Below are 115,343 nucleotides of genomic sequence, written 5' to 3' on the forward strand. Positions count from 1 at the left end.
CAATATTGGCAGGCATCAAACAGGAAAGGGCCAACCCGAAAGAGATTGAAGGCAAGCAGGCGCTGTTTGTGGTCAATCTGCCCGAGCGCACAATGGCGGGCGAAGTTTCTCAAGGCATGCTGTTTGATATTGGCTACGAAGATCGGCTGACACCGTGCCTCGCCTGCCCGGAATCGGAATTACCCAACGGCGCTAGAGCGGGCTGAGGTCCGTAATTTATTCGGTTATTCTTTCCCAGGTGAACGCCACATCAATGTAGAGTTGTAGTAACTAATCATTCTTTCGATGGGAGCCCTCAGTGATTAGTTTTTTTGACTTGTGAGCGCGTGGTCTCCTTTTGAAGGCCTTGATTCATTAACTTATTGAAATTATTAAGTCAGAGTGGGTAAATCTAACAAATAAATAACATCAGTCAAAATGAAATCGTTGGTGATCTCTTGAAGAATATGCCCCCTCTGATCGAATTCTTTACTAAAATGGCCAGCGCCATATTTACGCTTCTGTTAGGTAAGCTTCTTTACGATCAAACTAATAGTCTTTGGGCGTTTGCGTCAGCATACGGAGGGGAATTCTTAATTGTTACTCTCATCCAATGCTACGCAGGTACGATCTCCGACCGTTATTCACCCTGTCAAATTCTGGTAATTATTAACGTCATCAGTTTCGTTGCCTTTATATCTCTGTCAATGACTTATAGTGCTGACTCAACCTTTTATCTTTTGATAGCAGCAGGCATTGTCTACGTCGCGAGGCCTTTCTATCGAACATCATTGTTTGTACTTGTGAAGGACGTATTTAAAGCCAACGAGTTGAAAATAGTAAACGGGAAGATTGCCGCGTCTTCGCAACTGGGACAAATCGTCGGATTATCGATGACGGGAGTCATGCTGTCTTGGTATTCCGAATCTGCGGTGTTGTACTTTATGGCAGCGATTTATGGCGTATGCTTATTGGCCAGTTTGCTGATTAAGTCCAAATATGCACACCAAAATCATGCGGAAGTGACGCAGAAAACTGCGCTAAGTTGGCGTGATTTCATCAATTTTACGTATGGTAATCGTGCATTTCTCATTAGGTTGTTAAGTAGTTTTTCTATTGCGGTATCACTGGGTGGCTTTTATGTTTTGTTGGCTCCGTTGGTAGCAAACAAGTTCGCAAATGATACACAGTGGTTGTCTTGGTTGAGTGTGAGTTATGCCGCAGGTGCAATTGCCTCTGGAACGCTAATGAAGAATTTTAAATCCATGTTGAATAAGCAGTCCTCCGATACCGCGCTGTTAATTAATCAATGTGTATCTGCACTGGCTTTTCTTGCATTTGCTTTGTTTGATCAGCTTTCCTGGCTACCTATTTTGATGTTTTGTTTTGGAGTAACGACAACACTGGCTGCCGTGAGTTTGGCTGCGTATCTACAAGAAATGACACTAGATGGCATCGCAGGCAGAACCGCAGCGATTCAAAATATCATCATTGCCTTTGGTAATGCATTTGCCGCGTTTTACTGCTCATGCCTTTTCGAATGGTCCTTCGAATCAGCGGCCATTGGGTTAGCTTTTCTGTTGCTATTGGTCAGTATGGTATTTCTGGTTGTGTTCGCCAAACATCCGATTATTTCCAATCTGCAGACGACAGAAATCTTAGAGAGTGGCCGAAATTAAGATATCTGCTTGATTCAATTTCTATTGGAAAGACGAGTTAAAAGAAGCCGCAGTATGCGGCTTCTTTGTTTCCACTGGCCTGTAAATTTACAGCGTCACTTTTTTCACCATGCCCGCTTCGGCGTGACCGGGAATGTTGCAGGCGAACTCGACGTGGTTATCACCTTGGAAATGCCAGGTCAATTGCTTGGCCTTGCCCGGTTGCACGGTCACCGTACTGCCGGAATCATGCATGTGTTGGCCACTCATGGTGCGCATCATGTCGCGATGGGCCAGTTGTTCTTTGGCAGAGCCGATGGAGAATTCATGGTCGATTTTGCCGGTATTCATCACCACAAATTGCACCACGTCATTGGGCTCGATCGTGACCTCTTTTTTGAAGGTGATTTTCATGTCATCAGAGAGCATCACATACACCACTTTGCTCGGTTTAGAGCCGGCGGCTGGCATGCCAACGTCCGACATCTCGCCCATGTTCATCATGCCAGCTGGGTTCGACATGCCGTCATGCGACATTGAGTCGGTTGCCATCATGCTGTGATCCATGCCGGATTGCTGGCTGTCGCCGTGCGTCATGTCGGCTAGCGCCAATGGGGAAGTGAGGCTTAGTGCCAAAGCCAATACAGTGATTTTCATGAGTTATTCCTTTTCAGTGGTTGGTGTGGGTTGTGTTTCACGCTGTTTCCACAGCTTAAAAATGGCGGGCAGTACCAGCAGCGTCAGCAGCAATGCCGATGCCATGCCGCCAATCATGGGCGCGGCGATGCGCTGCATCACTTCAGAACCGGTGCCCTCGCCGTACATAATCGGAATGAGGCCGATGATGACAGTTATCACGGTCATCATGACCGGGCGCACGCGCAGCCCAGCGCCTTCGCGAATGGCGTCGTTGAGGTCTTGCCGTGTCAGGTTTGTTTGGCGTTCTTGAGCCTTGAGTTTGGTGTAATGCCAAGCTTGATTGAGGTACACCAGCATGATGACGCCAATCTCGACCGCGACACCAGCCAGCGCAATAAAGCCCACGCCGACGGCGATCGACAGGTGATAGTCGAGCGAATACATCAGCCATAAGCCGCCGACCATCGCCAGCGGCAAGGTAGCCATGATGATCAGCACTTCTCCCACACGGCGGAAGCTGAAGTAGAGCAGCAGCATGATGATGGTGAGCGTGATGGGCACCACTACACTGAGGCGATCTTTGGCGCGCTCCATGTATTCATATTGCCCTGACCACGTCAGTGAGTACCCCGCTGGCAATTTGAGTTGATCGGCCACCACGCGCTGTGCTTCGGCCACGTAGGAGCCAAGATCGCGCCCGTCGATGTCGACAAACACCCAGCCATTGGGGCGAGCATTTTCGGTTTTGATCATTGGCGGGCCATCTTCGTAACGCACGTCGGCCACATCGGCGAGCGCAATGCGAGCGCCGTTGGGCGTCACCAAGGGCAGGTTTTGCAGTTTGACCACGGAATCGCGGTAATCCTGCGGGTAGCGCACGTTGATCGGGTAACGTTCCAGACCTTCAATCGTCTCGCCGACATTCATGCCACCGACCGCAGTAGCAATCACTTGCTGTACGTCTTTGATGTTCAGCCCGTAACGCGCGGCGGCGCGGCGTTTGATATCGACCGTGACATAACGGCCGCCAGCCACACGTTCGGCATACACCGACGAAGTGCCCTGAATGTGGTTCAAAATCGGCTCCAGCTCAGCGCCGATGCGTTCGATGGTCGCCAGCTCAGGCCCGACGATTTTGATGCCAATCGGGGTTTTGATCCCGGTCGCCAGCATGTCGATGCGGGTTTTGATCGGCATCACCCACGCATTGGTGAGGCCGGGGAACTGCACCAGACTGTCGAACTCTTTACGCAGCGATGCTAGGGTGACGCCCTCACGCCATTCGCTGCGTGGTTTCAGTTGGATCACGGTCTCGATCATGGTCAGCGGTGCGGGATCTGTTGCAGTTTCGGCGCGGCCGATTTTGCCCCACACGGTGTTCACCTCCGGCACGGTTTTGATCAGCTTGTTGGTTTGCTGCAACAGCTCGCGCGCTTTCCCAATCGAGATGCCCGGATAAGTGGTCGGCATGTACATCAAATCGCCTTCATCCAGTGGTGGAATGAACTCGCTGCCGAGTTGGCTGGTCGGGTAGTAGGCGGATGCCATCAACGCTACCGCTACCGCAATCACGGTTTTGGGGTAACGCAGGCTGAGGTTGAGCAGCGGGCGGTACAAGCTCACTAAGGCCTTGTTCACCGGGTTTTTGTGCTCGGGCAGTATGTTCCCGCGAATGAAATAGCCCATCAGCACCGGCACCAGCGTGATGGCAAGCCCCGCCGACGCCGCCATGGCGTAAGTTTTGGTGAAGGCGAGCGGCGAGAACATCTTGCCTTCCTGACCTTCCAGCGCAAACACTGGCACAAAGCTGAGGGTGATGATGATCAGCGAGAAGAATAGCGGTGGGCCGACTTCTTGCGCCGCATCGCCAATCACTTGCCAGCGGTTTTTATCGGTCAGCGGCGTGCGCTCAATGTGTTTGTGGACGTTTTCGATCATCACAATCGCACCGTCGACCATGGCGCCAATGGCAATCGCGATACCGCCAAGCGACATGATGTTGGCATTGATGCCTTGCCAGTGCATGACGATAAACGCCGACAGAATGCCGACGGGCAGGCTGAGCGCAATCACCAGTGATGACCGCATATGGAACAGGAACAGCGCGCAGACGATGGCGACCACGATGAACTCTTCCGCCAGCTTCTTCCATAGGTTCTCGACCGCAGAATTGATCAGTGTGGAGCGATCGTAAGTCGGTACAATTTCCACCCCGCTGGGCAAACTGCCTTGCAGGCTGTCCAACTTGGCTTTGACGTTAGCAATCACTTGGCTGGCGTTCTCGCCATAGCGCATCACGATGACGCCGCCGACAGCTTCCCCTTCACCATTGAGTTCCGAAATCCCGCGGCGCATTTGTGGCCCCAAGGTAATGTCGGCAATATCGCCCAACAGCAGCGGCGTGCCTTTGCTGGCCACTTTGAGCGGCAGCGATTGAATGTCTTCAATCCCGGTCAGGTAACCGGTGGTGCGCACCATGTGCTCGGCTTCGGCCACTTCGATCACTGAGGCGCCCGTTTCCTGATTGCCATTTTGAATGGCGGCGTTGACCTGTTGTAGCGTCAGGTTGTAGGCACGCAGTTTGGCGGGATCGATCTGGATCTGATACTGCTTGACCATGCCGCCCACCGTCGCAACTTCCGACACCCCAGCCACGGTTTGCAGCTCGTATTTAAGGAACCAGTCTTGCAGGCTGCGTAGCTGCGCGAGATCGTGTTGCCCGGTTTTGTCTTGCAGCACGTAACTGTAGACCCAACCCACACCTGTGGCGTCGGGGCCGAGCGTCGGCTTGGCGTTGGCAGGCAGTTTGGGCGCTACTTGGCTGAGATATTCGAGGACCCGCGAACGCGCCCAGTACATATCAGTTTTGTCGTTAAAGATGATGTACACGTACGAATCACCAAAGAACGAATAGCCGCGCACCGTCACCGCGCCAGGTACGGCCAGCATCGCAGTTGTGAGCGGGTAGGTGACCTGATCTTCGACTACCTGCGGCGCTTGGCCGGGGTAGCTGGTTTTGATGATCACCTGCACATCGGACAGATCGGGAATCGCGTCGACCGGCGTTTGCTTCACGCTGAACAGGCCACCTGCGATGAGCGCAATCGTCGCAACCAACACCAGAAAGCGGTTGTGCAGCGACCAGCGAATGATGGCGTTGATCATGATTGACCTCCGCGGCGTTCAATCGCTTTCAGCACATAGTCGGTGCCATTTTTCTGCACTAGAAACCGAACCGGCTGACCTTCCTTCAGCCCGCTGAGGTCAACGTCATCACCGACACTGAAATTCATTTCGCCTGCATCCCAGCGCCACTCGGCGACCGGCAAGTGTTTGAGGGTGATCATGCCAAAATCGGCCATCAGCATGCTGATGTCACCGGTCAGCCACAGCTCGCCGGGAATGACGTTGTCACCGATGCGGTAATCGACCACTTGATATTGGCCGTCATCGCCTTTTTTGAGCGCGAACTCAATCGCCTGTCCGCGCTTGAACGGTGCCACGTTGATGTTGTTGGCGAGGGTAAAGTTCATCGTCATGCCCGGCCAGTTCAGTTCCGCGACAGGCTGGTGGCTGATGGTCAGCATGCGTGTTTTGTCCATCACATCGGTCACTTCACCTTTGGCCCAAATCGCTTCACTGGCGGCTTGCAGGCCATCGATGCGCGACAAGTCGGCCGTTTGGCTTGATTCTGAATCGAGCAGGAAGTGCGCTGAAGTGACCACGCGGCTTTGTTCATTGAGTCCGTGGCGCACCTCAATGCGATCGCCCGCTTCACGGCCCACGTCAATGCGCGCTGAGCGATACTGGCCGTTGCCTTCGGAAAGCACCACGCGGCTCATGCCACCTGAATGGATCACCGCTGACTTGGGAATGGTTAATACCGCATCTTCCGTGACCGGTCGCAGTGAGATGTTGGCGAACATGTTGGGTTTGAGTTCGCCCTGCGGGTTCGGGAATTTTAAACGCATGCGCAGGGTGCGGGTTTGCGGGTCGAGAATCGGGTAGACGTAATCGACTTCGCCCTGCCATTCGCGGCCCGGCATCGCATCGAGCGTCATCATCGCTTTACTGCCCGCGGTCACCCAGTGTGACTGGCGCTCAAACACTTCGGCATCGACCCAAACATTATCCAGCGGACCGGCACTGATCACCGCTTGTGCCGGAGAGAGATAACCGCCTTCACGAATATTCAGGCTGGCGATGATGCCATCGGCTTTGGCTTTGATGTCGACGGACGACGAGGCTTTGCCGCGTTTAAGGATGGCCTGAATCTGCGCGCGGTCGACGCCGAGTGTCACTAGACGCTCGGTTGCCCCTTTCACGAGCGCGCTGCGTCCGGTGCGATAGGCGTTGAGCAACTCTTCCTGCGCTTTCACTAATTCGGGCGAGTAGAGGGTGAACAGCACGTCATCCTTACGCACGCGATCGCCGACCGCGTTGACGTAGAGCTTCTCGACCCAGCCTGCCACGCGCACGTTGGTTTGCCATAAACGGCTCTCATCAAAGGCGATGTAGCCCACGGTTTCAATGCTGGGTGACAGCGGCTCGCGCACAGCTTGTGCGGTTTTGACGCCCAGGTTGTTTTCGACCGACGGGTCGATGGTGACCGTGCCGGGTTTCTGGCACGCGGCTTCTTCGGCATACACCGGAATCAAATCCATCCCCATTGGTGACTTGCCCGGTTTATCGCGTTTGTAGTTCGGGTCCATGGGCGCAACCCAATACAGCGGTTCTTTGCTGCCTTCACTGGCGGCGCTGTTCATGGTGTTGTTCATGGCGTTATGTTCGGCGTTCATGCCCGTGAGATACGTTTGGGCGCCCACGCCCAGAGCTGCGCCGATGGCCAGCGCGATGATTGCAATATGACTGTTTTTCATGATTTGACCTTATTCCTGCTCGGCGGTTGACGTGGAGAGCTGCGGCGGACTGACGTGGTATTCGTAACTGCTGAGTAGCGCCGCGAGGTTGTTGTTGACCAGATTGCGATCGGTGAGCAGGCGCTGATACTCGAGTTGCAACGCCAATTCATCCGTACTGGCCGAAATCACGTCGTTAAACTGCGCGGTATTGTTCTGATAGCCGCGCTCGGTGGCCTGAACACGCGCCTTAGCTTGCGGTAGTAAGGTCGAGTTGAAACGCGCCAAACGCTGAGCGAGGTTGTCGCGATCAACGCGCAGCGCGTTCACTTTGGCGTTCATCTGACGGAGTAAGGTGTCTCTTTGCGATTGGGCTGCACCGACCTGATACTGAGCGGCCGCGAGGTTGCGGTCTTGGCGGTTGCCAGTGAACAGCGGAATATCCAGGGTCAGATAGGCACTGACCAAGTCCGATGCAGGCTCACCGCGCATGTTATTGGCTTGGCGATAGGCATACATCACTTCCACCCCAAACTGCGGCGAGTAAGCTTCGCGCGCAATATCCACCTGAGTGCGACCGGCTTCAATCGATGAATCTGCCATGCGCACCGCAGGGTGACGGCTCAGATCGCTGTAATAAGCGTTGTTGGTCGACGGGGGAGTGAGGGTTTGCTCCAGCTTAGACCACGGCAACTGGTTCGATGCCTGAAGGCGATGGGCTGAAAGCAGCCAGTCTGAACCGAGCCATTCGGAGAGCTGAGCGGTCAGGCGCAGCTGCATCTGCGCGTTAGCCTGTAACTTCTCGTCCAGGCGCGAGACCTGCAGCTGCGCATTGAGCAGATCCTGCGCTTCGCTTTTGCCAATCGCGTAATTGGTTTGAATGAAATTGACCATCTCATTCATCAGGCTGCGATTTTCCAGCAGAATGGTTTGCGCCACCTGCTGATAGCCCAGTTCAAGCCACAATTGGGTCAGCGCGTTGGCGACGTCTAGCTCGCGACCGACGACCTGAAGGTCGACGCCTTGTGCCTGTTGCGTGGCTTTTTTGTTTTGCAGATCGAGCGTGTCACCCCGCTCAAACTGCTGCATCAGGCCAACGGAAATGTTGGTCATCGCATCTTCATCGAACTTGAAGCTGTCGACGGGCAGACCGGTGACGCCTATTTTGAGTTTGGGATCCATTAAGGTCGCACTGGCACGACCGGTTTCGCGCATCGCTTGCGCTTGTGCGTAATACTGACGACGAATACCGTCGTTCGACAGCGCCGTCTCAATCAATTGAGACAGCGTTTGTGCTGACTGAGGTGATGGGCTGGCAGGCGAGGTTTCACTCGCCATCGCCATCGTGTACACCCAAGCCGCAGCGCTGACAGACAGCGCCAAAAGGCATGGTTTTAATTTCACGTTGTTCATCCACAACTGAGCGCGTAACGCGCACGAAAACTTCTCCGCCTGTTACCTGTTCACAGGGAGTAGGGGCGGAAGCCGAGATTCGAGAGTTGGGATTTAAGCGCTGGGGGGCCGGTAAAGCGTTTGTGTGCGGTGAATGACATCACCGGCACTGATGACGTGGTATTGGGTTTGCGTGCTGATCCGCGATGGGATTGGCGCAAGACATGCCATCAATGCCAACGTGTTGGTGCAGGTGGTATCGCAGCAACTGTGCTTCATGTCATGACTGACATCGCATGAGGGGCTGGCGTGGGCATGTTGGGCGTGGGGTTGCTTTGCGTTTGAGTTATCGGTGCAATTTGCGCTGACGCGATGGGGCATCGACATCACAGGTGGCATTGCCATGTGCTTGCTGAGGGTCACATTCATGGCGGGCGAACCAGCAACAAAGCCGGACATCAGCAGCGAAGCTAATGCCAACAGTGTGATTCCGAGTGTCGTCATGAAGTTTAAGCGCATGTAAAAAGGGCAATGACATAAAAAGTGCAGCGACTATAAAGCTTCCCCCTAGGGGAAGGTCAAGCCTGTTTCTCAGATGAAGGTATAACGAGGTGGAGATTCTTGACGAAAAAGCAGCGAGGACGGCTGCTTTTTCTCAGGAACATGGTGGGCGGTGATGCTTTGTTCAGATGCATCGTTCAGACACATCGTTCAGACAAACGTATCGTGCAGCCTCCCTTACGCCGCTTGCGGTAGGACTTTGGCAGCTTCTAACCTATGCAATATGGTCGCCGCGTCGATGTGTTCGAGGTCGGTGATATGGAAACAGCGTTCTCCCAGCAAACCGTACACCGCAGGATCGGTGTGGGTATATAGGCCAATGCAACTGGCTCCGGCGGCATCGGCGAGGTGCAGCGGGCCGGTGTCACAACTGATGAAGCCGTCGGCATGGCGCAGGAAGCAGGCCAGTTCACGCAAGCTTTTGCTGCGATAGGTTTGAATATCCCGACACAGCGGCGCTTCAATTTCTGGGCCCATTACTTCGATCCACGTGATCGGTTGGTGATGGGCGCGTTCAAACTGGCGCAAAACGTTCAGCCATTCAACATCGGTTAACTTTTTGTCGCCGCGTGCGCCGCGGAAAAATGCCAGACACAGCGAATCGTCCGGTGCGAGCATGGTTTTGGTTTCCAACCCAGCGTGGCACTCGTCCGTGCTGATGCTCAGTTGATGGCTGTTCCACGGAGAGGCCTGTTGTGCTGATGAGTGAATTTGCGGCAGTAAGCTGAGGTTACACAGTGCAGCGTGGCTATAGGCTTTACGCACAGGGAACGTGTGGGTGAATGCAGCATCGTAACGGCTGGTGGCAGCCACTTTATTACGCGCGCTCATCAAGGCGCACAAAATCGACGATTGCGCCGATGTGCTTGGCGACAGGCAAAGATCAAAGACCTGTTGTCGCAAACCACGCAGCGATGCGATGCATTCCGGCAGGCTGGAAAACGACAGGTTGGCAAACGCGAACGTATCGATGCCCATATGGGCAAAGAGCGTTTGTTGCCATGGTTTGTTGAGCAGTAACGTGATCTTGGCTTGTGGATAGTGGTGCTGAACCTGACGAATGAACGGAATCAAAAATACCGTGTTGCCGACGCGGTCGTTGCTGCGCACAATCAAAATTTGTTTGACGTCGTTGGCCGCGACTAACTCAGGTTGCGCGTCACGGGTGTTTCCGAGTACCGACAGCAGCAGGTTGGCCACGTGGGTCATTTTGTTTTTACGGTAGCGATCGAATTTACGTAAGTAATTTTTGATTCGCAGTTTTGGGTTCTCACCGACCAGTTGCATCATCATTGCCCTCTCTATCTTCGTTTGCCAAACACCGATTGGTCGCCTAGGTCGAATCATCATTCATTCTGATGAGCCGCTTATTCGGATGCTTCGATGCATCTGCCTCGACACATTCGCCTCGATACATTCGCCGTATGACTTCAGTGATATTCATCATAGGGCGCGTGACTTAACATATGCTTAAGATGACGATGTTTTATGTCGCTGGGATGAATGTGGCGACAATTCGGGGTATGGCGGCGATGTTTTCATTTTTTTGAGTAAAATCAGTCAGCTAAAGCGCATGGCTACGTGGGGCGGCGGGAGTTTGCAATTACTGGTTGAACCCAAGGCTTAAAAGATTCAGAATGCCGGACTTTTGGAGTCGCATTCTGCGACGATCCACCGTTCTATTAACTATTGAGAATCAACTATGGGTTTTACCTCGTTAGGTCTATCTGCGCCAATCCTTCAAGCCATCAAGGAAAAAGGGTACGAAACACCTTCTCCAATTCAGGCACAAGCGATCCCAGCTGTGCTGCAAGGCAAAGATGTGATGGCAGCAGCACAGACCGGAACAGGTAAAACTGCCGGATTTACGCTGCCGATTCTGGAGCGTTTAACGGGTGGCCCTCGTGTGCGTGCCAATCAGGTGCGTGCGTTGATTCTGACCCCAACGCGTGAGCTAGCCGCTCAGGTACAAGAGTGCGTATTTACCTACAGCCGTCACCTGCCACTGAGCAGCGCGGTGGTGTTTGGTGGCGTGAAGATCAACCCACAAATGCTGCGTCTGCGAAAAGGTGCCGATGTGCTGGTTGCAACACCAGGTCGTTTGATGGACTTGTACAACCAGAATGCGGTGAAGTTTGATCAACTGGAAGTGCTGGTGCTTGATGAAGCGGACCGCATGTTGGACATGGGCTTTATTCGCGACATTCGTAAGATTCTTGAGCTGCTGCCGAAAAACCGTCAGAACCTGCTGTTCTCCGCCACGTTCTCCGATGAAATTCGTGCGCTGGCCAAAGGCTTAGTGAACGATCCGGTAGAGATCTCGGTGAGCCCAGCGAACTCTACTGCGAAAACGGTCGAGCAGTGTGTTTACCCAGCCGACGTGAAAAAGAAAGCGCCGATGTTGGTGAAACTCATCAAAGACGGCAATTGGCAGCAAGTGCTGGTGTTTACCCGTACCAAACGCGGCGCGAATAAGCTGGCCGCATTTTTGAATGAAGAAGGCATTAAAGCGGCGGCGATTCATGGCAACAAGAGCCAGGGCGCACGTACGACAGCTTTGGCCGAATTTAAATCGGGCGAATTGCGCGTGTTGGTTGCGACCGACATCGCGGCGCGCGGCATCGACATTCCGCAACTGCCTCAAGTGGTGAACTTTGAGCTGCCAAACATCGCGGAAGATTATGTGCACCGCATTGGCCGTACGGGCCGTGCGGGTGAAGCAGGTCGCGCGATCTCTTTGGTGTGTGCCGTAGAAGCGCCGGATCTGTTTGGCATTGAACGTTTGATTCAGCAAGTCTTGCCGCGCGTAGAACTGGACGGCTTTAAGCCGACCAACGCTGTGCCAGAATCAAAACTGGACACTCGCCCAATCAAACCGAAAAAACCGAAGAAACCGAAAAAACCAGCAGTGCAGGGCGAACGCCATGCTCAAGGCGAAAAGCCGGCCTCGCAAGGCCGAAAGCCAAATCAAAACGCGGGCGGTAAGTCTAAGCCATCTCGTCAAGGTGAGGCGCGCCAAGGCCGAGCGCCAGCCAAGAACGATCAGCCTGAGGGGGCGACATCCAAACCGCGCAGCGGCGCTCGCAACGGTAAAGCCAGCGAGCAAAACGCGGGAACAGCGGCGAACAAACCAAAGCGTCATCAACCACGCAACGGCAACAGTGCGAACAAAGGGAACAACGAGAACTCAAACAGCCGCAGCCCAAGCCGTAATAGCCAAAGTCGCAGCAATAGCCAAAACCGCGGCAATGGTCAAAGCCGCAATAGCCAAAATCAAAATGGCGGCGCGCCACGTGCCCGTCAAAATGCAGATGCCAATCGTTAATTGAACGCTTTGCCCACAATAAAAACGCCAGATCGTGATGATCTGGCGTTTTACTATGTGTTGTTGATGAATGTGTCTCGTGGATGAGTCGCGGCTGATGCACCACCGCTCACGCTGAGTGATTAAGGTTTATACCACCCTTTTTGATATGCCATGCTGCCGAAGTTGGCGTAGGCATGCGCTTCTTGTGTCAGCGCGTCATCGCTTTGAGTCGGGGTGAGATTTTCCCCATCCAACAGGAAGGTTTGTGGCGCTTTGTCAGGCTGGAAGACGACCGCTTTACCCGCCTTTAAGTACGCGAAGTTTTTGTCGTATTGCAGCATCGCGCGCGGCTGAGAGGCCGTCAGCGGTTTGGTGAAATCGTTGCCCAGCATAGGATGCTCACCAGAGGCGCCAATCAACGACAGCAGTGTTGGGCCAAGGTCAATCTGGCTTGCCAGACGATCATCCACTTGGTGCGGCACATCATGACCGAAAATCACCGCCGGAATGTGGAAGTGACGTACGGGGACAAGGCTTGCGCCATAAACCCGTGAGTCGTGATCCGCGACGACCACAAAGATGGTGTCTTTCCAGTATTCTGACTGCTTGGCTTTTTTGACAAATTCGCCCAGCGCATAATCCGAGTATTTCGCGGCGTTGTTGCGCGTCTGTTTGTCGCTGTCGTAAGGCGTAATTTTACCGTCTGGATAGTCGTATGGTGAATGGTTCGATGAAGTAAACACCAAGCTAAAGAACGGCTTTCCTTGTTGGTGGAGTTCAGTAAATTCTTTGTTGGCTTGATCATACAGATCTTCATCCGATGCGCCCCAAGAGCCGGTAAAATCGACTTTGGCAAAATCGCTGCCTTGAACGATATCTTGGAAACCGTTGCCAAGGAAGAAGGTCTTCATGTTGTCGAAGTGCGCTTCACCGCCGTAAATAAACTGGGTACGATACCCTTGATTGCCAAGGAAGCTCGCCAGTGTGAAGAAGTTCTGTTGTGATTTACCCAGTTTGACCACCGCACGTGCTGGCGTTGGCGTAAAGCCGGTGACCACCGCTTCAATCCCGCGCACCGAACGTGTTCCCGTGGCGTATAGCCGCGTGAAGTTCCAGCCTTCATCCATGATTTTGTCAAGGTTGGGGGTCAGCGGTAGGCCACCGAGTTTGCCCACATAACGGGCACCCAAGCTCTCTTGCAGCAGAATCACTAAGTTCTTTTTGCGTCCGGGAAAGCTGGTGGTGTGCATGGTTTTTGTCGGCGCACTTGGATCGGCGAAATCCGCCGCGGGGTTTTGCATGGTGCGGTGAATTTCACGCAACAAGGTTTGCTGATCCATCGGGCCGTAGAAGTCGGCGCTCGACATCTCTTTCTGCGCTTGTTTCCACGCAAACGCCACCGAATAGGCGGAGTTAATGCTTAAATCGTTGAGCAGGTGATCGGTTGAAAACGCCACCAACGCCGGGTTAATCGGGCGGTGTTCCAAGGTGCCGCGCGCGCCCAGTACCACCAAACACGTCAGCACCAGTTGCATCGCCAATTGTGGTAACACGGCGCCTTTCACGTCGGCGCTCCACAACGCATCAAAGACTTTACTCAGTAGGCGAGCGGCCAAAAACAGGATGACAAACGTCACCGCAATTTCGGTTTTGTAGCCAGAGGCCAGCATCGAGAACACTTCTTTAGGATAGATCAGGTAGTCGATAAACAGGCGGTTAGGGCGCAGGTCGTATTCAAGGATAAAGGTGGGCGTGATCAGTTCAAAGAACAGAAACAGCAGGCTGCCCGCGACCAAATACACTTTGAGCGGCAGACGAATGTAGCGCGTCGCACGCAGCAGCGTGGCGGCGATGATCAGCAGCAGCGCAGGTGCAAACAGATAACCGACCGACGAGATATCGATTCGCAGGCCGCCGATAAAAATCTGGCCAAAATCGGTGGTCGAAAACACGCGCTCGCTTTGCCACACCGAGAGCATCAGACGTGACAAACTCAGCAGCAGCAAATCAATCAAAACAAAGCACAACAATGGCAGCAGTGCACCCAACTTAAATTTGGCGCGCTCGCCAGTGAACGCAGAAATTAGTGTAGCCATAATACGGTACCCCAAACAGCCAATGAACATCCCATGGCCAAAAGAACCAGCGCCGACCCGATATTCTTCGCAACGCCAGACAGTGTGTGATATTCCAAACCGATACGATCCACCACGGCTTCGATGGCGGTGTTGACCATCTCAGCAAATAACACGAACACCATGCTTAACATCACCAGTAAGGTATGCATGGCGGGTAGATCCAACCAAAACGCGAACACGGTCAGTGGCACGAAGAGCATCAGCTCTTGTTGAAACGCGGCTTCGTGCTTACACAGCCACTTGAATCCGTTAAAACTGTGGACAAAGGTATAAACAATCCGGTGCACCCCGGTGCGTTTAATGATGACTTCCTGTTGCATTGAATGAGAACTCTATAAATAGGGGTTATGAATCTAAAAGGCAGCTTTGCGTGATATCCAGCTCGCTGTTCTGAACCTCGGTACGCACACCATAAAAACCCAGCAGGCTATGGAATAAGTTGTCGTGTGACAGCGCGCTTGTTTTCGCTTTGTCTTTGAGGCATTGCGTATTCAAGCCTTTCTGCTGTGCATATTGCTCTGGCATCCAAAGCAGCCAAGGCACGTGCGTCTGTTCGACTGGAGCAATCGCGTAAGGGGTGCCGTGTAAATACAGGCCACTTTCCCCCAGTGATTCACCGTGGTCGGAAATGTAAGTCAGCATCACGTTGTAATCGTTAGAGACACTTTTCAGCTCATTGATCACTTGTGCTAATACGTAGTCGGTGTAGACCAAGGTGTTGTCATACACGTTGACAATTTGTTGGTCGTTGCAGTTTTCGATATCACTGCGGTTACACGCGGGTTGGAAGGGCGCTTGTGCATCGGGGTACCGTTGCCAGTAGGTTGGGCCATGGCTTCCGATGGTGTGGAGTACCAGCAGTTTGTTGCGTGCGCCGTCGTCAATGAACTTTTTCGCATCGCTGAGCATGGCCACGTCAAAACAGGTCGAGCCGTTGCAGTCGTCATTTTTCAGTGAGGCGTCAATCGACAGATAGGGCAGTTTTTTCGCGACGCCTTTGTCGCCGCCGTCGTTATCGATCCACAGCACATCAACCCCGGCGTGTTGCAGCACATTGAGCGCATTGTCTTGCGCGGCAGCACGTGGCTTGTTGTAGCTGTCGCGCGTCATGTTCGAGAACATGCATGGCACCGACAGTGCGGTATACGTGCCGCATGAGGAGACGTCCTGAAACGCGATTAAGCCCATGTCTTTGGTGTAAGGGTTGGTGTCGCGCTGATAGCCGTTGTAGGCAAAATTCATCGCACGAGCGGTTTCACCCAGCACCACCACCATCAGCGTGGGTTTGCCGTTTGGTGCGGCTGCAACCTTGGCATCGGTCCCCAAGGTTTGGTAGGCCAGCTTGGTTTCGAAGTAGGTTTTGTTAAGGTATTTCGCGCCATTGTACAGATGCGCGGGAATAATCATTTTGTTCAGGTAGTGATTGTTTCGACCGACTGAGGCGTAGTCTTTGTAGCTGGTGGCCGCAATCAAGCCAATCCCCGCGACCGCGATGATGACGATGCCCACACGCGATGCGATCGCGCGCATCCAAGTGCGGTGCGGCGTGATGCGCACCATGGCGAGGAAGAGACACGGCACCACACCAAAGCCGAACAAGTAAAGAAGCGTCGCCGTGTTGAGGTAAAACGATATTTCTGAAGAGTTGGTTTCAAACACGCTTTCCATCATGGTGGTGTCGAACAGCGTTTGAAAATTGACTTCGGCATACAGCGCTGCAGCGGATGTTAGCACCACAAATGCCATAAACGGCTTGAAAAAGTATGGCCAGGCAAATGCGGAGAAAATAATAATGAAGGCGCAAGTTAGAAGAACAGGCGCTGTGTAGGCAAACAACGGATTGGAGACATCCGCACTCAAACGGAAAATAGTCTTCAGCACGGGATAATTCATCACCGTACCAAAATAGACCGCGAAAACCACAATGAGCGTGGTCATGCTCATGGGGAGACGCGGAAATGAAAGACGACTTGAGTTTGACATGAAGAATAAACCTGACGATGAAACGATGGCACTATCATGCGAATCTAAACTTAAGATTAGCTGAAGACACCTTCAGTTTTTTAGTCTTGCAAGACCTGCAACCGCGAGCACATTAGCAATGTTGAATATTCATTAACTGAACATCATTCTGTGATCAAAAGGTTATTTTGTGTAAATTTTATGTTTGAAATACAAACTTAAGTTTATGTGTCATTTGGTCATTTTGGTGGCTGGGTGAATGAATGACTTGTTTTTTGTGAGGGCTTTGTGGCGCGTATGCGCCGACTTGGACGATGCCGAAAGGGTGCGGTCGGTATTCGACCGAATTCGAACGATTTAGCGCATCACCTTGGCCAGTTGGCCATAGACGTAGGCAAGTTCGGCCACGGTACTGGCAGCAAACTTTTTCATCAGATTCGCGCGATGCACTTCGACAGTGCGCTGTGCAATGCACAGTTCGTCGGCGATGCGAATATTGCGTTTACCGGCAATCAGCAGTTTGAGGATCTCTTTTTCGCGTGTCGTCAGCGATTCAAATGCGGTTTTTGCCGCCAGCAGATCTAGCTTCGATGCTGACTGTTGCAGCCCTTGCGTGATGGCGGCGGCGAGTTCGTCGCCTTTGACGGGTTTTTGAAAGAAGTGAATCGCTCCCGCTTGCAGCGCATCCACTGCCATCGGCACATCGCCGTGACCGGTCAGATAGATGATCGCCAGCGGACTGTTGGCCTCGTTGAGCCGTTGGTGCACTTGCTGGCCGCGCAGCTCGGGCATGCGGCTGTCCAAAATCACGCAGCCGGGTTTGAGCTGATTGATGTGGTCGAGAAACGCCTTGCCGCTGGCAAAGGTGGCGACGTGGAAACCGTGCTCTTGCAGCATAAATTGCAGAGAATCACGCACCGATTCATCGTCATCAACCACATAGACGGGCAGGTGTGGATTCGATTCACTCATTCATGCGCTCCTGAATTTACGCCCAATAGGGCAGAGAAAGGCTGACGATGCAGCCGTGTGGCTCGGCGGACATCAGGCTGATTTGCCCGCCATGGCTTTCCATCACATCGCGACAAATGGCCAGCCCCAATCCGAGGCCATGCGCTTTGTGACTGACAAACGCTTCACTCGGGGTGCCGTGTTCCAGTCCGGTGCCGTTATCGACCACGCGAATGTACAGCGTCTCGGGCTGATAATCAGTATGTAGCGCGATTTTGGGCTGATAACTGCCGGATGCTTCACGCTCTTGATAAAGCAGGCAGGCGTCGATGGCATTGCTGAGCACATTCACCAGCACTTGCTGCATACCGACGCGGTCTGCTTCTACGGCAATGACGTCGCCTTCGCTGCTGCGGCTGATCGCCACCTCGTATTTTTGCAAGCGGTAGTGCATCAGTTCCAGTGTCTCGTCGAGCAGGGTTTCGATGTTGCACGGCTGCTTTTCAAGGCTGCGTTTTTTGATCAGGTTGCGCAGCCGATTGATGATCGCATCGGCGCGATCGACCTGTGCCTGAATCTTTTCAAACACCGGCGTGATCTCTTCTGTCGGGCGCTGCTTTGCCACGCGCAGCAAACCGCCTTCACTGTAATTACGAATCGCCGCCAGCGGCTGATTGATTTCATGCGCCAAGCTGCTGCCGAGTTCGCCCACAATTGCCACGCGCTGGGCGTGTTCCAACTGTTCGCTTTTCTCTTTGAGGCGCAGCTGCGTTTTCTCCAGTGCTTGTTGGCTTTTGCTAAACCGGTATTCGAGCCAGAAGTGGTAGGCGTTCAACACCACCACCACGATAAACAGCGCCCAAGCCCACTCCTGATGAAAACGCAGCCAGCGGATCGCCTCTTTCCACCACGGCTCCTGCAATGGATGCAGATCGAGCGCCTGATAGAGTTTATCGATGGACAGCAAGCTGACGGGCGAGGTCCAACCGGACGCACCAGCGGCGATGGCGGCCGGGCTTTCGGCAGGCATGGCAAGCAGCGCGCGGGTGACTTGTTTGGCGAGTGGCGCCGAGGCGCGGTCGGTTTTGGCAAACGACCAATTCGGATAAAGGTGGGTCGAGACCTGACAATGGAAATCTGCATTGGTGTCGACGTTGAGCACGCGATAGCGATTGGCCTCCAGCAGTCCTTCACGGGTCATGGTTTCCAGCAAACACGCAGGCACGACTGCCGCCTCGACAAACCCATCACGCAACTGATAGAGGTTGGCGTCAATCGGGAACCCCCAAAAGCGCACGTTGGCGAAAAAATCATTCGGATGAAAGCCAAGTTCTAACACCTGATAGCGCAGCGTGAGGTAGCCACCAAAAGCGCGCTCGGAGACCGCCGCCATCGAATGTCCGGCGATATCCGCCAGTTGCTGATAAGGGGATTCGGCTCGCACCACCAACGCCGAACCGATGGCGTAGTTAGAATGGCTCGGCGCGCGATTAGTGAGTGTTGCCATCCACGACAGCTCGTACTGCCTGCCGAGGCGCACCGCCTGACCGGGGTTGGTGACGATAAACTCCATGCTCTGCGATTTCACCGCATTCAGCATGCCGTCTAAATCGAGCGGATGCAGCACAAACTCGGCATCCGGAATGTGTTGATTGAGCCAATCGATGGTCGGTTGCCAGCGCTGCTTTGCTGCCAGATTGCCGCGAATCGCCAACACCCCAACATCAACGACAGGCTTAATTTTGGAAGACTTAAGTTGGGATGCTGGCTTTTGATTGGCCGCCTGTTGTGCCGCGATGCTTTGCGCGCTCAACAAGCACAACCCCAGCAGGATGGGGAACATCAAACGGCAAACTAACGAAGTGAACATGCGGTCTTCATCCCTGAATGCATCAACTGGCGACTAGGATAACAGCAACCCGCACCATGCCCCATTTGTTTTAGATCAATGAACCGCCGGGTATGTGGAAAACCACAATACCGACCGCGTCGCGCATTGCTGACAATCAACTCACCCAACCCAATTCAGTAGGTGAGTGATGGATTCCACCAAACGACGTTTTCTCAGCGCGGTGACCGCTGGTGCTGCGTTAATCCCGGTGACCGGGATTGGCACGGCGACGGCCAGCACCGTGATACGCAATAACCAAGCGCCGGACCGGAAAGGTCAAACAGGCAAACGCTATGCAATGTTGATTGACCTGCGCAAGTGCGTAGGCTGTCAGGCCTGCACGGTCGGGTGCAGTGTTGAAAATCAGATGCCTATCGGCCAGTTTCGCACCACCGTCAAACAGTACGAAGTGACCTTAACGGATGGCTCGCAGGCGACTCAGCAGGTGAAAGCGTTCACGCTGCCGCGCTTGTGCAACCACTGCGATAACCCACCGTGCGTGGCGGTGTGTCCGGTGCAGGCCACCTTTCAGCGTGAGGATGGCATTGTGATGGTGGACAACAGCCGCTGTGTGGCGTGCGCCTATTGTGTGCAGGCGTGTCCTTACGATGCGCGGGTGATCAACGAACATACCCTGACGGCGGATAAATGCACCTTCTGTGCGCATCGTCTGGAACAGGGCTTGTTGCCGGCGTGCGTGGAAACCTGTGTTGGCGGTGCGCGCATCATCGGCGATTTGAACGATCCGCATAGTCAGATTCGTCAGCTAATGGCGCAGCATCAAGGCGAACTGAAAGTGCTGAAACCGGAAGCCAATACCCAGCCACATGTGTTTTATCTTGGTATGGATGAACGTTTTACCTCGCACATTCAAGGCAAAGCCGCCATTTACGAGCCGCAAGGAGGCCACGCATGAACATCACCGAAGTGTTGGTTGCGCCGCAAGCGATCGCCTGGCTACCGTGGGCGGTGCAGTATTTCTTCTACATTGGCTCGGCGTACGCCGCGGCCATGCTCTTTTTGATTGCGTTGCTGTTTGAAAGGCGCAGCAGTCACCGTTTGCGTGCCGCGCTGGTGCTTACGCTGGCGATTGGTGCCATGGTTGGCCCGCTGGCCCTGACCGGCGACTTGCATCAACCCGGCCGAGCGTGGCACTTCTACGCTTACATCACGCCGTGGTCGTGGATGTCGCTGGGTTCGCTGTTTCTGCCGCTGTTTTCAGCGCTGGCGGTGGCGACGGCTTGGCTCTATCTGCGCGCCGATTTGATCGCGCTGCAGCAAAGTCATGGCTTGGTGTTGCGCTGGGTTGGGCAATTGTCGCTCGGCCAGTGGCGCACCTCACGCCGTTTGACGCTGCTGGTGGCGACGCTGACTATGTTCTCGGGGCTGTCGATTGCGCTCTATACCGGCGCGGAAATTGCCGCCGTGAGCGCACGTCCGCTGTGGCATCAACCCGCCGCGCCGCTGCTGTGGTTTGTCACCGCGTTTCTGGCTGCCGTCGGTTTTAGCTTGTTTGTTTATCTGCTGGTGCCGAAAGCCATTTCGGCGCAACTGAGCAGCTTTGATCTCAGTTTACTGAAGAAAACCGTGTCGCTCAGTGCGATGCTGGCACTGATTTTAGTGCCGATTTGGGCGGCCAATAACCCAACGTTTTCGCTGTATGAAAATACGCAATGGACGCAGCATCTGGCGCTGCTGACTGCGGCGCTGCTGGGTTGTATCGCATGGGCATTTTTGAGCTTGCATGAGCGAACCCGCGAGTTGGGCTTGATTGGCATGATGGCACTCAGCCTTGTCGCTGCTTGGTTGGTGCGCTGGGTCACCATGATGCAGGTGCAGACCATTCCTAAGTTCGATGTCGGGCCTTATCCGTATGAATTGCCCTGGGGCGCCAATGGCGCGCTCGGCATCGCGGGCATGTTCGGTTTGTGGCTGGCGCTGGCACTGCTGGGCAGTGAACTGGTGCAACATCGCGCGCAAACCCATCCCTCATCCGTACTGACACACCACAAGTAGGAGAAACAGAACATGGACAACAAACGCCGTCAGTTTTTGAAGTCGGGCCTTGCCGTCGGTGGTGTGGGCGCATTTGCCGCCGGTTACGCAACCACCACTAAACACATGGTGGAAGGGATTGTGGAAGGCAAAGCCGGGCAGGCCACCCGCGATCCGCATCATGGTAATTCGCTGGAGCCGGAATACCGCGTTAATCCCAACGGCAATCTGATCCCCAATCCGAATCAGCGCGTTGCCCCCTCAATGTGTTTTGGTTGCTGGACGCTGTGCGGCCTGCGCGTGCGCATCGACAATCGCAACGATGACATTCTGCGCATCAGCGGTAACCCATATCATCCGCTGTCACAGCAAAATGCGATTCCGTTTGCGACCCCAGTCAAAGACGCTTATCTGAGTATGGCGGGCGAAGCGGGGTTGCAAGGCCGTTCAACGGCATGCGCGCGCGGCAATGCAATGCTGGACATACAAAACAGCCCTTACCGAATCACGCAGCCGCTGAAACGGGTCGGCAAACGTGGTGAAGGGCGCTGGGAGCCGATCAGCTACGAGCAGTTGATTGAGGAGATTGTCGAAGGGGGCGATCTGTTTGGCGAAGGGCATGTCGAGGGGTTGCGTGCTATTCGCGACCTCACCACGCCGCTGGATGCCGATAACCCGGAATATGGTCCGAAAGCCAACCAGTTGCTGGTGACCAATGCCAGCAACGAGGGGCGGGATGACATCATCAAACGCTTTGCGTTTAACAGTTTCGGCACGCGCAACTTCGGCCATCACGGCTCGTATTGCGGCTATGCGTTTCGTGCCGGCAGCGGCGCATTCCTCAACGATTTGGATAAATACGCTCACCTCAAACCGGATTTCGACCACGCCGAGTACATTCTGTTTATCGGCATGTCGCCAGCGCAGGCGGGTAACCCGTTCAAGCGTCAGGCGCGCCAGCTTGCCAATGCGCGCAGCGAAGGCAAACTCGAATACACTGTGGTCACGCCCAGCTTGCCAGCGGGGTCGTCGAGCTTAGCGGCGGGCGATCGCAACGATTGGCTGGCGATCAAACCGGGCACCGATTCTGCGTTGGTGCTTGGTATGATCCAGTGGATCATCGCCAATCAACGTTACAACCAAACATTTCTGGCTCAGCCGGGCGTGGCCGCGATGCAGCGTGCCGGCACGGCGCACTGGTGTAACGCGACCCATTTGGTGATCAGTGACGATCAGCATCCGCGTTGCGGCAGCTTCCTGCGCGCATCGGATGTCGGTCTGCCGTTTGACGGTGAAGCGCGTTCCGACAGCGATCCGTACGTGGTGGTCAATGCAAGTAGCGACGAGTTAGCGCTCAATACCGAACCAGACGAAGCGGCGCTGTTTGTCACGCGCGAGGTGATGCTTGCGGGCAAGCCCGTCACGGTCAAATCGTCGTTGCAACACCTCAAAGAGCAGGCGTTTAAATACGATCTGGCCTATTACAGCCAGCAGTGCGGAATTAGCGAGGCGCAAATCATCGCGCTGGCACAGCGCTTTACCAGCTATGGCACCAAAGCGGTGGTGGACACCCACGGCGGCAACATGCACAGCAACGGGTTTTACAACGCGTTCACCATCATGATGCTCAATGCGATGGTGGGAAACATCAACCGCAAAGGCGGCGCAATGGCCAAAGCGGGCGGTTATCCGACGTCGGGAGACGGCCCGCGTTACAACTTCAACCAGTTTGCCGGTAAGGTTGCGCCCAAAGGCATTTTCCTGTCACGGAGCAAATTTCCGTATCACAAAAGCAGTGAATACCGGCGTCGCGTAGCAGCCGGCGAGTCACCTTACCCAACGCGTGCACCGTGGTATCCGATATCCGCGCCGCTGCTGACCGAACATTTGTCGGCGGCGATGGACGGCTATCCGTATCGCATCAAAGCGTGGATCAACCACATTGCTAATCCGATCTACGGGGTGCCGGGGCTCAAAGCGCTGCTGGAAGAAAAACTCAAAGATCCGAAGCAGTTGGGACTGATCGTGTCGGTCGATGCGTTCATCAACGAAACCACCACGCTGTCGGACTACATTGTGCCGGATACCGTCACGTACGAAAGCTGGGGCATGGCTGGGCCGTGGCATGACGTACCCGTTAAAACCGTCACGGCGCGTTGGCCAGTTGTGGCGCCGCGCACGGCCAAAACGGCGGATGGGCGCTCGATCTGTCTGGAAAACTTTTTGATCGACGTGGCGAAAAAAATGCAGCTCGGCGGTTTTGGTGACAATGCCATTGCCGATGCCCAAGGTAACTGGCACGGCATTCACAGTGCGGAAGATTTCTACCTGCGTTCGGCGGCCAACCTGGCGTATGTCAAAGGCGGCGTACCGGAAGTGACGGCGGAAGATATCGCGTGGTCGGGGCTGGAGCGCCTGATGCCCGCCATGCAGCAGGCACTGACAGCGGACGAAATGAAGCGGGTGGCGTACATCTTTGCGCGCGGCGGGCGGTTTGAGGATGCAACCGAAGCCTACAAAGGCGACACCATGAAATACAAATGGGTCAATCCGGTTGCGATCTGGAACGAAAAGTTGGCGACGTCGCGCAATACTATGACTGGCGAGCGCTACTGTGGCTGCCCGACCTGGTATCCGCAAAAACTGGCCGACGGCACGCCGCTGGAAGTGCGTTATCCGCCGCACGAGTGGCCGTTCAGCCTGACCAACTTTAAGTCCAACATTCACAGCGCGGTGTCGAATTTGTCGCCCCGTCTTAATGCGATCAAAGGTGACAATCCGGTCTACATGCATCCACGCGATGCCAAGGCGGCGGGGATTGAAACGGGCGATCAGTTTGTGATTGAAACCCCGAGCGCGCAGATGACGGCGGTGGCGATGGTGCTGGAGGGTATTCGCCCCGGTACGCTCGGTTTCGAGCACGGCTTTGGCCATACCGAACTCGGCGAGCGGGCGCACTGGATTGGCGACAAGCAGCAACCGGTCAACATGAAGCGCAGCGATGGCGTCAACATCAACGATGTCGGTTTGATTGACCCAACCCGGCAAAGCCCCGGTGTGCTGCTCGACTGGGTGGTCGGCGCGGCGGCTCGCCAATCCCTGCCTGCGCGGATTCGCAAAGCGTAGCAAACCAAATCACACACGACTTACCACGCCACATTACACCACACAGGCGCAGTGAGCTTATGCCGCTGCGCCTTGTCATCTTCATCGGTGTCGTGTCGATGAGCCGTGACGTTGCTGGTGAACAGAGTGACGTTACCGGTGAATGATTACGACTCAGTGACCGCGATTCGGCCATTGCGCACTAAGGCGCGGCGCACGTTTTTGCACAGTTTGCCAAATCGGTTGAGTTCGTCGAATGAAGGCGGCAGGCCGCGTGTCACTTGGTGTTGCCAATAGCTGAGTTCGCTATCGACCAGTTCCATCAGTTTTTTTGGGCAGCCGACACAGGTATTGTCGGGGCCGCAGACAAAGGTGTCTTGTTGATAAAGCGGGAATTCCTTTTGCACCGCATCAATGATCTGCTGCATGGCAGTCAATCGATCGGGTTTCATGGCGTCAGTATTATCGGTGGTAAAGATGTGATTCTACTCGCCCGCACAAAAATCACCACACTCCTGAAGGGGTAATGTTGGTCTTCCGTGTTTCAATCAATCTAATGCACATCATTTCTAGCAATCCGATGCACATTATTTCACGCAATTCGCTGAAGGAAAATGAGACTGATTTCGCGTCAATTATTTGTTATATCCATCAAGAAAATGAGGTTTAATTGACCGTTTTTGGGCGATAGCCCCTGCATTTATGGTGTCAATGAATTGACCCATTTTTATGAACCACGTTACTATTCAAAAAGTCACTAAGTCAAAAACAGACGAAGCACTGAATTCTGGTGATGCTCACCCAGAGTGACCGTGCCAGCCACTTTTTCCCGTGGCTGTTTATTCTGGTCGAGATGTTCAGAGACGACCCTTTCACCCTTAAAAAAACAAATCAATGGGATAGGACGCGTTGGAAAGTTTGAAGTTCACTGACAAAAGTCGTTTTGTCAGGTCGACACAATCCTTGCTGCTGGCCGCCGTGTTAGGGCTGCTCTGGATCCTGTCACGCCACGATTTCGTGACGTTTCATGCCATCATTGAACTGACCACCGTGTTTGTCTCCGGCATGATTGCCTTAGCAGGCTACAAAGCCTCGACCCACAAAGATGCACGTCCGCTCGCGTTACTCAGTACCCTGTATTTATGCGTCGCGTTTGTCGATTTGGCACATACCCTCAGTTACAAAGGATCGTTCTTTGCCGAAGGGCTGGGCAACAATCCGCCCACGCAATTCTGGATTCTGGCCCGTTTGGTGGAATCCATGGGCTTGGCGCTGGTGTTCCTTTGTCCATTTCAGTGTCGTTACGTCGAGCAGTACATCAAGGTGCTGGTGCTGGCGACCGTGACCGGTGTTTGCGCCATCTATCCACTCGAAATTTTCCCTGATGCTTTTCTTGATGGCCAAGGGCTCACGCCGTTTAAAATCTACAGCGAATATGTGGTCATCAGCTTTGTGTTGTTGGCTGCCATTGGCGTTTGGATGCGTCGCCGCAGCTACCAGTCGCTGCAAGTGCATTATTTGATGATCTCGTTTGCGCTCACGATGGGGGCGGAGTTTTGTTTTACCCAATACGCCTCGGTGTATGGCGATGCCAACGCGGCGGGGCATCTGTTCCGTTTGGCGTCGAACTATTTCCTCTATCGCGGCATTTTGGTGGATCAGAATGTCACGAGTAATTCGCTCTACAAGGCCAATCCGCTGCACATTACCATTGTGGTTCTGACCTGTGTGATTTGGGGGACGGTAGCTCTGAGCGTGCGCTACATCGAGAAAGAGGCTAAGCAGCGCGACGATCTCTACCTGTACCAACAGCGGTTGCAAGGGCTGGCCATCTCGCTGCAAGCGGCGCTCGATAGCAAATTCAGACTGACCGACAGCTTGGAAGCATTCGTGCAGTCTCGCCCCGACTTTACGCCAGAAGAGTTCACCATTTTTGCGGAACGCATGTTGGAGAAAACCCCTTACATCACCAGTTTGCAATTGGCGCCCCAAGGCATTGTGACCTACGTGACGAATGTCGAACGCAATCAAAAAGCCGTCGGCCACAACCTGTTGCAAGATCCGAAACGCAAGAATGGCGTGATGAAGGCGATTACCTCGCGCAGCACCATCGTCGATGGCCCGTTAACCTTGCGCCAAGGTGGTCAGGCATTGATTGCACGCGCGCCGGTTTACCTGCCGTCCCATGATTTGACGCAGCGAGATGTATTCTGGGGCTTTGCGACGGTCATCATTGATTTAGAGGCGTTGCTTCAATCAACGCCCATCACCGCATTCGATCGCGAATTTTCGCTCGCGATCCGTGCGGTGAATCCAGTGGGCGATGTGAATACGGTGATTTTGGGCCGTGATGAGACCGATGCTAACCCGATTCTTTCCACCGAAATTGCCCTTAGTAACAGTCGCTGGGTGCTGTCGATGAGTGGTCGCCGAGCCGCGTATGTCATGCATACTGGCTTTATTTTGTCGTCGTGGTACTGGATTTATTTGTTGCTCTCGACTGGCGTGATTGCCATTGGGTTATACCGCATTCTGACGCACCGCGTGCAAGTGACCAAAGCCGTTAGCGATGCGACGGAGCATTGGCAGCAAGAAGTCGAACGACGCCAAGAAGTGGTGGAGTTGGAACGGCGACTGGCGACGCAAGATGAGTTAACCGGCATTGCGAATCGCCGTCATTTCTACGATTTAGCGCATGATCATTTGGCCCAAGCGCGTGCGCAGGGGCAGCCATTTACGCTCTATTACATGGATTTGGATGGCTTTAAGGACGTCAACGACAGCTACGGCCATTCGATGGGGGATGAAGTGTTGAAAGTGGTCGCACATCGCCTACAAAACAGTGTTCGCGCGCAAGACATTGTCGCGCGTTTTGGCGGGGATGAGTTTGTCGCGATTCTGCGCAACACCGACGATGACTGTTTCTATAAATCGCAACAGATCATTGAGGCGATCAGCGCCCCGATTGTGATTGACGGTTCCCCGGCGTTAATCGGGATCAGCATTGGAGCGGCGGTGTATCCGACTCATGGTGATAGTATCGAAGCCTTGTTGGTGAAAGCCGACAGTGCGCTGTATCAGGCCAAACGCCGAGGCAAAAACTGCCTTGTCGTTGCTTAGTGTCGTTGCTTCATGTGGTTACTTAGCTAGTCGCTTGGCAGTAGCGCTTAAAGCGGCGGCTCAATCTTCCGCCATCTGCTGGCGAATCAATTCCCCTAAGCGAGAAATCGCCCGCTGGCGCTGCTCGGTCAGTTCAAAGGAGCTGTTGAGGCGAAAACAGTGGGCAAACTGCTCGCCCGGACTGAACATTTTGCCTGGCGCGATGGTGATCTTCTCTTGCAGTGCGCGCTGATACAGCGCCATCGCATCCATGCCTATCGGCAGTGCAACCCAGATAAAATACCCCCCATCAGCATCGGTAATACTCACTTCGGGCGGAAACGCCAGATGAAGCTGTGCCAGCATCGCCTTTTTCCGTTCGTGAAGTTTGCGTCGTAGTTGGCGCAAATGCTGTTCGTAATTGCGCGTGGTGAGGTAGTTCGCTAGCGCAAGTTGAATCGGCACGCTGGTGGTCAGGGTGCTCATCAGTTGCAGTTTTTGAATGCGCAGGGCGTGCTGACCCGCGGCCACCCAGCCGATGCGAAAACCGGCGACCAAGGATTTGGAAAACGACGAGCAGTGCATCACATTGGCGCTGCGATCCCACGCTTTGGCAGGCAGCGGTGCTTCCTTACCCGCGTAGAGTTCGCTGTAGACATCATCTTCAATTAAGGCCACTTGATAGCGGCTGAGGAGCTGTACCAGTTGCTGCTTTTTCTCGGCGCTGAGCGTAAATCCGAGCGGATTTTGCAGCGTGCTCATCAACCAGCACGCTTTGACCGAATGCGATTGCAACGCCCGTTCAAGGGAGTCGAGGTCGATGCCGTGCTGCGGATCGGTGCGAATGAAGAGCGCTTTCAGCCCTAAGCGTTCAAGGGTTTGCAGCGCGCCATAAAAGGTGGGCGATTCCACCACCACCCAATCGCCGGGGCGTGTCACCGCTTGTAGGCTGAGGTTGAGCGCTTCCAGCGCGCCTGCGGTGATCACGATTTCATCCGGTGAAATGTTGATGCCACGGGCAGCGTAACGTTTGGCGATGATTGAGCGCAACGTGTCGTTGCCCGGCGGCAGGTTATCGAGCGCACTGGACACCGGCATGCTGCGCGCGGCTGCCATCAGCGACTTGTTGACCTGATGGCGCGGATAGAGGCTGGGGTCGGGATAGGCGTGACCGAAGGTGACCATGTGCGGATTACGCCCTGCTTGCAGTACATCAAAGATAAAATCGTTGATGTCGATCTGCTCCATCGATTCGATGGCGCGCGGCACAGCGTTGGCCGCTGGGGCCAATTGTGGTGACACGCAATACCCACTGCGTTGGCGCGATTGAATCCAGCCTTGCGATTCGAGCACTTGGTAGGCGTGCAGGACCGTCATCAGGCTCAAGCCCGTGTGCTCAGATTGCTTGCGTAGCGACGGTAACTTATCGCCCGCCTGCCAGATACCTGCGTCAATTTGATGCTTGATCTGTGCCACCAACTGTTCGTATTTCGCCATCGCTCATCCCTTTCATTGAAACTCGAAATATAACACTTGGTTTTCATCACTGTTATAGAAAAGCGACGAGTTTCTGTATCTGTTCGCAATTTTTGTGGCGACATACCATGCCTGCCACAATTAAAAAGATACTGGAAGGAAGTTATGTTCAGTCTCGACGCTTTCATGCTTGCTCGCATTCAATTCGCGTTTACTGTTTCGTTTCACATTATTTTCCCCGCCATCACGATTGGTCTGGCGACCTATCTGGCGGTGCTCGAAGGGCTGTGGCTGAAACGCCGCAATCCCGATTACAAAACCCTTTACCATTTTTGGTCGAAAATCTTTGCGGTCAACTTTGGCATGGGCGTGGTGTCTGGTTTGGTGATGGCTTACCAATTCGGCACCAACTGGAGTGGTTTTTCGGACTTCGCCGGATCAATCACTGGCCCGTTGCTAACGTACGAAGTGCTGACGGCATTTTTCCTCGAAGCCGGATTTCTCGGCGTGATGCTGTTTGGCTGGAAACGGGTGGGGGAACAGTTGCATTTCTTTGCCACCTGCATGGTGGCGCTTGGCACCATCATTTCCACGTTCTGGATTCTGGCGTCTAACAGCTGGATGCACACGCCGCAAGGCTATGAAATTGTCGATGGCCGCGTGGTACCAGTCGATTGGCTGGCGGTGATCTTCAACCCCTCTTTCCCATACCGCTTGCTGCACATGGGCGTGGCGGCATTTCTCAGTACCGCCCTGTTTGTCGCAGCATCGGCGGCGTGGCATTTGAAACGGGGCAATGCCAGCAGCGCGGTACGCAAAATGTTTTCCATGGCGCTGTGGATGCTGGTGGTGGTGACGCCGATTCAGATCCTGATTGGCGACCTGCATGGCTTAAACACATTGGCACATCAGCCCGCGAAAATTGCTGCGATGGAAGGCCATTGGGATAACAGCGATGGCGAACCGACGCCGCTGATTTTATTCGGCATGCCGAATATGGAGACCGAGACCACCGATTACGCGCTGGAAATTCCTTATCTGGGCAGCTTGATCCTCAATCACAGCCTGACTAAACCGATCCCGGCGCTGAAGGAGTTTGCCAAAGCAGACCGACCGAATGCCACTGTGGTGTTCTGGGCGTTTCGCATCATGGTTGGACTCGGCATGTTGATGTTGCTGCAAGGGCTTTGGAGCGTGTGGCTGCGCCAGCGCGGCACACTCAATCAACATCGTGGCTTTCTGCGGTTGTGTATTTGGATGGGGCCGAGCGGGTTAATTGCGATTCTGGCGGGGTGGTTTACTACGGAAGTCGGCCGTCAGCCATGGGTGGTGTATGGGCTGCAACGCACGCGAGATGCGGTGTCCGCCCATGGCGATTTGCACATGAGCATCAGCCTGATTGGGTTTGTGTTGGTGTATGGCGCGGTGTTTGGTTTTGGCTATCTGTACATGATTCACCAAATCAAGCAGGGGCCGGATGCTGCGCATTCGCCTGAACACGAACAGCCGTTTTTGTCCGGTCGCATTTAATTCAAGGAGCCTGAGATGGGATTTGATTTATCAATCGTGTGGTTTGGCATCATCGTGTTTGCCACGCTGATGTACATCGTCATGGATGGATTTGATTTGGGTATCGGCATTTTGATGCCGATGGTGACCCGCGGCGAGGCGCGCGACACCATGGTGAACTCGGTCGCGCCGGTGTGGGATGGCAACGAAACTTGGTTGGTGTTGGGCGGGGCGGCGCTGTTTGGCGCGTTTCCGCTCGCCTATAGCGTGATCATTGATGCGCTGACCATTCCACTCACGCTGATGTTGGTGGCGCTGATATTTCGCGGCGTGGCATTTGAGTTTCGCTTTAAAGCATGGGCGCATCATCGCGTGTTTTGGGATCGCGCCTTTATGGTCGGTTCGGTGGCAGCGACCTTCTGCCAAGGCATCGTAGTCGGCGCCGTGATTCAGGGCATTGCGGTTGAACAACGCCACTACGCGGGCGGTGCGTTTGATTGGCTGACGCCGTTCTCGCTGTTTTGTGGCTTCGGCTTGGTGGTGACGTATGCGCTGCTCGGCGCGACCTGGCTCATCATGAAAACCGAGGGCCATTTGCAGCAGCGATTCTTTGGCATGGCGCCGCGTATTCTGACGATGCAATTGGCCGTGATGATCGCAGTGAGTGCGTGGACGGCGTTGGCGCAGCCGAGCATTGCCACGCGCTGGTTGAGTGTGCCGAACGTGGTATGGCTCTCTGCGGTGCCGCTGGCTACGGGTTTACTGTCTTGGGCGGCCTATCGTGCATTGGCGCGCCATGCGGATCGCCTGCCGTTTGTCGCCACGCTGGGCATGGTGCTGCTGGGCTTTGTTGGCTTGGGCATCAGCCTGTGGCCGAACATCATTCCGCCATCGGTCACGTTGTGGCAGGCCGCGTCACCGCCGCAAAGCCAAGGCTTTATGCTGGTGGGCGCGCTGTTCATCATTCCCTTTATTTTGATGTATACCTTTTGGAGCTATGCCGTGTTTGGCGGCAAAGTGAAAGACGGGGAGGCGTACCATTGAACAGACCACAACAGGCGTCTGAGACGCCCGCGACATGGAAACAGTGGTTGTGGCTGGCGGGCATTTGGTGTGTCAGTGTCGCCACGCTGGGCATTGTCGCGACGTTGTTTCGAGCCTTGATGACCGCAGCCGGTCTCAAGGCTTAACCGAAGTGTAGAGCTTACTTTTAGCTCTTTGTCCCCGGCAAGAGGCTTCGCCGGGGACTTTTTTATTGGGCAACATCTTCCTGTCAGTGCTAACTGAGCAGAATGCCGAGGAAGATCAGCGCCATGCCGCTGATTTGATACAAATGCAAACTCTCGCCGAGCAGCGCGATGGAGAGCAACACGCCAAATACTGGAATGAGGTGAATGGATAACCCGACTTTAGCTGGCCCCAAACGTTCCACGCCCGCAGTGTAGAGCAGATACGCCAGCACCGAAGGCACAATCCCCACGTAAGCCAGCGCAAGCAGTGTGTGGTTGTTCCAGTTCGGCAACGCGCCAGAATGTACTTCCCACAGGTAAAACGGCAGCACCACCAACAAGCCAAGGAACATCTGCACCGACATCAAACCAATCCGGTTCATTTCTTTTGGCATACGCTGAATCACCAACGTGTAGATGGCCCAACTGACCATCGCCAGAAACACAACCATGTCGCCCTGATTAAAGCTCAATGAGGTGAGATTTGACCACTCGCCGCGCGAAATAATGCTCAGTACGCCAACAAACGAAATGCTCATCCCCAGCCACTGTTTGGCGCTGAGGGTGAGTTTAAAAAACAGCGAGCCAAACAGCATGATCAGCAGCGGAATGAACGAGTTCAGGATCAACGCATTGCTGGCGGTGGTGGTTTGTAAACCAAGATAGATCAGCGAGTTAAACGCCGCGACGCCGGTAATGGAAGCGATGACAATCCGCGTGCGGTATTGCCAGTAAAGCCGCCACTCACGGCGCAAAGTTTTGTAGGTAAACGGCAGCAAGATCAGGCTGGCAATCAACCAACGATCAAACGACAACGTGAGCGGTGGAATATCGCCGCGCACCGAGCGGCCGACAATAAAGTTCCCCGCCCAGAAGAGCGGTGGCAGGGCAAGCAAACCAAGTGTGATCCAAATGGTATGTTTCGGGCTGGATTTGAGGCGTTTCACAAGACTGGTCATGACATCCTTTTCATTTTTCTTATGCAGGAATGATGACGGTACTGGCAAAGCGTTCGAAATGCCATGGGGAATTGGGGCTTGATGTGCAGAAAGTGATAGATCTTCGGTATACGCTTGAAACGAAAGTAAAAAATAACCCGCACGCGGCGGGTTATCGAATCATCTCTCGGTGAGGGTTACACGCCTGCGCGTTTCAGCAGACCCGCCATCAGCGGAGAGCTGGATTTCACCTGCTTGGATTTGTTTTGGAAGCTACGCGCCAGTTGCGGATCGTCGATGTTTTTCGCGATGTACGCCAGTGCGTGGTAGAAATCGGTGCCCGATTTCACTTTCGATTTATCGTTCATCGGCGCCAGCAGTTGCACCATCGCGGTGCCAGTCATTTTTTTCTCAGTCGCGTATTTTTGAACCGCGTCAAGGAGCAGATCCAGGTCTGCCATCGATTCTGCGCTTTCAACGCCTTGTTTTTGCATCTCTTTACGGTTGCGTTTACGCAGCTGCTTAATCACGAAAGCAGGTTGGTTCATTTTTTTGAAACCAAAGTAGCCAGCAGCCAGAACGATGACGATGCCGCCGATCACGTAGCCCCAGATAGAGGAGCCGGAAGATTCAACAACAGGTTGGATAGAGTCAATGCTCGTCGTCAGGTCAGACATATTAATGATCCTTTGAATGGTGCTTCGATACCGAAGCGAATACTAAATCGGGCAGGGAAGAAGGTGTAATGCGGTGAATCAAGAATTCATGAAAAGCACGTTTTCTGCCTCATTTCCCCTTTATTAGGCTTTTTCCCCCTTAAAGCAAGGGGCGTGTCTCCACTAATGATGTTTTTCTGTTTAATAAGTGGAATGGATCACGCAAAGGTCACTATTTGAACATCATTGGCGCGTGATTTCGAGCATCTTTTTTCCCTGCGCACTCGGTTGCAGCCCAATAAAATCAAGGTGTGACGCTATACCGATGGCGTGGAATTATGCCATGATGCATCGAGGCGCAAACGCGCATCTTCAGAAAATCAGGAGCTTATGTGGTCACTATTCGAGAAATGGACATCTCAGATTATGATGCGGTCATCGCGATTTGGCGTGAAACCGAGCATTTATCCCTGCGTGATGTCGATTCGCGCGACAGTATTGCGGCGTATTTGGCCCGCAACCCGGGTTGTAGTTTTGTCGCCATCAAGGACGGCGTGATCGTTGGGACGGTGCTGGCTGGCACCGATGGTCGCCGTGGTTATCTGCAACATTTGGCGGTCAGCAGTCGCTTGCGCGGCCAAGGCATTGGTGAGCGATTGGTTGACGCAACCGTTGATGCACTGGCCGCGCTGGGGATTCATAAAACCCACCTGTTTGTATATCACACCAATCACAGCGCGCAGGGGTTCTATCAGAAACTGGGTTGGTGCGCGCGCGATGAGGTGCGCATGTTTTCGTTTAACGGTTCCGAGCATCTCAATGCGTGATGTATCACAAGCGTGATGGGATCACCAATCACGATGGGATGAAAAGCAATCCGTGGCCACCTACCTGCGTGGTGCGCGGCCAAAATAACAAAGGTCACCGAGGTGACCTTTGTTGTGTGTTGAGCTTGGGATGGCGGGTTAGCTGTTGCTGTGCGCCATCAGGTCTGAATGCATACGAGGTTGTGTATGTTGTGGGAATTTGATCAAGGCGGCCATGACCAGCGAGATAATCAACAAACCGAACATCACGTAGAAGGTGGCGCTGAAACCACCCAAGGTGGAGGCGATCATCGAGCCTGCAAAGCTACCAACGCCGAATCCTAAGTAGATCACCCCGTAGGTTTTGGTCAGGTTGTTGAGGCCAAAGAAATCACTCACCAATGAAGGGAATACGGTGATGGTGCCGCCAAAGCTAAACGCGATGCATGCCACGGCGAAGTAGAAGCTCAGGCTGTGCAAGTGCAGGAATAGCAGCGATGCGGTGCCGACCAAACAGACGAACAAGGCAAAGGCCAGCACTTTAATGCGCGCCATTTTGTCAGACAAAATACCCAACACCAAACGGCCCCCTAAGTTCGCGACCGCAATCACGGCGACGGAAGTGGCGGCGGTGGCGATGGTCAGGTGCACGTAGTTTTCACCGATGTCTTTTGCCACACCAATCACGTACAAACCACTCATACACACGGTCAGGAACATGACTGCCAGCATCCAGAATTGTGAGGTTTTCATCGCTTCATTGAGCGTGAAGTCGTTGTCGTCGGTCGTTGCTTGCGCAGTAGCGCTGACTTGTTTTGGCGCGTCGGTCATCATCAGGCCGCCGATAATCACCATCACCATCGCAATGGCGCCCCAAATTTCAAAGGTTTGTTCCAGCGCCATGTGTGTCAGCAAGTACATGTTGATGTATTTGAAGCCCAAACTGCCCAAACCGTAAGCGCCAATCGCACACGCGGAGGCTAGCCCTTTGCGTTGTGGGAAAAACTTCACGCAGTTCGACAGGGTCATCAAGTACCCCGTACCGTCGGCAAAACCGACCAAGAGACCGGCGAAGACGTAAAGCAACATCAGGTTCGATGCATGTGCGGTGAGCAACAAGCTCCCGCCAAGCAGCACGCCTGCCGCCAGTGTGACATTGCGAACCCCAAAGCGTTCTTGCAGTTTGCCGGAAATGGATGACGCCACCGCCAGTGCCAAGCTCAAAATACCAAATGAGAACGCGATTTGGCTGATGGGTTCTTCCAGCTTATTGGCTAACGGTGAGTTAAAGAGGCTCCACGTGTAAACAGAGCCCAGTGCAAACTGGGTAATGATGGTACCGGCTAATGTCATCAACCGTTGGGTTTTGGTTACGGTTACACTCATAACGCACGCTCCAGATAAAATAATCAGGGTTGGAATGAAGCAGGTTGTTCATTCCGAATACCCCCAACATACGGCGTTTGAGCGACGGTACAAGGGCTTGAAACAAGTAAAAAATGAAATGCAACTCACGGTGCATGAGTTGCAATATACGGGCATGAATTACAGGGGGGTATGAATTACAGAGGGCATAAATTACAAGGGGTATCAATTACAGGTGCATCAGTTCGCGAAATGCTTTGATGTTACTGCGACTGACGGGCACATCGCCTTCGACATCCGACATTTTCAGCAGGTAGGTGCTGTTCACCCACGGAATGATTTCCTGAATGTGGCGCGTGTTAACGCAAAATGAGCGGTGGGAGCGGAAAAATTGCTGCGCTGGCAGTTTTTCAATCAGTTCGCTAATTGAACACGGCGCAACAAACTCACCATCGTGGGTGTACACCAACGTGATTTTCTCTTTGGCCTCGGCATAGGCAATGTCATCGATGGGCGTGACGCGAATGCGATTGTCGCGCACCAAGTTGATGGTCGAGGCGCTCGCCGCCATGCTCGGTTCAACTGGGCTGGCCGCGCTCGGCTGCGGAAGCGCGAACTGTTCCAATTTGGTCAGCAAGCGTTTCACGCGCTCCTCATTGAGCGGTTTGAGCAGGTAATCAAAGGCTTCCAAGTCAAACGCTTCGGCAGCATGCTCTTTGTATGCGGTGGTGAACACGATTTGCGGCTTTTGCGAAAATTGATGAATGTTGCGCGCCAGCAGCATGCCGTCAATTGACGGAATATTGATGTCCAGAAAGATGATGTCGACCTTGTTGCTTTGCAGAAACTTGAACGCTTCGAGTCCATCTTCAAATGAGTCGACGACTTGAATCTGGCTGTATGTGCGAATCAGGTAGCTGAGTTCTTCACGTGCCAGATATTCATCTTCCACAATGATTGCTTTTAACATAGGGAAATAACCATCAATTGAGATCAAAAGAAATGTCTGTGCCGGGGGACAGACGTTGAATGGTGAGTCCTTTGCCGTAGAGCAGCGCAAGGCGTTGATGGACGTTCACCAACCCAATTCGGTGGCTGCCCATCGTGCCTTGATTCACTTTGTCGATCACCTGCTGGCTGATGCCTTCACCGCTATCTCGAACGGTTACTTTGACAACGTCGCCCGCTTGTTTCACGCGAATGATCACCTCTCCCGGGCCTTTGCCGGGCACGACGCCATGCTGAATAGCGTTCTCGACCAAAGGCTGGATCAACAGCGATGGCACTTTCTTGTGGATCGGATCGATATCAAACGTCACGGTGAGTTTGCTGCCAAAGCGGGCTTGTTCGATTGCCACATAATCTCGCACCTGCTGAATCTCTTCTTGAATGTCGATCAGGCCGTCGTTTTTCTCCAAATTAAAACGCAGGAAATCGGCGAGATTGGCGATCAATTGCCGCGCTTTATCGGGCTGAATGCGCACCAAGGTTGAGATGGCGTTGAGCGCGTTGAACAGGAAGTGCGGATTGATCTTGTTTTGCAGTGCAGAAAACTCAGCTTTACTCGCCATGGTTTTGAGCTGCTCAAGGCGTGAGATCTCGATTTGGGTGGAAATCAATTGCGATAAACCAATCGCCATCTCTTTGAGCGCGCCGCGAATACGGTGCGGTTGGCGATAGAAAATCTTGAGTGTGCCGGTCACTTTGCCGTTTTCCCATAACGGAATGATCAGCAACGAGTGGAATTCATGCACGTTGAGGTCATTGCTGATGATTTGTTTGCCCAGCTTGACTGCTTGTTGCGTCATGTCGCTGATTTTGTGGTACGCATCGAGGTAGTTTTCCTGACCCACGCCGATGTAGGCCAACACATCTTGAGTGTCGGTAATCGCCACTGCATCGGCTTCGGTCTCGTCGCGAATAATGGCGCACACTTTTTGCAATGAATCGCGGTCGTTTTGTCTGAAATGGGGCAGGGTTTTGTTGGCAATGTTGAGCGCTTGTTTGGCTTGCAGCGCGGCGATCATGTCTTTTTCATCGTCGAGATCTTGCACCAAGGTGATGATTAAGCCGATGCACATCACGCCCAAGATCATCGGAATGCTGATCTGCTCTACGATGGAATGCGACAGCGCCGTGTTGTCATTGAGCACAATGATGAGCGACATGGTGGTGACTTCACACAGCACGCCCGCGGCGATGCCCATCATGGCAAAGCGTTTTTTCGGGCAGCGTAGGTGAATCCACGTCGCCAGAAGCCCCGCCAGTATACTGGTGATAAGGCACGCCATAGAGGTGGGGCCGTCCATGTCAATCCAGTAGCGGTGAATGCCCGAGACCAACCCGGCCGGAATGCCTACCCACGGGCCAAACAAAATGCCGCCAGATAAAATGGCGATGATGCGCACGTTGACCAGCGAGCCATACACGTTGACGCCGGTGTAGGTACTAAAGACCGCAAAAAAGATAAACAGCAACGAAATCATCGCGGTCTCTTTGGGGCTGCGGTGACGTTTGATGACGATGCGCTGAAACAGGTGGGTGCGCGTCAAAATGAAGAGTGTCATCAGCATCAAAGCGGCGCGTTCAAACACGGCGAGTAGCATCATGACTTGTTCGGTGTACACGTCAAAAACTCCGAGGGTCGCTAAAAACCCCGTCATGTTACCCACAAAATGTGAGCTTCATCATGAGATGGGTCAAACCGCGCGGGCTTTATTGGTGAAACCGATGGAAGAGGTGGCATAGATGAACAGAAGTATCGATAAAATTTCTGCTAATTAGAAAAGGCAATAAAAAGGCCAATAAAAAAGCTTCGCCTGAGCGAAGCTTAGATGATGGACGCGTGTGCTGGGCGCTAGTTGCTGCGCGATTCTAATGCGTATTTGCCAGGCCCCAACAGCAGGATGGCAATGGCCGCAAACAGATACACCCCAATGCCTTCGGCAGCCCATGCGCCGACTTTGTTCACGGTAAATAGGTTGTCGGCATGCATCAGCCAAATCACCATCACGCAGGTGCCAATCCAAATGATGCTCGACACGCGGGTGAGCACGCCAAGAATGATCAGAATTGGCACGATGACCTCGCCCACATACACGCCATAGGCTATGAACGCAGGCAAACCATGGTTCACCAACAGCCCCTGAATAAACTCGGTGCCACCGTACAGTTTATGAATACCGTGCAGTAAGAACATCACGCCGAAACTGACGCGTAGGATGAGTTTGCCTAGGTCGTCTTTGTCGAACAGCGAATCTAATCCATTCAATAGTGCTTTCATCATGAGTTTTCCGAGTGGTTTTTTATTAACTTAGCAGTAAACGACCAACGAGTTGCACCGACGCCTTTGGCGATGATGAACAATTATTTCGAATAAGTTTGTTGATGCGAATCAAATGAATTTTCGTGTGAGTATGGTTGCCCTTTCATTCGCTGTAAAAGCAGCGCCGTGTAAATATTGGAAATAATCTTAATAATTGATTTTCAATCAAAAATAATATCGATTTTATTGAGTGGTCGCGTGATTAACAGTGTGTTATGCCTATGTATATAGACATCACCGCAACATCAATGCACAAATAAATCAATGCAGGAATAAATCAATAGAGAAATAAACCGATCAAGAAAGATGTACTGAAAATAAAATCAAGCGGGGAGTTGATGGTCGGCAATGAAAAATAACGTTTAAGCGCATCAACATGGCTTAAACGTTATTTGATGTGAGGTCTGCTTATTTCGATGGGTCGTGCATGGCAGAATCTTTGGGTGGTGGCGTCCAGTGACGCTCGTTGTCAAAGCGGCGGTCGGTGCGATCAAACGCCATTTCTGCTTTTAAGCGCTCTTCCAGTTCCACAAACAGCTTGATGTAGTTGTTATCGAGCCGCTCCTTGCCAAAGGTCTCTGCATTCCACGCGGCATACAAACCATCTGAATGCGTGCTTTCCACTTTCTTGAATGTGTTTTTCTGATGTTCGACAAAGAATGGGTGAAAGCCGAGGGTTTTCATCGCCGCTGCGCCCACTTCGAGTGCGGAATGATAGGTTTCCGAAACCGCCATATCGACGCCTGCTTGGCGCAGTCGGTAGCCGTGGCCTCGGTCAAACGCACGCGCCAGCACTTTCACGTGCGGATAAGTTTGTTTGACGTATTTGACCAGTTCCACGCTGCTCTCTTGATTGTCGATCGCCACCACTAGCAGGCTGGCGTCTTCAATGCCTGCGGTGTGAAGCAAATCTGGGCGAGTGGCGTCGCCAAAGTAGGCTTTGGTGTGAATACGTCGTAAGTTGTCCACTTGAACCGCTTGGTGGTCAAGCACCACGGTTTTGACGCCGTTGGCGACCAACAGGCGGTTGACGATTTGGCCGAAACGACCGATCCCCGCGATGATCACGGTGCCTTGTTCATCGATGGTGTCGCTGTCGCGCTCATTGGTGACGTGTTCAAATCGCGGCAGAATCACTTTGTCGAACAGAATAAACAGCCCCGGCGTCAGGAACATCGACAACGCAACCACCAGAGACAGAATCTGCGCTAAATCGGCAGGTAACACGTGGCGTTGCTGGGTAAAGGTTAACAGCACAAAACCAAATTCACCCGCTTGCGCCAAGCTCAACGTGAACAGCCAGCGGTTGCTGCCTTGGATGCGAAAGATCATCGCCAGCAGATAGAGCACGACCGCCTTGAGCAGCATGACACCCAAGGTCGCGCCTAAAATAATAAAGAAGTGGCCGAATAGAATATCGAACTTAATGCCTGCGCCCACGGTGATGAAAAATAGCCCCAGCAGTAAGCCTTTCAACGGTTCGATGTTGGCTTCCAGCTCATGACGAAACTCACTGTTGGCCAGCACGACACCCGCGAGGAAGGTGCCCAGCGCGGGTGATAAACCGACCACATTCATCAATGTGGCGATGCCAACCACCAACATCAGTGCTGTGGCGGTAAAGATTTCGCGCACCCCGGCACTGGCCACAAAGCGAAACAGCGGGCGACTGAGATAGTGACCGCCCACCACCACGGTGGCAATTGCGGCAGTGATGATGATGCCGTAGGCCCAGCCCGGCAAATCGGCGATTAAGTTGAGTTCTTCCTGATGAGCGGCGGCGGCATTGGCGGCGGTTTGCGCTTGTTCAATCAACTCGGGCAGCGCTAACAGCGGAATAAACGCCAACATCGGAATGACCGCGATGTCTTGAAACAGCAACACAGAGAACGCGTTTTGTCCCCCTTCGGTGCGATTGAGGCGTTTTTCGTTAAAGGTTTGCAGCACAATCGCAGTGGAGGAGAGGCAGAAAATCAAACCGATGGTGAGCGCGACTGACCAAGTGATGTCGAACAGCAGACACATGCCCATGGTCGCCAGCGTGGTGACGCCAACTTGCAAGCCGCCCAAGCCCAGCAGGCGAGTGCGCATCGCCCATAGCATTTTCGGCTCTAGCTCCAAACCGACCAGAAACAGCATCATCACCACACCAAATTCCGCAAAATGCTGAATGGTGGATGTTTCATCGCCAACCAGTCCCACCACGGGGCCGATGACCACGCCGGCCATCAAATATCCCAGCACCGAGCCGAGGCCAAAGCGTTTCGCAAGCGGGACGGCAATCACTGCCGCAACGAGGTAGATAAAAGCCTGAATAAAATAACTGGTCATGCAGAGTGTCTTAGCTCCATGGGTCGGAAGTACTGATTCAGTGTGGGCAGTTCGCTGGCGCGTTCTACATCAATGGTGTTGTCGCTCAATACTTGCAGCACCTGCATGTAGCGTTTGATGTGCGCATCGAGGCGTTCGTCGTCGCATGCGGATCGCGCATCAAACAGCACCAGTGGCGCGAGGTAATTCATGCCAGTCATCGCGGCCATCTGCTCAATTGGGCGCAGCAGTTCACGCACGCTATATCGATTATAGCCACTGGCTTGATAACTCTCCGATTTACCGCCAGCGGAGGTGATGCACAGCAGGGTTTTGCCGTGCAGCGCTTCGCCGTCCTGACCGTAGGCGAAACCGTATTCCAGTACCAGATCCTGCCACTCTTTGAGAATCGACGGGGTGGAGTACCAGTACATCGGAAATTGAAAAATGATCACATCGTGTTCCAGCAAACGTTGTTGCTCTTTGTCGACATCAATATTGAACGTCGGATATTCGCCATACAAATCGACGAGGGTGACGTTGCGGGCGTAACGGGCCGCTTTAAACAGGCGCGAATTCACCTCACTCTTGTGCTGACAAGGGTGCGCGTAGAGGATCAAAATACGTTGGCTGGTCATAGAATTTTAGATGTGATTGAGCGTGTTAAAATAGTTATCCAAATTGCTAATGCATTCAAATGAATATTTACGTTTTGGCGAGAATTGACAACTATTTGACAGCGGTTTCTTTCGCGAAAAATTCATATCAGTCCGGTCAATGTGAAGAAAATGAATAGATATAAAATAAGTTGTATAAATTCTTTCCTTTATGTAAGAAAAGCGAGACAATGATCACTCTTTGTCCTTTTCGTTGAACATTTCTGTTTGCATATGACTCAAACCGCTTCGGCACCGAATGATAATTCGCGCCACAATCAATATTTACGTGTTTTTGCACTGGGGTTCAGTGCGTTTATTTTTAACACCACAGAATTTGTGCCGGTTGGCTTGTTAACGGACATCGCGCAAGATTTCGATGTACCACTCGCCTCAGCGGGCTGGATGCTGACCATCTACGCGTGGATCGTGGCCTCGATGTCCCTGCCGATGATGATGCTGACCAGCAAAATGGAGCGCAAGACGCTGCTGCTGAGCGTGTTTACCTTGTTCATCATCAGCCACGGGTTCTCGGTGATTGCTTGGAACTTTGAAATGCTGGTGGCGAGTCGGATTGGCATCGCGTTTGCGCATGCGGTGTTCTGGTCGATCACCGCGTCAATCGCGATTCGCGTGGCCCCGCCGGGCAAGAAAACGTTGGCGCTAAGTGTGCTGGCAACCGGTACTTCGCTGGCGATGGTCTTGGGCGTGCCGCTGGGTCGAATTATCGGTCAATGGTTAGGCTGGCGCGTGACGTTTGGCGTCATCGGGGTTACCGCGCTGCTGATTATGTTTGCGCTGTTCCGTTTGTTGCCAACCTTGCCAAGTTTGTTCTCTGGTTCGATGAAAAAACTGCCAGAGCTGCTGCGCAAACCGACGCTGCTTGGCTTGTACCTGTTCATCTTCCTGCTATTTACTGCCCATTACACGGCCTACAGCTACATTGAACCATTTGTGAAAGTGGTGGGGCAGGTGAGCGAAAACTTCACGACCTTCTTGCTGTTGCTCTTTGGCGGCGCAGGGATTTTGGGCAGTGTGATTTTTGGTTACTGGGGCGAACGGGCCAACAGCAAACTCTTGGTGTGCAACACCGCGGTGGTCATGTTGTGTATGGTGGCGTTACTGTTTTCGGCGACCAATCCGTGGGGCATCAGTACGCTCCTGCTTCTGTGGGGCACCGCGTTGATGATCGTCAGTTTGGCGATGCAGGTAAAAGTGCTCAATATTGATGCCAATGCGGCAGACATGATCATGTCGATGTTCTCGGGGATCATCAACTTAGGTATTGGGGCTGGCGCCTTGATTGGTGCGAAAGTGATTCACTTTAGCTCGCTCGACGCCATTGGTTACGTCGGTTCCGGCTTTGCGCTGGTGGCGCTGGTGCTGATGTTGGTACTGTTGAAAAAATTCCCGTCGATCCGCTAATCGTTCAAATCCGAAAAAGCAGCCCCCGTGGCTGCTTTTTTTATGCCTGCGTGTGATTGCAACAGGGTGAACGCCAAAACGCCATGCTGATTCCAAAATTGCCGCTTTGAACGCCTGTTAAACAATAATGAGAATGAATATCGTTTACATGAATGAGTTCGGTTGTTAGTATGCACACAGCTTAACGCACCGCCTTGTTGTGGCTGAAGTTTTGAGGCGTTCGAAGAATGCTTTAAGGCAACAAGGCGGGCGTGCTAACAACGTCAGCATCTAAAAAAAGAGATCTGTCCAATTTGAATGACCGCGAAGCGCGCGGCCTGTTTGAAGGGGCGAGGTCCACAAGCATTAAGGATTCGGATTAATGGCAATCCCAAGAATTGCAGGTTACACACTGCCTGCCAGCGAACACTACCCGCTCAACAAAACGCAGTGGCAGATTGATCCTGCCAAGGCGGTGTTGCTGGTCCACGACATGCAGGAATATTTCGTTAACTTCTTTGAGATCACTCAGTCGCCGATGAGCGACATCATCCACAACATTCAACGTTTGAAGGCGGCGGCAAAACAGGCGGGGATTCCCGTGGTGTATACCGCGCAACCGGCCAATCAAGATCCGGCCGAGCGCGCGCTGCTGACCGATTTCTGGGGGCCGGGACTGCAAGAAGAAACTGCGATTCTGGACACGTTAGCACCAGAGGCTGGCGATGTGGAATACGTGAAGTGGCGCTACAGTGCATTTAAGAAAACCTCGCTGCTGGAAGATATGCAGGCGCAGGGCCGAGATCAACTGATCATCTGCGGCGTGTACGGCCACATCGGTATTTTGTCGACTGCGCTTGAAGCGTTCATGCTGGATATCAAACCGTTTGTAATTGGCGATGCGATTGCCGATTTCAGCCAGCAAGATCACATTCATACTCTTAACTATCTGGCCGGTCGCGCTGCAAGTGTGCAAACAGTGCACGCGGTAGAGCAAGCGCTTGTTCGCAAGCCATCCCTGACGCTGGATCAAATGTGTGTCGATGTGGCTGAAGCGCTGTCGCTGGATCTTGATGAAGTCGATGTGAACGAGAACTTACTGTTTCTTGGTTTAGATTCAATTCGTGCCATGGTGCTGCTGGAGAAGTGGCGTCCTTACGGTGTGAATGTGACGTTCGCGCAACTGATTGAGAAAGTGACGTTGCACGAGTGGTGGACGCTCATCGGCGAACCGACCACGCAAACGGCGGCGGAACCTGCGATGGCGTAATGTCATGGCAGCCAAACCGGCTGATGGGCTTTGCAAGTTTACCACTGGCAAAGCCCTTTTTTATGGGCGAGATAGATAAGGGCGGAGCAGACGAAGCCAATGCTGCTGATATAGTGGCATAGAGAGAATGAAGAGGCATGAAAAAGCCCGGATTAACCGGGCTTTTTGCCTGCGTTGATTGCTCTGCGTTGACGGCTTAGCTATACAGCGCGCGCAGTCCTTTTTTGTCGACTTTGCCGACGGAGGTTTTCGGCAACACATCGATGAACTGGATTTGATCCGGCAGTTTGAAATCCGCCAAGCCTAAATCACGCAGGAAGCGTTTCAGCGCCAGTCCTTTCACCTGATGCCCTTCGCGCTTGACGATCACCGCGCAGCTACGCTCGCCCAAGTAATCATCCGGCACTGCCACCAGCGCCGCATCATGCACTGCTTCATGGCGCAGCAGGTAGTTTTCAATCTCTTCTGCCGCGATTTTTTCACCGCCACGGTTAATCTGATCCTTGTCGCGCCCGGTCACAATGATGTTGCCTGCTGCGGTGCGTTTGACCAGATCGCCAGTGCGATAAAAGCCGTCTGGGGTAAACGAACGTTCGTTGTGCGCTGGCGCGCGATAATAGCCGCGAATGGTATATGGCCCTTGCGTGAGCAGAAATCCCTCTTCGCCGACGGCGACATCGTTCCCGTCCTCATCGACCACGCGCACTTGATCGTGCGGTGAAATCGGGCGGCCTTGGGTGCTTGCAATCACCTCATCGCTGTCGTCAAACCGAGTGTAGTTAACCAACCCTTCAGCCATACCAAACACCTGTTGCAGGCGGCAGTGTAGTCGGTTTGGCAGCTCGCGCGCCGCAGTTTCGCTAAACTTAGCGCCGCCGACCAGCAGCAGTTCCAAGCTGGAAATGTCGTGCGTGGCCTTCTCGGCGTAATCCATCCACAGCAGCGCCAGTGGCGGCACCAGTGCAGAGACGGTAACACGGTGACGCTCAATCATCTCAAACGCATGTTGTGGCGTTGGATCTTGGGTGGGAATCACGCAGCCACCCGCCCAGAACACGCCCAAAGCGCCCGGAGAGCTGAGCGGAAAGTTATGCGCGACTGGCAGCGCGCACAAAAAGCGTGTCATGTGGTCGAAATGACAAATCTCTACACTGCCGGTGACACTGTAGGCGTAATCATTGTGCGTGCGCGGAATCAGTTTCGGTGTGCCCGTGGTGCCGCCCGACAGCTGGAAAAACGCGACCTCACTGGCATCGGCATCTTGTTCTTGTAGCGCAGGTTGCAAGCAGTCATCAAGCGCCACGAACCGGCGGTCGTCCACCGTGACTTGGCCGCGAACAATCACATGTTCAATGGTCGGGCACTGCGCCACGATGTCGCTTGCCAATGCTTGATAATTGAAACTGCTCGCCTCGCCATCAATCAGATAGGCTTTGGCATCGGCGTGCTGACAGAAGTAGCTGATTTCCATTTGGCGATGGGCGGGCAGCGCAAGTACCGGGCGCACGCCAATTTGCAGCAGGGCGAAGAAGCACTGATAAAACTCGGCAATATTGGTCATTTGCAACACGACGTTGTCGCCGCGCTGTAAACCGAGCTGACGAAATCCCGCCGCCAGTTGCGCCGCGCTGTCGACCAGCTCGCGATAGCTGATCGCGCGTTGGCCGCACACAATGGCCTCACGCTGCGAAAACTTGGCTTCGGTTTCCAGTAGGTAATCCAACAGCGTTTTATCTTGCCAGTATCCCAGCGCGCGGTAGTGGTCGGCCAGTTCCTGCGGCCAAGGGGTGTAATCTAATTCTCGTTGTGCGTTCATGGGGCGTCCTAGGCGGTGAGGAGTTCGTTCAGTTGAATGCCAGCGGCGGATAAAATGGTGCCCATCTTGGCGCCGGTTTCATCCAGTTCACTTTGCGGGACAGATTCGTGGACGATGCCCGCACCGGCGTATACTTTCATTTGGCGTTTTTGCACTTCGGCGCAGCGGATGGTGACCACCCATTCGCCGTTTCCACGCGAATCGCACCAGCCCACCATGCCGGTGAAATAGCCGCGATCAAACTGTTCAATGTTACGAATCGCTTCATAAGCATTGGCGCGCGGATAGCCGCACACCGCTGGCGTTGGGTGCAAATCGGCCGCAATCTTCAGCACATTGAGGTTGGCGTCGTTCGCTTGGCCCTCAAGCAGCGTCGACAGGTGCAGCATGGTTTGGGTTTCGATCACCGATGGAATCATCGGCGCATACAGGTTGTGGCAGTACTGGCTCAGCACGCGTTCCACTTCTTCCACCACCAAGCCGTGCTCGTGTAAATCTTTTTGCGTGTTGAGCAGCGACAGGCGCGAATCGTCGTTTTGTGCCTCACTGGCTGAGCGCGGACGTGAGCCTGCCAACGGGTTCGACACCACGTAGCTGCCTTTTTTCGCCACCAGCAGCTCTGGGCTTGCGCCCATTAGTTTCACGCCTGGCAAGGTGTCGGCGGCAAAGGTGTAGCCTTTGACGTTGATCGCAAGCAAGTTACGCAGCAGCCCCGGAAGGTGAATGTCGGTGTCAGTTTCCACTTCCACCGCACGCGATAGCACCGCTTTGGCGAGGTCGGTGGTGGCGAACAGATTGAGCAAATCGCTCACGCCTTGGCGGTAATGCTGGCCGGACGGGGAGGAGATCACCTTGGCCTGCGCCGCTTGGTTGGCCGCCGCGTTGGCGGAGCCGCGTGTGCTGCTGGAGACAAACAGCTGCTGCGGAATCACAAATCGGGTCGGGTTTTCTTCACGAAATGGCACGATGCCAAACAGCACCGGATTATCCGATTCGTGTTGTTTCGCGGCTTGCAGCATGGTTTGCGCCCGCTCTGCCAACTGAGCAAAGGGCATGGGCTGGTGGATTTCTTGCTCGATGCCGATACCCAGCATCGTATTGGTAGGAGAAGCGAAGAAAAACGGCGCACGGTCTAGCTGATCGCTCAGCAGTTCGCTCTCCATTTTTGTATAGCCAATCACTTCACGTTGCATTTTGAATCCCTCTTTTACTTTCTGACGTGACTATTTATGACTTTCTGATGTGACTCAGCGGCCCACCGCTGAGGTCGAGATCATTTGCCATTTCATTGGGCAATCGATACATTTATACCACTTTTAATGATAACGTTTATCATTACTATTTGATAATAAATATCATTATTGATTCAAGATCACGATTTACGCTGTGAATAATTCACAGTTCAGTCAGTAATTGCTGGTTATATTCATACTAAATAAAGGGTTATAACGATGGATTTGTCATTAAATGAGCAAACGGTTTTGGTCACTGGCGCGGCGAGAGGGATTGGTTTCAGTGTTGTCGAACATTTGCTGGCGCAAAACGCGCGCGTGGTGGCCACCGATGTGCGCATCGAAACCCTGTTAAGTCACACCGAGGCGTTGCGTGCCCAGTATGGGGAGAAGTTGCAATGTGCCGAATTGGATGTCACCCAAACGGACAAAACAGCGGCCGTCATTGGGGCGCTGCAGCAACAACACGGACCGATCGATCATTTGGTCAGTTGCGCGGGGATTTTGCATTTGGGCGCCATCAATGACATGCCGTTTGCTCAGGTGCAGGAGACATTTATGGTCAACACCTTTGGCATTCTGAGTGTGATGCAGGCACTCAGCCCGTCGATGAAAGCGGCCAAACGCGGCGCGATGGTGGTCATCGGCTCGAATGCGGCCAACACGCCGCGCCCGAATATGGGTGCGTATGGGGCGTCGAAATCGGCGCTGCACATGCTGGTGAAATGCATGGGGATTGAGCTGGCGCCGTTTGGCGTGCGATGCAACATTGTCAGCCCGGGCTCCACGCGCACTGAGATGCAAATGCAATTGTGGAATGAACATTATGGCGAAGCCAATGCCATCGCCGGAGATGCGGGCAGTTATCGCCTCGGGATCCCGCTGCAGAAAATCGCAGAGCCGGCAGACATTGCCAAAACCATTCTGTTTCTGCTCTCGGATGCAGCCAATCACATCACCATGCACGATTTGCGCGTTGACGGCGGCGCAACGCTCGACAACTGAGGCCTTTCACTCCCAGAAGAAAATCCCGTACAGATAAGAAAACCCCGCATTCGCGGGGTTTTTGTTGTGCGTGAAACGGCCCAATCAGGCGACGGTGGAATAGCGCTGCGAGAGCACGCCATTCATTGCGTTCGCCAGCGTATCCAACAGTTGTACCGTGTTGTCCCAACTCAGGCATTCGTCGGTAATCGATAGCCCCGGCTCCAAGTCCCCGTTCCCCAAACTCTGATTGCCTTGTTTGAGAAAACTTTCGCACATCACGCCAGCAATGCAGGTTTCGCCCGCCAGTAACTGCTGCGCGATATCTTGCGCGACGCCGAGTTGATTGTGCGCTTTTTTCAGGCTGTTGCCGTGGCTACAATCAATGATCAAACGTGGATTGAGGCCGCTTTCTTCCAGTTGCTTCGACACCGACACCACGTCATCGCTGTGATAGTTGGGCACTTTGCCGCCGCGCAAAATCACATGTCCGTGTGGGTTGCCGTGTGTCATCACCAAGGCTGGCGCGCCTTGAGTGCCCGCGACGCTCATCACGTGCTCGGCCTGCGCGGCATGAATGGCATCAATCGCGATGGACACGTTGCCATCGGTGCCGTTTTTAAACCCAATCGGGCAGGGCAGTGCGGAGGCCATCTGGCGGTGAATTTGTGACTCGGTGGTTCGCGCGCCAATTGCGCCCCAGCAAATCAGATCGCTGATGTACGGATAAACGGTGGTGTCGAGAAACTCGGTCGCCGTCGCCAGCCCTAAGTCGGTCACGTCGCGTAAAAACGTGCGGGCCACACTCAGCCCTTTCGCCATGTTGTGCGCGCCATCGAGGTCGGGATCAACAATCAAGCCTTTCCAGCCAGTGCGCGTGCGCGGCTTTTCAAAATAGGTGCGCATCACAATCAGCAGTTGGTCGGCGTAATCGGCTTGCACTGCCGCGAGTTTGCGCGCGTATTCAAGCCCTTGCTGTGGATCGTGAATCGAGCATGGGCCGACAATCACCAGCAGGCGTGGGTCCTGGCCCTCCAGAATGGCGGCGATCGCTTGGCGGCGTTGGTGAATCAGCGCTTGCTGGGTGGCGTTGGTGGGAATTGAGCCAAGCAGTGTTTCGACAAACGGCAGTTGGCCGACAGTGGTTGAGCGCATGACGTTGTTGAGCATATGCATTCGTCCCCCTCAAGACGGGCAGTAAATATGGGCGGAATGGTCGTTATTATATTGTGAAAATGATAATTATTATCAACTTTGAATTTGGCGATTATCAACAACGCTTGGTTTTGTTGTCAAGCGGCGATTCACGCAGAAGTGTGATGTTGAGGCGAGAAAACAGGGGAAAGTGAATCAAGCGACTAAATTTTAACGCCATGATTTTAATGCCCTTTGTCGCTGTGGTGAGATGTTTTGTGTGGTTAATGTAAATGATAATTATTGTCATTATGTGTGTTTAATTGTAACAATAATGGTGAATTACGACGAACCCAAACACAACAAGAGGCGTGTTGAAAGCATCATGCACGAGATGACAACGTTACAGGCGGCCTATTGGGTCGGCAGGCAATCCACCACACCAAGGGCTGGCGATGCGGCCCATTTGTATGTCGAATTTGAGGGGCGGGGGATCGATGAGACGCGACTGGCTGCGGCGGTTCATACGCTCTTTGTTCGCCATGAAATGCTGCGCGTTACGGTCAGCGAGGACGGTCAATGGTCTGTCGGTGAACTCAATGAATTCCACGCATTGCAGGTACTGGATTGGCGCGCGCTCGACGCTGCCGATTGCGATGAAAAACTTCGCATCATGCGTGAGCGGAAAACCCATCAAAAGCTGGCACTCAATCAAGGGCAAGGCGCAGAGTTTGTTTTGACTCGGTTATCTGACGATCGCTTTCGTTTGCATGTGGATGTCGACATGATCGCCGCCGATGCGCAAAGTTTTCGCCTGATGATAGACGCGCTGGTCGCGGCTTATCATGGTGAACTGAGTGACGCTCGTAGCGCGCCATTTATTGCGTTTCAACGTCAAATGGCGACGGCTGCACAGCAGGCCTTAGTGGCGCGCGATCGCCGTTATTGGCAGGCATTGCAAAGCACGATTGCGCCCGCCCCCAAGTTACCCGAGCGTGAGCCAGTTCATTCAGATACGGCGGCGGTGCATACTGAGCGCTTGGCGTTTGAGCTGACGGCTCAGCAGCGCGCGCAACTCGAAGCGCTGGCCGCCCGACATCACCTCAGCCTGAGCGCTGTGTCGCTCGGCGCGTTCAATGTGCTGTTGACCGATGCCCTCAAGCAGCCAGCATTTCGAATCAACGTGCCGCTGTTTTATCGCCCGCAAGGCTTTGACAATACGATGGGAGATTTTGCCAATTTGACGCTATTTAGCGCCCATTGTGCGCCGAACGTGCCACTTTTAACGCTGTTTGAGCAAACCCAACATCAGTTGATGACGTGCTTGGAGCATCGTCATTACAGCGGCGTCAATGTCATGCGCGATCTGTCGCGCCAGCAGGGCGCCCTGCAAACTTCGCCAGTGGTGTTCACCTCGGGCTGGGACATCGGCGGCGATCTCTATGCTCAGCGGGTGCACGACACACTCGGCGACATGGTATGGGCCTGCTCTCAGGGCGCGCATGTGCTGCTGGACGCGCAGATTGTGCCTTACAAGCGCGGCGTTCTGATCAACTGGGATGTGCGCACGGACAGTGTGCCACGCGAATTCTATCAATCGCTGTTCACCCGTTATGTGGCGCTGTTGAGTGAGCTGGCTGAGCATCCTGAGCGTGTGTTGCAACCCGGCATCATTGAAGTGACAAGTATTGAGGGGACATGTATTGATGAGGGGACAAGTGTGAAGACGACAAGTGCCTCCAGCAGCGCGCAACGTCCTCACCAAATGCCACTGAACGGATTGCAACAGGCGTATCTGGTTGGGCGCAGTGAGCACTTACCTTTGGGTGGGGTGGCAATGCAGGATTTTCGCGTCTATCGCGGGACCGTCGACGCTGATCAGTTGCACGCGCGTTTGGTGGAACTGGTGGACACACTGCCCGTGCTGCGCACTCGCATCGACGACACCACGCTCACGCAATGGGTGAGCGATGAGCGAATCGTCAATTGGCAGCATTGCGACCTGCGTGATCGGAGTCGGCCGCAGGCATTAAGCCAAGCGGAGGCACTGATCGAGCAGGCCTCGCACAGTCGGCATGATTTATCGCGCTCACCGTGGAAAGTCTGGTTAGTGTCGCTACCTGAAGCTGAAGCTGAAGCGGACACGCTTGCCGCTGACGCTTTTCGCCATATCGTACTCACCAGTTTTGATGCGCTGATTTCCGATGGTCATTCCATCGCCTATCTATTGGCTCGCTTGTTGGAAAATCAACCCAAGCCGGTCGCAGCCCCCCCTGCGTTGGGTGCCACGAGCGAGGTGCCAGCGAAGCCTCTTTCTCAACAAAACATCACTCCGCAGCAAGAAGCCAACGCGCGCGAAATGGCGCAAGCCTACTGGCGCGAGAAGCTGGCCAGCGTGACCGAACCGATGGCGCTGCCGTGGCAAGCGCCGCTTGATACCCTCTACCAACCGCGTTACGCGCGAGAAAGCATCTCGCTGAGCCGCGACGAAACGCGCGCACTGTTGAAACTGGCAGCAAGTGAACGGCTGTTTCCAAATAGCGTGCTGACAACGCTGGTCATGCACACGCTGGCGAACTGGTGTCCAAACACACCTTTGTGCATCGGTTTGCCCGTTGCGCCGCCCCCGCAGGCCGGAGAGTTGACCAATCGCTCCAGCTTTATTGCGTTGACCTACGCGCTGGATGAAGCGGATTTCGCTACGCAAGCGCGGCGTGTGCAGCGCGATGTGGCCGAAGGCATGGCGCATCTGGCGTTTTCGGGCATTGAACTCAACCGTCAATTGATGAGCCAGTTACCGGCGCGCACCATGCCGCTGCCCGTGGTGATCACCAATGGATTGGGGTGGGAAACGCTGCGAGCCGACAATACGTTGCAGCAGCATGATGGGCTGACCCAAACGCCGCAGATCGCGCTCGATATTCGCCTCGCTTACGACGCAGATAAAAATCTGGTCATCAGCGCCGATTACGTCACACAAGCGCTGAGTCAGGCGCAGGTGGCCGCGTGGCTGACCAGTTGCAAGCGAGCGACGCAGAGCATGATTGAACGCCAGAGTTTGCAATGGGTGAGCCGCGAAGCGCTGGATTTAAGCCACTATCATCGTAATTCGCACCGCAACGCCGTCGACCACCGCAACACCGTTGACACGGATGACGGGACGGCGCCGTTTTTGGCCTCGCTGGCGGAGCGCCTGTGGGACACTCCGAGTCAGCGCACTGCGCTTTTCTGCGGTGAGCAGCGCTGGAGCTATCAGCAACTGGGAGAGCAGGTCGCGAACATGATGGCGCATCTGCAGGCGCGCGGCGTGAAAGCTGGCGACGTGGTGGCGATTTGTCTGCCTCGCAGCGCAGCACATGTCATCGCAACATTGAGCTGCGCGTTGTCGGGCGTCATTTGGGTGCCAATTGATGCCGCCAGCCCGCCAGAGCGTAAAGCGTATCTGCTGTCGCACTGCCGACCGGCGCTGGTGATCGTGACCAGCGACGATGTGGAAAATGCCGAACACCCGCATTGTGTCGCGATGCGCGAGTTGCTGCAGCCAGCGCTGAAAGCGGCACGCTTGCCAAGCCAAGAAGTGCTGCGCGCGCGCAGTCATAGTGAAGCGCCCGCCTATTATCTCTATACCTCTGGTACGACGGGGCAGCCCAAGTGTGTGGTGCTCAACAACCGCGCGACCGCCAATGTGCTGCATCACACGCTAGCGGCGTGGCAGGTGAATGAGCGTGACGTCATGCTCTCGGTGACGCCACTGCATCATGACATGTCGGTGTTTGATTTGCTGGGGTCGTTGTGTGCGGGTGCAGCCTTGGTTATTCCGGAACCTGAAGCCGAAAAAGATGCGCTGCACTGGAACAGCTTGGTCGAGCGGCACGGCGTCACGCTGTGGTGTTCCGTGCCCGCCATTTTGGAGATGCTGCTGGCCTGCCAGTTGACTTCGCAGGGGCAATCGCTGCGCTTGATTGCGCAGGGCGGCGATTACATCAAACCGCAGACCATTCAGACGCTGCGCGAACGTCTGCCCGACGCGCGCTTGTTCTCGCTCGGCGGGCCGACGGAAACCACCATCTGGAGCATTTGGCATGAGCTTGAACCCGAGGATGGCGCGGTGATTCCTTACGGCGCGCCGCTGCCGGGCACGCAATATTACGTGGTGAATGAGCAGCACCAACACTGCCCGCAAGGTGTGGTGGGGCGCATCGTCACGGCGGGCGTGAACCTGTCGCTGGGGTATTTGGTGGATGGCGAGGTGGTTCAAACCGATTTCATAACCATCGAGACGCCACATGGTGAGCGTGTACGCGCGTTTAAAACTGGTGATCTGGGCTACTATCGCGACGATGGGCGCCTCATCTTCGCTGGGCGCATCAACGGTTACGTCAAAGTGCGCGGTGTGCGCATTTCGCTGCCTGATGTGGAGAAAGTGCTGATGAATGTCGCGAACGTGCAGGATTTAGCAGTGATTGATTTTAACGATCCGATCACCGGCGATGTTGGTTTGGCGCTGTTTTATGTCTCTGGCGACGGCGCTGTGAAAAATGCGGCGCAGTGGCGTGACATCGTGGGGCAGCGGCTGCCCGCATCGCACCTGCCGCAGCGATTTGTGCCATTGGAGCGCTTTCCGCTCTCTGCCAATGGGAAGAAAGACAAACGCGCGCTTTTGGCCATGCTCACGGCAGCGAGTGAATCGCCGCGCACTGTGGCAGCTAACGTTACGGCGCCATTCGGGTCTTCCCGCGAGCCGCAAACCCCTTCGCTGACGCCAGAAAAAACGGCGCCTTGGCAATCCGTCGTTGATGTCTATCAGCAGGTGTTGGGGGAGCGCGCCGCCTCATTGACCGAGCATGCCGAGTTTATTCAGGCTGGTTTAATGCCGTCCCACGTGAAAGCTGTGGCGGAGAAACTCAGTCAAACCTTTGGCAAATCGGTGCAGCCGCGCCAGCTCTTGGGTTGCAAGAACGCCGGCCAGGTGTCGAAACTGCTCGAACTGAGTTGACGTGCTGTCCGGTGAGTTAACACCATGACTTCACCCTGTCGAAATAACAAAGCCGCTCATTGAAGCGGCTTTTTTGACGATGTATTGGTAACCGTGTTCGCGACCCTGTTCACGTAGGTGCTTAGGGCTTAGGCGTGATCAATCGCGTCATACAACGCGGAAATCGGTTGGTCGAGGTAGCGCTCGTCTAATACCTGCTGCATGAAGGTCATCACGCGCTGCGCGTGCTGATCAAACTCATCATGCGGGTGCGCGGCAGAATCGGCATCCAAGCTCAGCACCAAGCCATCGGCATTGGTTTGACCACGGAAGGTGAGGTTAAACCCGTCGGCCGGTCCGCTGGTGATGACATGATGTTTGACCTGGCAGCCAGCAAATTGCGGCGGATCGAATGGCAGCACGTTGACGAAAGGCGAGAAGAAGTAACGGCTGTTTTCCGTCACGCCTTGATCGCGGGCAATCTGCTCCACGCGATAGCGGCCGCGCGCGTAGAGTTGGCGCAGCGTTTTGCCGGTCTGGGTCAGGTAATCACGCAGCGATGTGTCCTCCGCCACCTGCACATACAGCGGCAGAATGTTGACCAGCAGGGCAGGCATGTAGGCGCCCACGCTGCCCCAACGGCTCATGAACGGAATCCACAATGGCATGGCGTTGCCTTGGCCCAAGTACGCGTCGGCCAAATAGCGATGCATGTAGAGGCCTGACAACGTCACCAATAAATCCGGCCAACCCATGGTGACTTGGTGCGCCAACTGGCGAATATCGTGGCTCATTGCAGGCGTCAGTTCATGGGCAACGTGCAGCGTTTCCTCACCGTAATCATCCTCCTTGTTGAGGACGGTCAGTTGTGCTGGGTTCGACAGGTAATCGCGCCAGAACGCTTTGTCTTGCTGATAGCGCGTACTGGCTTGATAGCTCTGCTCTTCATCCAAGAAACTGACGAACGCGTTAAACGGTTTGCCCGCATCGGTGCGCTCCAAATAGTGCTGATACAGCGTGGCGCAGCGCTGCTCAAACAGCGTCATGCCAAAGCCATCCATCACAATGTGATGGGCGCGAATGTACCACAGGTAATGATTGTCGCTCAGTTTGATCAGCCATTGCGCTGACAGCGGATCGCGCAGCAGGTTGAGGCGCGCATGGACATCGCCATCCATGAGCGCTTTGGCATCTACTAGTGGCTGCGAACTGCTGCGCAGATCTTTGATCTCCACCTGCGGTATGCGCGCCGGGTCGTGGGCTTGTAACGGCGTTTTGCCGTCGTCATCGAGTCGAAAACGCAGCGCCAGCACATCGGTTTCTTGCGCGGTTTGCGCAATGGCGCGGCACAGTGCCGCTTCATTCACCGTGCCTTTGAGTTCAATGTAGTGAGCGACGGTCGAGAGGGGCTCATCCGGGTGAAGGGAAAATTCTTCCCAGAAATCGAGTTGGGGCAGAGTAAGGGGCATCCAATGAAGAGCCGAACCAGTAACTGACATGTAAAAAGCCTTGAATTATTGTTGTGATAAGAAAAAGGCGCAAGCCGCGAAGCTTGTGCCTTTTCAAGAGGAGTTTGCGTGAGCGCCTGTTCCTTCAGGATTCTAGGGAGGCGAAAGAACAACCACTCACGCAAATTAGTTTAGCGTTAAATTTGATAATGGCAATTATTATCATTTGCATCAATGTCAAAATTTGACCCTATCAAAGTCCTAAGTGGTCGCGCAGTGTGCGCCCTTGGTAGTCGGAACGAAACAGGCCGGCTTGCGACAATCGTGGCATCAGTTGATCAAAGAACAGATCGACCGATTGCCATGAACCGCCGGGAACCGCAATAAAGCCATCCGCCGCGCCCGCGTTCACGCGTTCTACGATGGCGTTAAACGCATCATCAACCGTGCCAATCACAATCCAGTGGGCAGAACCAATCACTTCTGGGCGCTCGAGCAGCGTGGCCACGGTGGGCGATTCGCGCTCAATCAAACGGCGTAACAAGTTAGAATGAGTTTGGCTGCGTACTTGATATTCGGGGTGGGGTAGCATATCGGCCGTGATGCGCTGCTCAAGGGCGAACTGGCTGAGGTCAAGACCGAGCGCTTCTTTGACGTAAGCAAACTTGCGTGTGTTATCGATATTGGCGTGCGTCTCGCGGTGCAGCGCCTGCGCTTCTTCCCGCGTGTCGGCCAGATAGAGTGACAACCCCGGCAGCACTTTCACCGCATGGGCTGGGCGACCGTGTGCCAACGCACGGCGACGCAGATCATTGCGCAGCTCAACGCCAGCATCGATATCGGGTGTGGCGGCAAAAATCGCATCGGCGATACTGGCGGCAAATTGGCGCCCGGATTCAGACGCACCCGCTTGAAACAGCGGTATGTCGCCGCCGGGACGCTTGGGCACGTTGAGCGGCCCTTGTACGTCGAAGTAGTCACCGTGATGGGCAATGGGCTGAATCTGGTCAATGTCTGCGTACTGACCACTCTGTTTATCGGCTTTGATCGCGCTGCCGGGGTAGCTGTTCCACAACTGAAGTACCACGTCGGTAAACTCGCGCGCTTTCTGGTAGCGTGCTTCGGAGGGCAACATGCTCTGCTGGCCAAAGTTCTGCTGGCCGTCAATTGCAGTGACGATATTCCACCCGGCGCGTCCTTGGGTCACCCAGTTGAGCGATTGTAACTGACGCGCCACCACATACGGTGGATTGAAGGTGGTGGAGGCGGTTGAAACTAAACCGATGTGGGTGGTTTCACGTGCCAATGTGGCCAGCAGCACCATCGGATCTAAGCTGCTAAAACCGGGTTCGGTGGCGACAGCGTGGGTCGCAAGAAACAGGGTGTCGGGGCGAAACAGGAAATCGAGCTTGGCGCGTTCGGCGCGTTGGGCCAGCTCGACGTATACATCGGTGTCATACATGCGCTCGACACCGCTGTCGTCGCGGCGCCAGCCGTTCTTGGTGAGCCAACTGATGGCTAAGGCCATGCCGATGCACAAAGGTTGGGGGGAACTCATCACGGGTCCTTCTAAATTGGGCTGTTGTTGCGAATGGATCGCGCTGGGGACAGATTGCTCAATCCAGCACCACTCAGTGTGATGCCGCGGATCATGCGTGGCGTTTTTCACGCTCACTTCTTGAACTTATGGGGAACTTGTGTGTAGCATGAGGGCTCACTCATGTGTGTCGGAACCGAATTGCGCACGCGTATGTCGGTCTCGTGTGAAAGATTCCCTTAGTCAGAGCCATCACCTCGCTCTGTGAAAATTCCCATAAATTTCAGGTATAAACGTCCTTTTACGCGATATTGTAGTTTATTAATGTAATGAGAATCACAATGATAATAAATATCATTAGAAAATTATTTTTGTCCACGCTCCTCGTCAGTAGTGCCGTACAGGCACAAGGTTGGCCGCGCACGTTCCTCAATGCTGACGGTTCCACTACCACCTTGAACGCGCCCGCGAAACGTATTCTTTCTACCTCCGTGTCCATTACCGGCACGCTATTGGCGGTCGATGCGCCGGTGATTGCCAGTGCCACCACGACCAATGGCGACTACTTTGCGCAGTGGCGCGCGGTCGCTGAGCAGCGCGGGGTTGAGCGCCTTTGGCCTGCGGGGAGTGTGGATCTGGAAATGGCGTATGCGTTTGAACCGGATTTGATCATCGTGTCGCTGGGCGGCGCGGATTCTGCGCTTGGTCAGTTGAATGAGCTGCGCCAAATCGCCCCGACGGTGGTGCTTGATTACGGCGGCCAAAACTGGCAGCAACTCGCAGCGAAAATTGGCGAAGTGGTAGGAATTGAGCAGCAAGTGGCGACTAAAATTGCTCAGTTTGATGATTATATCGCGCAAACTCGCGCGGCGCTGACGCTGCCGAAAGGGCAAGCGAACATCATCAGTTACAACGGCCCTGGGGTGACCAACCCCATCGCGACGCCACACGGTTCACACGGCATGCTGCTGAAATCACTCGGTTTCGATATCGAAGGCCCCAATCCCGCTTGGCAAACTGGGCCGAGCCGACTCAACGATTTTGTCCGCGCTCACTACGAACATCTGACTGAATTGACCGCGCCGACCACATTCTTGTTTAACGCCACCGATGCCAAAGTGCCGCAGTTTTTAAACGATCCGGTGCTCGCCAACTTGCCATCAGTAAAAACCGGTCAAGTGTATGGCTTGGGGGCGAATTCGTTTCGCATTGATTATTTCAGCGCGCACGAAATTGTGGACGGCATTCGCGCGCGCTTTGGAGCGCCCGTTACACCATGACCTCTTGTGCTGCTGAACGAATGAACCTTCGCCGCCACGACCGAGCCAAAATCTGGGGCATTGTGGGGCTGCTGCTGGCGTTGCTTGGCTGCGCCTGCCTGAGCGTGTTTATCGGCACGCGCTTTGTGGCGCCAGCAGTGACTTGGCAAGCGCTCACCGCCTTTGACCCGACCCAGAGCGAGCATCTACTCGTGCACTATTTACGCGTGCCCCGCACGCTGCTGGCGGTGGTGGTGGGCGGCGCGCTGGGTGTGGCGGGGGCGATGATGCAGGCACTGACGCGCAACCCATTGGCGGACCCGGGCATTCTTGGGGTGAACGCGGGTGCGACGGTAGCGATCGTCAGTGCGATTGCGCTATTTGGCATCACCGATGTGTTTGGTTACATGTGGTTTGGTTTGATTGGGGCCACCATTGCTGGTGGCGCAGTGTATTTACTGGCGGGGCTGCGCCGCGGCATCAATCCGGTGCGCGTGGTGCTCGCTGGCTCAGCGCTGTCGGTGGTGCTACTCGCGCTCACGCACATCATCACCGTCAACAGCGACCAAGAGGTGTTTAACCAGTTTCGCCACTGGGCGGTTGGGTCATTGCAAGGTCGTGGGTACGACGTGTTGTGGCCGGTCACTCTGTTGGTGGCGCTCGGACTGGCGCTGTCCATGGCGCTACGCCAAGCCCTGAATACTGTTTCATTGGGGCAAGATTTGGGGGAAGCGTTGGGCGCCAATCCGCAGCGAGTTTGGCTTCTGGCTTCCAGTGTGATTGTGGTGCTTTCAGGCGCGGCGACTTCGGCCGCTGGGCCGCTCAGTTTTGTCGGGTTGACGGCGCCGCATCTGGCGCGTTTTTGGGTTGGTCCGGATCACCGTTGGTTGCTGCCATATTCAATGCTGATCGCAGCGTTACTCAGCGTGGTGGCGGATATACTTGGCCGTGTGATCGGTTATCCGGATGAGATCAGTGTGGGCATTATGGTGGCGCTGATTGGTGGGCCATTCTTTGTGGTGTTGGTTCGAAAATGGAAGATCGCGCAGTTATGAATCGTTGTTCTCAACCGGTGTATCAAGTCTGGCGTCGTGGTGGCTGGTCGGTGCGTTATTCGGCGGCGTCGATGGGGTGGTTATTGCTGCTGACGGTGTTGGTGATAGGCCTTGCTGCCTACGCACTCACGATTGGTCGCTACACCATCTCGATGCCGGACTTATGGCAAGTACTCAATGGGCAAGGCAGTGCGGTGCAGGAGCGGATCGTTTGGAATATTCGTCTGCCGCGCATTGTCACCGCGGTGTTTGTGGGGGCGGCGCTTGGCGTTTCAGGCGGCATTTTTCAATCGGTATCGCGCAATGCGCTGGGTTCGCCAGATGTGATTGGTTTTACCACTGGCGCGGCGACTGGCGCGATTGCGCAGATTGTGCTGTTTGAGCAAGGGCCGGTGCAGGTGGCACTGGCGGCGATCCTCGGTGGGATTGTCACCGCGGTGATGGTGTATTTGCTGTCGCGCAAAGCTGGCGTGGTCGGCGGTTATCGTTTGATCTTGACCGGGATCGGCATTGGCGCGGTGCTCAGTGCGCTCAATGGGTTGATGTTGGTTAAAGGCAACATCGACAACGCCGTGACCGCTAATCTTTGGCTGGCGGGATCGCTGCACGCGCGTACGTGGTCGCACGCCATTCCGGTCATGGTCGGCGTCATCGTGTTGGTGCCGTTGATCATGCTGCTGGCAAGGCAGCTTTCCCTAATGGAAATGGGCGACGATCTGGCGACGCAGTTGGGCATTCGTGTTGAGCGGGTGCGCTTGGTGATGTTGTTGGCGGCGGTGATTTTGGCGGCGATTGCGACGGGGTCGGCAGGGCCAATTGCATTTATCGCCTTGGCTGCGCCGCAGTTGATCAGCCGCTTGTTACGCACCTCGCAACTGCCGGTGTATGGCTCGGCGGTGATGGGCGCGCTGCTGATGGTGGTGGCAGATCTCATCACGCAACTGCAACCGCTCAATCTGACACTGCCGATTGGTCGCATGACTGGCATTGTCGGGGGGTTGTACCTGATCTGGCTGCTCACACGTTCGCCCAAATTGTAGCGGTCGTTCAGCGATCCGCATGGCTTCGAGGCGTGGCCATCGGGAGAGCGTGTTGCGGCATAACAGCCTTAAGCTATTGATAATTGAGTTATTTAAAAGTTTCCATACTGATACATTGATGCGAGTAACAAAATAATGAAAATTATTATCAAATGTAAATGAGAATTCTTTACATTTGTATTTCTCGGTTCTACAGTAGGCCCCCTGTTTGATTTGGAATGTAGTCAAACAGACCAATCCACGTTGTGGGTTTGCAGGCGTTTTCTCCTCGCAGTGGGCTTAAATGGGATCTGTAACCGCGACGTGAGTGTGTGACGTTTATGCTGACGAAAGGAGAAAGAAATGACAGCATCACACCTTGTCCAACAAAACAAACCGACCACAACTCTCAATACAAAGGTTTGCATTTTGTCGGGCATGATCATGAGCCTTTGCCACGCCCCTTTGGCGTTGGCTGACAACACCGAATCGACTCAAACTTCTGCGGTATCGACCATCACCGTTTACGGCGAAAAAGTGGCCCGCTCGATGCAGGAAACCAGCGCTAGTGTCGAAGTGTATGATGACAGTAAAATCGACTCGATGCCGAACGCGACCGATGTGACCGACTTGCTGCAAAACACGCCAAACATTGTCGATGTGGGTGTCGGCAACGATGTGCCGGCGATTCGGGGTATTGACGGGTCAGGTGCGGCGCGCGGCGCGAACGCTTTCCTCAACGGCACGCGTCCACGTTTGAACGTGTCTCTTGATGGCCGCTCACTGACTTACAACGAACTGGCGTTTGGCCCGCAATCGCTGTGGGACTTGCAACAGGTTGAAGTGTATCGCGGCCCGCAAAGTTATATTCAAGGCCGAAACGCCATGGCGGGCGCTGTGGTGCTGCAATCGAAAGATCCAACCTACCAATGGGAAAGCTCCATTCGCGGTTCGTATGGCGAGCAGGGTTACTCTCAAACGGCGGCTGTCGTGTCTGGCCCGATCATCGACAATGAACTCGCGTTCCGTTTGTCGATTGACCGCCAAACTCGTGAAAGCTTCGTGGACATGCCATCGTACGATCCGGTTGGCGACCCGCGTGACGTCGAAACCATCACTGCACGCGGTAAGTTGCTGTACGAGCCTTCTGCGCTGCCCGGTCTCTCCACCAAGTTGACGATCAACCACTTCGACAGCAAAGCGCCGCAAAACGAAGCGTTGATCCCGTCGGCTGAACATCAAAGTGCGCGTTACGATGAGCGTCGCCCGGTGTTTGAAACCAAAAATACCAGCGGTATTTGGGATTTGGAGTATCAAACGGCAGGCAATCTGCGCTTTGAAAACCAAATTGCCTACACCGATTTCACCATCAATCGCCGCACAGCCACCACGTTGCCTTACGCCAATATTGACGGTGCGGAATTCCATGTTGAACCCGTACTGCACTTTGCCACCAACGATGAACAGTGGCGCGGTTTAGCGGGCTTGCGTTACTACCACTCCTCGCAAGACGAGTATGTTTACCTGTTTGGCGGCAGCACGTTTGATGACAAAACCGAAACTGGTTCTGCGTTTGCCGAAGTCACTTACGCGGTCTTGCCTGCGGTTGATTTGACGCTGGCGGGTCGTTTGGAAAGCGAACACCGCACCCGTAAGGGCGGCAGTTCAACGGTGGAAGTCGACTTTGATGAAACCTACAACGTGTTCCTGCCAAAAGCGGATGTGGCGTGGAAACTGAATCGCGACCATACGGTCGGTGTGATGGTTGCCAAAGGCTACAACGCAGGCGGCGCGGGGATGACTTTTGATACCCCTTACACGGCGTACACCTATGACGAAGAGTATGTTTGGAGTTATGAGATGTACACGCGCCACCGTTTGGCGGATGGCAAAGTCGAGCTGACATCCAACTTCTTCTACAACGATTACGATGATCTGCAACTGCCGTTCTACATCAGTGCGCGTACCACCAAAATCATCAACGCTGAGAAAGCGCAAACATATGGTGCGGAATTCAGCACACGTTGGTTGCCTATCTCAGATCTAGAACTGTCGGCAGCGGTGGGCTTGTTGAAAACCAAGATCAACAAGTTCAGCGGCAGCGAATACGAAGGCAATGAACTGCCTCGTGCGCCGTCTTACAGCATGAACTTTGGTGCGGACTACACCTTCTTTAACGACTTCGTGTTCAGCACCACGGTCAATTACACCGACAATTACTACTCATACTACGACAATGATGAGATGGGTAAGATTGATGCAGATTGGATCACCAATGTTCAGTTGGCGTACAACTTCAGCATGGGCCGCGCAACACTGTTTGCGACCAACCTGTTTGATTCTACGCAACCGACCATGATCACCGACAACGACGTCTACACAGCGGTGACGCAACAGCCACGTTTGGTGGGTGTGTCTCTGCAACTGGACTTTTGATGTCCCCGGTGCCCGGCAACGGGCACCGCTATTTTCCCTTGAATAAGCCTCGATGCCTTAGTTCACAACGAATGGGTCTACAACGAATGGGTTCATGGCTGATTCGAGGCTTTTTGCTAACCCCCATGGAGTACCCAATGGTCGATGCCAAGCAACTGGTGATCAACGAAGTGACTCAAGCGCTCGCGCTGCCTTCTCACGACTTCAATTTTGACACCAATCTGTACGAAATCGGTCTGCATTCGCTGTTGATTCTGCGTTTGAGCGAGCGCTTCAGCGCGGCGTGTGGCCATTACATTGGCTACTTGCCACTTGCATCACAGCCGACGTTGAACGAGTGGATTTCACTGGTTCAACATGCGCAGAACATCTCCTCCGATCCGCATGCGCCCGCTCAACCCACGCGCATCTCGCCACAAGGAATTCGTTCATGAATGAACACAACGCTTTTGCCACGCTGCCAGCAGAGGCTGGCACGTCTCATCCTGTCAGCGAATTTGAACAGCAAGTTTGGCTGCATCACGAACAGTGCGGCGACAGCACACATCAAGGGCTGAGCGCATTTCGGCTCCGATTGAATGCCAATCATGGTGATGGCCATGATGGCGATGTGAATCTCGCCGCGCTCTTGGATGCGCTGCATGCGCTGCTGCAATCTATGCCGAACCTTGATGCGCGCTATCAGCTCAATGATGAGTTTGAACTGGTCAAATCCCAGCATGCCTCGCTGCGTCAGCGGGTAAAGCTGGTGCAAGTGGCCTCACGAGCTGAAGCTCAGCAAATGCTACTCCATTGGCAAAATGAACGCATGGATCTGGCATCCGAGCCGCCGATGCAATGTCGTCTATTGCTGGGCGATGAACTGATTTTAGCCGTGCGTCACCATCGCATTCTGGCGCGTAGCATCAATTGGCAAACGCTATTGAGCGCGCTGAGCCATTTTTATCAGGGTGAACGTCATCAGGGTGCTCTCAACATCGACGAATGGGCGGCGCCTCTTCAAGCCGAGTTGCCGTTGGCGCATCCGCTCTATTCACGCGAACAGCCGTTGAACGCCGCCTATCACTGGCTGGCCGCGGGCGCGTGTTCGGCCCGCAGCCGCATCGAGTGGTTGGGAAGCGAGCGCGTCAACACCATCGAGCGCCGTGCTGAGAAAGTCCGCGTGTCGCTGCCGGTGCAGGCGTTGGCGCAACTGACGGCGCATCAGGGCGCGCAGGCGAGCTTGGATCACGGCGTGATGCTGTGCGCCGCTGTCACCGAGTTTGCGCGTTTTATCGCGCGCCTGAGTGGGCAAGCTCAGCAAACGGTGTTTGCGCCACAGCAGGTGGTTCAGCGTCATCACGAACTCAATGGCAGCGCGGTGCAAAGCGGCTTATTGCGCTTGGCCATCAATGCGGATCATCCGCATCAAGCGGCCTTGTTGGATGAGGTAACCCAGCAATGGCGACGCGCAGATTCGCACGCGAGCAGCCTCTCCAACCCTGATGATTTGGCGATTTTGGTGACTTGGAGCGTCGACCCTGCGGTGCATCTGCGCTTGCATCAGGTACAGGCGGATACCGTCCGTTTCGCGCCGCTGCATAGCGATTTTGATCTGATACTGGCGTTAGGGATTAGCTGCGACAACAAGTTGCTGCTGGAATTGACCACCGGCGAGCGTGTGTCGCCATACATCGCCGGTTGGTTGTTGGAACAATTCACCGCCTCGCTCGGCGATGATCGGGTGATGCCGTTCTCTGGGGCGCCGTCCACTGAGGCGCCCGTGATATCCGTGGCGGATGACGCCTATCCAACGCGCGGCGAACGTGAACGCATGGCGACGTTGATCGCCGACGCATTTGGCGCCGCACTCAACCACGCTGATTTTTCGATCCATGATGATTTCTTTGATTTTGGTGGCCACTCGCTGATTGCCACGCGTGTGATTGGTCAACTCAAAACTGAACATCAGGTTGAAGTGCACATCAACGATCTGTTCAGTCAACCGACGGCGTGGGGCTTGGCCGAACATGCGATTTCGCACAGCAACGAGCATCCGGTTACGGTGAAACAGGAAACGCAACCGATACGCCATCGCGCGCCGCTCTCGTTTGCGCAGGCCTCGTTGTGGAAGGCTTACGCGGCCTTTGGTTACAACGAACTGTTTAACATTCCGTTTGCGCTGCGCTTTTTAGATCCGGTGGATGAAACGCTGTTTGGTTTGGCGTTTGAAGATGTGATGCGCCGCCATTCAGTGCTGCGAACACGCTTTGTCACCGAGGGCGACATCGTTGAGCAACACGTGGTGCCGGAAGCGGAACTCAATCAATATCGCTGGTTCTGGCGCTCGGAAGAGACCGGGCCGGTGGAGCGACAAACTGCGCTGAATCAAGCAGCATCTCATGTCTTTGATCTGAGCCGTGAGCTGCCCGTTAGACTGCGTTTCGTGCGCGATGTAAGCTCGGGGCAGCAATATCTGTCATTCTTGTTTCATCACGTGGTGCTGGATGAGTGGTCGGTGAACGTGCTGATGGATGATTTGCGTGAAGCGTATCAAGCTCGCGCGTCAGGCACCTCGCCACAGTGGCGCGCGCAGCCGTTGCCGTTTAGTGAATACGCCGCTCGCCAGCATGAGCAGGGCTTTGATGCGTCGCATTTAGCCTATTGGCTGAAGCAGTTTGAGGGCGTGCCGTTGGATGCGCCGCTGCTGCCCGCGTTGCAAAATCAGCCGGATGCTGAACCGTCCGATGCCGGTGGCTGGGTCGAATTTAAACTCGAACCCGGTGTGGCTCAGGGGCTCAATCAGCTTGCTCGTCAGCAGGGTGCGTCGCTGTTTAACGTGGTGTATGCCGCGATTTCGCTGGCGCTGAAACAACTGGGCGCGCCAAGCAAACTGATTGTCGGCACGCCAGCCTCCGGGCGATTGGATGCGGCGTTTTTCGACACCGTGGGCTATTTCACCACGCTGGCGATGCATGTGGTGCATTTTGATCGCGCCGAATCGGTGGGCGAACTCATCGCGCAGGTGAAAAACACCATCAACGAATCGCTGGATTATTCTGACGTGCCGATTGATTGGGTTGAAGATGCGCTGCTTGGCGAGCGAACCGACAAACATCATCTGTTTGAGGTGATGATTCAACTGCACGCCAAAAACAAACTGCATGGTGAGTTGGTGAGCGCGCAGCAGGCGGTGCGTTTTGAGCAGGTCGACCCGGAAAAAAGTGAGTCGGCGCTCGGGCTGCAATTTGAGGTGATGGAAGAGCGCGTGGGCGGTGAAGACCGAGTGCGCGTGTTGATGAGTTATCGCAGCGATCAATATGGCGACGCGCAGGTGAACACCCTGACCGAGGCCACGCAACGTATGTTAGCTCGTTTTGCTGAGCCAAATGCCGAACACACCGCTTTGAGCGAACTCGTCAAGGAACACAACTGAATGGAGTACAAAGAAACCGACATGAATAGCGACGTTGAAGCGCGCCTGACGGGCCGCAACTTGCGTTTAGGTTATGAAGGGCACACCGTGTTTGATGGCATTGATGTGCGCATTCCCGATGGCAAATTTACCGTCATCGTCGGCCCCAATGGCTGCGGAAAATCGACCTTGCTGCGCACCTTATGCCGCTTGCTCAAACCCAAAGCCGGGCAGGTCTGCCTCGATGGGCACGATATTCATGAGCTGCCGACCAAAGCGCTGGCGCGTCAGTTAGGGCTGTTGCCGCAAAGCGCCACGGCGCCCGATGGTATTCGCGTGGTTGATTTGGTGGCGCGCGGGCGGTATCCGCATCAGGAACTGTTTCGTCAATGGAGCCTCGACGATGAACGCGCGGTGCGCGCGGCCATGCAGGTGACGGGCATTGATGCGCTGGCCGAGCGCCAAGTGGATGAACTTTCAGGCGGGCAGCGTCAGCGAGTGTGGATTGCCATGGTGCTCGCGCAGCAGACACCGCTGCTGCTGCTCGATGAGCCAACGACCTATCTCGACATCGCCCATCAAATTGAGCTGTTGGAGCTGTTTCGCGATCTCAATCTTACCAGCGGTCACACGCTGATCGCGGTGCTGCACGACCTCAATCAGGCGTGCCGTTATGCCGACCACATGATTGCGATGGCGCATGGCAAGATCATCGCGGAAGGCAACCCGAGCGAACTGATCAGCGCGGATTTGGTGCGTGAGGTGTTTGGTTTGGAAAGCGTGATCATTGAAGATCCGGTCAGCCACACGCCGCTGGTGATTCCACGGGGGCGCGCGTCGTGACTGAGTCTTTTCTCAGCGCGCCAATGCAACTGGCATTGGGCGGATACACCCTCCATGCACGTCAGTTTGAGGTGGCGCGTTATGTCGCGCCGCCGTCGGCATCGCATGAGCGCATGCCGTATGCGTTAACGCTGCCGGAGGATTTACAGCGCGCGGTCGCCAAGCGTCAAGCGGAGTTTCTCGCAGGCCGGGTGGCTGCGTGTGATGCGCTGCAAGCGGCGGGCGTGACGCCGCAGATGCTGGCGGTGGGCGAGCATCGCGCGCCGCGTTGGCCGCAAGGCGTGGTGGGTTCAATTTCACACAATGAACACCTCGCGCTGGCCGCAGTGCAGCGGGTCGAGAGCGGCGCAGACGCGCTGCTGCTTGGCGTGGATGTAGAAAGCCAGATTGACGAGCATTCACAGCTCGCCATTCAAACCACGATTGCGACGGCGCAGGAAGCTGTCATGCTTGCGGGGCTGTCGCTGCCAGCGGCGCAGCGTATCACCACGCTGTTTTCAGCCAAAGAGAGCTTGTTCAAAGCGCTGTATCCGCGCGTGGGGCAATACCTTGAGTTTCACGATTCGCGTTTGCTGGCATGGGATGAAGTGAATGAACGATTGACGCTGCAATTGGTGCAGCGCGCGGCAGAGCTGGTGGGCAAGGCGTGGGTGTTTGAGGTGCATTATCGCTGGGATGAACAGTGCGTCATCACGTTGGCGCAATGCCACGCGTCCGCTTGACGGACACAAAAAAGCGAGCAGGGCGCTCGCTTCGATTCATTCTTAAATTCTTAACTCACTCACTTTACCGCGCGGGTGGATTCGCGCTGAACCAATTCGCCGCAGTAGGTTTGATGCTGCGGCGCTTTGCTGTGTTTGTTGGCGAGGGCTATTGTCAGCGCGACCGCATCTTGCGTCAAGGTGGTGATGGGTAACGACACGGTCGACAAGCTAGGAATGGCGTACGCCGACGCCGGTTCGTTATCAATCCCAATCACTGACACATCGTGTGGCACCGACAGGCCCGCATCGTGCAGTGCGCGAATGGCGCCGATCGCCATGTCGTCATTACAGGCAAAAATAGCGCTAAACGTGTGGCCCTGCGCCAAGAGTTCTTGCGCTGCCTGATATCCGCGCTCGAGTGTATTGTTGCCTTCGGCCACCCATTCAGGGCGTGATTCAAGGTGATGTTGCATGAGCATGGCTTGATAGACGTCAAAACGTAGTCGGCCTGTTTCGCTATGCAGTGGCGAGGTGATACACGCGATGCGCTGGTGGCCCAATTGGATTAAATGCTGCATGGCGATGGTCGCCAACTGGCCTTGATCGAAGCCAAAACTGGGCACAGCGTCGAGGCTGAGTTCACGGTTAATCACCACCAATGGCACCGCTATCGTCCGTTGTAGTTGATCGAGATCCGCTTGTGACAGATGACGGCTGTAGAGCATGATGGCATCGCAGCGTTGGTTGGTCAGCGTGATGACTGCGTCGCGTTCGCCGTCTGCGGTATCTTTGCTGTTGACCACCAACAGTTTTTTGCCCGCTTGCTGCGCGCCTTGTTCAGCGTGATGCAGCACGCTGCCGAAATAGCTGCTTTGGAATTGCGGCAGGATAAGCCCCAGGGCGTGGGAGGTATTGGTAGCCAGTGCTTGGGCCAGCGCATTGGGTTGATAGCCCAAATCGGCCATCGCGTTCATCACGGCTTGGCGGGTGGCCTCTTTGACCTGTCCGCTGCCATTGATTACACGTGACACTGTCGCTTTTGACACGCCTGCAGCTTTGCAGACATCGTTGATTGTGGCCATCGTTGCTCCTTCATCCCATCATCCGGCGCGAGCGAGTGCTCAGGCCGGATGGCGAGTGTAGCGAACTTCGTCAGCAGATTGAAACAGTTATCTGCTGGGCGGCTCGTTATAGGCTGTCACCATTGGTGGCGATGACGTTCTGATACCAGTAGAAACTTTTCTTTTTCGAACGGCTCATGTCGCCGCTGCCATCATCATGACGGTTCACATAAATGAACCCGTAACGTTTTTTGTATTCGCCGGTGGTGAACGAGACACAGTCGATACAGCCCCAAGGCGTGTAGCCCATTACCTCGACCCCATCCTCGCAGATCGCTTGCTTCACTGCTTGAATGTGCGCGCCTAAGTAGTTGATGCGGTAGTCATCGTTGATGGCGCCATCGGACTCCACTTGATCGACCGCGCCAAGGCCATTTTCGACGATGAAGATCGGTTTTTGGTAACGCTCGTATAGCTCGGACAACGCAAAGCGCAGGCCATCCGGGTCAATTTGCCAACCCCAGTCTGACGCCGGTAGGTACGGGTTCAAACGGCTGCCTTCAAACAGCGAGGTGGTTTCACCGTCTTCATCTTTTTGCGCGGACACGATGTTGGTCATGTAGTAACTGATGGCCAGATAATCAGCGCAGCCGTCACGCAGAATCTGATCATCGCCGTCTTGCATCTCCACCTGAATGCCTTTGCGTTGCCACTCTTTCAGCAGGTAGCTTGGGTAGTAACCGCGCACTTGCACATCGCTGAACAGGTATTTCTCACGCATCAACGCTTGCGCCAGCAGCATGTCTTCCGGACGGCAGGTCGCCGGGTAGAGCGGCATCATGTGGATCATGCTGCCGATCTTAAAGTTCGGGTTGATCTCATGGCCCAGTTTGACCACTTTGGCGCTGGCCAGAAATTGGTGATGCAGCACTTGGTACATCACTTGTTCCGGATGTTCGTGGTCGGCGTAGATCATGCCCGAGTTGCAGTAGCCCCAAATCGGCAGTTTCCAGTTTCGCTGGTTGTTGATCTCATTGAAGGTGATCCAGTACTTCACTTTGTGCTGGTAACGCTGCATCACGGTTTGGCTGAACTTGACGAAGAAATCCATCACCTGACGGTTTTGCCAACTGCCGTATTGCTTGACCAGATGGTTGGGCATTTCAAAGTGCGACAGAGTGATCACCGGCTCGATGCCGTATTTCAGCAGTTCATCGAACAGGTCATCGTAGAATTGCAGGCCCGCTTCATTCGGCGTGTCTTCATCGCCGTTCGGGAAGATGCGCGTCCAGGCAATCGAAGTTCGAAAGCACTTAAAGCCCATCTCGGCAAACAGCGCCACATCGCCTTTGTAGTGACCGTAGAAATCCACCGCTTCGTGGTTTGGATAAAATTGGTCCGCTTTCACGGTGTTAGTGATCACGCGTGGTACTTCGTGGGCGCCTTTGGTCAGCACGTCAACGATGCTGACGCCTTTTCCGCCTTTGTTCCAGCCGCCTTCGACCTGATGCGCCGCAACTGCGCCGCCCCACAGAAAATCGCTTGGAAAACCTTGTTGTGACATGTCGTTACCCCTTTGTGTTGCGCCGAAAGGTCAATGCGTGACGGCAGATGAAAATCTGTCGCTGGCATCATGCGTTCACCCTTCACGGTGCGTCAATCTGATTCAAAACTCGTCAATTTAAACGCATTCTAGATCAGGAAATGCGAAAATGGAACCGGTTTCTGTAACCGGTTTCATTTTGATGTGGAGACATAGAAAAACGCCGCGAACTCAAAGTCCGCGGCGTATGGGGTGACGTTGCTCACGCGTTGCGTGCTGGTGCGCGCTTAGGGCAAATCGAACACCAAGGCTTTCACTGGCAAGTCACTGTCGTTGCGCAGTTCAAGTTGACTCTCTTTGGCGATTTTCGCGCCATCGCCCGGATTCAGTGTCACGTCATTGATGGCCAGTGTGCTGTCGATTTGGTGCACGTAAACGCGGCGACCTTGCGGCACATCGTAAGTCAGTACGCTATGAGGCGCCAAAATCAGTTGCAATAGGCGCGCATCTTGTTTGATGTGTAGCGTGCCATCTTCACCCGTTGGGGTGGCGATGGTGGTGAGGCCCGGCGCTTGACCAAAGTCTTTTTGCTGGTAACCCGGTTCGCCGCCAAAGCTGTTCGGCTGAATCCAGATTTGCAGAAAGCTCAGTGACTCGCTATCGGAGGCGTTGAACTCGCTGTGGTAAATGCCGCGACCGGCAGACATCAACTGGAACTCACCTGCGGGCAGGGTTTTGATGTTGCCCGCGCTGTCTTTGTGCGCAATGGTGCCGCTGAGCACATAGCTGATGATTTCCATGTCGCGGTGCCCGTGGGTTTCAAAACCGGCGCTGGGGGTGACTTTGTCGTCGTTGATCACGCGCAGTTCCGAAAATCCCATGTGTTTCGGGTCGTAGTAGCTACCAAATGAAAAGGTGTGTTTGCTATCCAACCAGCCAAAGTTTGCGCGGCCGCGTTGTTCTGCTTTTCTTACTTCGATCATGCTCTGCTCCTTCGACTTGGCGGACCAAATCGTATTTGGTGTTGGGGGAGGGAATGGTTCACTCCCTCAGGCTTGATACTCAGTCTAGTGCTTTCGAGCAGGCGTCAACAGCCGTGCAACTTGTTGTGGTCGTTCAAGAATTTCGAACAAGCGAATCCGGGCGATTTTGTTCGATTAGCAAACGTAGCTCGCGAGCGGCTTGTTGTGGGTCAGGCGCATGGCTAATCGCCGATACCAGCGCGATACCGTGCACGCCTGTTTGGGCGACCGCCGCGATATTGCTGGTGTTCAAGCCACCAATCGCCACCATGGGTAAACGGCTGCGCGCCATCGCCCAGTTCAGGCCATCCAACCCCCAATGTTTGACGGTATTGGTTTTGGTCGGCGTGGCAAAAATCGCACTGAGGCCGAGATAATCGACCGGAAGTGACTGCGCTTGTTCAAATTGTTGCTCGTTCTCAACCGACAGCCCAATCAGTTTATCCGGGCCAAGCAGTTGGCGCGCCAGCGTGGCGGGCATGTCGCTTTGCCCCAAGTGCACGCCATCGGCATCCACGGCCAAGGCCACGTCAACGCGATCATTGATGATCAAGGGCACGCCGCTGCCGCTCAGCACCGCTTTCACTGCCGCCGCACGTTCGATAAAAGTCCGTACGTCGCCCTGTTTTTCGCGCACTTGCACCAGTGAAACGCCGCCAGCGATGGCTTGTTTAACGACGCGGCATAGGGTGTTGAGGTCTTGCTGATCATCAGTGACCAAATAGAGGGTGTAGGGCGTCATGCGGTCGCCTCCGTGGTTTTGAGTTGGGCACTGCGCGGATCGTTGTACGCATCGTTGCCGCTGGCAGAACTGGCCAGCGTGAGAACCGTTGAGGTGTGACATTGAAGGTTTGAATGAGGCATTGGGGCTCCTAATCTTCGACGATCAGGAACCGGTTTAGCGCCACAACACGAGGGAAGGATTCGAGTGCTGGGCGGCTAAAGCCATACGCTGGGCGAGGCGCTCACATCATTGGGGCGCATTATATCGCGAAGCGTACATAGTTCCCTACGTCAGTGCGAACTGAATCAGGTTCTACGGGTCTTGCATCGCTGCCGCAAGGGCAGTGGGTGGCAATCTCAGCCCAAGTGGGCTCCCCGACTATCAGCGTCGATGATAGCAGATGTGTGGCGCGCGGAGCTAGGTTCGCGTGATGTTGCCGCTGAACATGCGGGAAGCTGAACGTGCAGGAATCAGCGGCAACGGGCAGGTTAGAGGCGAATGATCTGATGACAGGTTTTACTCAGCGCCACTTTGTCGTGACTGATCAACACCAGCGCGCAGCCCATTTCCTGTGTCAGCGCCGTCATGAGCTGCAACGTGCTGGCGGCTGTCACGGGGTCGAGGCGCGAAGTGGGTTCATCGGCAATCAAGAGTTTGGGTTTCATCAGCAACGCGCGCAAAATTGCAAAGCGTTGCAGCTCTCCCCCAGACACTTGAGTCACTTTGCGCCCGAGCAGTTGCATCGACAATTTGAGCTTGGTCATCAGCGGCTCAATACGGGCCGGGTCGATGGTGTGACGCTGACACAAATCGCTCAGCAGTGTGTGCAGCGTTGCACTTTTCGGCAGCGCACTTGGCGGATCTTGATACAGCTTGAGCACATCGCCTGTCGTAAATGGTGTGGTGTGCCGCAACGTGCCGCCGGTGGCGCGTTTGAGGCCGACCAGAATGTCCGCCAATGTGGATTTGCCACACCCGCTGTCTCCGCTGATGCCCAGAATTTCGCCCTGTGCGATGGAAAAATTAAGCTGTTCAAACAGCGTGCGATCGCCGTAATGCATACTCAGGTTTTCCACGTGCAGCACCGGCTGACCAACGGTCGGTAGCGATGCGCTTGGCCAGAAACGCGGGTCGGCGGCGATCAGCGCTTTGGCGTAGTCCGATTGCGGCGCGCTCAACACTTGTTGCGCAGGCCCTCGCTCTTGCACCACGCCTTTTTTCATCACGATGATTTCGCCGCCCAATTGCTGCGCGACTTCAATGTCGTGCGTGATGGTCAGCACCGCGCCGCGCTGTTTATGGCTGAGCAACTGCGCGATGATTTGGTCGCGGCGGCTGACGTCCAAGCCTTTGGTTGGCTCATCGGCAATCAGCAATTCGCCACCGGCTTGGGTCGCGCACAAATAGGCCACGCGCTGCGCCATTCCGCCGGATAATTGATGCGGGAATTTCGCCATGTCGTCACCCAGTTCAACGCCCTGAAATGCGGCTTGAGTATGGGTGTGCGCTTGCGTGGGATCGCCATTGACCACCTCGTGCACTTCGCGCACCTGCTCGCCCACTGCCATCAGCGGGCTTAGCGCGTACCACGGCTCTTGTGGCAAAACGGCCAGCTTTTTTCCCCACAGCTGTTGGCGCGCGTCGTGGCTAAGATCGCGCTGCGCGTCGCCAAATAGCGTCACGTCGCCTTGCATGGTCAACGTTTCCGGCAAGGTGCCGATAATGGCGTTGGCCATCAGGCTTTTGCCCGAACCGGTTTCGCCCAAAATCGTGACCGCTTCACCGCGACGAAGCTCAAATGACAGCGGCTCAACCAAGGTTTGCTCACCGGCTTGAATCGACAACTGCTCGACGTTCAATAACACACTCATGCCTGCTTTCCTCGTGCCAACAGGTGAAAACTCATCACTAACAAAAACACCACCACAATCGGTTGAACCAGCACCCACGGCGCCTGTTGGTAATAGCGGAACAGCTCGACCATCATCAAACCGAGTTCGGCCGCAGGCGGCTTAAGGCCAACGTACAAAAAGCCAATGGAGGCCAGCGCCAGAATGGCGTTGCCAGCACCAAAGCAGCCGAGGGTAAACAGGTCGGTGCGTAGCTCCGGCCACAGGTGGCGTTTGAACTGATACCAAACGCCAAAGCCGTACAAACGCGAGGCTTCGATTTCGGGCGACCGTAATAAGCTTAAGGTGCGGCTACGCACGACGCGGAAATATTCCACCCACAACATCAACGAGATGGCGAGATAGAGGATCAAAAACGAGCCCGGCACCATGGCGCCAAACAGCAGCACCAGAATCAGCCCCGGCATGGCGAGCAACATATTGACCAACCACGAGAGCGACTTATCCCACCAGCCGCCTTTCCACGCGGCGGTCACGCCAGCCAGCAAACCCAAAGCGGCCGAGGTGACCACGCTCACCACCGCCATCAGCAGGGAAGTGCTCACGGCGCTTGCTAAGCGGGCGTAGTTGCTGCGGCCATAATGATCGCGCCCCAGCGGCTCTTGCCATGAGGGCGAGGCAAAGGCTTGCGCCAAGGATTGCTGCGCGGGATCGCCGCGGTAAATCAGGGCTTCAAAGAGAGCAAAGACCACCAACGCGGCGAGAATGCTCATGCCGACCCATTGACTGCGCGAAAGCTGTTTCATGCCATCACCGCCTTGGTCGCCAAACGCTGACGTGGATCGAGCCAGTACTGCGCGACATCGACCAGCGTGTTGATGGCCACAAACAGCAGCCCCATCAACAGCGCCGCGCCTTGAATCATGGGAATATCACGACGAAAAATCGCGTGTGACAAGGCGTGGCCGATGCCCGGCCAAGAGAACAGCGATTCAATCATCACAATGCCTTCGACTAAACTGACGGCCTGAATGCCGACAAACGCCATCACTGGCAGCGCAATATTGAGCTGCGCGTGACGGGTAAACGCTTGCTGATGGTTCAGCCCTTTTAAGCGCGCGAACTGAAAATAAGGCGAGTTCAGGACCTGATGCGTCGCGTTGCGAATCATTCGACTCGACATCGCAGCCATGCTCAGCGCCAGCGCCATTGCAGGCAGCACCAGATATTCGACGCTGCCAAACCCGGCAACGGGGAACAGGTTGAAATGGAGCGCAAACACCAACACCAACAACAAACCAATCAGAAACACCGGCTGCGCTTTGATGATGATAGACCCAAACAGCGCCGCGTGATCGCTCCACTGATTGGCGCGGCGACCGCAATACAGCCCCACCGGAATGGCGATCAGCAGCGACAGCGCTGTCGCGGCCGCAGCCAGTAGCAAGGAATGCCCCAACTGGTGCGAGAGCGCAGCGATCACCGGCTCACCGCTGACCAGCGAATTCCCGAGATTAAAATGCAACAGATCCCATAACCAGTTGAAATACAGCTCAAATCCAGAGCGATCCAGCCCCAATTCTGCCTGCACCGCTTGCGCGGCTTCGGCATTCACGTAGTCATAGCCGTAACGCCCGGCAGCGATGCGGTAGGCGATGTCGCCCGGAATCAGTCGCATCAACACGAAGGTCAACGTGCCGACCGACCACGCCACAAACAGCGCTTGGTACAAACGAGATAGCAAAATCTTAGTCATGGAAACGCATCTCCGACACGCGGTAATTGATTTCAAACGGGTCGAATGAGAAGCCGTCGAGGTGGCGATTGACCGCGACAATCTGGCGGTAATAGGTCACCGGGATCAGCGGCATTTCGTCGGCCAGTACCGTGGCGGCTTGCTGTGCTAACTGGCGATACTGCGCCGGGTCGGCTTCGCCGGAGAGTTGTTCGAGCAACGCGCTAAAGGTGTTGGAGGACCAGTGCATTGGCCCCCAGTCGGCGCCTTTCTCGGTTGCAAAATCGTTCATCAGGAGCGGCAGGGGATCGGCCAACGTGCCGAAGTTGCGGGCGATGAGCGCCATCTCCAAGCTGTTGTCGTGGTGCTTGGCTGGAATGGCACTGGAGTTATCAATCGAGATCTGCACATCGATGCCCAGTGCGCGCCATTGGGCTTGCAGCGCGGTGGCGATGAGCGGCAGTTCTGGGCGGTCTGCGTAAGTCACCAACTGCACACGAAATACCTGGCCGTCGCGTTGCAACAGCCCTTGCGCATTGGCATGCCACCCTTGTGCGCTCAGCAACGCTTTGGCTTGTTGCAGCTTGTCTGCATGATGATTGTTCGCGAGCTGATCGTCCGCGCGCTGATTGTTGACGTGAGCGGTATCGGGTTGATGATCATGCTGCGCGATGTGCCACGCGCCCAGCGCGGGCGAAAACAGTTGGTATGCTTCAGAGCCAGGCAGGCGCAGCACCGATTGCGCGATGCCTTCGCGATCCAGAGCCAAACTCAGTGCTTGTCGCACGGTTTTGTCATTCAGAAACGGGTGCGCGTTGTTGAGTTTAACCAACACCGTGCGCGGCATCGATTCCACATGCAGGTCGATATTTTTTGCCGCTTGCAGTGTGCTGATGCTGATGGGATCAAGGGTGTAGACCAAATCCGCTTGACCGCTTTGCGCCAACAAGGCGCGGCTTTCTGAGCGATGACCGGCTAGGTATTCCACCGTCTCGATATGCGCGGGCGTGCCCCAATAGGCGTCAAAACGCGTCACTTTGGCCTTGTGCGGCGCTTGTAAGCTCGCAATCTGATACGGGCCAGTGCCTTGCAATTGAATCACTTTGCCGCTGGCGTCCATGGAGCTTGGCGCGATAATCGCGGTGGAGTAGTGCGCCAGCACCGAGGGCAGCGCGCGGTATGGGCGATCCAGCGTGATGACCACGCGATCGTTCAACGCGCTGATCGACTGAATCGGCACTTGGCGAATCACGCCCGGTTTGGCGAGCGCGAGATTGAGCGACTGCGCTGCCGCTTGCGCATTGAGCAGTGTGCCATCGTGAAACTGCACGTTCGGACGAAGGGTGAATGTCCAGCTCAGGCCGTCATCACTTTGTTGCCAGCTTTGCGCCAACAGCGGGTAAGGTTCGGCGTCATCGTTGATGCCAACCAGCGATTCCACCACTTGTAGACGGGAGAACACAAACCCGTCTTTCGACAGATCCTGACTGTTGAATTCAAACGGGCCAGAAATAGAGAGCGTGTCGTGCGTCGGGGCAGAAGGTTTCCAAAATAGAGTTGCGCCCACGCCCAACACCAGAGCGAGTATCAATAGCTTTTTCATAATTCCATGCTGAAATGTTATAACATAACAATATTGCAGCATGAGAATGGTTCTCATGTCTAGTGTAAATTGAATAATCGGAGAAAAAAACGGTCCGACCTGAGCGTGGCATCAGGTCGGTTTCAGATGAGACGATTAGGCGGCGTAGAGGACAAGAAAGGTATCAACCGCGCGTTGCGTGGCGGCTTTGAGTTCGCTGGCGCTGGGCGCATCGATGGCACCCAATGCGAAAGGCTCAATGTGTTCCGCCGACAGTAAGGCTTTGAATTGCATGGCCGCAAACCACGTATCACACCGCTTCAATAAGCCTTTTTTGACCTGACTGTCGATATAGTCGCTCAAATGGGTCCAACCGAGTTTAGGGCCATTTTCATAGAATTTACGTCCCACCGAAGAGCGGTCGGCTTCATGAATCGCCATGCGATAAATGGCCATGGCATCTGGGGTCATCACCGAGCTTAAAAAATTGTAACCAAATTCTAAAAGCGAGGTTTGCATGTCTCGTTTCGGGTCAAGGGCGAGGAAAGATTGCGCAATTTGCTCGGATGCGGACGATTTCATCACCGCAATAAAGATGGCTTCTTTTGAGCTGAAGTAGTTGTACAGCGTCGCTTTCGAACCGCCCAACTCTTTCGCAATATAGGACATGGACGTTTGCTCAAACCCTTGCTGTGTAAAGGAATTTTTCGCAATTTCCAAAATCGCCTGTCTTTTTTCTTCGCTTTTAACTCGCATGAACTCGTCTATTCCCAGGGAAAATTGTGGATAATTTTCTCTTGACGATCCCGTTCTGTCAAGAGTATAACCGTACGGTACGGTTTAGTTATAAGGTTTCAAAATGTGAAAAACAGTGCCAAACGCCAAGGGCTGCTGCAGAAAGCAGCGCCTTTTTTTTCAATGACTTTACTCAGCACGCTGATTTTAGCGGGCTGTTCAACGCCCAATCATAGCGATGAATTGGGTACGGTTGCGGATGCCCGTGACCTGCAATCGCAACAAACTTTTGCCAATCATGCCGCGATGGACTGGCCATCGGATCATTGGTGGGAACGCTATCAGGATGCGCAGCTCAATCAGCTGATTGACGAAGCGTTCGAACAATCACCGACGCTGCAAATCGCCATGGCACGCCTGAAAAATGCGCAAGGTCTTGCGCAGCAAGCGGGTGCGGCGCGTTCTCTGAATGTCGGACTGTCTGCCTCGGCGACCGAGAGCAAAGTCAGCTACCAATATCAGGCCGCGATGCCACCGCACGGTTGGAATGACTACGGTTCGCTCACGCTCAACTTCCAGTATGACTTTGACTTTTGGGGCAAGAACCGAGCGGCAGTGGTTGCCGCATCGTCTGAACTGGCGGCCGCTGAAGCCGAAGGGGTATCAGCACGGCTGATGCTTGCTACGTCGATTGCCAATGCGTATGCCGAGTTGGCGCGTCTGTATGCTAACCAACACACGGTGGACGCGGCGCTGGGCGTGCGTAACAAAACCGTCGAACTGCTGCAAAAACGCTATGACAACGGGCTGGAAACCTTAGGTTCGGTGAGTCAGGCCAGAGCAATTGCGGCCAGCGTAGAAGCGGAATTGCTCGGCTTGAATGAGTCGATTCAATTACAGAAAAACGCACTGGCGGCTTTAGCGGGGCAAGGGCCGGATCGCGCATTGACGATTCAGGAACCCCAAGTGGCACTGAATGCGCGTTACGGATTGCCCACCGATGCAGGTGTTGGTTTGCTTGGCCATCGCGCCGACATCACCGCTGCACGCTGGCGCGCCGAAGCGGCAGCGCAGCGTGTGGGCATTGCGGAAGCGCAATTCTATCCCGACGTGACGTTGTCTGCGTTTATCGGCTATCAGGCGTTTGGCCTTGATAACCTGTTTAACAGTGGCAACGACGCAGGCGGTATTGGCCCGGCGATTTACTTGCCGCTGTTTACCGGCGGTCGATTGGACGGCCAATTGACATCGGCGCAGGCGAGTTATCAAGAAGCGGTCGGCGGATACAACGCCACGCTCACCCAAGCGTTGCATGAAGTGGCTGACGTGGTCACCAGCACGCAGGCGCTGGACAAACGCATCGCCAAAACAGAGGAAGCGGTCGAGCAGGCGCAGCGCGCGTTGCAGATTGCCAGCAACCGGTATCAGGGCGGCCTTGCCACCTATCTGGACGTGCTGGTGGCCGAAGAGTCGCTATTGAATAACCAACGAGCGCTGGTGAACTTGCAGTCACGCGCGTTCAGCTTAGACCTCGCCCTGATCCATGCTTTGGGCGGCGGTTTTCAATCAACACAGTCTTGATTCGGTTTAAAAGGTTTCTATCCCATGAGTTCATCAGACAACATCCCATCAGAACCAACAGAATTTGATGCCGCGCGTGCCAAGCAATCGCGCAAAAAAGGTTTTTTCGCACTGGCGGCGGCCGTGATCCTCGCCGGAGGCAGTTACGGCGCCTACTGGCATTTCATCGGCTCACGCTATGTGTCGACCGACAACGCTTACGCAGCGGCTGAGATTGCCGAAGTGACCCCTGCGGTGGGCGGCATCATTGCCCGCGTGAGCGTGGTCGATACCCAATACGTCAACCAAGGCGACGTGCTGGTGCAAATCGACGATACCGATGCGCGGTTGGCGCTCAAGCAAGCGGCCGCAGATTTGGCGCTGGCCGAACGCCGCGTGCGCAGTTACCTCGCCAATGACGAAGGCTTAACCGCGATGGTTGAAGCGCAGGAAGCGAGCGAGCAACGCGCCGAAGCGCAACTCAAAGCTGCGCAGGCCGATTTTGCGCGCGCCAAAATTGACTTAACGCGCCGTGAAGATCTGGTGCGCAGCGGGTCGGTGTCCGGCGAAGAAGTGACCAACGCCAAAACTGGCTATCAACAAGCGCAAGCGAACTTAAATGCAGCCAAAGCGGCGATGGCACAAGCGCAAGCGACCAAGCTGTCGACCATCGGTTCGCAAAAAGCCAACGCGGCGTTGACGGACAACACCACGGTGGAAAACAACCCGGAAGTGCTACTGGCGAAAGCGCGTTTTGAGCAAGCCAAAGTGGATTTGGACCGCACCGTGATTCGCGCGCCGATCAGCGGCATCATCGCCAAACGTCAGGTGCAAGTAGGCCGCCGCGTGCAAGTGGGGATGCCGTTGATGACTGTGGTGCCTATCAACAGCATTTACGTGGATGCCAACTTCAAAGAAGTGGAACTGCGCAACGTGAAAGTGGGGCAGCCGGTGACACTCACCGCCGATATTTACGGTGACGATGTCACGTATCGCGGCGTGGTGGCTGGATTTTCAGGCGGCACGGGGTCGGCGTTCTCAATGATTCCGGCGCAAAACGCCACGGGGAACTGGATCAAAGTCGTGCAGCGTCTGCCGGTGCGTATTGAACTCGATCCAACCGATTTGCAGTCGCATCCGCTGCAAGTGGGGCTGTCGATGGTCGTTACCGTCGATACTTCCGCGGATAGCAACGAGCAGGTGATTGCGCAGTTTCGCGCCGCGAAAGTGTCAGAACAAGGCTAAGGTGAAGCCATGAGTCATACCTCTGACAATGACATCAAACCTTTGTCAGGTGGGGCGCTGTTTCTCGGCGCCCTCTGTCTGGCGATGGCAAACTTCTTTGCCATTTTGGATACCACGATTGCCAACGTGTCGGTCTCGAATATCGCAGGTGGGCTGGGCACGTCTTTAAGTCAAGGGACGTATGTGATTACGTCTTATGCGGTGGCGGAAGCGATTTCGGTTCCGTTAACCGGATGGCTTGCGCGGCGTTTTGGATCGATTCGCGTGTTCGTCACGTGTTTCTTCTTTTTCGGATTTTTCTCGCTGCTGTGTGGCTTATCAACAAGCCTCAACATGTTGGTGATGTGCCGCGTATTCCTTGGCTTTGCAGGTGGCCCGCTGATGCCGCTGTCACAAACGCTGATGATTCGTATCTTCCCGAAAGACAAGAGTCACGCGGCGATCGGTATCTGGTCGATGACTACCTTGGTGGCGCCGATCATGGGGCCGATTTTAGGCGGTATCTTGTGTGACCAATACAGTTGGCCGTTTATTTTCTTTGTGAACATTCCATTTGCCATTTTTGCCTCATTCGTCGGTTGGAAGATCCTGAAAAAATACGAAACCAAGAATGAACGTTTGCCGATCGATAAAATCGGCCTGCTGTTGCTGATTGTCTGGGTAGCAGCTTTGCAACTGATGTTGGACGAAGGCAAAGACCATGACTGGTTTGAATCGTCACGCATTGTAACGTTGGCGGTGATTGCCGCGATAGGCTTTGTCGCCTTCCTGATTTGGGAGCTGACCGAGCGCAATCCGGTGGTGGAGTTAAGAGTGTTCCGTCATCGTGGCTATGCGATGAGCATGGTCACGTTGTCGCTCGCCTTTGGCGCCTTTTTCGCCACGACGGTGTTAACCCCACTCTGGTTGCAGAACTTCATGGGCTACACCGCAACCATTTCGGGGTACGCGACGGCGACCATGGGCATACTGGCGGTGTTTCTTGCGCCGATTATCGCCAACTTGTCGTCGAAATATGACCCGCGGCCGTTTGTGTTTGTCGGCGTGATGTGGCTTGGGTTCTGGACCTTTATGCGCAGTTTCAACACCGTCGACATGACCTTTGAGCAGGTGAGTTGGCCAATGTTCGTGCAGGGGATTGGGATGCCGCTGTTCTTCGTGCCGCTAACGGCGATTGCGCTCGGCAGTGTTAAGCCCCATGAGATGGAATCGGCGGCGGGGCTGATGAACTTCATCCGCACCTTGTCCGGCGCGTTTGCCACCTCGATGATCAACACTTCGTGGGAGCACGAGTCGCGCTACGTGCATGCTGAATTGGCGGGCTTGACCGACAAAGCGGGCGTGGCGACGCAAGCGATGCAAAACGCGGGCATGAGCGCCGATCAAACCCGCTCGGCGCTGGACGGCATGCTGCAAGGGCAAAGTGTGATGGTCGCGACCAACCAACTGTTCTTGGTGATCGCGGTGATTTTTGCCGTGGCCGCGTGCATGATCTGGATGGCGCCGAAACCGAAACACGCGGTGGATGCGTCCGCGGCGCACTAAATAACATGCACTAAACAACACGCACTCAATAAACCGCACGAAACGAATTAATCCACGGGGCTGTTTGTCAGGAATTGGACTCTCGCTGACTTTCAGCCCCCTTTTTCGTCTTGCGTTTGCTGGCTCACTCACGGTTGTTGAGTTTTTAATTGATAACACTTCTCATTAACTCGTCATCTGTGCGACACTAAGCCCTCTATTTTCGAGGTGTTTTGCTGTCATGACTCGTCCTTCTTCATCGTTTAACCGCATTTGCAAACTGCTGGACTACATCCATGCGCATCTGGATCAGCCGTTGTCGCTGGATGATTTGGCGCAGCAAAGCTGTTGGTCACGCTGGCAATTACAGCGGGTATTTCAGAGTGAGACTGGCTTGACGGTCGCCAACTACGTGCGTGAACTCAAACTGAGCGAAGCCGCCGAAGCTCTGATTCATGGTTCGGCGCGGGTGATTGATATTGCGCTCGCCAACGGTTTCAGTTCTGAAATCAGCTTTAGCCGCGCGTTCCGGCAACATTTTGGCCTCAGCCCGCGTGATTATCGTAAGCTTGGTCGCCACACTGGGCTGCGCAAACCGCTGCAACTGGCGCAGCGCACGCCGCCAGTGAGCCAAACGCCGCAACTGATGCAAGTGCGGGTGGAATCGGCGGAATCGGAAACCTTTTACGGCCTTGCGACGCCGATTCGCGGCTTGCTCGCGGCAGCGCCTGATTTTGCTGAGCAGGTGCCAAGTGTGTGGGCGCAGTTTTCGCCGCTGATGGCGCATCAAACCCCGCAGCCACTGACCGGCGTGATTGACGTGACGGCCGCCGCTGACAATGACCATGCGTTGATCTATTGGGCGACCAGCACGCTTCCCGTGTCGGGCGCAGAATGCGTGACGGTGCCTGCGCAAACTTACGCGGTGGTGAAACATCGTGGCCCGATTGCCTTGCTGCCACAAACGCTGGCTTGGTTTATTTTCGATTGGTTGCCGCAATCGATCTATCGCGGCGTGGATGGGTTTGAATTGGAACGTTATCCCGCCGGATATGACGGCACGGCTGTGCATGCCGAGATGGATTATTGGTTGCCGATTGAGATCGCCTGAGCGGCGCAACATGCTCCAAATTGTTAACTTTTCACGCCGCGCTTTGCTTAGAATACAAATGATATTTATTCTCACAATAAGAAAAGCAGGGTAGTTAACCATCATGGATTTGAATCCGCATACCACATTGTCGCCGGTCGCGTTGGCGATCTTGGCACTTTTGATGCCCACCACCAGTGTTGCCGCCGATGAGTCCACAAGCGCAGACACAGAAACCGTGACCATTTTGGGTCAAACCTATCGCAACACCGCGACGAAAACGGCGCTGGCGCCGGAAGAAACGCCGCAAGGCATCACCGTGATTGACGGCGAACTGCTTGAGCAGCGCGGCGTGACGTCGGTTGGTCAAGCGCTGCGCTACGCACCGGGCGTGGTGACAGAAACCAAAGGCGGTTCCGTTACCATGTACGACAACTTCTACATTCGCGGTTTTCAGGTCGACCAAAGCTATTACGATGGCTTGGTGCTGCAATACCTCAAAGGCTGGAACTTGCAGCCACAGATTGATCCGATTGCGATGCAGCAACTGGAGGTCTTCAAAGGCCCAACATCGGTGTTGTATGGCGCGATGCCTCCGGGCGGCATGGTGAACGTGATAGCCAAAGCGCCGCAACAGCAGCGCAGCACCGAAGTGTCGGCCTCCACGGGTTCGCGCAATTTGCAGCAAGTGACGCTCGATACCACCGGGCCGCTCAGCGATGCGCTCTCTTACCGTTTGATTGCCAAAGCGCGCAAACAGGACGGCCAGGTTGATGGTACGGAGGAAGAGCGGTATTTGATTGCGCCGTCACTCGACTGGCAAGTCACCGACAAAACGCTGATCAATCTTAACCTCTATTATCAGAACGATCCGGCGATGGGCATGAACTCGGCTTTGCCTGCCTCAGGTACCGTGACCTCTAACGCCAACGGGTCAACGTCCTCCTCGACTTACGCGGGTGACACCAACTGGAGCAAATTCGAGCGTGAAATTCTGATGCTGGGTTATAAAGTGCAGCATCAGTTCACCGACAACTGGGCGTTCTTACAGAACCTGCGCTACACCGACGCATCATTGACCCAGAAAAACCTCTATCACAGCAGTGGTGGTTTTGATGAAACCACGGGCGTGCTGACGCGCAACATTTACAGCACCGATGAAAGTTACAACGGTTTGGTGGTGGATAACCAACTGTCCGGTGTGATCAATTGGGGCAGCGTGGAACACAACCTGCTATTTGGCGTGGATTACCAACGCCTGAAAGGGGACTCGTTGTACCAAACCTACACCACCACTGACAGCGATTTTGGCAGCTTTAACCTGTTCAACCCCAACAACAATTTGCTCGATAGCAGCACGGTGTCGGCGCAGTATGCGTACGACTACGATATCGAAATCAAACAGCTCGGCGGTTATGTTCAGGATCAACTGCGCTGGAACCGTTGGGTGTTGATTGCAGGCGGCCGCTTTGATCACTACACCAGCAACAGCGAAGTGTCGGGTTACGCCACCAAAGCGGATGACTCCGAGTTCTCGTATCGCGTCGGCGCGCTGTATCAGTTTGATTCTGGGATTGCGCCGTTTGCCAGCTACGCCACCAGTTTTTCACCGGTGGCAGGCACCGACAGTCAGTTTGGTCAGCCATTCAAGCCGGAAACTGGCGAGCAAGTGGAAGTGGGCGTGAAGTATCAGTCGGCGGATATGAGCAAGCAGGCCAGTGTGTCGCTGTATCACATTGTGAAAAACAATGTGGTGGTGACTGACCCAAGTTCGGCCAACTATCAGGATGATATTCAGGTGGGCGAAGTGCGCTCGCAAGGCGTAGAGGTCGAAGGTCGCTGGTGGCTGACGCCAAACTGGGACATCGCAGCAAGCTACACTTACGCGGATGTTGAAGTGACCAAAGACAGCGCCAATGGCTTGCAAGGCACCACGCCGATTTATGTGCCCAAGCACAGCGCCACACTGTGGAGCACGTACCAAGTGGATGACGGGGTGTTACGCGGCGGTCGCGTCAGCGGCGGCGCGCGTTATGTGGGCGAAATGTATATGGATGCGACCAATACGCAAGGCAAAGTGCCGGATTACACTGTGGTTGACTTGTCGCTTGGATACGATTTGGGCCAGATCAGCGACCGCCTGCAAGGCGCGCGTGCGGATGTGATCGCCAACAACCTGTTCGACCAAACGTACTACACCTGTTACAACAACATGAACTGCTGGTACGGTGCAGAGCGCACCATCGAATTGAAACTCGGCTATCAGTTCTGATTGACGCAGACGTCAAGCGCCCGGTTTCGACCGGGCGTTTTGCATTCGGTTAACCCACCCTTAACCCGCTTGACGTTACGCTTGAACACCTCGAAAAAAGTCGACGGTTTTGATCTGTGTTTTTGTTTGGCATCATCCAATGACGCTATGATAGACAACAGAATCAAGCACGACATACCGCGCGCAGCGCAGCGACGTTCGTCACGTCGACCATTTGCGCAGCCGCCGTATGCATTGCAGCACGGCTCCGCGACCACAGTAGGTGAAAGGAATGTTAAAGGCGTTATTGGTGGAAGATGATCTCGATCTGGCCACCGCTTTGGTTGACTACATGTCGTTGGAAGCGATCGACTGCGATTTTGCGGCCGACGGACAAGTGGGCTACAACCTGATCATGGCAAATCGCTACGACGTGATTGTGCTCGATCTCAACTTGCCCAAAATTGAAGGGCTGGTGGTGTGCGAGCGCATTCGTGAACGGGGGATTGAAACGCCGGTACTGATGCTCACGGCGCGCGATACGCTGGACGATAAACTGCAAGGCTTTAGCCACGGTGCGGATGATTACTTGGTGAAGCCGTTTGCAATGGAAGAGCTGATGGCGCGGGTGCAGGTGCTGGCGAAACGTCGCAGCGGCCAAGTGTCGAAATTGCGCGTGGCGGATTTGGTGCTGGATATAGCGCAGCGCAAAGTCACGCGCGCCGGGCAGGAGATCAAGCTGTCACCGATTGCGATTAAAATTCTCGAACTGCTGATGCGTGAATACCCGTCGGGTGTTTCACGGGAGAAAATTGTCCTCAATGTGTGGGGCGACGATCAACCCGACAGCAACAGCTTGAAAGTGCACATGTTCAACTTACGCAAACAGATCGACAAAGCGGGGCTAGAGCCTTTGATTCATACGTTACCGGGTTACGGATTTGCGATACAACGGCAGGGCAACGATGAAACTGCGTCGTAGCCTCAAAATCTTTTTTGCCTTTTCGGTGATGGCGATGGGCACCATCACGGTGCTGAGTTATTCCACATTGGCCGCCAATTACTTTGAGCAAGGGCTCGATGGCGGTATGCGTATGACCATGCTGGAAATTGGCCATCGCGCGGAGCTATTGGAAGGCAAACCGGAACGCATGCTCGGGTTTCAAGTGGCGCGTCGCTGGCAAGATGTGCAGCCGGAAATTCGCGCTGAGTTTGCCAAGCCCACCGAACACCTTGAACTGCTCAAACACATCGATCGTTCGAGTTGGTTCTCGACCCCCAAACGAGCGCTATTTCTGATGCGCTACGATCAAGACCGTGCCGAAACGCTCTACATTTCGCGTGTGGTGGATGACTTCAATCACCCTAAGTTTGAACGGGACATGCCCGCGGGCAAATGGCCACATGTCATCAAACTGTTGAGCTACGGTGCGCTGGGCATTGTCATTTTCGCGCTGTGCATGATGTTCTTGATGCAAATGGTCGCAAGGCCCATTGAACGGTTGTGGCAATGGGCGAAACACCTCACGCCGAATCAGTTAAATGAACCGCTGCCAGATTTTCAGTACAACGAACTGAACCGCTTGGCCGACGTGGTGCGCAGCAGCTTGTCAACAGTTGAAGATTCGCTGCGTCGCGAGCAAAAGTTCTTGGCGCATGCCAGCCATGAACTGCGCACACCCATCGCGGTGGTGCGCAGCAACGCCGAGTTACTGGCAAAGCTACTGGATAAGCCAGAGAGCTTGGAAAAACAGAAGCAGGTGGTGGAGCGGATTGTGCGCGCTGGCGTCACCATGACCGATCTAACTGAAACGCTGCTGTGGCTCAATCGTGGTAAAGAGAGCGAGCCGCCGCTGAGTGAAGTCAATTTGCAGGCTCTGATCGAGCAGATTTGTCAGGAGCTGCACTATTTGGTGCGCGACAAAGAGGTGACGGTAGACGTGCAGCTCTCTGCAGGACAATTTTTGCTGCCAAAAACGCTGTGTCATATCGTGTTGAGTAACCTCATTCGCAATGCGTACCAGCATACGCTGCTGGGCAAAGTGGTCATCACGCAGCGCGGGTCTCAAGTCACCATTGCCAATCATGATCACAGTGGCGCCAACGCACACGATACACTCGGTTTTGGCTTAGGGCTGGAGCTGACCAATCGTATTATTCGTCACTACGCATGGCCGTATCACACCATCGAACACGATCATGGCCGTGATGTGACCATTAACTTTCGTTGGCAATAACATAAAAATGCCCACTCCGTGGAGTGGGCAAATGCGTGAATGCAAGGGGGATGCATTACGCCGTGGCGCGAACGCCTTGTTTTGCTTTTTCACGCATGGCCAGCATCAGGGTCAGGCCAAACGCAACTGCAAACGAAATCACCATGCCCACCACGTAGTAACCGATTTTTTCTGGGTTGATGGAGATGATGCCCGGCAAACCTGCCGCGCCCAGTGCATGGGCTTTGACGTTAAACAGCGTAATGAACGCGCTCGCAATCGCAGAGCCGGTAATGGCGGCGATAAACGGGTAACGCAGTTTCAGGTTGACACCAAACATCGCCGGTTCTGTGATCCCTAGGAGCGCGGTGATGCCCGATGGCACAGCGATGCCTTTAAGCTTGATGTCTTTGGTGGTAAAACCGACCGCCAGCGCCGCAGCACCTTGCGCCACGTTCGACATGGCCGCAATCGGGAAAATGAACGTCCCGCCTGTGGTGACAATGTCGGCCAGCAATTGCGTTTCAATGGCGATAAAACTGTGGTGCATACCGGTAATCACGAAGGGCGCGTAGATAAACCCAAACAGTGCGCCGCCGATAAAGCCTGCCGAATCGTATAACCAGTTCAGGCCATCACCCAGCATAAAGCCAACATCACGCGTGATGGGGCCGACTAAGGTGAACGTGAGGAAACCGGTGATGAAAATCGCCAGCATCGGGGTGAGCAGGTTGTCGAGTACTGAGGGAATGACTTTGCGCAGCCCAAGCTCCACTTTGGCCAGAATAAACGCGGAAACCAACACCGGCAGCACCGAGCCTTGATAACCCACTTTCTGAATTTCCAGCCCGAGAATATTCCACGTCGGCACCGTGCCAGCCACGGTCGCGCTGCCAAAGCCCCAACCGTTTAGCAGATCCGGGTGCACCATCAGCATCCCCAGCGCTGCGCCAAGGAATGGGTTTCCGCCGAATTTGCGTGACGCAGAGAACGCCAGCAGAACCGGTAAGTAAACAAATGGGGCGTTGGCAAAGGTGTTGATCATGCTGGCTAGATCCGCCAGACCCGGATTGGCATCAATCAGCGATTGACCATCGATGAACAAGCCTTTCGCTGTCAAAACGTTGAACAAGCCCATGAGCAGGCCGCCCGCGACGATGGCGGGAATGATGGGCACGAAAATATCCGATAAACCTTTGACTGCGCGCTGCACGATATTTTGCTTCTGTGCGCCCGCACTGGCGACGTCGTTGGTCGACATGTCGGCCATGCCGGTCAGTTTCGCCATTTCGGCATACACTTGGTTCACGATGCCTGAGCCAAAAATGATCTGGTATTGGCCCGCGACCTTGAACTGGCCTTTGACGCCGTCTAGCGTTTCAATCGCGCTTTCATCAATTTGCGCTTCATCTTTCACGGCCAAACGTAGTCGTGTTGCGCAGTGTGCCAGCGCTTGGATGTTGGCTTTGCCACCCAAGTGCTCGAGAAGTTGTTTTGCTATGACTGGATAGTCCATAACTCACCCCGGTTCTTGTAACTTGTCAGTAGACCCATTCCGCTGAAAGTGGCGTGGTGTTGGCCGCTTCATGGCGTTTGGGTTCAGCGATGTACTGCTTTATGATTGTATTTTTGGGAACGTTTGCAAAATCGATTCTTGTCAATTAATGCGATTCGGTCAAAACAACATAGTGAATTCTGTGAGAGTGATCGCCAAAAGCAGGATCGAGAAACGACAAAACAAGGGTAAAATCACGCTTATGCCGCGGTTGAATCGCAGAGATTCTGCAATCAATCCCAATATGAAGGTGAATAGGATGCTTTATGGCAAGTTTGCATGACGTCGCTAGGCTGGCTGGCGTGTCAAAGTCGACCGTCTCTCGGGTGATTAATGATGAGTACGGCGTCAAAGAGTCGACAAAAATCAAAGTGTTAAAGGCTGTGTCTGAGTGTGGTTACGTCGTAAACCAAGTGGCGAAAGACCTTAAATCACAGAAAACCAATTTGATTGGCGTGATTGTACCGCGAGTGTCGTCCCACGCGACGGCGCAGGGCGTGGATGGCCTGACGTCGATTTTCGAACAAGCCGGAAAGCACGTGCTGCTTGCCAATACCCATCAAGTACACGCCAAAGAATTGGATTACATTCAAATCTTTAACCAAAAGCGGGTAGAAGGCATCGTCTTTTACGCCACGCATCTGGACGCGCCGCTCGTCAAAGCGATTCAACAATCAGCGGTCCCGGTGGTGCTGGTGGGGCAAGATGGCTCGCTACACAACATTCCTAGTGTGGTGCACGATGATACGCGCGTCGGTTTTGAAGCGGGTAATCGCTTGGTACAAGCGGGCTGCAAGCAGATCGGGTTTATCGGGGTGCAAAGTGATGACATTGCGGTGGATGTGCTGCGTTCACAAGGGCTGGCGCAGGCGTTGGCGTTTCACAATCAACCGCTGCTGTTTCATGTGCGCGGCGATTTTTCGATTGAATCGGGCTACCGTTTGGCGAAAGAACAGCTCAACGCGTACCCGCACATGGACGGCTTGTTCTGCGCAACCGACCGTTTAGCCGTTGGGGCGATCAAAGCGCTGCAAGAATCGGGTGTGCAGGTGGGTAAGCAGGTGAAATTGTTGGGCGTGGGCAATGATGAACTGGCCTATGTTAGCACGCCATCGCTGTCGACCTTTAACTATGCTTTTGATAAAGCGGGAGAAAATGCCGCGAAAATGTTGCTCGAACGCATCGCCGGACGCGGTCAGGAAATGAGTAAAGTGGTGCTCACGTTCCAGAATGTCGCCCGCGAAACCTGCTAAATCTTCCCTTCATCTCTCGCTCGATGGTGGCCGGGTTTCTGTGCCCGGCTTCACACTCAACCGGATTGCCCCTCACTTTATTGCGGAAAAACTTGCGGAATCGATGTTTGTTTTATATTTTTGAGAACGTTCCCGAAAATAATTTTAGGTAAGTTCATGTCACTACAGCGACTGATTGATCTCGCGGGCGGGGTCGATAACATTCAACGAATTTTGGCCCCGGTAGGGCGGGTGACGGTAGCGGTGCGTGATGCTGAGCGTGTGCAGCCCCTGCCGCACGATGTGAGCGGCGAATCGGTGCTGGGCGAATGGCAACTGAGCATGGCGCGCGATTTGGCAATCACGGATGCCGACCTTGCCGCGCTTGGCCGCACAATTGCCAGCGCGCAGCGTCAAGCTGCTGCGGCGTATTTGCAGCCCACCGCGTGTCCGTATCGTCCGCAATGGCACATCTCTCCACCGCAAGGGTTACTGAACGATCCGAACGGCTTTATCTATCACGACGGTGCGTACCATCTCTTCTATCAGTGGTATCCATTTGCCTGTGAACACAAAGACAAATACTGGGTGCACCTGAAAAGCCAAGACTTGGTTAATTGGACGTGGCAATCCATCGCGCTCACGCCTTCGGATTGGTTCGACAGTCACGGGGTCTTTTCCGGTCACGCCGTCAGTGACGGTGACGATTTGTGGTTGTTCTACACGGGCAACACGCGTCTTGGCCACGACCGCCAGCGCCAGACGATGCAATGTGCCGCGCGGCTTAATGAGCACAATCAGTTTGAAAAACTGGGCCCGCTGATCCGCACGTTGCCGCCGGGCGTGACTGAGCACATTCGTGACCCCAAAGTGGTGCACCGCCAAGGGCGTTGGCACATGTTGCTTGGTGCGCAGACGCAGGATCTGCAAGGTCGTCTGGCCGTTTACCATTCAACGGATTTGCAGCACTGGCAGTTTGACAAGCTCTATGGTGAAGAGTTGGCGCCTTACGGTTACATGTGGGAGTGCCCAGATTGGTTTGAGATGGCGGGCAAGCAATTTGTGGTCTTTGGCCCGCAGGGGATTCGTTCGCAGAATCCACATCACACCATCGTGCATCAAAATCGCATTTTCCATGTGGATCAAGATGAGCAGGGCGGATTTCACTTTCTGGAAGGATGGCAGCTGGACGCGGGGTTTGATTTCTATGCGCCGCAGTCGATGCAAACCGTTGATGGTCGCCGCGTGATGTGCGGCTGGATGGGATTGCCGGATGAGCTTGAACATCCTAGTTGCGATAATGGCTGGATTCATCAGTTTACGGCGTTGCGTGAACTGCGTTGGCACAATGGCAAAATCATCCAGCAGCCGAGCGCAGAACTGGCGCAATTGCGTGGCGAAGCGTGCGCAATCACGCTCAATGAGCAGCCGCAAGATCTGGGTACAAAGAGCTTCGATCTGGAAGTGACGTTGCCGTGGGACAGTGAACTGCACTTGCTGCACGATGATGCGCACGCGGTGGTGCTGACACTCGACCGCGCGCAAGGCGTGCTGCGGTTTGACCGCACCCACACCCAAATTCGCCAAGGCGATACCATTCGCGAGTTGCCTCTCACATCCAGCGAGGTGAAACTGCGCATTCTGGCAGATAACTCTTCGCTGGAAATTTTCATCAACGATGGTGAGCAGGTGATGACTGGGCGCGTGTTTACGCCGCCCAATGCGACCCATATTTCCCTTAAGCATGCGGTTGCTGACGCAACATTTGCCCCGCTCAATGCCATGCAATGGTCATTTGCCCCGCGTTAAACAGGGTGTTGGTGATCATCGCTTGTTCAAAAGCCACCCTTAGGGTGGCTTTTGTCGTTGCAGGCTAAGACTAAGATTGAGACCAGACCAGACCAAGACCAAGACCAAGCTTAAGGACAAGCTCAGCGCCAAGATCAACGGATAAAATTCACCGCAGGCAGGCATTCAAAACCAGGCTTGGCAAACAGATAACCTTGCATCAGGGCCACGCCCGCCTCCTTGAGCCATTGATATTCGGCCAGCGTTTCAATGCCTTCCGCCAGTGGCGTGATATGGAGTTCAGCAAACATCGCCAGACAATGGCGCACGATGGCTTGACGCGCCACATCGCTGTCGATGTTACGGATCAGCGCCATGTCGAGTTTGACGATGTTGGTTTGAAAATCGGCCAGCAAGCTCAGCCCCGAATATCCTGCCCCGAAGTCGTCTATCGCGGTTTTAAACCCGAGCGACTGATAGTATTCGATGATGCGTTTGACATGGCCACTGTCGACAATGTGTTCGCCTTCGGTGAACTCAAACATGATGTTCTGGGTGGGAAACTGGTGCGCTTTGGCGGTCTCTAAGGTAGTACGAATGCAGCGCTCTGGCTGATAGACGGCATTGGGTAAAAAGTTGATGCTCAACATGCCTTCGACGCCCAAACGGGCGGCGAGTGCAATGGCTTTCACGCGGCATTGCTGATCGAACAGGTAGCGATTTGCATCGGTCACTTGGGCAATCACCACAGGAGCAGGTTCATTGTGGAGGCCGCGCACCAGCGCCTCATAGCCGAAAACCTGCTGCGTTTGACAGTCAATGATGGGCTGAAACGCCATGGTGAAATCGAAGTCCAAGGAATGCGCTGCTGCGCAGTGTTGGCAGACCGCTCGTTCGCAATGTTCTGATTTTTCGCTCATTTCATCCGCCTTTTCCTGAACCTCACCTCAAGGTTAGTTGGCGCTTTTCGGCTCTGCAACTGGCTGCCCCCATTTTTGAACGCCACAAAAAACCCGGCCGAGGCCGGGTAGATAGAGGCAATGTGATATACGCTGGGCTAGAACCAAGTTTCCATTTGCAAGGCAAAGACGGTTTCGCCGCCATTGCCCATGGTGCTGGCATCGCTGTCGAGGCTCACGGCGTAATCATCCAGCGCACTGCTCCAGTCGACATAGCTCACGGCAAAGCGGATTTCTGGGCGGTCAAAGAAGCCCGCCGAGGTTGCCAGTTTGAAGGTCGGAGCAATCGTCGCTTTGTAGAAGCTGCCTTTGGCTTGGTCGACGCTGTTGTACAAATCCATGTATTGGTATGTGCCTTCGTATACCATTTCAAAGTTTTGGGTCAGCTCTTGTGCCAAACGCACGTTGACGGAGGCCCATTTGAATTCATCGTTGGTTTTGATGCGATCTTGGCTGTATTCCGCCATGACGGCTGGGGCGATGCGCCAGTTATCCGCAAAGCGGGTCACGCCGTAGCTGAACACACGCATGGCTTTGGCGTCCTCGTTGAGGTCGCCGTTGGAACCGATGCCTTTCAGTTCAGCGCCTAATCCCTGACCGACCAACACGCCTGATTTGGAAAAACCGTCACTCAGGCCATAGAAGCTTTGCCCATGATAGGCAAACAGTGCGTGCACACCGGTTTCTGCGCGTTTGGTTGGTGAGGCGCTGTCGGTGTCACGATTTTGGTTGTCGGATGAGGCCATGCCGCTGACCATCACTTGGAAGTTACCAAAACGGTTGTTCATGGTCGCAATGTAGTTTTCGACATCGGTGCTGGAGCTGTCGATTTCGCCAAAGTCGCGGCCATAGATAGAAAAGTTGGCTTTCCAGTGTTGGGTAAATTGCACATCATAAATCCCTGCGCCAGTGCCAGAAAGGAACACGATGTCCGAGTCAAAAAAGTGGATGTCAAAGTTATCGCGATCAAAGCGCTTACCGGCCCACAGCGTCGCGTGTTCAAACGGCCCCGAGAAAGAACTCAAGTTGCTCAGTTCAGCATACACCTGACGCACGTTGAGTTGGCTGTCGTCGGCCGTCCATTCGTTGTTGGTTTCAACGCTGTCGGCCAGCATGATGTGAAAGCGCGCGCTTGAACCGTCGTCCATGGTGCGATTGTGGATCAAGTTCGCTTCGAGATAGTTGTCATCTTCTAAACCAAGGCGGCCCACAGGCGCACCCAGCGCGCCAGCGGCGGTCATGTAAGGCCCAGTGCCGTTGGCGCCGTTGAGATCGTCGTTGACCAACAGGCCGGCGCGAGCGTAACCATGGAATTCAAACGAGGATGCCGTGTCTTGCGCTTGTTGCGCGGTTTGTTCCGTTTGTGCCAGGCGTGATTCCAGATCGTTGATACGCGCTTCCAGCGCAGACAGATCCGAATTCGCCCAAACCGCAGTGGCAGGGAAGAGGGCAGCGGCAACGGCCAGCGTCAATGCTTTAGTTTTCATTATTCTGTTTCTCCACATTGGATGATAAATTCGAGAGTTTTGCAAACGTTCCCAAATAATCGTGCAGCAGCGTGGGATTTTGAATCCCTTTACTCGGCTTTGTTGCACTATTGAAGTCGAACAAAGCCTTTTAAACGGACTCTTTGTGTGAAATGGACTATATCTAACTTTTAGGGAACGATCCCGAATTGTGTGTGAAAACTTTTAGCTGATTCACGATCTGAATGGAATTTGTGATCTGGCAATATGTGTTCAGTCACGTGCTATGGGCGATAAAAAGGCGAGCACGTGGCTCGCCTGATGGACAGATTCAGCGTGATTCGCTTAGGAAGTGTTGCAATGCCGCTAAATCGGGCAGGGCGGTCATTGCGCCTTTTTGCGTGGTGGCCAATGCGCCGCAACCGTGGGCCAAATGGATGGCTTGCGTGATCGCATCGTTTGATTGCCAGTGTTCACTGACGGAGAGTTGATACAGCAAACCACCCACAAAAGCATCGCCGGCGCCTGTGGTATCCACCGGTTTGACGACTTTGCCGCTGACCAACGTTTGGCTGCTGGAGGTCACCACCAGTGCCCCTTTGGCCCCTTGGGTGATCACCACCAGTGGCAAGGCGAGCGGCGCTAAGGCTTGCAGGCCAAGTTCGATGGATTGAGTACCGGTCAGTAACATCAACTCATCTTCGGAAAATTTCACCACATCTGCCAACGCGACCGCGCGCATCACCACATCGGTGAGTTGTTCGGGGTTGGCCCACACCTCTTCACGTAGATTGGGGTCAAAGCTGAAAAAGCCGCCCGCTTGTTTGATGCGTTGAATGGCCTCAAACGTACTGCTGCGGCTCGGTTCATTGGCTAGCGCAATGGAGCACACATGTAACCAGTCGCCGGCATGAAACGCAGGAATATCCGTGGGTTGTAGAAATTGGTCAGCGCTGGGTTTGACCATGAACGTAAAGCTGCGCTCACCGCGGTCATCTAAATCGACAATGACTGTCGACGTGCGTTGATCGTCGTCCAAGATCAGGTGTTGGCAATCCACGTGCTCTTGTCTCAGGGTGTGCTGCATAAAGCGGCCAAGGGGATCGTTCCCGACTCGGCCAAAAAAAGCGCTGTTGCCCCCCAGACGTGCAATTGCAACGGCGACATTGGCTGGCGCGCCGCCGGGACATTTCAGGTAGTGTGCGTCCCCATCCGGAATTAAGTCGACGACTGCGTCGCCGGTGACCCATACTTTGCTCATCGTATTTCTCCACAAAATTTGCCCCAGTGTAATCCAAGCGTTCGTGATGACCAGTGGCAAAGCCGCTTCGCCTGCTATTGTCATTCAGATTTGTGATCCATTAAGGAGAAATAAACCAATCCAGAGGCAATTTAATTTTATTTTCGGTATCGTTCCCAGTTTTGTTGTGGCCGCCTTTTGAATGATGCTGGTGAATCCGATTGACGACCTGCGCCACTCGGCGCACACTGCGCGCATTTTCGTGCGTGTTTTTTTGGAGTCTCTGCATGTTCGCTATTCCTCCGATGCTGATCACCATTGGCCTACTGCTGATCAGTAACGTTTTCATGACCTTTGCTTGGTATGCCCATTTACGTGAATTGGGACATAAACCGTGGATTGTCGCGGCGCTGCTCAGTTGGGGCATCGCGCTGTTTGAGTATCTGTTTCAGGTGCCAGCCAACCGCATTGGTTACACCGTCATGAACCTCGGCCAATTGAAGATTTTACAAGAAGTCATCACGTTGTCGGTGTTTGTGCCATTTGCCTTGATTTACATGAAAGAGCCGTTTCGAATGGACTTTGTCTGGGCAGGATTGTGTTTGCTCGGTGCCGTGTTCTTTATTTTCCGCCCGCAGATTTTAGAAATACTCAGCCGCGCGGTGGCTTAATATCGTCTTACTGACGACCTATTGAGACAAAAAAGCCGTCCAGAGGGACGGCTTTTGACCATTGGCGAGTGCGCTATCGGCGTTACTCAGCGTGGCGTTTAAAGATGATCGAGGTGTTGATGCCGCCAAACGCAAAGTTGTTGCTCATGACGTAATCGACGTTCATCTCGCGGCCGCTGCCGGTGATGTAGTCTAGATCGCCGCACTGCGGATCCAGATGGTCGAGGTTGAGCGTGGGGTGGAACCAACCCGTGTGCATCATCTCAAGGCTTAACCACGCTTCAATTGCGCCGCATGCGCCCAATGTGTGGCCAAAATAACTTTTCAATGAGCTGATGGGCACTTTACCCAGCGCGTTCGCGGTGGCGTTACTCTCGGCAATGTCACCGCGGTCAGTGGCCGTGCCGTGTGCCGACACATAACCGATTTTGGCCGGATCCAATTGCGCATCACGCAGCGCCATTTCCATGCAGATCTGCATAGTTTCCATTTGCGGCTGGGTGACATGCGCTGCATCGCAGTTGCTGGCAAAACCAATGATTTCGGCATAAATTTTTGCGCCGCGCGCTTTGGCGTGTTCGTACTCTTCCAGCACCAACGTACCAGCGCCTTCACCAATCACCAAGCCATCGCGTTCGCTGTCGTATGGGCGCGGTGTGGTTTTGGGGGCGTCATTGCGCAGGCTGGTCGCAAATAGGGTATCAAACACTGCCGACTCGGTTGGGCACAGCTCTTCGCCGCCGCCTGCGACCATCACGGTTTGGTAGCCATGTTTGATCGCTTCATACGCATAACCAATCGCCTGACTGCCGGAAGTACAAGCGCTGCTGGTGGGAATCACACGGCCACGCAGGCCGAAAAACAGGCCAACGTTCACCGCAGCCGTGTGCGGCATCATCTGCACGTACGTGGTGGCGGTAATCGCTTTGGTGGTTTTCTCGTTCAGCATCACCCCAAAGGCGCCAATGGCGTCGGTGCTGCCAGTAGAGGAGCCATAGGCGATGCCGGTTTCACCGTTGGTTAATACGTCGTGACCAATCAATCCAGCTTGCATCAGCGCGTTTTCAGTCGCGACGGTGGCCAGTTGCGAGACGCGGCCCATGCCACGTACCTGTTTGCGCTTGTAATGTTTGGGCAGTTCGAAGCCCATCACCGGCGCGGCCAGTTTGGTGTTCAACCCTTCATATTGTTCGTAGCTTGGCATGTACTGCGTGGCGTTTTGGCAATCACGCAGCTTGGGTTCAATGGTGTGCCAATCGTTCCCGAAAGCAGTAATACCGGACATCCCGGTGACAACAACGCGACGGCTCATAGCAGACCTCCATTGACTGAAATAACCTGACGGGTGACGTAACCCGCAATATCCGACATCAAGTAGCTCACCAAACCGGCCACTTCTTCGGGTTCACCCATGCGGCGCAGCGGTACTTGAGGTAGGGCGTGCTCTTTGACGTGATCGTCGATCATGCCGGTATCAATCAGGCCCGGCGCGACACAGTTGACGGTGATTTTACGCTTCGCCAGTTCCAATGCCAGCGCTTTGGTCGCGCCAATGACGCCCGCTTTTGCAGCGCTGTAGTTGGTTTGACCGCGGTTACCCATGATGCCGGATACGGAAGCCAGCGTGACGATCCGACCCCCTTTGCGCAGTTGCACCATCGGCATCACGCACGGGTGGAGCACGTTGTAGAAGCTGTCGAGGTTGGTGTGGATCACGCCATCCCATTCTTCTTCGGTCATGGCCGGGAAGGCGGTGTCCCGGGTGATGCCGGCATTGTTCACCACGCCGTAGTAGGCGCCGTGTTGTTCAATGTCGTGTTCAATTTTGTAGCGACACATGGCGCGATCACTGATATCAAATTGGATCAAACGGCCCTGTCCGCCGTTTTGAAAAATGGTGTCGAGCGTGTCTTGTGCGCCTTTTTCATCGCCCATGTAATGGACAACGATGGTAAAGCCATCCTCTGCCAACTGAATTGCAATGGCCTTGCCGATGCCTTTACTGGCGCCGGTGACGAGAACTTGTCGGGTCATGCGTGACTCCTGATTTTCATTTCTTGTAATTTTTCTTCTGATGGCACGTACACATTAAGCTGGCACTGTGCCACTAACTGACCCTGATACTCAAGACGAGCTGAGAACACGGCCATGCCGTGATCTTCCATGACTTGCTCGGCATGAATATCCAACGTTTGTCCCTGAGAAAAATGATCGCACTCTGCTTGGTAACGGCGACTGCCGAGCAGAAATCCGATCGGTGGTTCGGTTCCTTTTTCAAGGGCATGGAAACCGGACCACGCAGCGATGGATTGAGCCATAAACTCAATACCGACATAAGCTGGAATGGTTTGCGTCGCCTGATCAAAAAACATCAAGTGATCGCCGATGTCGACCTGACAATGAATCGACTCCGCACCGATGGTGAGCGCGCGATCGACCAGAATCATAGGTCTGGCGTGGGGAAGCAGTTGCTCTATGGCTGGGTATTCACGCATTGACGTATCCAAAAATCAAACTGATATTGTTGCCTCCAAAGGCAAACGAGTTACTTAAAATGGCTTTTCCTTGCAGCGTTTGGTCAGACTCCACCAAGGTGATGGCAATGTCTGGCGCTTTATTTTGGCAACGCTGTTTGGGGAGCGGCAAATCGTAACGCAAGATGTGCCAAGCAATGGCTGCTTCCGTTGCGCTGGCTGTGCCCAGCGTGTGGCCGGTGAGCGGCTTGGTGGAACTCACTGGCACGCCGTCGCCAAACAAACGGAATATCGCTTTGCTCTCCATGCTGTCGTTCAGCGGTGTCGCGGTGCCATGGGCGTTGATGTAACCAATGTCCTGTGGCGTTAAACCGGCATCGGTCAGCGCTTTTTGCATCGCCTCATACGCGCCAAGGCCTTCAGGGTGCGGCGCAGAAATATGGTGAGCGTCGGAGCTGTCGCCCACGCCAAGCAAGGCGATGTTGCTGGGCTCGCGGCTGAGCAGCATCAACGCGGCCGCTTCGCCGATGTTGATACCATTGCGCTCCGCGCTGAAGGGCTGGCAGAGTGTGTTCGATAAGGCTTCCAACCCGTTAAACCCGTTGAGCGTGAGTTTGCAGATGGTGTCGGCGCCACCGACAATCACCGCGTCAACCAAGCCGGCTTTGAGCATGCGCTTGGCGCTGATAAACACGCGGCCGCTGGAGGAACACGCGGTCGAAATGGCGTAACACGGGCCGGTAATTCCAAAGTAATCGGCAATAAAATCGCTGGTGTTGCCGAGTTCTTGTTTACGATAGTGATAATCAGCAGGGAAATCGCCTTGGTCGAGTTTCTGCGCGTAGGCGTGCTCGCCGTCTGAGATCCCTGAGGTGCTGGTGCCGACAATCACGGCAATGCGGTCGGCGCCAAAGCGCGCAATGGCATGGCGCACGCTGGCTTCAATTTGCTGTAACGCTGACAGCGCCAGTTGGTTATTGCGCGACGCGTGACGTGCCAATGTGGCGGGAATCTCGGGCAGAGATTCGGTCACGCGACCAATGATAGTGGCGGTACCAGTGTTGAGGATGGTGTCGTCGCGCAGCATGTGCGCGCCATGGCCACTGGCCAGCGTGCTGTGAATTTGTGCGGTTTCACATCCCATTGCGGAGTGAAAGCCACAGTCATGAATGAAAATTGGAAACGAAGCATGCGAATTCATCATGGCTTATCTACTGTTGTGCTGCGGTTGGTGTGGATTGAAGCGTCAGCGTCTGAATCGTGATGTCGTAATTCAGAGGCAGATTTTTAAACTGAATGTCACCACTGAGCGGTGTGTCGCCAGCGTAGGTGATGGCCAGAATGGTTTCACCGTGTTCATTGATGACGAGGCGCTGATTCGCCTCATCAATCATTCGCCACCTTACCTGATTTAACGGGGCTTCCCAAGCATTTCGCGGCCAGAGCGTGATCATCAGGTTAAATAGTACCTGTTCTGGCTTGGGCAGGCTATTTTCTAACCCAGAAAGGACTTGAGTTTGGATTTGATCCCCGTCGTAATCCAGCGAAAGAATACGCGTTCCCCACGATGAAAACCCCGCAAGCAATACCTGCTGATCGCTCACTTGCAGTTGTACGGGCAACTGTTGGCTTTGCACGTTGCCATGTTCATCCTGCCAGCGGGCAGAAATGAGTTGGCTGGCCGTCAACGATTGACCGAGTTGCGACGGCTTTGGCAGCGCCGCCCAGACATCAGGGCCGATTTCGACCTCAGTGGTGCGGGTGTGAGGCTGCAAACTGCAAGCCGTCAGCCATAGGCTGATGCACGCGGTGAAGAACCATTTCATGCGTCATGCTCCGATAAATGAGAGGGTTGAATCGCCAAAGGTGACAGCAACCAAGCCACAAAAATACCACTTAACGTCGTTACCCCAAAGCTGTGAATGGCGTGCGTCTGGCTCAGGGCCAGCAGGCCAAACGACAACAACGTGGTGGTGGCCGAGAGGGTGATCGCCAGTAACGTGCTGTGACTGCGCGCTTGCTCGGCAAAGAACAGCGTGTAGTCGATGCCGATACCAATCACCAACACCAAAGCCAGCAGGTTAAACAAGTTGAGCGCTGAACCGGTCATCACGGTCACGGCGAGGCCGACCATGCACGCAATCACGCACGGGAACAGAATTCGCAGTGCGTGTTGCCAGCGATAACGCCAGACCAACAGCAGTGCAATCCCCGCCAAGGCTGCCGCTAACAGTTCCATGACTTTACCGCGGTATTCGCCAAACAGTTGAGAAATTTCCGCCGCTTTGTCGAGGTAGGCGAGCTGCGCATCCTGGTTGGCAAATTGCTGAATCAGGTCGGCCTGCTCAACACCTTTGAGCATCACCACCGATGCCACCGCATCGCCCACACGGCCCAAGTAGAGAAACCGCACTGGTTCGGACACGCTGGCGTTGAGATAATCGTGCAACGACACGGGTTGCAATGGGTCGCTCAACGTCGGTTGATGCGCCAGTTTTAGGCGCTGAGTCAACTGCGGCGCATGATGCTGATAGAGCTGCTCCACCAAGGCGAAATCACTTTGCTGGCGCTGTTGTGACGCCACATAGTGATGCAGGCTTTGGTAGCCTTGTAACACTTGATCCTGCTGCCATGCGCGTAGGGTGGTGTCGAGTTGTTCGAGTTTTTGCATCAAGGCTTCGTCATCTGCCGCCGACACCACCAACATTCGCTGTGATGAATTCATGCCGGTGACTTGGCTGACCAAAGCCTCTTGCTGTTTGAGCGCTTGCGGCATCGCTTGCAGTTGGCGAATGTCGTCATCGTAGTGCACCTGAGTGAGCGCAATAGCACTAAGCACCAGCAGCGTTGATGGCAGCGCGATACGCAGCGAGCGATGTTGCCACCAATCGAGCCATCGACTCAGCAAGGCCAGCGCAGGCAGATGACGAGATGGCGTCGGTGCACGTGCCAGCAGTGGATACCAACTCACCACGGTGGCGTAGGCTGCCAATAACCCAATGGCAGAAAACAGCGCCAGTTGTTGCAGGCCGGGGAACGGCGCAACCAGTAAGCCTAAGTAGCCGATTAAACTGGTGATTAATCCCAACGTGATTGCGGCAAGAATGTGTTTGAGCCCCGCGACGCTGTCCCAGTGGCGGCCAGCCGCCAAGCGGTCGGTCAGATAATGGAACGCGTAGTCGATAGACACACCAATCAAACTCGCGCCAAACACCAAGCTAAACAGATGCACTTTGCCAAAGATCAACGTGGTGGTGGCCAGCGCAACCAATAACCCGACTGACACCGATAATAACGCCAGCAACAGTGGCGCAGCGCTGCGAAACACCAACATGACCAGCAGCACGATGCCGAGCAACGACACACTGCCGATGGTGCTGATTTCCGATTTGGCGCTGCGGGTGCCAAAGTCGGCGTAAAACACCACACCAGTGTACGCCATCTCGACGTTAAATTGCTGCGTGAGCGTTTGTTGCCATTGGTTGATTTGGCTCACCACTTGTTGCGCTTGCAGGCTGTAGGGGGAGTCGGTCAACGCGGCCGTCATCAGAATGTAGGTTTGCCCTGCGTTTTGGGTGGTAAGAAACCCTTGCTGCAACTGAAATTGGGTCGACAGCTGATTGAGATGACTCAGATAATCACGAAATAGCAAAAACGGATCGCTGGCAAGCTCTTGTCCGGTAACGCCTGAAAACGGGTTGTAGAGCGCCTGAATCACGTGTTGCACTTGCTGTTCAGGGGCATGGCGAAGACGTTCGCGCTGTGTATCCGTCAGAAACTGAAAGCGGTGTTGGAAATAATAGCGTCCCCACGCTTGCTGTTGAGTGGCATCAATTTGGCCAGTCACGTGGGTAAATTCGCGCGTTTGGTGTAGGTGACTTTCCAGCGTACGTGCTGCATCAAACAGGGCGGTGGTATCGGGGCCGGTAAGCACAAAGGCGACTTTATCGCTCATGCTGTCGGTGACTTTATCAAATGCCGCTTGCGCCAGTGGGTTCTGGCGCGATTGTGGCAGCAGTTTCATGATGTCGGTTTCAATCGGTGAGCTGGTCGAAAACGCCCATTGCTTGACGAGCAGCGCCATGGCCAGCAACACCAGCGCCAGCCATAACAAGGCAAGGCGCGATGAAGGAGCCGAACGAGAAGGAGACACGGTTGGCATGATTAAAACTCAAACTGCGCTTGTTCAGCGGGGCTTAATGTGGATGGTTCGTGGGTTTGAGCGCTGAACTGAATTTCCGTTTTGTCGCCGCGAACCTCTTGCAAGGACAACACATCGATATCGTCCTGACCTTGCAAGGTAATGTGTTGAAATACCGCGTTCAATGGCGCGCCTTTGGGCGTGAGCACCAGCGTCCAGTGGCCATTCTGCTCGGAAAAATCGAGTGCAAACTCGTTGGTAAGTTGCTCGGTATCGCCGTGAAACACGGACAGAAAAATATGGCTGAAATAGAACGCCATGGGATTTTCCTGCGCGGTGATGGTATGCGGCGTTTGACCGGCAAAGGTTTGACGCAATTTGTCTTGTGTCAGCACCAAATTGACCGGAAACGGCGTTGTTTGTTGCCACAGCAGACCGTGCGCTTTATCGAGCAGAAACGTCCCTTGCGACGACAGCGGCTCGGCAAACATGTCAATTTTTCGAGTTTGGGTGAAGTCGCCGCGCACGATGTCGAAGCGTTGCAACTGCGTTTGTAGCGACGCCAAATCGGTAACCTGCGCCATGGCAGGCGTGCATACGCTGATGATGCACAGCGCCAGCAACGCCCATAGGCGTTGCGCGAATCGAGTCATCATTGCAGACATTCTCCGGTTTGGTGCCAGTGCGTCACTTTGTCCGTGAAAATGGTCGGTGAAACAAAACACATGTCTTGCGTGTCTCGTTCCACCGCCACTTGCGTGGTGTGCGCTTTACACATGCGCTTGCCGCTTTGGGCATCGAAAATCACGTAATCAATCCGCAAGCGGTTTTCCCATTCGGTTAAGCGAGCATGAATGCGAATCGAGTGATTGAACGGAATGGCTTTGACGTACTTGACGTGCGCATCAATCACCGGCCACATGTAGCCGGAATCGTTCATCGCTAAATAACCATAGGCAATTTTGTCGAGCAGTTCGCGACGGGCTTCTTCGAAATAGCGGAAGTAGTTGCCGTGGTAGATCACGCCCATGGGATCCGCGTCCTGAAAGGAGGTGACTAACGTCACCTCAGTTTCCAGCGGGAAAGTGACATCACTCATACTTTCTCCTTCTCGATTAATACAAGGTCCAGTGTTGGGCCTGAATGCGTTCAATGAACAAACGGAGATCCGCTTCCAGTGGGCGATCTTCAACCACAAAATCGAACTCACTTTGCACCGCATCCACCATCTGCTTCAGGCTGTGGCTCATGTGCTGTTCATCCAGTTCGTTGTGGCGTTTGCGCAGCTCAATCGCTTGGGTTGCCGCCAGTAGTGAAGCCGCCGCCACTTGTTCGGTCAATTGCAGCACACGTAAACAGTCGCGCGCGGCGATGGTGCCCATACTCACTTTATCTTGGTTGTGGCACTCGGTGGAGCGGGAGAACACGCTGGCTGGCATGGTATGCTTCAATGCTTCTGCGGTCCAAGCCGAGATACCAATTTGCACCGCTTTAAAGCCGTGGTTAATCGGTTTGCGCGCGCCTTCTGCGCCCGTGAGGTTAAACGGCAGACCGTTGTTGAACTTGTAGTCCATCAATTGCGCCATTTGACGATCGAGCAGATCGGCCAAGTTCGCCACACCCGTTTTCAGTGTGTCCATCGCCATCGCAATGTGGCCGCCGTAGAAGTGACCGCCATGCAGCACACGTTCGTTATCGCCATCGATAATTGGGTTGTCGTTGGCGCTGTTGAGTTCATTTTCAATCAACTGACGCAGCCACGGCAGGGCATCTTGTACGGTGCCAATTACGTGTGGTGCGCAGCGCAGCGAGTAACGATCTTGCAAACGGTCGCTGTTACGTGGCGGACAATCGGCTTGCAAATCATCGCGCAACCATGCCGCGATTTGTTGCTGGCCTGGATGTGGTTTAACCGCAAACAGCGCTTCATCAAAGTGAAAGTCGTTGCCATGCATGCCCACCGACACCAAGGCGGTGATCTTGGTTGAGAGCTGCGCCAGATACTCGGCACGTTTGTAAGCCAAGCAAGCCAGCGCGGTCATCACCGACGTGCCGTTCATCAGGGCAAGGCCTTCTTTCGGTTTGAGCTGAATGGGCGTGATGCCCAGTTCGGCAAACACATCGCGCGTGTCGCGCAGTTGCCCTTTGTACAGCACTTCGCGCTCCCCAATCAGGGTGGCAGCGACGTAAGAGAGTGGCGTTAAATCGCCACTGGCACCGACCGAACCTTCTTGAGGAATGCGCGGTGCGATATCAAAATTAATTAAATTGATCAGTTGGTTAAGGACGTCGTGCGACACGCCCGACACACCTTGCGCCAGCGAACACAGGCGCGTCGCCAGCACGGCACGTGACTGTTCGTGGGTCAAGATGTCGCCCAAACCACACCCGTGGAAACGCGTCAGGTTTAGCGGCAAATCGTCCACCAAACTGGGTGGAATCGCCACGGTGCACGAATCGCCATAGCCAGTGGTGACGCCATAAATGACCCCTTCTTCCTTCAGCAAACGCTCAAGAAACGCGACACCGCGATCGATGCGTGCTTTATAAGCCTCTGAATCGTTCATTGCCGCCTGCGCGCCGTTGGCGATGGCGACCACATCTTCGATGGTCAGGCGCTCTGCGCCAAAGCGGATTTTATTGTTGTTGTTCATCGTCATGGTGTTGTGTGCTTAATGTCCAAAAGTTGAAAAAATTGTACCACTGTAGCGGTGCATTCAAAGTGTGGTGTTGCAGGCGTTCGGCATAGCGTTGTACCACGCCTTGCAGCGCGGCTTGGCGCTGCGCGCGGGGCAGTGCAATGCCGTCGCTAAAATGCTCGAAATAAACGTCAAAATGCGGCGTGGCTTGCGTGTCATCACGCAGACCAAACAGCAGATACACCGGTGCTTTCAACACCGAGGCCAGCATGAATGGTCCTTGTGGAAAGGGCGCCGGTTGACCGAGGAAATCCGCCCACACCACGCGATTCTCTTTGCTGGTGGAGGTGCGATCGCCCACAATCACCACCCATTCGCCTTGTTCGATTTTCTGTTGCAATAAAATCGCGGTGTCTGGGCCAAGTGTGGAGACTTGAATCAGGTTGAGCTCTGATTTGGGGTTGACCGCTTTCATCACTGCATTGAAGCGTTCGGCGTGTTCGGTAAACACCAACGCGTTGATTTTGATGTGAGCGTGACGACGGCCAAGCGCGCGGCACAATTCGATGTTGCCGAGATGCGAGCCCAGCAACAGCACGCCTTGTTTTTGTTCAACCATCGATTGAAACTGCTCCTGACCATGAATGGTCAGGTTATCGGCACTAAAGTCGCCACGCCACGCGGCTAATTTATCCAGCATGGTTTCGCCAAACGAAAGCAAATGGCGGTAGCTGGTCAGCTTGCTTGGCAGGGGAATGTGCTGACTCTTGGCGTATTCCGTCAGCTGCGCAAGGTAGTGCTCAGACGCGCTGCGCGCTTGTTTGCCAGTGAGGTAGTAATAGGCCATCACCACTTTGAGTATCAGTTGAAACGCGCGGCGGCCGAGTAGGCGATAAACCCACATCAACGTTTGAATGCCCAGCACCGTGCCGCGCTCCTGACGTTTTGACCAGTGCGCATCGCGGCGGGTTGGGTGGTGTCTTTTTCTCATCAGTAATGCCGGGATTCTTGGCAGCATGCCAAAGAACAATCGCGTGTGCATCCAACTGATTTTGACGTTGTCCCACAGCGCATCGAAGTGGGAAATGCCGCCTTCTGGGTAGATCACCCGGGTGTCGACGAAATCAATCTCAACCCCTTGCCAATACATGCGCACCAGAATTTCAATGTCGAAATCCATGCGACTGCCGATGTCAAAGCGGTTAAGTACCTCGACCGTTTTGGCGACCGGATAGGCACGGAAACCGCACATGCTGTCTTTGATGGCAAACGACAGCGTTTCTATCCATACCCAAATATGGGTGGCGTAGCGGCCATAAAGGCGCGCTTTGGGAACACTGTCGTCATACACCGGTTGGCCGGAGATGAGGTGTTGTGGGTTGGCTTGCGATGCGTTAATCAGTTTGGGCAGCGCATCGATGTCATGCTGGCCGTCGGCATCAATCTGAATCACGTGGCTAAAACCAAGCCAGTGGGCTTGGCGGATCCCCGCCATCACCGCGCCGCCTTTACCTTGATTGACTGGTAGCGTCAGCAGATGCACGTTGTCGCGCTGCGCGGCGTCATGCAGGGCCGCTTTGGTTTCCGCGTTGCTGCCGTCATCGACCAGCAGCACCGGGAAATCGAAAGGAGCAAGCGCATCGATCACGGCCGCCACAGTCGCGCCGTGGTTGTAGCAAGGAATCAAAAAGCACGGATGATAAGCCGTGGTCAGAGAAGGTTCAGTCACTGCGTTCTCCCAGTTTCATTTTGCCAGAGGCATGCACCACCGGGTTGCCATCGCGCTCGGAACGGTACTGAAACGCCAGCTTCTGTTTGTCAGCGTCCCAGTTGAGGACAAGCGCTACCGTCATGTCGGGTAAAATGGGTTCCTGAAACTTAATCACTTCCATGCCTTTAAATTGGGTGGGCGTGGCGAGGTATTGATTGGCGTAGCAAATCGCCCAATCGATTTGGGTGACGCCGGGCAGTAAGGCGAAGTTTGGAAAGTGCCCTGAAAAATCAAGAATATCGGCGTCCACTCGCAATGATAATGTTGCCTGCGAGGGGTGAATGTCGGTGGCCAGTAACGTCGGTTTTCTTTTGGTCATCATGATCGTGTTGAGTTCGTTAGTCGCTGATTGGCGTTGCGTGAAACAGGCGTTCGATTTCGGTATTTTGGCGTTTGCCCTGACTGTTGAGCGGAATTTCCGTGACGATGCGAAAACGGCGTGGCACCGCAATCGGCTCGAGCCATTGGCGCAGTTCGTTGCGTAGCTGTAGCCAAAATTTGCCTTTGCCTAGCGTTTCAACCTGCTGTTTGCCTTGCTCGGTCAATACAATGGCGGCCAACAACACGGTGCGATTGCCTTCAGTGGCGGGAATCACCGCACATTCTTCAATCTCGCTGAGCTGCTCGGCGCGCTTTTCCACTTCAACCAGTGAAACGCGTTTTTCTTCCACTTTAATGATGCGGTCGGTGCGGCCTTTGAGTACAAATCGGCGCTCGTCAACAAATTCGCATTCATCGGCGGTTTGATACCAGCCTTCGGGATCCACGTGAGCGGAACACAGGCGCAGGCAGTTCTCTTGGTTGAGCGTGGCTTGCACACGGGGGAAGAGTTGCCAAGGGGTCTGTGGCGTCACTTGTTGGCGATGGGCGATGCCGCCGGTTTCGGTACTGCCAAACACTTCGACTGGCAGCGAACCGAATAGGTCATTGGCATGCGCGGCAGCAGCGTGGGGCAGCGGCCCGCCAGACGAAAAAGCGAGACGCAGCGCTTTGGCCTGATGCTCTTCAGACAAGCGTTTGAGGAGTGCCGGGCTGCTGATGAGTGCCACATCGTCGCCTGCGTGAGCGCTCACTTGTTCGGGAAACTCCAGATTATGGCGCGCAAACGGACGCGCGGCGCTCAGCGGCCACAGCAAGCGAAACAGTAAGCCATAAATGTGCTGATGGGAGACGGTGGCTTCAATACGACAGCCTGTGAGCGCCTCGCCCCACAAGGATTGCAAAATACTGACTTCAACATCGAGTTGGCGCAGGGTTTTGCGAATGGCTTTGGGAACGCCGCTGGAACCTGATGTAAACAGGGTCACGCTGGTGGTCTCGAGTTCAAGTGGTGCAAAGTCGACCTGCGGCGCGGGTTGCATCGCCATGCCCAATTCGAGGTTGGGACAATCGGCAACCGCATCGAGCTCGCGGTCGTGCAACACTAGGTCGAAGTGGGTGCTTAATTCCGCTAACGCCTGCGGTTGATAGTTGCCCGGCAGTACGATTGATTTATCGCTGTGGCACAGGGCGAAAAATCCGACCGCAAACCAGTAACTGTCACGTGAGCACAGTGCAATGTTGTGTTGTGGGAGGCGTTTGAGGTGATGTGTGTAATCACTCACATCCTGCACAAACTGCGGCCAGTGAATGCATTCATCCCCTTGAAAAGCCACCACGTGATTGTCACGGGGCGCAAGTAGTAGATGCGACAGGGAGCAAAACGGCGTGTTGCTGTGATTCATGGTGTTTCAGTCCTTGCGAACAGTTCATCAGGCGAACGCTTGGCGCTCAATCGTGTTGGCGAACAGCGCGGCGAACCAGCCATTCAATGGCAAACAGCGCTCCGGCCAAGCAGTAACTGATTAGACCGTTGTACAGCGTCCACATTTCCATCGGCAGAAAGCAGGTATACAGCGCTGTGATGGCGTTGAACAGGAAAAACAGACACCAGACTTGTGTCACTTTTCGTGTGTAACGCACGCCGCTTTCCGGTAAATCCGGTTCGTGTAAACGGGCCAGACGTTCAATGAGGGTTTGGGGTTGTTTGAGGCTTGCCGCGAAAAACACCAACATGCAGGCGTTGACCGCCACCGGGTAGAACATCAGCCACCCTTCTTGGCGAAACACCATGCCCAACACAATCAATGTGATCCCAATCAGACCACTCATTGCGGCTAACTGTTTGAATTCTTTTAGTTTTGTTCGATTCGCTGTGATGATGCGTAGCGCAAACATCACAGCAAGTAACAGCCCAATGACACTTAAGCCGAATTTGTCGATGCCATAATAGACCGCGAACGGATAAGCGAGCAGAACAATTGCAGACAGGGCTGTCAGCAATTGGCGCATTAGGCGTCCTTCAGCAGTTCGCTGACCGCTTCCACCACGTCATCGACGGTGCGTACGGCTTTGAACTCTTCCGGTTTGATTTTTTTGCCGGTCACTTTTTGCAGATGAACCACTAAATCCACGGCATCAATGCTGTCCAGATCCAGGTCTTGATAAAGATGCGCGTCGGGTTGAATGTCGTCGGCGTCGATCTCAAACAGCTCTACCAGAGCCTCTTTTACCTGATCAAATACGTGTTGCTTATTTGTGTCTGTCATAGCGATGTCTATCAATTAGTTACTGGTTTGAGATGAGATGTATTGAGCCAGATTGGCGACGGATGAAAAATGTTGGCGAGTGTTGGTGTCGTCCGCGTCAATCACAATGTTGTATTTCTTTTTGATCGCCAAGCCAAGCTCAAGCGCATCAATCGAATCCAGACCTAAACCATCTCCAAAAAGGGGAGCTTCTGTATCAATATCATCAATGCTGATATCTTCCAGATTCAGTGCATCAATGATCAATTGTTTAATTTCGTTGTGTAGTGTTTCCACTGGGACCTACTTTTGTTGTTATTTATCGACTGGGAAAATCACTTCAGCTAAATGTCGATTTAATCGCCTAGCCGCCGAAGTTGGGTTATTAGTTTGCTCTATAAAGGGCGCGACCTCAACTTTATCCTTAACTTGTATCAGGAAAAACGGACGCGTGTCGGGAACTTGATACCACTTTTTCTCTTTGGTGAGAAAGCTCGGAACCACGCTGATGTGTACCACGCGCAAATCGCGTCCGGTGCGAATGGCGATCTGGGCTGCGCCGCGCTGCAACTTGGATTCGATGCCCGGAGTCGTGCGGGTGCCTTCGGGAAATACCAGTAGCACGTTGCCGCGTTCAAACCGATCTTCACACAAGCTCAGCAGATCATCCGGCGTTTCATTGGGAATGTAACCGGCGGCTTTGACGATGTGTTTCATGAACGGATTCGACCAAATGGCCGATTTCACCAAGCAGTCGCATTGCGGCAATTGCGACGTAATCAACACGTAATCAATGAGGCTGGGGTGATTGGCGACAATCAGGCAGTTTTTGTCTTGTTTGAGGCGTTCGGCCCCTTCAATTCGATAATCAATCGCGCGCGTGCAGCGCATGAGCTTACAAAAGAAGTTGAACGTGGCTTGTATGACGCGTTGGACTCGATATTCACGCTGGATCTGATCAGGCGTGGTGAGCCGAATCAGCGGAATGATGACAAAGCTGAGCACCAAGCCGCCCAAGCCAAACAGACCAAAGCAGAATCCGGTCGCCAGAATTCGGTAATATTGAAACAGTCGGTTCATGCGTGCTGCCATCGCCACGCATGGCGCTCACCTTGAATCAGCCAATCGGCATCTTGCTTGAGGTAGTGTTTCAGCACGCTGAGCCCATGGGGCAGGGCATCCACCTTGCCTGTGGCAGGCTGTTGCGTCACGCGCCATGTGTCGCCCGCTGTCAGCATCACACCAAAGGCGTAGCCGTGAAAGCATTTGTCTTCAAACGCTTGATAGGCTTCGGGTAAGGGCAGGTCAAAATCAACCAATAGCACTCGGTGATCCGGATGCTCGCTCAGATAAAGCCATGCGTCGGTCAGCGCGCTGTGGAAGGTGTTTTCCCCGGCGACAATTGAGGTCACGGGAATGGCTTGATGGCTGGCGATGGTGGATAAGCCTGCCGCTGTGTTATGCACCGACTGAGAGAAGCTCATCGGGGACGCTTCTTCACCGTTGAGAATGTCTTTAATGAGGTCGGCACTGCGATGCAGTTCGCCATGACGGCTGGCAAACACCAGATAATCGACACGGTGCGCATTCATCAACGTGAGGGCCGTTTGCACGGCAAGTTTGCTGAGCGGGCTCATGCGGCGACGCATCATCGCAGGAATCAGCCCCGCCTCGATGGCACCTTGTGGCCACACACCCGTCTGACTCCACGCTTTCCATTCATCACCGTGATGGATTCCGGCAGCGTTGGCGGACCAAGCGTCAATATTGAACGACATGAATTGCAATTGATTTGGCATAAACGATTGATTTGTTGTCGATGGGGTTAAATACTATGGCCAACACGATGACCTCATTCGGCATAAGGACTAGCGATGACCGCGATTAAATTAACCCTTTCTGTTCTCTTCACATTTTTATTGGTTGCTTGTGGCCGAGTCCAGCCAATCCTGAACGTGGAGAATACTCCAGTTGCGTATAATCTTCAAAGCGATCAGGTTAAATTAGCGATCACTCAAGCAGCCATTCAGCGGGGTTGGATCATCAGTGAAGTGGAACCCGGTGTGCTGGACGCCAAAATTACCGTCCGGAGTCACTTTGCTGAAATTCATATTCCTTACAATGAAAAATACTACGCCATTCTTTACGTTAGGTCAGAAAACCTCAAAGCGGACGGTGATAGCATTCACCGCAATTATAACCGTTGGGTGAACAACCTGAACGTGGATATCAAGAAACAGCTCGCTCAAATGGCGGCTGCGCAATAATTTCGTCGACCAAAGCTAGGTTTTCCCGTGATTGAACAACAAGACCCTTTTAATGCTTTAGCTGCAAAGACTGAAGCTCAGAAACTCTCTTTTGCGCCCATCGTATTTCACACCGCTCGCACACTGCGTGATCTCGGTATTCTTCAAGTGTTGGATGATGCCGGAGAGGCGGGGCTTTCGGCCCAAGAGATTCATACACAAACGAGCGTGTCGGAATACGGGGTGAAAGTCCTGCTGGACATGGCGATCAGTGCCAATATTGTGTTGTGGAACAAACCGAACTATCGCTTAGCCAATCTCGGTTTTTTCTTGCTTCACGATGGCATGACGCGTGCGAACATGGATTTTACCGCTGACGTCTGTTACGCCGCGATGATGCATTTGACACAAGCCATCGAAGAAGGCAAACCGGCGGGGCTAAAAGAGCTTGGCGATTGGGAGACCATTTACCAAGGGTTGTCGCGTCTTCCTGAACAAGCCAAGCAGAGCTGGTTCCAGTTCGACCACTTTTACTCCGATCGTTCATTCCCCGTGCTGTTGGAACGCGTGTTTGCCGACAAACCCAAGCATTTGGTCGATATTGGCGGGAACACGGGGAAATGGGCCATTCAATGTTGTCAGCATGATGCGGATGTGAATGTCACGATTGTGGATTTGCCGCAGCAATTGGAGATGGCGATGCGGAATGCCGCCGATCACGGCTTTGAGCAACGCATTCATCCTTATCCGGCCAACATGTTAGACAAAGCGCAAACGCTGCCGGAGAATGCCGACGTGTGGTGGATGAGCCAGTTCCTTGATTGCTTTTCTCCGATGGAAATTCTCAGTATCCTGCAACGCGTTCGCGCACAATTGACCGACGATTCGGTGATTTATGTGCTCGAGCTGTTCTGGGACGCACAAAAATACGATGCGGCTGCATATAGCCTCAACGCAACGTCGCTCTATTTTACTTGCCTTGCCAACGGCAACAGCCGTTTTTACCGCAGCGATGATTTTCTCGAAATCGTGGATGCCGCAGGGTTGATGGTGGAAGAGCGCACCGACAACATTGGCCTTGGCCATACCTTATTAAAACTCAAAGCAAAGTCAGAATGACAGAAAAAACAATGGATATTCAACAGCGCCAAGTGGTTATTATCGGCGCAGGACCGTCAGGATCGACGGCTGCTGCGCTGTTGCTCAAACAGGGCATTGATGTGCTGGTGGTGGAAAAATCGCTCTTCCCGCGTTTTTCTATCGGTGAAAGCCTGCTTCCCGCATGTATGGAAGTGATCGAAGAATCGGGCATGGCTGAAGCGGTGCAAGCGGCGGGCTTCCAATTCAAAAATGGGGCGGCCTTTCGCAAACAAGGGGTTTACACCGAATTCGATTTTACCGACAAATTTACCCCGGGGCCGGGCACCACGTTTCAGGTTCAACGCGCCAACTTTGATCAAGTGCTGGCCGACAGCGCTGCAGCGCAGGGCGTCGAGATTCGCTATCAGCATGAAGTGCTGGCGGTGACCTTTGAAGGGGCCAAATCGTCGCTGACTATCGCCGACGAACACGGAGTGTCCTATCAGGTTGAAGCCGATTACGTCCTTGATGCGAGTGGTTTTGGACGAGTGTTGCCCAAGCTACTGGCGCTGGAAGAACCCTCCTGCTTGCCGCCACGCAAAGCGATTTTTACCCACGTGGTGGATCACATTCAATCCGACATGCTGCCGTACGATCGCAACAAGATCCTGATTTCTGTTCATCCGGAAAACAGCGATGTGTGGTATTGGTTGATTCCGTTTTCCAACGGCACCTGCTCACTCGGCGTGGTGGGGGAACCGGCGTTTTTCGAGCGCTATTCAGAAGACAAAATGACGGCATTGCAACACTTGGTGAATGAAGAACCAGGACTTGCACAGTTGCTCAAGCAGGCGGAATACCCGAACGCTGCTAATGAACTGCGCGGTTATTCGGCAAACGTGAAACACTTGGCGACGTCGCATTATGCACTGCTGGGGAATGCGGGTGAGTTTTTGGATCCGGTGTTTTCTTCTGGCGTGACCATTGCCATGAAATCGGCGCAATTTGCGGTGCGCTGCGTGCAACGTCAATTGAACGGTGAAGCGGTTGATTGGCAGCA

93 protein-coding genes, 1 pseudogene and 1 riboswitch (2 of these 95 running past the window's edge) are annotated in these 115,343 nt (G+C 54.3%); of the genes and pseudogenes, 36 read left to right on the top strand and 58 right to left on the bottom strand.

Annotated elements, in window-relative coordinates; all coding sequences use genetic code 11:
- Positions 1-206, top strand: the 3' portion of a protein-coding gene (locus VFA_RS04650; RefSeq protein WP_004725142.1) for a tRNA-binding protein. It extends 148 nt beyond the left edge of the window; only the last 206 of its 354 coding nucleotides appear in the window; its start codon lies off the left edge, out of view; it ends in the stop codon at positions 204-206.
- Positions 207-446: 240 nt separating this feature from the next.
- Positions 447-1,658 carry an MFS transporter gene (locus tag VFA_RS04655; protein ID WP_004725143.1) on the top strand — a complete coding sequence of 404 codons (1,212 nt, stop codon included), beginning with the start codon at positions 447-449 and terminating at the stop codon, positions 1,656-1,658.
- An 87-nt stretch (positions 1,659-1,745) separates the two neighbouring features.
- Here the strand turns inward: VFA_RS04655 and copI are convergent, their stop codons facing one another.
- The 6 genes from copI to VFA_RS04680 form a co-directional block, all read right to left on the bottom strand.
- Positions 1,746-2,294, bottom strand: coding sequence for a copper-resistant cuproprotein CopI (copI, locus tag VFA_RS04660; protein ID WP_004725144.1), 549 nt, complete (start codon positions 2,292-2,294; stop codon positions 1,746-1,748).
- 3 nt (positions 2,295-2,297) lie between these two features.
- A complete protein-coding gene (locus VFA_RS04665) occupies positions 2,298-5,441 on the bottom strand; it encodes an efflux RND transporter permease subunit (protein WP_004725145.1) in 3,144 nt (1,047 codons plus the stop codon).
- Entirely contained in the window at positions 5,438-7,156 is a 1,719-nt protein-coding gene (locus VFA_RS04670; protein ID WP_004725146.1) for an efflux RND transporter periplasmic adaptor subunit, read from the bottom strand. The genes VFA_RS04665 and VFA_RS04670 overlap by 4 nt, the downstream gene beginning before the upstream one ends.
- Positions 7,157-7,165: 9 nt before the next feature.
- Positions 7,166-8,548 carry a TolC family protein gene (locus VFA_RS04675; protein WP_004725147.1) on the bottom strand — a complete coding sequence of 461 codons (1,383 nt, stop codon included), beginning with the start codon at positions 8,546-8,548 and terminating at the stop codon, positions 7,166-7,168.
- A 93-nt stretch (positions 8,549-8,641) separates the two neighbouring features.
- A complete protein-coding gene (locus tag VFA_RS23770; protein ID WP_153811102.1) occupies positions 8,642-9,007 on the bottom strand; it encodes a hypothetical protein in 366 nt (121 codons plus the stop codon).
- A 258-nt stretch (positions 9,008-9,265) separates the two neighbouring features.
- Positions 9,266-10,381, bottom strand: a complete 1,116-nt coding sequence (locus tag VFA_RS04680) for a glycosyltransferase family 9 protein (RefSeq protein WP_004725151.1) — start codon at positions 10,379-10,381, stop codon at positions 9,266-9,268.
- A 409-nt stretch (positions 10,382-10,790) separates the two neighbouring features.
- Between VFA_RS04680 and VFA_RS04685 the strand changes: the two genes are divergently transcribed.
- Positions 10,791-12,413 (top strand): DEAD/DEAH box helicase, encoded by a 1,623-nt coding sequence (locus VFA_RS04685; protein ID WP_004725152.1) that lies wholly within the window; start codon positions 10,791-10,793, stop codon positions 12,411-12,413.
- A 122-nt stretch (positions 12,414-12,535) separates the two neighbouring features.
- On the opposite strand, the gene VFA_RS04690 is transcribed toward VFA_RS04685, so the two are convergent.
- From VFA_RS04690 to VFA_RS04710, 5 genes are all read right to left on the bottom strand, one after another.
- Positions 12,536-14,491, bottom strand: coding sequence for an LTA synthase family protein (locus tag VFA_RS04690; protein WP_038150957.1), 1,956 nt, complete (start codon positions 14,489-14,491; stop codon positions 12,536-12,538).
- Positions 14,479-14,853, bottom strand: a complete 375-nt coding sequence (locus VFA_RS04695) for a diacylglycerol kinase (protein ID WP_004725154.1) — start codon at positions 14,851-14,853, stop codon at positions 14,479-14,481. Before VFA_RS04695 ends, VFA_RS04690 begins: the two co-directional genes overlap by 13 nt.
- Before the next feature lie 25 nt (positions 14,854-14,878).
- Entirely contained in the window at positions 14,879-16,471 is a 1,593-nt protein-coding gene (locus VFA_RS04700; protein WP_004725155.1) for a phosphoethanolamine transferase, read from the bottom strand.
- Positions 16,472-16,852: 381 nt separating this feature from the next.
- The gene (locus VFA_RS04705) at positions 16,853-17,467 is read right to left on the bottom strand and encodes a response regulator transcription factor (protein WP_004725156.1); all 615 of its coding nucleotides are present in this window, start codon (positions 17,465-17,467) and stop codon (positions 16,853-16,855) included.
- A gap of 16 nt (positions 17,468-17,483) precedes the next feature.
- The gene (locus VFA_RS04710) at positions 17,484-19,316 is read right to left on the bottom strand and encodes a sensor histidine kinase (RefSeq protein ID WP_004725157.1); all 1,833 of its coding nucleotides are present in this window, start codon (positions 19,314-19,316) and stop codon (positions 17,484-17,486) included.
- 169 nt (positions 19,317-19,485) lie between these two features.
- Between VFA_RS04710 and dsrO the strand changes: the two genes are divergently transcribed.
- The 3 genes from dsrO to VFA_RS04725 are packed head-to-tail and all read left to right on the top strand — an operon-like array spanning position 19,486 to position 24,458.
- On the top strand, positions 19,486-20,253 hold the full coding sequence (gene dsrO / locus VFA_RS04715; protein ID WP_004725158.1) for a sulfate reduction electron transfer complex DsrMKJOP subunit DsrO: 768 nt from the start codon (positions 19,486-19,488) through the stop codon (positions 20,251-20,253).
- Positions 20,250-21,353 carry an NrfD/PsrC family molybdoenzyme membrane anchor subunit gene (gene nrfD, locus VFA_RS04720; RefSeq protein WP_004725159.1) on the top strand — a complete coding sequence of 368 codons (1,104 nt, stop codon included), beginning with the start codon at positions 20,250-20,252 and terminating at the stop codon, positions 21,351-21,353. Before dsrO ends, nrfD begins: the two co-directional genes overlap by 4 nt.
- A gap of 12 nt (positions 21,354-21,365) precedes the next feature.
- Positions 21,366-24,458, top strand: coding sequence for a tetrathionate reductase subunit A (locus VFA_RS04725; RefSeq protein WP_004725160.1), 3,093 nt, complete (start codon positions 21,366-21,368; stop codon positions 24,456-24,458).
- Between the two features lie 146 nt (positions 24,459-24,604).
- Here VFA_RS04725 and VFA_RS04730 read toward each other — a convergent pair whose 3' ends face one another.
- Positions 24,605-24,889, bottom strand: a complete 285-nt coding sequence (locus VFA_RS04730) for a hypothetical protein (RefSeq protein WP_081454426.1) — start codon at positions 24,887-24,889, stop codon at positions 24,605-24,607.
- Positions 24,890-25,346: 457 nt separating this feature from the next.
- On the opposite strand from VFA_RS04730, the gene VFA_RS04735 reads away from it, so the two are divergent.
- A complete protein-coding gene (locus VFA_RS04735) occupies positions 25,347-27,557 on the top strand; it encodes a sensor domain-containing diguanylate cyclase (RefSeq protein ID WP_038150960.1) in 2,211 nt (736 codons plus the stop codon).
- A gap of 60 nt (positions 27,558-27,617) precedes the next feature.
- Here VFA_RS04735 and VFA_RS04740 read toward each other — a convergent pair whose 3' ends face one another.
- Positions 27,618-29,033 carry an aminotransferase-like domain-containing protein gene (locus VFA_RS04740; RefSeq protein WP_004725163.1) on the bottom strand — a complete coding sequence of 472 codons (1,416 nt, stop codon included), beginning with the start codon at positions 29,031-29,033 and terminating at the stop codon, positions 27,618-27,620.
- 144 nt (positions 29,034-29,177) lie between these two features.
- Between VFA_RS04740 and VFA_RS04745 the strand changes: the two genes are divergently transcribed.
- From VFA_RS04745 to VFA_RS23120, 3 genes are read left to right on the top strand one after another with little or no spacing between them, the layout of a single operon-like run.
- Positions 29,178-30,542, top strand: a complete 1,365-nt coding sequence (locus tag VFA_RS04745) for a cytochrome ubiquinol oxidase subunit I (protein ID WP_004725164.1) — start codon at positions 29,178-29,180, stop codon at positions 30,540-30,542.
- A 15-nt stretch (positions 30,543-30,557) separates the two neighbouring features.
- On the top strand, positions 30,558-31,565 hold the full coding sequence (cydB, locus tag VFA_RS04750; RefSeq protein WP_004725165.1) for a cytochrome d ubiquinol oxidase subunit II: 1,008 nt from the start codon (positions 30,558-30,560) through the stop codon (positions 31,563-31,565).
- Positions 31,562-31,711, top strand: coding sequence for a DUF2474 domain-containing protein (locus tag VFA_RS23120; RefSeq protein WP_004725166.1), 150 nt, complete (start codon positions 31,562-31,564; stop codon positions 31,709-31,711). The genes cydB and VFA_RS23120 overlap by 4 nt, the downstream gene beginning before the upstream one ends.
- A gap of 89 nt (positions 31,712-31,800) precedes the next feature.
- Here VFA_RS23120 and VFA_RS04755 read toward each other — a convergent pair whose 3' ends face one another.
- On the bottom strand, positions 31,801-32,709 hold the full coding sequence (locus VFA_RS04755; RefSeq protein WP_004725167.1) for a DMT family transporter: 909 nt from the start codon (positions 32,707-32,709) through the stop codon (positions 31,801-31,803).
- 176 nt (positions 32,710-32,885) lie between these two features.
- Positions 32,886-33,365 carry a hypothetical protein gene (locus tag VFA_RS04760; protein WP_004725168.1) on the bottom strand — a complete coding sequence of 160 codons (480 nt, stop codon included), beginning with the start codon at positions 33,363-33,365 and terminating at the stop codon, positions 32,886-32,888.
- Positions 33,366-33,736: 371 nt separating this feature from the next.
- On the opposite strand from VFA_RS04760, the gene VFA_RS04765 reads away from it, so the two are divergent.
- Positions 33,737-34,171, top strand: coding sequence for a GNAT family N-acetyltransferase (locus VFA_RS04765; RefSeq protein WP_004725169.1), 435 nt, complete (start codon positions 33,737-33,739; stop codon positions 34,169-34,171).
- A gap of 138 nt (positions 34,172-34,309) precedes the next feature.
- Here the strand turns inward: VFA_RS04765 and VFA_RS04770 are convergent, their stop codons facing one another.
- The 6 genes from VFA_RS04770 to VFA_RS04795 all read right to left on the bottom strand — a co-directional run bounded on the left by VFA_RS04770 (position 34,310) and on the right by VFA_RS04795 (position 41,788).
- Positions 34,310-35,536 (bottom strand): L-lactate MFS transporter, encoded by a 1,227-nt coding sequence (locus tag VFA_RS04770; RefSeq protein ID WP_004725170.1) that lies wholly within the window; start codon positions 35,534-35,536, stop codon positions 34,310-34,312.
- 208 nt (positions 35,537-35,744) lie between these two features.
- Complete coding sequence (locus VFA_RS04775) at positions 35,745-36,485, bottom strand: LytR/AlgR family response regulator transcription factor (RefSeq protein WP_004725171.1); 741 nt, start codon at positions 36,483-36,485, stop codon at positions 35,745-35,747.
- 13 nt (positions 36,486-36,498) lie between these two features.
- Positions 36,499-38,124 (bottom strand): LytS/YhcK type 5TM receptor domain-containing protein, encoded by a 1,626-nt coding sequence (locus tag VFA_RS04780; RefSeq protein WP_038151391.1) that lies wholly within the window; start codon positions 38,122-38,124, stop codon positions 36,499-36,501.
- 248 nt (positions 38,125-38,372) lie between these two features.
- Positions 38,373-38,801: a DoxX family protein gene (locus VFA_RS04785; protein WP_004725173.1), complete on the bottom strand. Its 429-nt coding sequence runs from the start codon at positions 38,799-38,801 to the stop codon at positions 38,373-38,375.
- A gap of 447 nt (positions 38,802-39,248) precedes the next feature.
- Positions 39,249-41,171 carry a monovalent cation:proton antiporter-2 (CPA2) family protein gene (locus tag VFA_RS04790; protein WP_004725174.1) on the bottom strand — a complete coding sequence of 641 codons (1,923 nt, stop codon included), beginning with the start codon at positions 41,169-41,171 and terminating at the stop codon, positions 39,249-39,251.
- Positions 41,168-41,788, bottom strand: coding sequence for an NAD(P)H-dependent oxidoreductase (locus tag VFA_RS04795; protein WP_004725175.1), 621 nt, complete (start codon positions 41,786-41,788; stop codon positions 41,168-41,170). Before VFA_RS04795 ends, VFA_RS04790 begins: the two co-directional genes overlap by 4 nt.
- Before the next feature lie 252 nt (positions 41,789-42,040).
- Here VFA_RS04795 and VFA_RS04800 point away from each other — a divergent pair, with 252 nt between their 5' ends.
- Entirely contained in the window at positions 42,041-43,231 is a 1,191-nt protein-coding gene (locus tag VFA_RS04800) for a sugar transporter (RefSeq protein WP_004725177.1), read from the top strand.
- 361 nt (positions 43,232-43,592) lie between these two features.
- Positions 43,593-44,480 carry an isochorismatase gene (locus VFA_RS04805; protein WP_004725178.1) on the top strand — a complete coding sequence of 296 codons (888 nt, stop codon included), beginning with the start codon at positions 43,593-43,595 and terminating at the stop codon, positions 44,478-44,480.
- A gap of 196 nt (positions 44,481-44,676) precedes the next feature.
- Here the strand turns inward: VFA_RS04805 and VFA_RS04810 are convergent.
- Positions 44,677-46,215: pseudogene (locus VFA_RS04810) on the bottom strand ((2,3-dihydroxybenzoyl)adenylate synthase); the annotation flags it as partial.
- An 89-nt stretch (positions 46,216-46,304) separates the two neighbouring features.
- On the bottom strand, positions 46,305-47,489 hold the full coding sequence (locus VFA_RS04815) for an isochorismate synthase (protein WP_004725180.1): 1,185 nt from the start codon (positions 47,487-47,489) through the stop codon (positions 46,305-46,307).
- A 258-nt stretch (positions 47,490-47,747) separates the two neighbouring features.
- On the opposite strand from VFA_RS04815, the gene VFA_RS04820 reads away from it, so the two are divergent.
- Complete coding sequence (locus tag VFA_RS04820) at positions 47,748-48,533, top strand: 2,3-dihydro-2,3-dihydroxybenzoate dehydrogenase (RefSeq protein ID WP_004725181.1); 786 nt, start codon at positions 47,748-47,750, stop codon at positions 48,531-48,533.
- 84 nt (positions 48,534-48,617) lie between these two features.
- Here the strand turns inward: VFA_RS04820 and VFA_RS04825 are convergent, their stop codons facing one another.
- Positions 48,618-49,688 carry a 3-deoxy-7-phosphoheptulonate synthase gene (locus tag VFA_RS04825; RefSeq protein ID WP_038150964.1) on the bottom strand — a complete coding sequence of 357 codons (1,071 nt, stop codon included), beginning with the start codon at positions 49,686-49,688 and terminating at the stop codon, positions 48,618-48,620.
- A gap of 343 nt (positions 49,689-50,031) precedes the next feature.
- Here VFA_RS04825 and VFA_RS04830 point away from each other — a divergent pair, with 343 nt between their 5' ends.
- Positions 50,032-54,642 carry an amino acid adenylation domain-containing protein gene (locus VFA_RS04830; RefSeq protein ID WP_038151393.1) on the top strand — a complete coding sequence of 1,537 codons (4,611 nt, stop codon included), beginning with the start codon at positions 50,032-50,034 and terminating at the stop codon, positions 54,640-54,642.
- A gap of 128 nt (positions 54,643-54,770) precedes the next feature.
- On the opposite strand, the gene VFA_RS04835 is transcribed toward VFA_RS04830, so the two are convergent.
- Both VFA_RS04835 and VFA_RS04840 read right to left on the bottom strand, forming a co-directional pair.
- Positions 54,771-56,120: a condensation domain-containing protein gene (locus tag VFA_RS04835; protein ID WP_038150968.1), complete on the bottom strand. Its 1,350-nt coding sequence runs from the start codon at positions 56,118-56,120 to the stop codon at positions 54,771-54,773.
- A gap of 202 nt (positions 56,121-56,322) precedes the next feature.
- Positions 56,323-57,627 (bottom strand): NtaA/DmoA family FMN-dependent monooxygenase, encoded by a 1,305-nt coding sequence (locus VFA_RS04840; RefSeq protein ID WP_038150970.1) that lies wholly within the window; start codon positions 57,625-57,627, stop codon positions 56,323-56,325.
- Positions 57,628-57,947: 320 nt separating this feature from the next.
- On the opposite strand from VFA_RS04840, the gene fepB reads away from it, so the two are divergent.
- From fepB to VFA_RS04880, 8 genes are all read left to right on the top strand, one after another.
- Positions 57,948-58,886: a Fe2+-enterobactin ABC transporter substrate-binding protein gene (gene fepB, locus VFA_RS04845; RefSeq protein WP_038150973.1), complete on the top strand. Its 939-nt coding sequence runs from the start codon at positions 57,948-57,950 to the stop codon at positions 58,884-58,886.
- Positions 58,883-59,920 carry a FecCD family ABC transporter permease gene (locus VFA_RS04850; protein ID WP_004725188.1) on the top strand — a complete coding sequence of 346 codons (1,038 nt, stop codon included), beginning with the start codon at positions 58,883-58,885 and terminating at the stop codon, positions 59,918-59,920. The genes fepB and VFA_RS04850 overlap by 4 nt, the downstream gene beginning before the upstream one ends.
- On the top strand, positions 59,917-60,960 hold the full coding sequence (locus VFA_RS04855) for a FecCD family ABC transporter permease (RefSeq protein ID WP_004725189.1): 1,044 nt from the start codon (positions 59,917-59,919) through the stop codon (positions 60,958-60,960). Before VFA_RS04850 ends, VFA_RS04855 begins: the two co-directional genes overlap by 4 nt.
- Before the next feature lie 342 nt (positions 60,961-61,302).
- A complete protein-coding gene (locus VFA_RS04860; protein WP_232281684.1) occupies positions 61,303-63,375 on the top strand; it encodes a TonB-dependent receptor in 2,073 nt (690 codons plus the stop codon).
- A gap of 86 nt (positions 63,376-63,461) precedes the next feature.
- The gene (locus tag VFA_RS23970) at positions 63,462-63,809 is read left to right on the top strand and encodes an acyl carrier protein (protein ID WP_232281685.1); all 348 of its coding nucleotides are present in this window, start codon (positions 63,462-63,464) and stop codon (positions 63,807-63,809) included.
- Complete coding sequence (locus tag VFA_RS04870) at positions 63,806-66,790, top strand: condensation domain-containing protein (protein ID WP_004725192.1); 2,985 nt, start codon at positions 63,806-63,808, stop codon at positions 66,788-66,790. The genes VFA_RS23970 and VFA_RS04870 overlap by 4 nt, the downstream gene beginning before the upstream one ends.
- A complete protein-coding gene (locus tag VFA_RS04875; RefSeq protein ID WP_004725193.1) occupies positions 66,791-67,612 on the top strand; it encodes an ABC transporter ATP-binding protein in 822 nt (273 codons plus the stop codon).
- The gene (locus VFA_RS04880) at positions 67,609-68,334 is read left to right on the top strand and encodes a 4'-phosphopantetheinyl transferase family protein (RefSeq protein ID WP_115333244.1); all 726 of its coding nucleotides are present in this window, start codon (positions 67,609-67,611) and stop codon (positions 68,332-68,334) included. Before VFA_RS04875 ends, VFA_RS04880 begins: the two co-directional genes overlap by 4 nt.
- Before the next feature lie 59 nt (positions 68,335-68,393).
- Here the strand turns inward: VFA_RS04880 and VFA_RS04885 are convergent, their stop codons facing one another.
- From VFA_RS04885 to VFA_RS04925, 10 genes are all read right to left on the bottom strand, one after another.
- Positions 68,394-69,398, bottom strand: coding sequence for a LacI family DNA-binding transcriptional regulator (locus VFA_RS04885; protein ID WP_004725195.1), 1,005 nt, complete (start codon positions 69,396-69,398; stop codon positions 68,394-68,396).
- Positions 69,399-69,504: 106 nt separating this feature from the next.
- Positions 69,505-70,941 (bottom strand): 6-phospho-beta-glucosidase, encoded by a 1,437-nt coding sequence (locus VFA_RS04890; RefSeq protein WP_004725196.1) that lies wholly within the window; start codon positions 70,939-70,941, stop codon positions 69,505-69,507.
- 266 nt (positions 70,942-71,207) lie between these two features.
- Positions 71,208-71,903, bottom strand: coding sequence for a pirin family protein (locus tag VFA_RS04895; RefSeq protein ID WP_004725197.1), 696 nt, complete (start codon positions 71,901-71,903; stop codon positions 71,208-71,210).
- Positions 71,904-72,036: 133 nt separating this feature from the next.
- Positions 72,037-72,684, bottom strand: a complete 648-nt coding sequence (gene thiE / locus VFA_RS04900) for a thiamine phosphate synthase (RefSeq protein ID WP_004725198.1) — start codon at positions 72,682-72,684, stop codon at positions 72,037-72,039.
- A complete protein-coding gene (locus VFA_RS24135; RefSeq protein WP_004725199.1) occupies positions 72,681-72,806 on the bottom strand; it encodes a hypothetical protein in 126 nt (41 codons plus the stop codon). The genes thiE and VFA_RS24135 overlap by 4 nt, the downstream gene beginning before the upstream one ends.
- Before the next feature lie 125 nt (positions 72,807-72,931).
- Positions 72,932-73,053, bottom strand: a riboswitch (TPP riboswitch).
- 101 nt (positions 73,054-73,154) lie between these two features.
- The gene (locus VFA_RS04905; protein ID WP_004725200.1) at positions 73,155-74,537 is read right to left on the bottom strand and encodes an ABC transporter ATP-binding protein; all 1,383 of its coding nucleotides are present in this window, start codon (positions 74,535-74,537) and stop codon (positions 73,155-73,157) included.
- Positions 74,534-75,322, bottom strand: coding sequence for an ABC transporter permease (locus VFA_RS04910; protein ID WP_004725201.1), 789 nt, complete (start codon positions 75,320-75,322; stop codon positions 74,534-74,536). Before VFA_RS04910 ends, VFA_RS04905 begins: the two co-directional genes overlap by 4 nt.
- Complete coding sequence (locus tag VFA_RS04915; protein WP_004725202.1) at positions 75,319-76,272, bottom strand: ABC transporter permease; 954 nt, start codon at positions 76,270-76,272, stop codon at positions 75,319-75,321. Before VFA_RS04915 ends, VFA_RS04910 begins: the two co-directional genes overlap by 4 nt.
- Positions 76,265-77,854 carry an ABC transporter substrate-binding protein gene (locus VFA_RS04920; protein WP_004725203.1) on the bottom strand — a complete coding sequence of 530 codons (1,590 nt, stop codon included), beginning with the start codon at positions 77,852-77,854 and terminating at the stop codon, positions 76,265-76,267. Before VFA_RS04920 ends, VFA_RS04915 begins: the two co-directional genes overlap by 8 nt.
- A gap of 135 nt (positions 77,855-77,989) precedes the next feature.
- The gene (locus VFA_RS04925; protein ID WP_004725204.1) at positions 77,990-78,589 is read right to left on the bottom strand and encodes a TetR/AcrR family transcriptional regulator; all 600 of its coding nucleotides are present in this window, start codon (positions 78,587-78,589) and stop codon (positions 77,990-77,992) included.
- Positions 78,590-78,694: 105 nt separating this feature from the next.
- Here VFA_RS04925 and VFA_RS04930 point away from each other — a divergent pair, with 105 nt between their 5' ends.
- From VFA_RS04930 to VFA_RS04960, 7 genes are all read left to right on the top strand, one after another.
- Positions 78,695-80,149, top strand: coding sequence for an AdeC/AdeK/OprM family multidrug efflux complex outer membrane factor (locus VFA_RS04930; protein WP_004725205.1), 1,455 nt, complete (start codon positions 78,695-78,697; stop codon positions 80,147-80,149).
- Positions 80,150-80,173: 24 nt separating this feature from the next.
- Positions 80,174-81,373 carry an HlyD family secretion protein gene (locus VFA_RS04935; protein ID WP_004725206.1) on the top strand — a complete coding sequence of 400 codons (1,200 nt, stop codon included), beginning with the start codon at positions 80,174-80,176 and terminating at the stop codon, positions 81,371-81,373.
- A gap of 9 nt (positions 81,374-81,382) precedes the next feature.
- Positions 81,383-82,918, top strand: a complete 1,536-nt coding sequence (locus tag VFA_RS04940) for a DHA2 family efflux MFS transporter permease subunit (RefSeq protein WP_004725207.1) — start codon at positions 81,383-81,385, stop codon at positions 82,916-82,918.
- 220 nt (positions 82,919-83,138) lie between these two features.
- Positions 83,139-84,008, top strand: coding sequence for an AraC family transcriptional regulator (locus VFA_RS04945; protein ID WP_004725208.1), 870 nt, complete (start codon positions 83,139-83,141; stop codon positions 84,006-84,008).
- Between the two features lie 109 nt (positions 84,009-84,117).
- Positions 84,118-86,259 carry a TonB-dependent siderophore receptor gene (locus tag VFA_RS04950; RefSeq protein WP_370447171.1) on the top strand — a complete coding sequence of 714 codons (2,142 nt, stop codon included), beginning with the start codon at positions 84,118-84,120 and terminating at the stop codon, positions 86,257-86,259.
- Between the two features lie 271 nt (positions 86,260-86,530).
- Positions 86,531-87,220, top strand: a complete 690-nt coding sequence (locus tag VFA_RS04955; protein ID WP_004725210.1) for a response regulator transcription factor — start codon at positions 86,531-86,533, stop codon at positions 87,218-87,220.
- The gene (locus VFA_RS04960; protein WP_004725211.1) at positions 87,204-88,475 is read left to right on the top strand and encodes a sensor histidine kinase; all 1,272 of its coding nucleotides are present in this window, start codon (positions 87,204-87,206) and stop codon (positions 88,473-88,475) included. The genes VFA_RS04955 and VFA_RS04960 overlap by 17 nt, the downstream gene beginning before the upstream one ends.
- Positions 88,476-88,530: 55 nt before the next feature.
- On the opposite strand, the gene VFA_RS04965 is transcribed toward VFA_RS04960, so the two are convergent.
- Positions 88,531-89,970 carry a sucrose-specific PTS transporter subunit IIBC gene (locus tag VFA_RS04965; protein ID WP_004725212.1) on the bottom strand — a complete coding sequence of 480 codons (1,440 nt, stop codon included), beginning with the start codon at positions 89,968-89,970 and terminating at the stop codon, positions 88,531-88,533.
- Positions 89,971-90,275: 305 nt separating this feature from the next.
- Between VFA_RS04965 and VFA_RS04975 the strand changes: the two genes are divergently transcribed.
- Together VFA_RS04975 and VFA_RS04980 are read left to right on the top strand one after the other, a co-directional pair.
- On the top strand, positions 90,276-91,262 hold the full coding sequence (locus VFA_RS04975) for a LacI family DNA-binding transcriptional regulator (RefSeq protein ID WP_038150980.1): 987 nt from the start codon (positions 90,276-90,278) through the stop codon (positions 91,260-91,262).
- A gap of 156 nt (positions 91,263-91,418) precedes the next feature.
- On the top strand, positions 91,419-93,050 hold the full coding sequence (locus VFA_RS04980; protein ID WP_004725215.1) for a glycoside hydrolase family 32 protein: 1,632 nt from the start codon (positions 91,419-91,421) through the stop codon (positions 93,048-93,050).
- Positions 93,051-93,184: 134 nt separating this feature from the next.
- Here the strand turns inward: VFA_RS04980 and VFA_RS04985 are convergent, their stop codons facing one another.
- From VFA_RS04985 to VFA_RS23875, 4 genes are all read right to left on the bottom strand, one after another.
- Complete coding sequence (locus VFA_RS04985) at positions 93,185-93,949, bottom strand: EAL domain-containing protein (protein ID WP_038150983.1); 765 nt, start codon at positions 93,947-93,949, stop codon at positions 93,185-93,187.
- Between the two features lie 137 nt (positions 93,950-94,086).
- The gene (locus VFA_RS04990) at positions 94,087-95,475 is read right to left on the bottom strand and encodes a carbohydrate porin (RefSeq protein ID WP_004725222.1); all 1,389 of its coding nucleotides are present in this window, start codon (positions 95,473-95,475) and stop codon (positions 94,087-94,089) included.
- 310 nt (positions 95,476-95,785) lie between these two features.
- Positions 95,786-96,715 carry an aminoimidazole riboside kinase gene (locus VFA_RS04995; RefSeq protein WP_038151395.1) on the bottom strand — a complete coding sequence of 310 codons (930 nt, stop codon included), beginning with the start codon at positions 96,713-96,715 and terminating at the stop codon, positions 95,786-95,788.
- A gap of 100 nt (positions 96,716-96,815) precedes the next feature.
- Positions 96,816-96,983, bottom strand: a complete 168-nt coding sequence (locus VFA_RS23875; protein ID WP_004725225.1) for a hypothetical protein — start codon at positions 96,981-96,983, stop codon at positions 96,816-96,818.
- A gap of 7 nt (positions 96,984-96,990) precedes the next feature.
- Between VFA_RS23875 and VFA_RS05000 the strand changes: the two genes are divergently transcribed.
- Complete coding sequence (locus tag VFA_RS05000) at positions 96,991-97,365, top strand: DMT family protein (protein WP_086027286.1); 375 nt, start codon at positions 96,991-96,993, stop codon at positions 97,363-97,365.
- A gap of 82 nt (positions 97,366-97,447) precedes the next feature.
- Here the strand turns inward: VFA_RS05000 and VFA_RS05005 are convergent, their stop codons facing one another.
- From VFA_RS05005 to VFA_RS05085, 17 genes are read right to left on the bottom strand one after another with little or no spacing between them, the layout of a single operon-like run.
- Positions 97,448-98,677 carry a beta-ketoacyl-ACP synthase gene (locus tag VFA_RS05005; RefSeq protein ID WP_004725229.1) on the bottom strand — a complete coding sequence of 410 codons (1,230 nt, stop codon included), beginning with the start codon at positions 98,675-98,677 and terminating at the stop codon, positions 97,448-97,450.
- A complete protein-coding gene (locus tag VFA_RS05010) occupies positions 98,674-99,399 on the bottom strand; it encodes a 3-ketoacyl-ACP reductase FabG2 (RefSeq protein WP_004725231.1) in 726 nt (241 codons plus the stop codon). Before VFA_RS05010 ends, VFA_RS05005 begins: the two co-directional genes overlap by 4 nt.
- Positions 99,396-99,860 (bottom strand): hotdog family protein, encoded by a 465-nt coding sequence (locus tag VFA_RS05015; protein ID WP_004725234.1) that lies wholly within the window; start codon positions 99,858-99,860, stop codon positions 99,396-99,398. The genes VFA_RS05010 and VFA_RS05015 overlap by 4 nt, the downstream gene beginning before the upstream one ends.
- The gene (locus tag VFA_RS05020; RefSeq protein ID WP_038151396.1) at positions 99,853-101,040 is read right to left on the bottom strand and encodes a beta-ketoacyl-[acyl-carrier-protein] synthase family protein; all 1,188 of its coding nucleotides are present in this window, start codon (positions 101,038-101,040) and stop codon (positions 99,853-99,855) included. The genes VFA_RS05015 and VFA_RS05020 overlap by 8 nt, the downstream gene beginning before the upstream one ends.
- 10 nt (positions 101,041-101,050) lie before the next feature.
- Positions 101,051-101,665 carry a DUF3261 domain-containing protein gene (locus VFA_RS05025; protein ID WP_004725237.1) on the bottom strand — a complete coding sequence of 205 codons (615 nt, stop codon included), beginning with the start codon at positions 101,663-101,665 and terminating at the stop codon, positions 101,051-101,053.
- A complete protein-coding gene (locus VFA_RS05030; RefSeq protein WP_004725239.1) occupies positions 101,662-104,001 on the bottom strand; it encodes an MMPL family transporter in 2,340 nt (779 codons plus the stop codon). The genes VFA_RS05025 and VFA_RS05030 overlap by 4 nt, the downstream gene beginning before the upstream one ends.
- 2 nt (positions 104,002-104,003) lie before the next feature.
- Entirely contained in the window at positions 104,004-104,636 is a 633-nt protein-coding gene (locus tag VFA_RS05035; protein WP_004725242.1) for an outer membrane lipoprotein carrier protein LolA, read from the bottom strand.
- The gene (locus tag VFA_RS05040) at positions 104,633-105,079 is read right to left on the bottom strand and encodes an acyl-CoA thioesterase (RefSeq protein WP_004725244.1); all 447 of its coding nucleotides are present in this window, start codon (positions 105,077-105,079) and stop codon (positions 104,633-104,635) included. Before VFA_RS05040 ends, VFA_RS05035 begins: the two co-directional genes overlap by 4 nt.
- Positions 105,080-105,095: 16 nt before the next feature.
- Positions 105,096-106,640: an HAL/PAL/TAL family ammonia-lyase gene (locus tag VFA_RS05045; protein WP_038150986.1), complete on the bottom strand. Its 1,545-nt coding sequence runs from the start codon at positions 106,638-106,640 to the stop codon at positions 105,096-105,098.
- Positions 106,618-108,348: a glycosyltransferase family 2 protein gene (locus VFA_RS05050; RefSeq protein ID WP_004725248.1), complete on the bottom strand. Its 1,731-nt coding sequence runs from the start codon at positions 108,346-108,348 to the stop codon at positions 106,618-106,620. Before VFA_RS05050 ends, VFA_RS05045 begins: the two co-directional genes overlap by 23 nt.
- Positions 108,341-108,709, bottom strand: coding sequence for an ApeI family dehydratase (locus VFA_RS05055; RefSeq protein ID WP_172475426.1), 369 nt, complete (start codon positions 108,707-108,709; stop codon positions 108,341-108,343). The genes VFA_RS05050 and VFA_RS05055 overlap by 8 nt, the downstream gene beginning before the upstream one ends.
- A gap of 19 nt (positions 108,710-108,728) precedes the next feature.
- A complete protein-coding gene (locus VFA_RS05060) occupies positions 108,729-110,114 on the bottom strand; it encodes an AMP-binding protein (RefSeq protein ID WP_004725252.1) in 1,386 nt (461 codons plus the stop codon).
- A gap of 46 nt (positions 110,115-110,160) precedes the next feature.
- Positions 110,161-110,721: a COG4648 family protein gene (locus VFA_RS05065; protein ID WP_004725255.1), complete on the bottom strand. Its 561-nt coding sequence runs from the start codon at positions 110,719-110,721 to the stop codon at positions 110,161-110,163.
- Positions 110,721-110,978 (bottom strand): acyl carrier protein, encoded by a 258-nt coding sequence (locus VFA_RS05070; protein WP_004725256.1) that lies wholly within the window; start codon positions 110,976-110,978, stop codon positions 110,721-110,723. The genes VFA_RS05065 and VFA_RS05070 overlap by 1 nt, the downstream gene beginning before the upstream one ends.
- A 15-nt stretch (positions 110,979-110,993) precedes the next feature.
- Entirely contained in the window at positions 110,994-111,254 is a 261-nt protein-coding gene (locus VFA_RS05075) for a phosphopantetheine-binding protein (RefSeq protein WP_004725258.1), read from the bottom strand.
- An 18-nt stretch (positions 111,255-111,272) separates the two neighbouring features.
- Positions 111,273-112,037, bottom strand: coding sequence for a lysophospholipid acyltransferase family protein (locus VFA_RS05080; protein WP_038150990.1), 765 nt, complete (start codon positions 112,035-112,037; stop codon positions 111,273-111,275).
- Complete coding sequence (locus tag VFA_RS05085) at positions 112,034-112,756, bottom strand: beta-ketoacyl synthase chain length factor (RefSeq protein WP_004725261.1); 723 nt, start codon at positions 112,754-112,756, stop codon at positions 112,034-112,036. Before VFA_RS05085 ends, VFA_RS05080 begins: the two co-directional genes overlap by 4 nt.
- A 75-nt stretch (positions 112,757-112,831) precedes the next feature.
- Between VFA_RS05085 and VFA_RS05090 the strand changes: the two genes are divergently transcribed.
- The 3 genes in view from VFA_RS05090 to VFA_RS05100 are tightly spaced (at most 27 nt apart) and all read left to right on the top strand, a layout consistent with a single transcriptional unit that may run on beyond the window.
- On the top strand, positions 112,832-113,224 hold the full coding sequence (locus tag VFA_RS05090; RefSeq protein WP_004725263.1) for a hypothetical protein: 393 nt from the start codon (positions 112,832-112,834) through the stop codon (positions 113,222-113,224).
- 27 nt (positions 113,225-113,251) lie between these two features.
- The gene (locus VFA_RS05095; protein WP_004725265.1) at positions 113,252-114,322 is read left to right on the top strand and encodes a methyltransferase; all 1,071 of its coding nucleotides are present in this window, start codon (positions 113,252-113,254) and stop codon (positions 114,320-114,322) included.
- An 11-nt stretch (positions 114,323-114,333) separates the two neighbouring features.
- Positions 114,334-115,343: the 5' portion of an NAD(P)/FAD-dependent oxidoreductase gene (locus VFA_RS05100; protein WP_038151401.1), read on the top strand. The gene runs 232 nt beyond the window's last position; 1,010 of the gene's 1,242 nt are visible here — the first part of the coding sequence; its start codon is at positions 114,334-114,336; the stop codon falls past the right edge of the window.

The sequence above is a fragment of the Vibrio furnissii CIP 102972 genome, from assembly GCF_000176175.1.
Lineage (GTDB): Bacteria > Pseudomonadota > Gammaproteobacteria > Enterobacterales > Vibrionaceae > Vibrio > Vibrio furnissii.

What these genes read in the sequence shown, in the direction of transcription:
- VFA_RS04990 (WP_004725222.1), bottom strand. Translation starts at nt 95,475, where the DNA reads ATGAAAACTAAAGCATTGACGCTGGCCGTTGCCGCTGCCCTCTTCCCT.
- thiE (WP_004725198.1), bottom strand. Translation starts at nt 72,684, where the DNA reads ATGACGCCCTACACCCTCTATTTGGTCACTGATGATCAGCAAGACCTC.
- VFA_RS04755 (WP_004725167.1), bottom strand. Translation starts at nt 32,709, where the DNA reads ATGACCAGTCTTGTGAAACGCCTCAAATCCAGCCCGAAACATACCATT.
- copI (WP_004725144.1), bottom strand. Translation starts at nt 2,294, where the DNA reads ATGAAAATCACTGTATTGGCTTTGGCACTAAGCCTCACTTCCCCATTG.
- VFA_RS23970 (WP_232281685.1), top strand. Translation starts at nt 63,462, where the DNA reads ATGGGTTCATGGCTGATTCGAGGCTTTTTGCTAACCCCCATGGAGTAC.
- VFA_RS04975 (WP_038150980.1), top strand. Translation starts at nt 90,276, where the DNA reads ATGGCAAGTTTGCATGACGTCGCTAGGCTGGCTGGCGTGTCAAAGTCG.
- VFA_RS04760 (WP_004725168.1), bottom strand. Translation starts at nt 33,365, where the DNA reads ATGTCTGACCTGACGACGAGCATTGACTCTATCCAACCTGTTGTTGAA.
- VFA_RS23875 (WP_004725225.1), bottom strand. Translation starts at nt 96,983, where the DNA reads ATGCAGAGACTCCAAAAAAACACGCACGAAAATGCGCGCAGTGTGCGC.
- VFA_RS04825 (WP_038150964.1), bottom strand. Translation starts at nt 49,688, where the DNA reads ATGCATATGCTCAACAACGTCATGCGCTCAACCACTGTCGGCCAACTG.
- VFA_RS05090 (WP_004725263.1), top strand. Translation starts at nt 112,832, where the DNA reads ATGACCGCGATTAAATTAACCCTTTCTGTTCTCTTCACATTTTTATTG.
- VFA_RS04995 (WP_038151395.1), bottom strand. Translation starts at nt 96,715, where the DNA reads ATGAGCAAAGTATGGGTCACCGGCGACGCAGTCGTCGACTTAATTCCG.
- VFA_RS04775 (WP_004725171.1), bottom strand. Translation starts at nt 36,485, where the DNA reads ATGTTAAAAGCAATCATTGTGGAAGATGAATATCTGGCACGTGAAGAA.
- VFA_RS04780 (WP_038151391.1), bottom strand. Translation starts at nt 38,124, where the DNA reads ATGATGCTACTCGCCGTGTTTGAACGCGCCGCTTTGATGCTGATGACA.
- VFA_RS05085 (WP_004725261.1), bottom strand. Translation starts at nt 112,756, where the DNA reads ATGCCAAATCAATTGCAATTCATGTCGTTCAATATTGACGCTTGGTCC.
- VFA_RS05020 (WP_038151396.1), bottom strand. Translation starts at nt 101,040, where the DNA reads ATGAATTCGCATGCTTCGTTTCCAATTTTCATTCATGACTGTGGCTTT.
- VFA_RS04805 (WP_004725178.1), top strand. Translation starts at nt 43,593, where the DNA reads ATGGCAATCCCAAGAATTGCAGGTTACACACTGCCTGCCAGCGAACAC.
- VFA_RS04685 (WP_004725152.1), top strand. Translation starts at nt 10,791, where the DNA reads ATGGGTTTTACCTCGTTAGGTCTATCTGCGCCAATCCTTCAAGCCATC.
- nrfD (WP_004725159.1), top strand. Translation starts at nt 20,250, where the DNA reads ATGAACATCACCGAAGTGTTGGTTGCGCCGCAAGCGATCGCCTGGCTA.
- VFA_RS04800 (WP_004725177.1), top strand. Translation starts at nt 42,041, where the DNA reads ATGACTCAAACCGCTTCGGCACCGAATGATAATTCGCGCCACAATCAA.
- VFA_RS04690 (WP_038150957.1), bottom strand. Translation starts at nt 14,491, where the DNA reads ATGGCTACACTAATTTCTGCGTTCACTGGCGAGCGCGCCAAATTTAAG.
- VFA_RS05070 (WP_004725256.1), bottom strand. Translation starts at nt 110,978, where the DNA reads ATGACAGACACAAATAAGCAACACGTATTTGATCAGGTAAAAGAGGCT.
- VFA_RS04655 (WP_004725143.1), top strand. Translation starts at nt 447, where the DNA reads ATGCCCCCTCTGATCGAATTCTTTACTAAAATGGCCAGCGCCATATTT.
- VFA_RS04895 (WP_004725197.1), bottom strand. Translation starts at nt 71,903, where the DNA reads ATGATCGAAGTAAGAAAAGCAGAACAACGCGGCCGCGCAAACTTTGGC.
- VFA_RS05030 (WP_004725239.1), bottom strand. Translation starts at nt 104,001, where the DNA reads ATGCCAACCGTGTCTCCTTCTCGTTCGGCTCCTTCATCGCGCCTTGCC.
- VFA_RS05015 (WP_004725234.1), bottom strand. Translation starts at nt 99,860, where the DNA reads ATGCGTGAATACCCAGCCATAGAGCAACTGCTTCCCCACGCCAGACCT.
- VFA_RS04965 (WP_004725212.1), bottom strand. Translation starts at nt 89,970, where the DNA reads ATGGACTATCCAGTCATAGCAAAACAACTTCTCGAGCACTTGGGTGGC.
- VFA_RS04920 (WP_004725203.1), bottom strand. Translation starts at nt 77,854, where the DNA reads ATGAAAAAGCTATTGATACTCGCTCTGGTGTTGGGCGTGGGCGCAACT.
- VFA_RS24135 (WP_004725199.1), bottom strand. Translation starts at nt 72,806, where the DNA reads ATGCCTCATTCAAACCTTCAATGTCACACCTCAACGGTTCTCACGCTG.
- VFA_RS05005 (WP_004725229.1), bottom strand. Translation starts at nt 98,677, where the DNA reads ATGAGCCGTCGCGTTGTTGTCACCGGGATGTCCGGTATTACTGCTTTC.
- VFA_RS04670 (WP_004725146.1), bottom strand. Translation starts at nt 7,156, where the DNA reads ATGAAAAACAGTCATATTGCAATCATCGCGCTGGCCATCGGCGCAGCT.
- VFA_RS04665 (WP_004725145.1), bottom strand. Translation starts at nt 5,441, where the DNA reads ATGATCAACGCCATCATTCGCTGGTCGCTGCACAACCGCTTTCTGGTG.
- VFA_RS05025 (WP_004725237.1), bottom strand. Translation starts at nt 101,665, where the DNA reads ATGAAATGGTTCTTCACCGCGTGCATCAGCCTATGGCTGACGGCTTGC.
- VFA_RS04945 (WP_004725208.1), top strand. Translation starts at nt 83,139, where the DNA reads ATGACTCGTCCTTCTTCATCGTTTAACCGCATTTGCAAACTGCTGGAC.
- VFA_RS04795 (WP_004725175.1), bottom strand. Translation starts at nt 41,788, where the DNA reads ATGACCAGCCAACGTATTTTGATCCTCTACGCGCACCCTTGTCAGCAC.
- VFA_RS05065 (WP_004725255.1), bottom strand. Translation starts at nt 110,721, where the DNA reads ATGCGCCAATTGCTGACAGCCCTGTCTGCAATTGTTCTGCTCGCTTAT.
- VFA_RS04680 (WP_004725151.1), bottom strand. Translation starts at nt 10,381, where the DNA reads ATGATGATGCAACTGGTCGGTGAGAACCCAAAACTGCGAATCAAAAAT.
- VFA_RS05045 (WP_038150986.1), bottom strand. Translation starts at nt 106,640, where the DNA reads ATGACGATGAACAACAACAATAAAATCCGCTTTGGCGCAGAGCGCCTG.
- fepB (WP_038150973.1), top strand. Translation starts at nt 57,948, where the DNA reads ATGATAATAAATATCATTAGAAAATTATTTTTGTCCACGCTCCTCGTC.
- VFA_RS04740 (WP_004725163.1), bottom strand. Translation starts at nt 29,033, where the DNA reads ATGGCGAAATACGAACAGTTGGTGGCACAGATCAAGCATCAAATTGAC.
- VFA_RS04855 (WP_004725189.1), top strand. Translation starts at nt 59,917, where the DNA reads ATGAATCGTTGTTCTCAACCGGTGTATCAAGTCTGGCGTCGTGGTGGC.
- VFA_RS04915 (WP_004725202.1), bottom strand. Translation starts at nt 76,272, where the DNA reads ATGACTAAGATTTTGCTATCTCGTTTGTACCAAGCGCTGTTTGTGGCG.
- VFA_RS04705 (WP_004725156.1), bottom strand. Translation starts at nt 17,467, where the DNA reads ATGAGTGAATCGAATCCACACCTGCCCGTCTATGTGGTTGATGACGAT.
- VFA_RS04770 (WP_004725170.1), bottom strand. Translation starts at nt 35,536, where the DNA reads ATGAGTGTAACCGTAACCAAAACCCAACGGTTGATGACATTAGCCGGT.
- VFA_RS05010 (WP_004725231.1), bottom strand. Translation starts at nt 99,399, where the DNA reads ATGACCCGACAAGTTCTCGTCACCGGCGCCAGTAAAGGCATCGGCAAG.
- VFA_RS04700 (WP_004725155.1), bottom strand. Translation starts at nt 16,471, where the DNA reads ATGACCACGCTCATTGTGGTTTTCGCGGTCTATTTTGGTACGGTGATG.
- VFA_RS04935 (WP_004725206.1), top strand. Translation starts at nt 80,174, where the DNA reads ATGAGTTCATCAGACAACATCCCATCAGAACCAACAGAATTTGATGCC.
- VFA_RS04820 (WP_004725181.1), top strand. Translation starts at nt 47,748, where the DNA reads ATGGATTTGTCATTAAATGAGCAAACGGTTTTGGTCACTGGCGCGGCG.
- VFA_RS04910 (WP_004725201.1), bottom strand. Translation starts at nt 75,322, where the DNA reads ATGAAACAGCTTTCGCGCAGTCAATGGGTCGGCATGAGCATTCTCGCC.
- VFA_RS04790 (WP_004725174.1), bottom strand. Translation starts at nt 41,171, where the DNA reads ATGACCAGTTATTTTATTCAGGCTTTTATCTACCTCGTTGCGGCAGTG.
- VFA_RS05040 (WP_004725244.1), bottom strand. Translation starts at nt 105,079, where the DNA reads ATGAGTGATGTCACTTTCCCGCTGGAAACTGAGGTGACGTTAGTCACC.
- VFA_RS04745 (WP_004725164.1), top strand. Translation starts at nt 29,178, where the DNA reads ATGTTCAGTCTCGACGCTTTCATGCTTGCTCGCATTCAATTCGCGTTT.
- VFA_RS04960 (WP_004725211.1), top strand. Translation starts at nt 87,204, where the DNA reads ATGAAACTGCGTCGTAGCCTCAAAATCTTTTTTGCCTTTTCGGTGATG.
- VFA_RS04830 (WP_038151393.1), top strand. Translation starts at nt 50,032, where the DNA reads ATGCACGAGATGACAACGTTACAGGCGGCCTATTGGGTCGGCAGGCAA.
- VFA_RS04710 (WP_004725157.1), bottom strand. Translation starts at nt 19,316, where the DNA reads ATGTTCACTTCGTTAGTTTGCCGTTTGATGTTCCCCATCCTGCTGGGG.
- VFA_RS04955 (WP_004725210.1), top strand. Translation starts at nt 86,531, where the DNA reads ATGTTAAAGGCGTTATTGGTGGAAGATGATCTCGATCTGGCCACCGCT.
- VFA_RS04905 (WP_004725200.1), bottom strand. Translation starts at nt 74,537, where the DNA reads ATGAGTGTGTTATTGAACGTCGAGCAGTTGTCGATTCAAGCCGGTGAG.
- VFA_RS04785 (WP_004725173.1), bottom strand. Translation starts at nt 38,801, where the DNA reads ATGATGAAAGCACTATTGAATGGATTAGATTCGCTGTTCGACAAAGAC.
- VFA_RS04675 (WP_004725147.1), bottom strand. Translation starts at nt 8,548, where the DNA reads ATGAACAACGTGAAATTAAAACCATGCCTTTTGGCGCTGTCTGTCAGC.
- VFA_RS05060 (WP_004725252.1), bottom strand. Translation starts at nt 110,114, where the DNA reads ATGAATCACAGCAACACGCCGTTTTGCTCCCTGTCGCATCTACTACTT.
- VFA_RS04980 (WP_004725215.1), top strand. Translation starts at nt 91,419, where the DNA reads ATGTCACTACAGCGACTGATTGATCTCGCGGGCGGGGTCGATAACATT.
- VFA_RS04840 (WP_038150970.1), bottom strand. Translation starts at nt 57,627, where the DNA reads ATGAGTTCCCCCCAACCTTTGTGCATCGGCATGGCCTTAGCCATCAGT.
- VFA_RS04985 (WP_038150983.1), bottom strand. Translation starts at nt 93,949, where the DNA reads ATGAGCGAAAAATCAGAACATTGCGAACGAGCGGTCTGCCAACACTGC.
- VFA_RS04835 (WP_038150968.1), bottom strand. Translation starts at nt 56,120, where the DNA reads ATGTCAGTTACTGGTTCGGCTCTTCATTGGATGCCCCTTACTCTGCCC.
- cydB (WP_004725165.1), top strand. Translation starts at nt 30,558, where the DNA reads ATGGGATTTGATTTATCAATCGTGTGGTTTGGCATCATCGTGTTTGCC.
- VFA_RS04890 (WP_004725196.1), bottom strand. Translation starts at nt 70,941, where the DNA reads ATGTCACAACAAGGTTTTCCAAGCGATTTTCTGTGGGGCGGCGCAGTT.
- VFA_RS04925 (WP_004725204.1), bottom strand. Translation starts at nt 78,589, where the DNA reads ATGCGAGTTAAAAGCGAAGAAAAAAGACAGGCGATTTTGGAAATTGCG.
- VFA_RS04725 (WP_004725160.1), top strand. Translation starts at nt 21,366, where the DNA reads ATGGACAACAAACGCCGTCAGTTTTTGAAGTCGGGCCTTGCCGTCGGT.
- dsrO (WP_004725158.1), top strand. Translation starts at nt 19,486, where the DNA reads ATGGATTCCACCAAACGACGTTTTCTCAGCGCGGTGACCGCTGGTGCT.
- VFA_RS04860 (WP_232281684.1), top strand. Translation starts at nt 61,303, where the DNA reads ATGACAGCATCACACCTTGTCCAACAAAACAAACCGACCACAACTCTC.
- VFA_RS04850 (WP_004725188.1), top strand. Translation starts at nt 58,883, where the DNA reads ATGACCTCTTGTGCTGCTGAACGAATGAACCTTCGCCGCCACGACCGA.
- VFA_RS05080 (WP_038150990.1), bottom strand. Translation starts at nt 112,037, where the DNA reads ATGAACCGACTGTTTCAATATTACCGAATTCTGGCGACCGGATTCTGC.
- VFA_RS04875 (WP_004725193.1), top strand. Translation starts at nt 66,791, where the DNA reads ATGGAGTACAAAGAAACCGACATGAATAGCGACGTTGAAGCGCGCCTG.
- VFA_RS04815 (WP_004725180.1), bottom strand. Translation starts at nt 47,489, where the DNA reads ATGCAACGTGAAGTGATTGGCTATACAAAAATGGAGAGCGAACTGCTG.
- VFA_RS04695 (WP_004725154.1), bottom strand. Translation starts at nt 14,853, where the DNA reads ATGCAACAGGAAGTCATCATTAAACGCACCGGGGTGCACCGGATTGTT.
- VFA_RS04730 (WP_081454426.1), bottom strand. Translation starts at nt 24,889, where the DNA reads ATGAAACCCGATCGATTGACTGCCATGCAGCAGATCATTGATGCGGTG.
- VFA_RS04885 (WP_004725195.1), bottom strand. Translation starts at nt 69,398, where the DNA reads ATGGCCACAATCAACGATGTCTGCAAAGCTGCAGGCGTGTCAAAAGCG.
- VFA_RS05035 (WP_004725242.1), bottom strand. Translation starts at nt 104,636, where the DNA reads ATGATGACTCGATTCGCGCAACGCCTATGGGCGTTGCTGGCGCTGTGC.
- VFA_RS05055 (WP_172475426.1), bottom strand. Translation starts at nt 108,709, where the DNA reads ATGACCAAAAGAAAACCGACGTTACTGGCCACCGACATTCACCCCTCG.
- VFA_RS04870 (WP_004725192.1), top strand. Translation starts at nt 63,806, where the DNA reads ATGAATGAACACAACGCTTTTGCCACGCTGCCAGCAGAGGCTGGCACG.
- VFA_RS04940 (WP_004725207.1), top strand. Translation starts at nt 81,383, where the DNA reads ATGAGTCATACCTCTGACAATGACATCAAACCTTTGTCAGGTGGGGCG.